Raw genomic sequence first — 115,343 nt, 5'->3', positions numbered from 1 at the left:
GCTAAATAGTGTTTTTCCGGCAGGTATGTTTCCTGTTTCCGGCAACATAGGCGGGAAATCACTAGTGCGGATAAAAAAATCTACCTTCTCTACATCGTCGTGACGGATGTCCACTCCTGATTTTTTATCTTTGGCATCGCGTGCATTCGGATTAACTAACTCGTACGGACGCATAGGCGATGTCATTCCGAGGTCATGTAAAAAAGCATTATCTGCAAAGTCCAGAATTCGCGACATTTGTGCTTTTATGCCGTGACGCCCCAGTTCAGGATGCGTAGGTGAATCAACGAAACTCATGATGATATAGTTGGCGCGTCCTGAGATACCATCGGCATCGGCATCATTAGGATCAGCGTTGGCGACAATTGTTTCCGCCGGTATTTCCTGGATAAACCCTCTGCCCCACATAGGAGGAGCGACTCGAAAATTGACAAACTGAGCCTCCGGAGGAACTGTTTCCGGTACGCGATTTTCAAGTGCAGTACGAAATTGTATTGTTGGACCGCCAAATTCAGCCATCGGATCAAATGAGCCATTCGTAGTTCGCCCTATGCGCAGTACTTTACCCGGCCCGCGCCCTGCACCTTCATGGCACAGCCCGCATGATTGTTCGGCAAAAAAAGGCCCCAAACCATCATCAATAGTGAATTTTGTAAAAAATAACTCACGTCCATCGTCATGAATTGCTTGCTCATCCGTCGTCAATCCGCTAACGGCTATTTCCGTTTCAGCAGGTGGTATGATTTCGTGTTGGTTTTTTTTAGAGTGTGAATCACATCCAAGAAAAACTAAACTACAAAACATCCATAGATTAAGTGTAGTACGCATACATATTCCTTTGAAAATTTTGCTATACGATCACTTGAGAAAGGTGTACGTAATTTATTCATACTTCTAAAAAAATCAAGGTCATTGTAATAAGTATGTCCCAATTGACGAATCATACGACGTTCTCAGCGACCTCATCCTACAGCCGAAACTAACAAGTGTTAATAGATGTGGTACGAGTTAATGGGCGACATACAGAAAAAAAGCGAAATTCACTAAATATGCAGATACAATTGACCGCTTTATTGGTATCTAAGACATAGTCGAGAGAATATCACTACAAAGCCACATAAAAGAAACGAATGATTTTTTTGATAGATTGCTATCAGTATTTTGCAACCGGCCTCCTAAAAACAAAAAAATGAATTTGTTTGTAAGATTTCAATGCAAATCTGTACTTAATACCTGTATCTATCTTAATGAGAGGTGAAGTATGCGATTTGTATTCTTTATGGTTATCTTTTGTCTATGCGTCGGCCTGTCTATAGAGCTTGCCTACACCGGTATTGATGCTCAAACGCGTCTCAAACTCAAACTCCGTAAGCCGGATATTGTTGATTTGAAGTTTATTGACGGCGGTAACTGGCGTTATGTGATGCGCAATCAAGGTTCATTGATGTACGATTCACCGGATGCTGATCAAAACGGTAATCATGCCGGCGGAGAGTTTCCTCGCGGGAGTCGGGTGACGATCGTATTTGCCGCCGGCGCATGGATTGGTGCTATCAAGAACGGTGTACCGGTTGTAAGCGAAACGATGTTTGGTACCGAATATCAGCCGGGCCGGATACTTAATTCGGGTGTTCCTTTTGATCAGTTGGTTGCCGATTCGGTCAATCACCCGGATAATCAGGTTTATGTGATTGATCAGTCCCGCTCGGGTCATGACTGGGATAACTGGACTGACTTAGCGGATCATAATTTAGACGGAACACCTGCATTATTAGCGGATGTACAGACATGGGCCGTATTCAATGATCTGGATACTAGTTTAGACCAAGACCCCAGTCCAGACCCAGGGCTTGGTCTTGAAGTTATATTGGAATCTTTTGCCTATAACCTTCCGGTGTTTGAAAATTCAGTACTACTCAAATACACGGTCAGGAATAAAACTAATGCCGCCTACGATTCGGCTTATTTCGGTTTATGGATGGATGCGGATGTGGATATTGCGGGCAATGATCTCGTCGGCACTGATTCGACGAAAGAAATAGTATATACATACAATGTAGATGAGACCGACAGCCCCAAGGCGGTTGGCATTAGTATACTCCAGGGAGCAGCTATAAGTGCATCAAAAGCGAAACCTCTACATGCTCAAAAGTATGCAGACAATAAAAGAATACTTGTTTTTGACCCGTCGGATCAACAATACAAACAAAGAATCTTGCAGGGTGACAGCATCCTTTTGGGCATGACAACAGGAAACTATGTGTGGAAAGCGGGGGGTGAGTATTCTAATACAGTCCGCTATAATGCATTGACGGGGCTAGCGCCGAACGGTATAAATCAAAACTATCTTGTAAATGGATGGGCGTATCCGTCATTGACACAATTAGCAGATAAATCACCTGCCGACAAAAGAATGCTGGCGGGTTGCGGGCCTTTTGTATTGGATACTAATATAGCACAGGAATTTTGGGTGAGTATCGTAGGAGGGATGGGTAAAGACCGTTACGATGCAGTGTATGATTTGTTTTCAAGTCACGAGCTAATGCAGGCAGGGTATCGTGGTTTACTTACGCAGGGTAAATTAGCACCGAAAGCGCCGGAATTTGAGGTAACGCCGGGTGATGGTTTTGTGCAAGTCACATGGGATTCGCTTGCTGAGCGTTCTGAAGATGCTATGGCCTTGGCCGGCGGGTTTGGCCAGAGTAATGGATTTAGTGATAATTTTGTGCTTCATGATTTTCAGGGGTATCGGGTATATCGCAGCCGAACGGGGCTGGAGGGTTCTTTTGAGAAATTAGCGGAGTTTGATAAGATCGACGGCTATGGGAACGTATCTGAGTTAGTACTCGATTCGCAAGGAAAATGGTATTACCATTCGGTGTATGCAGGAAAAAACACCGGCTTACAATACGCTTATGTAGATTCCAATGTGATCAACGGGTTCACGTATTTTTATAAGGTTACCTCATACGACATACAGCCTCAGATATTCGGTCAGGATTCGATAGACATAAATGTGGGGCAATATATAAAAAAGCCCATACTTTTACCTGTAAGCACCGAAGGTGGTTTAAGAACAGAACCCAAACATGTAACACCTAAGCAAGCCATGGCGACGACAAAACAGGACTTGAATACTGTTAACGTGGTGCCTAATCCTTTTTATGTTATGCATGAAAAAGGAAGGCGAGTTTATTTTACAGGACTTCCGAAAAACTGTACAATTCGTATATTTACGGTAGCCGGTGACTTGGTAAGGACATTGACTCACAATGCGACTTCGTTTAATGATCGCGATTCATTTGATCCAAAGAATCCGCACGATGCACCGGCGGGATTTACTTCTTCGGAGTATTGGGATCTCATGAATGAAAACAACTATTCTGTTGCCAGCGGTGTGTACATCGCACTTATTTCATCGCCTTTAGGTTCCAAATCAGTTAAGTTTGCGATTATCAAATAAATAAATTTTAAATTATCTCCGCTCTATTCTATTTTAGAAAACGGAAAAGGAATTTGTCATGGGACGAATTTTAATCGGGTTGATCATTTTGAGTATGCAGTTGCTGCATGCGCAACAGGACACACTGTTTATCAGAGCGGGGCGTTTGTATGATGGGGTCGGTTCGCGTATTCAAAAAAATAAGCTTCTTGTCGTTTTTAATGATCGAATCGTTCGGGTAAATGACGATATTCGCCCATCGTATAACGGTAAGATCATAGATTTACGCGAAAAAACAGTACTTCCCGGTCTCATAGACGCACACACGCATATTGTCTTGCACCCCGGGGATTATGATGGACAGATATTGCGTGAAACTCCGGAATACCGCGCGGTGTACGGAACCGTATTGGCACGGAAAACTTTGGAGGCGGGCATAACGACAATTCGTGATTTGGGTAACGAAGGCGCAGGTTTGGCGGATGTGGCGTTGCGCGATGCTATCCAAAAAAAGATCGTTCCCGGTCCCCGGATATTAACGGCCATTCAACCTATTGTTCCGACGGGTGCGTACGATCTTGTCGGTTATTCGCCGTATTATGAATTTCCTCTGATTGCATTTCATGCCGACGGCGCGGATGAAATTCGTAAACAAATTCGACGTCTGTCCAAACTTGGTGCGGATGTGATCAAAGTATATATGGAGTCGTATGAAAAAAGAGAAACAAGTAAGGATTCGCTGACGGGAGCAATGCACTACACGCCGGACGAATTACGAGTGCTTGTGGATGAAGCGCACCATAACGGTTTACGTGTTGCGGCCCATGTGTATTCGGATACGGCTGCGCGACTGGCCATTGCTGTCGGTGTCAATTCGATTGAGCACGGTCTCTATCTTAGTGATGAGACCTGCCGGCGGATGGCGAAAAAGAATATCTATTATGTACCGACTTTGATGGTATACGAATTGTGGCGCGACGGTGTTATCTTTAGTCCTGTGTCGGATGAAAACAAACGCAAGCTGGCGCGCACCGTAAAACAACATACACTTTCGTTTCAGCGTGCGCTGAAAGCCGGCGTCAAAATCGTTTTCGGGACGGATACGTTTGAATTACCGGGTACTAATGCCCAGGAACTCGAGCGGATGACTGCGTATGGTATGAGTCCGACGGATGCATTACGTGCAGCGACGTATGCGTCGGCAACGCTCTTGGGCGTTGAAAAAATCACAGGTTCAATAGAAGAAGGAAAAATGGCTGATCTTATTGCCGTCGATGGGGATCCGACGGAAAATATAGCTGTGATGCGTAAGGTAGTATTTGTAATGAAAGATGGGGTTATATATAAAAACGAACCCTGATACACTTGAGTGTGTGTGATACGGATCACAAAATCAATAGGATGGGAATATTGCAATCGTCTCGGTGTTAGATTAAGTCGAGAAACCATCGAAAGAAAAAAGAATGAAGAAGTTACTTTTTGCAGTTTGGCTCATGATGACTGCGTGTTCCAACGCACAACATCCGTCAACCCATGCGGTACAAAACTCAACCCGAAAGGATCAGATCGTGAAAAGCGAAGAGGAGTGGAAAAAAGAATTATCACCGGATCAGTACAAAGTCTTGCGTCAGCAGGGAACCGAGCGCGCATTTACGGGAAAATATTGGGATCACCATGAAAAAGGTATGTATGTGTGTGCGGCTTGCGGATTGGAGCTTTTTGACTCGCAAACCAAATACGATTCAGGAAGCGGGTGGCCCAGTTTTTATCAACCGGCAGGCAAAGAAGCTGTATCGGAAACGCAGGACACCTCCTACGGGATGCATCGTGTAGAGGTGCACTGTGCACGCTGCGGTGGGCATCTCGGTCATGTGTTTGAAGACGGACCGGATCCGACAGGATTGCGTTATTGTATCAATTCACTTTCGCTGGATTTTAAGAAGAAATAAAAAACAAATATAATTCTGATCTAAGGAACACACGGATGAAGGATGTTGGAAGGGATACTATAAAAAACCGCTCATCCATCATCCGTTCTTTTTTTCCGGGGACCGGTCATTCTTATGATCGTGTCGTACACGGATTTACTTTAGGTTTGGATTATCACTGGAAGCGGATGTTGTTACGACACATACCCAAGGACAGTCGCCGCGTTTTAGATCTGGCCTGTGGAACAGGTATCGTGACGGAGGGAATTGCCAAACGATGTCCGGATGCCGACATTGTCGGGGTGGATATTACAGATGATTATTTGAAAATGTATGAGCGTCGTATCCGATCAAAAAACCTTCGGGCTTCGTTTTTACTCGGTAATGCGGAAGATGTAAAACTTGAGGGAATTTTTGATGCCGTTATTTCGTCGTACATCCCCAAATATGTTGATCCCGAAATTTTGCTTTCCAATATAAATCCGCACCTCAAATCATCAGGCGTAATCGCTGTGCATGATTTTTATTATCCACCCAACTCGGTAGCGCGCGCCATTTGGCGGAAATATAACCGCGCGATGAATTTTGTTGGCATGCGATTTTTTCCTGAATGGCATGAAGTTTTTGACGGTGGGTTAACCTCACTCATACAAAATTCCAACTGGTTTGAAAAATGGCAAGAGTCACTCGTACGTTTTGAATATGAAATCAAAACGGCCCATCTCCTGAGTTTTGGCAGTTCGGCTATCATTGTGGCTCGAAAAAAGTAGCGTTTTAGCGACGCATGTTTTCTGTGAATAATCGCATATATGCGACGCTTTGTTTTTATATCATAATTAACTTGTTGTTTTTTCGATTTCGGTAATTTGGCACGCTAGTTGACTATTTATCTTCTCAGCAATCATGCGTATTGCAATTACGCAAAGTTACAGTTAAATTTGTACACGCTTCTCATTAACCTAAAGATTTTCATTTTTCACTAAATTACTTGAAGGAGAGAGACATGAAGTCATTTTTGCGACTGATGCTTGCAGGTTTGATTTTAACCGTTACGACTGAACGTGCCATGGCGGGCGATGATCTGGAAGAAAAGATAAAGGCTATGGCTGAAACCAATGCCAAGTCTTATATGCGCCCACTCGTTTCAGGTTTTGGTGTAGCGATGAATAGCGGTATTTTCCGCTCACCGGAAACACACAGCGTACTCGGATTTGATTTCCAATTGGTAATTGCTTCCGCATTTGCTCCCAAGTCTGAAGAGACTTATACACCTGTATTACCTCCCGGATATACCAGTGGAAAAGCGAGTACAGCGATCGGCCCTAAGTCCAAAACGGTTTTTACCGGTATCGGAGGAGATATTGAACTACCCGGTGGCGCCGGAGTTCCCGGTGGCGCTAGTGGCTTTTTTGTCGCACCGCAATTGACTGTCGGAGTTCCTTTTAAAACAGATGTTATTTTACGCTATGTGCCTGCTGTTTCTGCCGGTAAAGTAGGTAAAGTTGGTTTGTTTGGTTTGGGCGCTAAACACAATTTGAACCAATGGATTCCGTTACCTATTCCTCTTGATTTGGCCGCAGGTGTTTTTTATCAGAAACTTTCTATCGGCGACGTTTTCAAAGCCAGTGCAAAATCATTTGACGTTCTTGGAGGAAAAAGCTTTAATTTGTTGATTCTCAAAATCGGCGTATATGGCGGTGTCGGTGTAGAATCGTCATCAATGGATGTTAAGTATGAAGCTGCTTCTGGTGTTAAAGATGAGAACGGAAATGATATTGGTGGTCAAACGGTAGAATTTTCTCAAAGCGGCAAAAATAGCATGCGAGGCATTGTCGGTGCGAACGTTCGTTTGATGTGGTTATTCAATGTTAATGGTGAGTTAGGATTTGGTAAATATAAATCAGCGACCCTTGGCGTTGGTTTGACACTTCGCTAATCATAGATTTTCGAGCAATAAAAAACGCCGCCCGAATAGGAGCGGCGTTTTTTGTTTTTTGCTAAATACGATTTTTATGATTTGATATCTTTTTTGAAAATAGCATTCCAATCCGTTTTACCTGTCATCTGCATAAGAATAAAAAGCGTTACGATAGCACCGATCGTGATCGTGAGTCCGGTGTAGCCTTCGAAAAAGAAACTATAGGAAAATAGGATCAGATAAATCACTTGCGTAGGCATCACCACACGTACGGTATAAGGCCACGAGGTTACAAGGCGCATATAAGCGGCGACGAGTGTGACGGAGACAATGGATGAAATCGCAAATGAAAGTTCAAGTGCCAGATGATCCACGAGATACGCGAAAAGCAGATGAAACGAAAAAAAGGCGGCCGCGAGGAAAAAATAATTCATCGGATGCATTCGCACATCACGTATCGCTCCGATAATAATAAGAATGCAGAAGAAAAATAGTAACGATACCGGAGCAAAAAAACTGATGCGTTCGGCTACCGGTCCGGGGTCTAATTTTTTAGGCATACCGAGACCGATACGAACGTCGGAGATGATGTCTTTGTACTGCCAAACTAATGACCAACCGTCTGCCGTTTCAGTCTTAGTGCCGGGAGAAATACTAAATTCCGGAATATCAAATTCTTTGAAATGCGTCTGTGCAGTCAATTGAAAATCCGTAACCCGTTTGGTGCCTTCGCCGACACTGTATTCCCATGTCCCGGTTCCTTGGGAAGTATAACCTACTTTTAAAACAGCGATCTGACCCGGTTTCATCTTAATATTCGCACGTAAAGAACCCGGTTTGCTGTCTTGACGATAAGGATCATCGGAAGATTCGCGAATGGTTTCTGTTTTTAACAGCTCTTGGCCATCCCATTGGAAAACGAAATCGTCATAGATCGCCTGAGCGGCGGGAAAAGTAAAGTCAATCGTTACATCTTCTTCTTTAGCGGATGGATTGGTAAATGTGTATAAACCGGAAAAACGTACTTTATACACGCTGTACCACAAGAGGCCTTTTTGCCGGTAATCAACTTCAAAATCAGCGTTAATTTGTGTTTTACCGCATTCGATATTTTTTTTGACATCCACCTCCGAACTTTTTTCTACCGTCACGCTGGCACCGGCGGCATTGGTACTGGTCTCTTTGGTGACCGCCCATTCTTTGACATGATAAAACAATTGGGGTGTTTCTTGTTTGTGCACACCGCCCCAGTGCGAGGCCATACGCGGACCGAAGCTCAATCTTTTTTCATCGGTACGAAACGAAATACTGCCCGCTAAAATAAACCAGGCGATCATCGTGCAGAAAAAAATACCCATTATTGCAAACAAACGCGGCGTAGTCATAACGATTCCTCCTTTACACGTTTACTTTTGGCATAAAAGCGATAGATGAAATAAAAAGTCCAGATACCGATCAGATTGGCCGCCATGTCGAGGTAACTAAACGTCCGATGCGGGGATAGTTTTTGTAGATATTCGTCTGCAATAGAAATAAGGCTGATCACTATCGGAGCGAGAGCTACGCTAATGTCTAATTTTATGCGAATAGTGCGTCGTAAAACCAGCAAGGTGAGAATTCCCAAAATGCCCATAAGCACAAAGTGACCGATAGTATCATAAAAAGGAATGATATCAAGCCAACGAGGCAAACCATAACTATACGCTGAAACGCTAACGAGCGCTAGAAATCCAACATATGCGATCAACCACTGAAGGCGGCTTGGCACCTTGTGAAAGATGCTGATCCGGGAAATGCGATGATTCATGATTCGATGATCTTTCGTAAAATGGTAAGGTAATTTTTTAAAGCCGTTTTACCGATTTCCGTTATAGCAATGGTTGTCTGAGGTTTCCTTCCGCTAAACTGTTTCTGAATGGTGATGTAGTGATGTTTTTCAAGCAATGACAGGTGGGTACTGAGATTGCCGTCCGAAAGCGTTAATTCTTGTTTGAGCTCCGTAAAATCCGCATCGCGCCGTGCAGCCAAAATGGTCATAATACCAAGTCGCACTTTTTGGTGAATGACTTCGTCAATATGATGAATTTCAGTTTTCATAAAGTGTTTCGTCGCTAAGACTTGTGCGGTAACGGTTGGTTATACTTTTTCAGAATGATCAGTCCCAGAATAATATGACCGAAACCGAAGGTGCTCATCAATGCGATTTGATTCCAAACCGGTGAAAAAAGAGCAATACTTCCGGCGGCTAGGAAAAATAATCCGAGGATTCGAATTTCTTTGACGGAATACAATCCGCCGACAATGATGCCGCCTCCGTAGCAGAGCATCCAAACCGACGGGATCAAATAATATGCATGATAGAATGTACAAGCCGCAGTTTGCACGCCGCCGATAAAAACGAATACTGAAAAATGCCGTACGGCTTGTTTGATCGGTTCGACCCAGATTTTTTCATTCATACGCTTTGCGCGTCGGGCTGAAAAAAATACAGCTAATGCGATCGAAGCGATAAAACAAAAACTCCAACACCCAACCAACGATGCGATATAAGTTTGGTAGTCCAGCGATCCTTTGAGCGCCCATTCCGAGTAAAAGCCTGCGATCGTGCCCAAAATGCCTACCGAAATGGCTGACCAGCCTGAGATATTGGTATAAACAGTGGCCCGATCCAATACGGTCTGGATGTAATCAAGTTGTTCTTTTGCGTTGGATTTATTCATTGTAAAACCTTATTTATTAACTTTGTGATGCAAAGTACTTTGTTAATAAAACAAAATACAATTGAAGAGTCAAGCTGTTTTTTTTCAATATGGTCGAAGTATTTTGATAGGCTATGATAGGGTAGCAGAGTGTTCGGTAAGAAACGATGTGATATATATTTAGTAGTAAGCGGTGCGTTAGGTAAGTGATAGCGTGAATGAGTCTATAGAAATCAATCTTCTTTCATGATCATGGATTCTTTGACGAGATCTATTTCTTTGTTGTCGTTACTTTTTTCTTTTTTCATTTCTTCTCGCATTTTAAGCGTGACAATAAATACGCCGCTAAAAATCAACAACGCAGCGATTACTGTTTCCATGCGTAGGATTTCACCCATCATTTGGGTTGAAATCAACGTCGCAACAATCGGTTGGACATAAATATATACAGCGACAACCGATGACGATGTTTTGCGCAGTGCCCAATTGTTGATAAAGTACACGATCACGGAAGAAAAAATAATCAAAAACGCCACGCACGCCCATGCCGTGAAGCTGACGGACGCCCAATCAAGGCGCGATATTTCGCCGATGCCAAACGGGAAAACACCGACAGCACCAAAAACAAATATCCACGTTGTTACGGTCGACGGGTGATAACGCTTCAAAAGATCCCGTGAAATAACCAAATAAAAACTGTACGAGATGCCGTTGAGGAAAACGAGCAGATTACCGACAAAATAATCGTTGCTGAAGTCTATACGTTCGCTGCCGAGTAACAGGATAACGCCGCTAAAGGAAATCATCGAGCCGATAATTTTTCGGAAGCTCGGAGGTTCTTTGCGCAGAAGTATGGCGATACCGATCGTTGCGGCGGGCATGGTCGTGATCAGTACGGTCGCATTGATGGCTGTTGTTAAGGCAAGCCCTTTAAGAAAAAGTACCTGATTGATCACGATACCGACGGTACTGTATCCCGCCAGTAAAAAATAATCCCTGCGCGTTTGAATTTTCTCTTTGATCCAAAGCCGTTGTATGATGTAGAGAATCGCGGCGGCGCTTATGATGCGAATAAACACCAAAGCCATCGGGTGAATTTCGCGCATAGCGTATTTGGAAGTCACCGCATTGACGCCGAAAACAAGCGACACAAAAAACAAAGCCAGATGTACAGCGATCATGGGAGGTTATTTGAGGTTGATGATTTTACCGTGAAATACGGCAAAAAGAGTACATCCTTTTTCGGTGCGCGGGTGGTGCACGGATTGCGGCGGACTGTATACGTAACTCTGTGCGGGGAATGTTTTATTCCCGATGATCAATTCGCCATCTAATACGATAAAGTCTTCACCGCGTGTATGCTCATGCTCAGGATAATCGGATCCCGGTTCCATACGAATCAAAACCGCCCCGGCTTTGGTTTCCTTATCATAGCGTAGAGATTTATAAAAAACGCCTTTGCTGTCGGATGATTCCCATGCCACGCTATCAGTATTTATTTCGATCACGCGATCACTGCTCATACGGTTTACCCTTTTCTTTCATAGCCATATTCTATCGGAATGCGAATTGTAATACACGCACCTTGATCTTGTTCACTTTCGGCGGAGATGCTTCCGCTGTGTTGTTTGATGATACCATAAGCAATCGATAAACCTAATCCTTTGCCTGCGCCGATATCTTTGGTGGTAAAAAATGGATCAAAGATTTTACCCTGAATTTCCGCCGGAATGCCGTGTCCCGAATCTTTGATTTTGACGACGATATGATCTGTCGGCACATCCGATGTCGGTTCGCTTTTAGAAGTGTGTACTTCGATCGTGCCGGCTCCATCTATTGCTTCGATAGCGTTTGAAATAACATTGCTGAACACTTGATTGAGATGACCGGGGAAACAAGTGACCTGAGGGATGGGATTGAAATGCGTAATGATGCGAATGCGTCCTTCGGCCTGGCTTTTAAAAAACTTAAGCGTATTCTCAAGGCCTTCGTTGATGTTGGCAGGCATAAGTTCGTTTTCGTCCAAACGGGAAAAATTGCGTAAATCCTGAATGATGCTCTTGATACGCCAGACAGAGCGTTTGCACGGCTCGATCGAATCGGTAATTTCAAGAATGTTCTTCTCAATATGTTGTATGGTACCGGCAATATCTTCATGCGCCGCACTGAATTGGTCCAAAATTTCCAGATCTTTGCGTAGGCGATTGGCATGCAGTTCCATGAGTTCGATATATCCGGAAAGTATGCCGGCAGGGTTATTCATTTCGTGCGCGATACCGGCTACCAATTTACCAAGGCTCGCCATTTTTTCATTGTGTAATAATTGCGCCTGAGCTTGTTTGAGTTCATCGTAAGCCGATTCCAATTTTTTGTTGGTTTCGTTGAGTTGGGCTGTACGTTCACGAACGCGGGCTTCCAAATCCTGATACAGTTCGGCGTTTTCCAAAGCGACGGATAACATATTGAGGAGTGTATTGAGAATACGCACATCTTCGCGTGTCATGATTTTCGGTGAACTGATTTTATCAACCGTCAATGTTCCGACCACACGCGAACCGATTTTAAATGGTAAAATGACAAATGATTTTGTACCGGACAATTGGACCGCTTTCATTTCGGTATTGTTTTTCACATCGGACATATCCGTGATTAGTGCAGATTCGCCGCTATAAAAAACTCGGGTATTGATGGCGGTTTCGTCCGTAAGGTTGATTTTATAATTAAGCAGTGCTTGCTCCATCTCCGGACTGAGGTTGCCGATGAGTTTAGGCGAATCCAACAAAGGCTGCGTATTATTTTTAAAGAGAATCATGGCGCGATCATAACCGAGATTGTGTTTTATGATCTCAAGAACGATTTCGACCAACTCGGATTTAATCAGCTTCGATTGAAGTACGGCATTGCCTTCGATGATCGCTTGAAGCTTGGTTATGTTGTCGGCCGCTTCCTGGTATTTTTGATTAGCAAACGCCATCGCTTCTTCGATCTCATCGGATTTGCCTGAATTAATAAACGCACTGTACTGTGCCGTATGTTTCATATCGAGTATGATACCGATCAGATACAGAACGGCCGCACCGCTGATCAATAAAGCCGGTTGGCTAAAATGCGAAAAAGTAAATCGGTTAAGAACCGTCAAAACGAGGGCAAATAAAATACCCATAACAAGGCCGATTCGTGCATGCCGACCGAATATTTCCCATGTACGCGATAACCAGCGGAACTCGTATAAACACCGATCCGCACCATCGGAAACACATTGAATGCTACGATGACGTGCGATAGGCAATCCGAAAAGTTGTGGTATCCCTGCAAAAACACCCAGGCGATAATCGCAATTATGTTGATGAAATTTATAACCCTCGCGATTTTTGAATTCTAACAGAAGGCGATTGCTTTCAATTTCGACCACTCGGTATGTGCCGAATTTGACAGCCTGGTTAGCGACTTCGGCCGTTCGCCGGTATATGCTTTCCGGTTTGAGAAGATAGACAGCCATTTTGGCGATAGCGCCGAAGTTTTCAAGATTGGAAAATGAATAAATCCCGACGCGGTACATAATGCGGTCATCGTTGAAAATCGTTTTCATAGCCTCGCAGGCATGCGTATAAACGTCAAACGAAACCCAATTATTTTCATTTTGCAAATACTCGCGTGTCAGCCCCATGCGTTCGATCAGCTTGCGTTCGGCATCAGGCCCTGCTTTTTCGAGCGCATAATTCAACATCGTGCGAATGATTTTGCAGTTCAATTCCTGCTTTGTTTTTTGAACAAACTCAAGCGATTGCGTGTTCATAAAGACACCGCACTTTCTTTCGATGGAGGTTTCGGTTTCAGTAAAACCCCTTTTCCATCATGTCCGTTGATCACCGCTACGATAGGATTTTCAAACGACAAATGCCGTGTAAAATTTAGTTCTTCTTCTGCTTTTTGCGCGGATAGCCAAGCCCAATCTACAAAGCTGGAGGCCGCATGATGAGGGACAGTGAAGTAGCCGACTTGAAAGCTGGTGATGTTTTGAAAAAAATGCGAACCTTGCGACGGATCCACATCAAAATCGCGAAAACTGGATTCGACGATCGCTCGGGCGCCATTGATCTGATCCCATCGTACGGGTATGCCCAGCCAGTGATCCAAACTGCCCCAGCGCCCCACGCCGATCAATGCATAAGGCTTGCCTTCGCGAACTAATTTTTCATTGAGCTGAGCGATTTCCAACGCGACCTCTTTGCTGCGGGCGCGATCAAAACGATCATAATCCACGACCAAAATATCGCGGATCGAATCAATAACGCCGTTACCCAGCACTTGCGTACTTTCACAAATCATTTCTTCCCGCCGGTACGGTGTCACATCCAGGGCGTCATTTTCCAAACGCAAAACCAACGGACGCATTTGCAGCACGCCAAATTCGCGCGGCTTACCGGGCGGAGTGGACATATTTACGGCAAACTCCATTTCGATTTCCGAACCCATACCCCACTTTCCAAGCTCCAAAAGCAAGTCCAGGATTTCAGGCAGTGGAAACATTTTATTTTTTAAAATCGGCGCGAACGTAACAATACGCATACCGGCGCGGGAAATGCCGTCGTACACCGCGTCATTTTCAATAGAATAGGTCGAACCTGAAAAACGTAATGACCCGTCTTTTTCAGCCGTATCCAACGTAAACTTCTCAATCAAGCGATCTTTGGTGTCACGATACAAGTCCACTTCCGTAGCGCCGAGCTTCATAGCGTAAAATTCGGTCTGGCTGGTTTTAAGCGCTTCTTTGGTGGAAAATTGTTGGATCAAATGTTTTGGATATTTGGGGCAAAAACGAACGGTGTTGCCTCCGTCCACGATAGTTTTACCGAGTCCCAGTGCTATGGATGCAATTCCATCTTTAGCGGTCTGTGGCGGCATCGGGTAAAAATTATAAGACTTCGCCACGCCGGAGAAATCCGGATAAAACCGATTATCGTGTGCAGCACCGACAGTTCGCATAATAATCACCGCCATTTTTTCTTCTTCAAGGCGGTAGGCGGTTTGTTTGATATAATCTTTAGTCGCTTTGTAAAAAGTCGAAGCATACACTTTTTTGATCGTCGTGAGCAGCTCCTGGAGTCGCGTCTCAGTATCGGCGTGATTGTTGGGGATCATGTAGGTTTCGTACACGCCCGCAAAAGGATGATATTGCGAATCCTCGAGCAAACTGGAAGAGCGCACGGCGAGCGGAACGCTCACCATTTCCAAAAATTCGCGTAATTGCGTTATCACTTCGGGCGGAAAATAAGAAGCCGAATGAAAGGAATCGGCAATTTCACGATCATCGGTCGAATTTAACGCCAACTCACGCAAATTATTTTGCTCCAAAAACTGATCGAAGACACTGGTACCGATCGCCACGGCGGCCGGGACAAATATTTTAGCGCCTTCAAAAGCATAACGCATGTTGTAATTATTGAGCAATGTTTTGACGAAACCGAGACCGCGCGCTTTACCGCCGAGCGAACCGCCGCCGATGCGGGCAAAACTGCTTTCCGGATCGAAAGTGTCTTTGCTGAAATCGGTAATGTTGGCGCGTTGACGAATTTCGCGGTAATCTTTGAGTACTTTGATGACATGCTGGCGAATATCTTCGACGGTAGCATAGTCCGTAACTTTTTTCGGTTTTAACTTATGGGCGAGCCAAAATTCAGTGCGGGCTTTGAGCCAGTTGGAAAAGTGATTGCGTTCGCCGTGATATTGAACGCTTTCAGCGGGCACGCTATGCAGTGTTTCTTCGAGCGAACTCAGATCCGATGCGCGGCCGGCTTCGGAACCGTCTTCCAAGCGAAACACAAAATCGCCGAAGCTGAAATTTTGTTTCATGAAATCGCTGAGTTCCTGAAGCAAAACGGGAGAATCTTTGAGAACAAAAGCGGCGCCGATCTCACGGGCTTCTTCGCTATACGAAGATTCGTTGGATTGCAAAAGTATGGGGATATCCGACTGTTTTTCGCGTATCGTCCGTGCGAGCAGTAATCCGACTTTGGATTCGACGGTGCCATTACGCGGAAAGTCCACGTCGGAGATCATTCCGAGTATATATTCATTATACTCTTCGTAATATTTCCACGCTTCTTCGTAGGTATGGCATAACAAAATTTTCGGACGTGCGCGCATACGCAAAAATTTATGCGTGAGATTGATGCCTTCGGAGATCAATCGCTGCGACTGACGATGGATTTCGGTATAAATGATCGGCAGATACGAGGAATAAAACTTCACATTATCCTCGACCAAAATGATGCCTTGAACGCCGATCGCACGCGAATCGTGCGCAAAATTCATTTTATCTTCGATGTATTTGATAATGCCGATGAGAAGACGGTAGTCGCCCTGCCAAATAAAAATATTTTCAAAAATATCGGCATCCCGATGGGTCATTACTTCCTGCGTTTCGATATTATCGTAAGCCAAAACGATGATCGGCATTTCATGGCCAAGCGAACGAATTTTTTTGGCAAGGGCGATAGCGTGGATATCTTCGATATGCAAAGTCATCAAGATGAGGTCAAAACGGTGTTGGCGATCCAGTATGCGTATCGCCTCCGTACCATTGGATACGTGAATAATATCCGGCGCTTGATTCATATCGAGCCCGCGGTATTCCTCCTGGATGAGTTCAAATAAACGACCATCTTCTTCGAGTATGTAGGAATCGTACAAGCTGGAAATCAACAGAATATCACGCACTTTAAAGCGCATGAGTTCCTGAAAATTTTGGATGCGCGTAGAGTAACCGCGGCCTGCCCAAAGTTCTTCGAATCGGCGCTGTGTTGAAGGCTGTTCCGGCATAAATAAAACCGTAAAATACGGCGTGAAAACCTTATGTAAACAAAATGAACTACAACCGCACCAAATGTAAAAAAAAGCAGATGGAAGACAAAGAAAATAAAAAAAGGTTATGAGATCGTGTCCAAGATCGGTTATGTGTAATATTGTTTCCCCGAATGGAATCAAAAACATTGATATTTTTCTGCGTACTAAGTGCATAACGAGTTCATATTCTCTCTCGCAGGGTCGCAAAGAGTAAAGGAACAGAAACGTTTGATTGTATTAATGACCTTATACCGGTCAATCCTCAAGTTAAAACCAACGCTTCAAGCGAAAGCACTTCGCATTCAATTATGAGGTTTTAGCGATTTTGCGTCTTAGCGAGATCGTATTCTCTTTCGCTGAGTTGCAAAGAGAAACGGAAAGGGGTCGTAAATATACCGTTTAATAACAACTCATCGGATATCAGTTCGCATCTTGATTTGCATATTGCAATCGCCTACATTGTCCCAAGTTTATAAAGATTCAGTTTTACGGACTTCGGCATGACTTTAGACGATGTCTTCGATCCGATCGAAGATGAGCTTGAAATTTTTAAAACCAAATTCAGCACACAGCTGACTTCCAAAATAAAGATCGTAGACACGATCGCGCGTTATGTCGTTTCCTCTCGGGGAAAAAACTTACGCCCGGTTTTGGTCATGCTGTGTAGTAAAATGTGCGGCGGTTCCGTAACGGAACGCAGTTACCGTGCGGCGATCACCATCGAACTTGTACATACTGCCACGCTGGTCCATGACGATGTGGTGGACGGCGCGGATATGCGGCGCGGTTTGCCGGCGATCAATGCTATTTGGAAAAATAAAATGGCCGTCTTGATGGGGGATTACCTTTTGGGTAATGCGCTCATCAGTATCGTGGATATCAAAAGTTTTGACGCGATGATGCTTTTGTCTGTGGCTACCAAAAGGGCCAGCGAAGGCGAGCTCATGCAGATAGACAAAAGCAGGAAGTTGGATATTGACGAACCGACATATTTGCGGATGATATCCGATAAAACGGGCGCTCTCATCGCCGCGGCCTGCGAACTCGGGGCCATCACGACAACGGAAAAGCCGGAAGACCGCAAAGCGTTGAACGAATATGGCGAATTGATCGGTGTCGCCTTTCAGATCAAAGACGATTTGTTTGATTTTGAAGGAGAACAAACCATCATCGGCAAAACCAAAGGCCGTGATCTTAAAGAACAAAAAATCACATTACCTTTGATTTACGCTTTTAGCCGTGCGCCGAAAAGTGAAAGCAAAGCGATTTTGAAAAAAATCAAAAAGAGCGTAACGTCCGGCGATATCAAGCAGATCATTGCCTTTACCGAACACTACGGCGGCATCGAATACGCCAAAAAACGGTTACAGGAATATTCCGATCGCGCGATACAGACGCTCAACTATTTTCCGGATTCCCCGTCGCGTCAAGCGCTCAAAAAATTTGTTCAATATAACATACAACGCAATAAATAATAATTTCACGCCACCGGCGTTTCAACATCGGGAGCAATAGTTATGAGTCACATCCATCACGTTCATGCCCGCGAAGTATTGGATTCACGCGGCAATCCTACGGTCGAAGTCGAAATTCACTTGGAAAGCGGCGCTATGGGCCGTGCCATTGTTCCCAGCGGTGCATCTACCGGCGAACATGAAGCGGTAGAATTGCGCGATGGCGATAAAAAACGTTATCTTGGAAAAGGTGTTCAAAAAGCCGTACACAATGTCAACACGATCATTGCCAAAAAAATCATGCACATGGAAGCCGGTGATCAATTTACATTGGATCATACGATGATCGCACTTGACGGCACAGCTAACAAAGGCAAACTTGGCGCCAATGCCATTCTCGGCGTCAGCCTCGCGGCTGCGCGTGCTATGGCCAATGAAGTCAATATCCCCCTGTTCCAATACATCGGCGGTATTCAAGCCAATACGTTGCCCGTGCCGATGATGAATATCATCAACGGCGGCGCCCACGCGGATAACAATGTGGACTTTCAGGAATTTATGGTGATGCCCGTCGGTGCGCGTTCATTTACGGAAGCATTGCGTATGGGCGCGGAAGTTTTTCATCACCTCAAGACTGTACTCAAAGGAAAAAAATACAATACGGCCGTCGGTGATGAAGGCGGATTTGCTCCCAATCTCAAATCCAATGACGAAGCGATCGAAGTGATCTTGCAGGCGATACAAGCGGCGGGATATAAAGCCGGTAAAGATATTATGATCGCTCTTGATCCGGCTTCCAGCGAATTTTATCAAAACGGAAAATATGTTTTCAAAAAATCGGACGGACGTAAGTTGTCATCCGAGCAAATGGCTGCGTATTGGGAAAATTGGGTTCGCCAGTTTCCCATCATCTCGATCGAAGACGGTATGGCGGAAAATGACTGGGAAGGTTGGAAACACCTTACCGATGCTGTCGGTAAAAAAATCCAACTCGTCGGTGATGATCTTTTTGTGACCAATCCTAAATTTTTGGCCAAAGGTATTGAAAAAGGTGTTGCCAATTCCATCCTCGTCAAAGTCAATCAGATCGGTTCGTTGACGGAAACGATAGACGCCGTACAGATGGCGCACAAAGCCGGTTATACGGCCGTGATGAGTCACCGCTCCGGCGAAAGTGAAGATACGACCATTGCGGATATAGCGGTTGCACTTAATTGCGGTCAAATCAAAACCGGATCGGCCTCCCGCACGGATCGCATTGCCAAGTACAATCAACTTCTGCGCATTGACGAAGCGCTCGGCGGCCGTGCTCATTTCCCGGGACGTAAAGCATTCAAAGTGTAGGAATACGATATATGAAAAACGAAACGAAAGAAACCGTGGTCGAATCGACCGATCCGGCAGAAATCAAAAAGAAACGTAATCGTCGCATTCTTTTTTGGTCTTTGGTCGGTATCGGTGCGCTGACTATTATTTCCGGCAATTACGGCGCATACCAGATTTATAAAATCAAACAACAGCGTGCCGCCGTCGAAAAAGAAATCGAAAAGCTCAAACGCGAACATGCCGTGCTTGCCGATCAGCGGGATCGTTTGAAAACGGATCTCGAATTTATCGAAAAAATCGCCCGTGAAAAATATACTATGATCCGCGAAGGCGAACGTGTATATCAGGTGTTATCCAAATCCGAAACAACCAACAAAAAGAAGTAACGTTTCATGACTTTCAAAAAAGGCCCCATACAGGGCGTGATTCTTAAAGACCATAAAAAGTTTGTTGATGATCGCGGATGGCTGACCGAGCTTTACCGTCAGGACGAATTGGTCTCTGAAAATGTACCCGTTATGGGTTATACTTCGCTGACATTGCCGGGTGTGGCGCGTGGTCCGCATGAACACGTCCAACAAACCGATCTGTTTTGTTTTATAGGGCCTTCTAATTTTAAACTCTATATGTGGGATAACCGCAAAAATTCACCGACGTACGGTCATAAGATGGTTGTTTTTGTCGGTGAAGATAATCTGCAAAGCGTGATCATTCCTCCCGGGGTTGTCCATGCTTACAAAAATGTCGGCGGCAAACCGGGGATCGTTCATAATTTTGCCAACACACTGTACGCCGGCAAAGGAAAAAAAGAACCCGTGGACGAAATTCGTCACGAACATGATCCTCAGTCGCCATTTCAACTGGATTGATGTTTCATGATGTGGCGCTACGGATGCATTCTTTTTTTTACGACGGCTTCGTTATTTTCACAGTATCGCTCCACGCAACTGGATAGTGTACGGCGCGCTATTGATGCCGTATATGCGGATGATTTTTTTAAAGACATCCGCACCGGTTTTTTTGCCAAGTCACTTCTGACCGGCCAAGTCATTCATCAAAAAAATCCCGATTCGTTACGTTCCACGGCTTCGTGTATGAAACTCGTCACCACAGCGGCTGCTCTGGATCGCTGGGGAACCAATAAAAGTTTTCGCACGGAATTTCGTTACGACGGGGCTATTAAGAATGGCGTTCTAAACGGTGATCTTTATATCAAAGGTCTCGGCGATCCGTATTTTTTACCGGAAATTCTTTTGCGTGCGATCTATCACCTCAAAGCGATGGGGTTGACGGAAATTCGCGGCGACATCGTGGGTGACGATACGTATTTGATTGATACAGAAAATGCCGAAACGAACGATCGTGCCTATTCGGCCGTTGGCGGTGCCTTGGGTTTCAATTTTAATATCATCAATATCTGTGTTCGTCCGGGAGAAAAAACCGGCGACTCGGCGATTGTTTTTATCGAGCCGATCTCATCTCTTGTCAAAGTTATCAACGGTGTGAAGACGACAGATTCCGGCGAAGGTATCGGTGTCAATCACAATAATACCTTTATACGATACAATGGAAATCAGATGACGGTTGCCTTGTACGGGACTATTGCCAAAAATGAGAATGAATTTGTCATATACAAACGGGTACCCAATCCGACGTGGTGGACGATCGCCAATATTAAAGAGACCTTGGGGATTATGAATATCAAAGTCAGTGGAGGATTGCGTACGGGTAAAACGCCGAAAGCGTCTAAAATTTTAATAGATCCTCCGTCGTATGATTTGTCTTACATTGTCTCCGGCATCAATAAGTGGAGCAATAATTACGTGGTGGGACAGCTCCTGATGATGATGGGTGCCGAAGCATTTGGAGAGCCCGGAACGGACGAGAAAGGAATTCGTGCCCTACAGCCTTTTTTGCGGAAAGTAGGAATTTCTGAAAAAGAGATTCAGATGGCCGACGGAAGCGGCCTGGATGAACGCAACAAAATGACGACGCGGGCTCAGGTGCGATTACTGGAATATATGTATCGAGATTTTCGCTACGCATCGGATTACATCGCGTCGCTAAGTATCGGCGGTATTGATGGCACAGAAAAAAAACGATTTATCAAACGCAAAGATGAGTCTTCGTTGATCGGCACGACACGCCTCAAAGTGGGTTTTCTCTATGGCGTCAGCGGGCTCAGCGGGTATATCGAAACGCAATCCAAAGACATCATTGCGTTTAGTATTTTGACCAACGGTTACCCGAAGGAATATTATGAAACCATGCGCCAGTTCGAAGATCGTATCGTGAAAGCGCTGGGGGGCTTGTAAAGTTTTACTGCGAAAAAATTTATTTTTTCACATAGTTCTTTATTTTTATCGTACGAAACCACTTAATGCGAGTTTATCCGAAACGGTAATCGGCACAAACCTTTCTGTCTTTATGTTCGTACGAGCAATTTACAGAAGGATTTTCGGTATCCCATCATGAGTCACGCTACAGACACCGGAACGCACGGCGAAAATCTGGCCGAAATTTTTTTAAAACAGAAGGGATACGATATAAGACATCGGCATTTTCGGTTTCGCAATGGGGAACTGGATATTGTCGCGGAGTCAAAAACTTTTATCGTCATCGTGGAAGTCAAAACCACCGATCTCCGGCGGCATGACGAATCAGCCTTTGGCGAACCGGAAACATGGCTTACGCCCAAAAAGCAAAAATTTTTAAAACAAGCCGCCGAATATTACTTGGCCAAATATCCCGCACCTGAAAAAGATTGCCGCTTTGATCTGATCACGGTGCGCCTCCGAAGCGACGGCGAAGAAATCCGGCATATCGAAAATGCGTTTTGGATGTGAAATAAAAAAACCCTCAAACAAAACTGTTTGAGGGTTTTTTTATACGTGAACTGAAGCTTTATTTGGAATGCTTTTCCAACGCGTTCATTCGTTCCTGAATTTGTTTGACGTATTTTTTATCCCAATCGCAGGCGCGTGCAAGAAAATAATGGTCAAACGCTTTTTTGTATTGTTTGTCCTGATCGTAATAACGAGCCAATCCCAACAGCACGTGAACATTTTTAGGGCTTAATTTATTGGCTTCTTCAAACTCTTTTACACCGTCCGCACCGCGTCCTTGTTTCCAGAACATCTGACCGCGACGCATTGCGTATGCGTAATCGCCGGATTTCTCTTTTCCTGCATAACGTGTTTCGGCCAATTCGTAGTCCGTATTGGCCGAATCCAACGCACGTGCCAAACCAATCGTTTCGATGGCTTTCTCTTTGTTGCCGTTGGCAAATTGAGCTTCGGCCAGCATAGATAAGAAGGCGGCATTTTTTTGCCCGCTGATTTCCACGGCTTGAGTCGCGTGCGCGAGCGCCCGGACGGAATCCCTTAACGCGCGTTGTTTGGAACTGAGTAACGTCCATGCCAGACCGTAATGCGCCATCGCAAACTTGGGATTATGATGCAGAGCCGAATCATAAGCGGCTATGGCTTCGGCATATTTTCCTTCCATATAGAGTACATCGGCAAGATGCGTGTATCCGAACGGTGTTTTGGCGTCTAAGCGAATCGCTTCAGAAAAATTATCTTTGGCTTTGATGTAATCGCCCTGCGCGAAATAGATTTGACCTAAGCGATCGCGTGAACCCGCATGTTTGGGGTTGATACTGACGGCTTTTTGGAACGCCTGTTCGGCATTTTTATAATCGCCTTTATCCATGTAGTCGCCGCCTAATCCGCGAAATCCGGAAGCAAATTTCGTATTGTACGTCACGCTTTTTTTGCGATAAAAAATGGACGAATCGATAATTTTGTATTGAGGGAAAAAGCTCGGTGAAAACGCATCCGCGATCATATCGTAGGCATCGTATTGCGAAACGCGGATTTGAACGGCTTTACGTGCCGCTTCAATGAGTTTATCGCGATCTTTCAGTTCGCGGTACGTGAGCGCCAGTGCTGTCCATCCGACGGCAAGGCGTTTATCAATGCGTACGGCGCGCAATCCGGCTTCGAGGGCCTTATTATAGCTTTCTTCCTTTTCGGTCAATTTGCCGCTGACATCCTGAATGCGTGCGATTTTAGCGTAGGCTTTGGCAATGCCTGCGTAGGCGAGTGCAAATCCCGTATCAATGGTAGCGGCTTGCGTCAGCATTTCGATGGCCTTGTTGTAATCATCCACCGTGCTGCTTTCATCGTACTTGAGAATACCTTTGATATAGGGTTCGTATGCATCCACGTTGATAGCGCCTTTTGTCGGGCCGCCGATTTCATCAATGGTCTTACGGCCGAAACTCACAAGCGCTTTATTGGTAATCTGGCCGTACATGGCATACACATTATTCGTCGTAAATTTGCCTTCACCGATGTATGTGTTTTTTCCGTCGGCCACGCCGGTGCGGAGATCAAAAAATTTGGTCAATACTTTGATCGAAGAATCTTTAACGTCAAATACACCATACACCATGCGGTTGGCTTCCAATGAACGTGCAACAGCCATCGCTTTAGCTTCGTCTTTGATATCGGCTTGTTTCCATCCTTTGGATTTGATTTCCGCCAATACATCGGTTCGGTCAATCACATCCAGTGCCGTGTCTTTGGCTAATTCCGTATTGAGCGCTTCGGCAAAACCGTGCGAAAGCCAATCATTTTTTTGTGCCTGTGTGGTATTGTGAAAAGGGAATACCACGACCTTGATTTGCGCCATCGTCGGCCATGCCACACACAACCATAGAGCTATCCGAAGTACCATACGTTCTCCTGCGGTTTCGATTCCATTAAAAAAAAACGGTTACCAGCGCCAAGATACATAAGACCGTTCAGCACAACAATAAAAAATTAGTAAAATGAATTACTTTTTTAATTCAAAAACCGGAGGGTTAAGAGGACTCATTGTGTCCCGTTATTCATTGAACATCGTTGCAAACGATGATGGGAATGATTATTATAATGGCGATTTGTAAGGTGATACCTATGAGTAAAAAGAAACAAAACGAAGAATCATCCGAGACCACGTTTGAGACCTCGCTCAAAGAACTTGAAACGATCGTGGACGCATTGGAACACGGTGATGTCCCTTTGGATGAAACGTTGGTGAAGTTTGAGCGCGGGATGAAATTGGTAGAGTTTTGCCAGGCGAAACTCAATACGGCGGAGCAAAAACTCAAAATTCTGATCAAAGACAAAGACGGCAACTATACGCTCGAAGAAGAGGACGAGGAAGCAGTTTGAAAAAAATACAGCTCAAAAAAATAGCGCATGCGCGCAGCGGCGATAAAGGAGACAGTTCCAATGTCGGACTTATCGCTTACAAACAAGAATATTATCCTATCTTGTGTGCACAGGTGACACCCGAGGCCGTACGTCGGCATTTTTCTAAAATCGCCAATGGCCCGGTGGATCGTTATGAAGTGCCCAATCTTTTAGCGCTTAATTTCATCATTCATGATTCGCTCGGCGGTGGCGGTACGGAAAGCCTTAAAACCGATGCTCAGGGCAAAACCCACGGTATGGGTTTACTTGAAATGGAAATCGAAGTACCGGACGATCTGATTGTAGCCTGAAAAAATTCCGACCAATGTATTTGTTTATAACACGATCTGTTTTTATGCGACACCGTATTTATAAGACATCTGTCTTTCTTTTGATTTTGCCGCTCCTTTGGAGTTGTGGTTCGCGTATGCATTCGCAGATCGGTACACAGGATTCGCGTTACGATGCATACAAGCCGGTGGCCGTTCAGCATTTAGTGGATGCATTGATTGCCGATATGTCCGGCGAATTTGGCGAAGCCGAAATGCACTACCGCTTTGCTCTTCTCAGCGACAGCAATGCATTACCCGTATCCAACGCGCTGGCGGAAGATTATTTGGAACTCGGGCGTTACGATGAAGCGCTAGTACTTGTTCAGCGCGTGCTGATCAAAGATCCTTTTAATCCGGATGCACTGGAAGTTTTGGCGGACATTCATATCCGTCAGCATAATTTTGATAAAGCCATTCAAACATTAGAACTGCTGAGCCGGAGGTATCCATCGAATATTGATGCGCATTACCGGCTCATCACGATATACGAAGTGCAAGGCAAAGCCAAAGAAGCGGCGGTACATTACGCAAGGTTGCTGGACGTTATCGGCGCGAATACGCTGCTTTCATTGAAACTGGGTGAAATCTACATGCGCTCCCGTGCGTACGATAAGGCCGTGGATGTATATCACAGGGCACGCAGCAGCGATCCCAATAATACGGAAATACTATCGGCGCTGGCCATGGCATACCGTTTTAATAAAGAAATTCCTAAAGCGATCGAAATTTACGAATCGCTTGCCGAGCTTCAAGAAGACAATCTCCAGGTGCATGCCAGTGTCGGACTGCTGTCTATCCAGAGCGGTAATTATGAAAAAGCCGTACGCGCTTTTCGTCATGCGGACCGGCTGCAGCCTAATAATTTTGATTTTCTTCGCTCGTTAGGTTTTGCCTTGGTGCAGCTCAAACGTTCCGTCGAAGCGTTGGATGTACTGGAGCGCGCATCCATGATCAATGGCCGCGATTTACTGACGATGAATCTTCTGGCGCCGATTTATCAGAATCAAAAGCGGTTCACTCAATCGGATAGCGTATTCGAACGCATTCTTGTTTTTGAACCGAACAACGAAGTGATACTTAATAATTACAGTTACAGTTTGGCTGAACGCAGAACCCGGTTGGAGAAAGCGCGGCAAATGATCGAAAAAGCGCTCAAAAAAGCGCCCGACAACGGTCATTATTTGGACACGATGGGTTGGGTTTTGTTTCAACAAGAAGAGTATGCCCAAGCGCTTATCTATACGCAGCGCGCTGTTGCAGTTCATCCCAACAGTGAAGAAGTATGGACGCATCTGGGCGAAATTCATCATAAATTGGGAAATACCAAAGACGCGTTATCGGCTTTTCAAAAAGCGCTTACGATCAATCCTGATAATTCTATGCTCACGGAAAAAATAAATGCACTATCGCACTGAACATCATCGTACATTTTTTTTGGTTTTCTTTGGTTTAATAGCTTTGATCCTATTTAGCGGATGCGGCGCACCCAAAGAAGTGATTCGCCAACCTGTGGATATTACGTCCGTCAATCCGTTGGAAGTTCTTCGCCGATGCAATGAAAATGCGGCTAAGATTCGTCATATCAAATCGGTGGCTACGATGAATGTCGAATCGCCCAAGAGCGGCGGACAGTTTACGGCGCAGATCGCTATTCGTTTACCGGATTCGGTGTATATCAAAATCGAAGGCATGCTCGGTATAGACGGCGTCAAGGCGTCGCTCAATCGGGAATCGTTTGTGGTGTATAATATTATCAACAAACAAGTCATTATCGGCAAAACCAGTGCGTCGGCGATTCGGCGCACGTTTGATTACAATGTCAATTATGAGGAACTTGTTGAGCTTTTGGTCGGATTACCGCGCGTGCCGGAATCCGAGCTGGTGCGTCTGCGCGAATTTTCGGCGGATGATACTTATTTTGTTATGCAGTTTACTACCGGCGAAGGCCATCGTAAAATATGGTTTGATCCGTACGCCCAATTTGCCGTCAGCCGTATCGTGGATTACGATTCGACCGGCGATGTATCCGTCGAGCGCGAATTTTCGCGGTTTCAAAAAATTGACGGGCGATATTTTCCTAAGTACGTTCGTCTCGTGCGACCGCGTGAACAAGATCTTTTGAGCTTGTTTTTTGATATGCGTACGGTCAATGAATCTTTTAACAGCAGTATATTTAAAATCAAATATCCCCGCGACATAGATATCGTGGAGATGCAATAACAGGATACCCGCGTGACCGATTCCAACTATTCCATTAGCGTTGTCATACCGCTATTTAATGAAGAAGAATCTTTGCCCGAACTCACGGAAAAAATTCATACCGTCGCGACCCGCATGGGTGTGGTGTATGAAATCATTTTCGTCGATGACGGCAGCACGGATAATTCGTATACCGTGATTCAAAAACTCAAACAACAGTACGCCGCCGTCAAAGCATTGCGATTTAGAAAAAACTTCGGAAAATCTACGGCTTTGTCCGAGGGGTTCAAAATGGCGACGGGTACGTATGTGATCACGATGGATGCCGATCTGCAGGATGATCCGGAAGAAATACCTCATCTGGTTAATAAACTTCAGGACGGGAACGATTTAGTTTCCGGTTGGAAAAAGGTGCGTCATGATCCGGTTTCCAAAACCATTCCGTCGCGTTTTTTTAATTTTGTGACCCGCGTGATGAGTGGAATTCGTTTGCATGATTTCAACTGTGGCCTCAAGGCATATCGGCGCGAAGTGGTCAAGGATGTCAATTTGTACGGCGAATTGCACCGTTACATACCGGTTTTGGCAAAATGGGAAGGTTATCGTCGCATCACGGAAATCGTCGTGCATCATCATCCGCGCAAATATGGTCAAAGCAAGTTCGGATTATCACGTTTTCTCAAAGGATTTCTCGATCTGATCACGGTCGTATTTTTGACGCGCTACGTCAAACGCCCTTTGCATTTTTTTGGTTTTTTTGGATCGCTATCACTTTTAGCCGGGCTCGGCATTTGCGGTTATTTGTCGCTTGATTGGTTTTTGGGTACGCCCATAGGTCAGCGTCCGATTTTATTTTTGGGCATTCTTCTGATTATGATCGGATTTCAGATCATATCCACCGGTCTGATCGGCGAAATGCTCGTTCATAATTTTAACCGTCAGAAGGAAGTGCCCGTCAAAGAACGGATCGAATAATCTATGGCGACGGCAACGGAAAAAAAGAAATACGAATACAAATCTATTGCGACCAATCGCAAAGCGCGATTTGAATTTGAAATTATTGATACACTGGAAGCAGGTATTGCGCTGACCGGGAGTGAGGTCAAGGTTTTACGGGAAGGTAAAATCAATATTCAGGACTGCCATGCGCGCATCGAAAACGGTGAAGTCATATTATATCACATGCACATTCCCGAATACAAACAAGCCAACTACAATAATCATGAAGAATACCGTCCGCGTAAACTACTTTTGCATCGGGTGCAGATTCGTAAACTCGAACGGCAAGTCCAGGAAAAGGGCATGACACTGGTACCGCTGTCGGTTTATTTCAACGAGCGTAACCGCATCAAAGTCCAGCTTGCCGTAGCACGCGGAAAAAAACTGTACGATAAACGTGAAGCCATAGCGAAAAAAGATCAGAAGCGTACCGAACAACGCGAATATAAAGTAAGGTAGTGGCAAATAAACGGACATGTATGAAAGATAAATTGTTTACAATAAAAGAAGCTAGTCATTGGGCTACAGAGTATACAGGAAAGGATGTATCTACATCTAATATCGCTTATTTGATTCAATACGGGCGTATAAAAAAAATCGGTGAAAACGGATCTACGCTTATTTCTCGGGAAGAACTTATAAGCTATTATAGTGAATTTAAAAGGAATCGCGAAAATTCATGGAAAAATCATTTGGGTTCCGATCTAAATTGGGCATTATCATTTGATCAATACAAAGAATCAGAAACGACTAAACACGTTCACAGGTTGCATCCCTATAAAGGAAAATTTATACCGCAACTTGTAGAATACTTTATTGACAAACATACGGATAATTTCAAAAAGCGAACTTACTTCAAGGAAGGCGATGTGATTCTTGATCCGTTTTGCGGTAGTGGGACAACACTTGTTCAAAGCTCGGAGCAAGGCATGCATGCTGTCGGTATAGACGTTTCATTGTTTAATTCGCTTATATCGAATAGTAAACTCATGAAGTACGATTTGGTTAGTGTTTGATTCGAAATCACAAAATCACAAAATCTCGAAATCACAAAATCTCGAAATCACTGAAATTTTTATGGAAGCAGATAACGAAGTTCTATTTAGAATTACAAAAGAAGATTTGCGTGAAGAAGCGCTTCATTATTTAGGTAGGGAAATGAACGAAGAAGAGTACACAAAAGCGAAAAAACTTCTTGAGTTTGGTGCAGGTGAAAATTTAAGATACATATATTACGGTGTTTTCTTAGAAATAATGGATAAAAGCAATAATGGGTAAAAAGATTTCTCCATCAGACTTATTGGCGAATTCATTTTTAAGAATGGCAAAGCAGTTTAATGCAAATGTTGAATTAATTAAAGTTTTGAAATCAAGGACGTACAAGATTGGAGACGCGAATGTTTTAGTAAGGGCATCTTCAGATGGTAATAAGCGATATTTTTTTGGAATTAACTATATAACAGTTGAAGAAATAGCTAATCTAGAAAACCCATTCATTGCTTTTATTTGTGGCTCAATAGAAAGAATAGTTATTATTCCTGCAAAATTACTTTTCAATCACCTTCACCAAATTAGTCACGATAGAAATGGAGAATATAAAATCAACATTGACCAAGACCTGAATATAGTATTATCGGGGAGGTCTAATAGGCTTGAATGTAAAACTTTCATCAATAATTGGGATCTACTTCTATCACCACCAAAGTTTGATGAAAATGAGAAGCCTAAAACTGTTGAGGAAAGTTTGCATTCGGTATTACAAGGCCGCTTATTAGAAATCGGAAATATAAGGGGGTACCAGACATTTTGCCCAGATAAATCCAGAAAATTTAACGACAAGAATCTTGAAGAAGTTTCAACTCTTAAGACTTGTCCCGAGTTACAATTTTCAGACTATGATTTATTAAGACAAATTGATGTCATTTGGTTTAAAACTAGAGGTAATAATTATATTCCTGAATATGCTTTTGAAGTTGAGTTGTCGACGGGGGTTTGGAGCGGTGTTGGCAGAATGGCAACATTAATGGATTATTCAAATGTTGGATTATATGTAATTGCAAATGACTCAAAGAAATACTCTCAGGTCATTAACTCATTTACGGAATATCAAGATAGATATAAATTTATAGCAAACGATTTAGTTGGCGAGTTGTACTCTGCCGAATTAAATTTAAAGCAATTGAGAATTGATATCGGACTTTAACACAAGCTTAAGAACAAGTATTTTTTAGACGTTTGCTAAAGTTTTATATTATCCGCTTTTGCAAGTACTGAACCTCAATCAATAGGTATTATGAAAAGTCCACAGGGTAATTAAAAAACCATGGATGGGTATGCAGTTAAAACTTTTTTTGCTAAACAAGATTAAAAAAATACAATCAGCGCGCATAGACAAACCCGTAAAATAAAAGCCGTAAGACTAACGGAAGCTGATGTTACAACTTGTCGACTATGACAGGCTATTTATTTTTTTAATATACTCGGATTGCTGGAAAGATCAATCTCGGGAAAGTGTTGAAAACATAAAACAACATCAAAAGCAATGCATTACCATGCTACAAGCGGAGGGGTATATAATTCGGCATCAAAACAACAAAAGTTGTAACGGAGATAACCATGAGTGAAATCAACCCACCCAACACCAAACTCCCTATTCTGCGTATCATTTGGGGTGCAGTGATATTTTCGTTGTTTGTTTTTGTGGCGGTAGTGCATCTGGTGATTCTTCCGACTTTGGGTGAAAAAGAAAATGAGAGTTTGTCCTCATTGCCTTTTCCTATGCATTATATTTTTATGTTCATCGCTGCCGGTGCGGCCGTGGCTTTTGTTTTTCTTCGGCAAAAAAGAGACATAACCGTCGCGGAACTTTCGCATGATCCGAAAGCGGCCGAACAGGAGCGGATCAAACGTTCAATTTTACTTTTTGCCGTTGCGGAAATGATCGGGTTACTCGGTTGCAGTATTCTTGCTTTTGGTGCGCCGTACGTTCAAGGTATGGGGCTTTGGGGCATATCGTTTATCCTTCTGGCCATGGAGTTTCCCCGTACGGAAGATTGATGCGCGCTTATTGACATCATCAGCTTTTGCGTTTATATTTTACCCGCCTTTCTTTCTCATTATTCTTAAACAACCGTCTTTTGCAACCAACCAAGGAGGTTGCCGTGAAAACCGTAAGTGCTATTATCTCCGGGCGCGAACCGTATTCCGTGACATTAGGTACCAACGTGTTTGATGTGATCCAACTGATGGCTTCCAAAAACATCGGTGCGATTTGTATCGTTGACAGCTCCGCCACGATGCGACTTCGGGGCGTGTTTTCCGAACGCGATTTGCTCAAACGCGTTGTGTTGCAAGGGCTGGATCCGCGCGCGCTGACCATCGAGACAGTGATGACAAAAAACGTCGCCGTCGCTTCCGCCGGTGAATCTTACGATGTATGCATGGAACGTATGAAACGCGTTAACTCGCGGCATTTGCCGGTCGTGGAAGGCGAAAAATTTCTCGGTATGATCTCCGTGCGCGATTTGCTTGAAACCAATCTGGAAGAAAAAGACGCCGAACTCAAAATGATGAATGCGTATATTCACGATATGCCGGCCACCGTTTGAACCCGCTAACCCTCAAGCAGCATGCGTTATGGCTCCGTGCGGTAGAAGAGTTTAACCGTAAACAATTCTACATCTGCCATGAAACGCTCGAGACGCTTTGGCGCGATACGAATGAGGAAACGCTTAAGCGATTATTGCAAGGCGTGCTCCATATCGCCGTAGCGCTGTATCATCTGGACAGGAATAATGCGGTCGGTTATGAATTGCAGATGAAAAAAGGGTTGGTCAAATTGAATGCGGGATTGCGTGTGCCAAGCGACCTCCCGATACGCAATGATCTGATCGTGTTTTACAGAGAGGTAGCGGATTTTAATAGGATGCGAAAATCGCACATACCGATGCTGCGTTTTAACGCGTCGGCAGCATGATGACAAACTTGGTGCCTTTGCCGACGGCGCTTTCCACGTGCAGATTTCCGTTATTTTCGGTGAGTAAACGATTGCAAATAGACAACCCGAGGCCCATGCCGTCGGGTTTGGTGGTATAAAAGGGATTGAATATTTTCTCGATATTTTCCTGCGGAATCCCGACTCCCGTATCGCTGATCTCGATCGCCACAAACGGAATGTTTTTATCAAAAAATTCATCCGTATGATGAATCATGCTTTTGCTTTCCCCGACGGTCGTCGTGTATGTACGTACGATGATATCTCCCCCTTGCGGCATGGCTTGGACGGCATTCAAAATGATGTTCATCAATACTTGTTCAGTCTGATGCGGATCGGCGTACACTTTGGGTAATGTCGAGGAAAAATCTTCCTTAAATCGAATCTTTTTAGAATTCATTTGCGCCGCAAGTAAAAGATAAACGCCGTCAATCAACGATTCGACATCAAAGTGATCGCGGGTCGGTTTGACGGGTTTGGCAAATTTGAAAAAATCCGTCAGTAAGTGGTTGACGCGATCAATCTCACGCACGATACGGCTTACCAATTCTAATCGGCGGTCGTTGTCTTCGAAGGACTCTTCGAGCACCTGAGCCGCTGTTTTGATGCCGCCGAGCGGGTTGCGCACTTCATGCGCAATACCGGTGGCCAACTCACCCAAAGTCGCCAGACGATCCATTCGTTCGACTTGTTTGCGCATCAGATTCATTTCTGTCAGATCACGAAACGTAATAATCACGCCGATTTGTTCGTGATTTTCGATGAGCGGCGCGGTGCTGAATCCGATCGGTAAAACGGCGCCGGACTTGGCAATCAGACCGACCTCTTTACTTTCAAAACGTTTGTTACCGATGAGCATACGATCAATGATCTTGGATTCACGGCCGGGTTCCGCGACGATGTCCGTCATCGGATGACCAAGCAATTCTTCGACCTGATATTCCAGTGTTTTGGCGGCGTTGGCGTTGAGGAAGGTGATGTGGCCGGCCATATCCATACAGATAATGCTCGAACTCATATTCTGTATGATGTTGCGGTAAAACTTATAAACGCGCTCGACTAATTTATATTTTTCGTGCAACGCGGCTTGTTCGTCCAGCCACTCTTTGGGTACGGCGCCGGTCGCATCGCTTTTGGAGGGATCGTTGGGCAGATGCGCGTGCGGATCTACCACATGAGGCGATTTATCCTTTTTTTGAACGCGCTGCTCCAGCGGTATGAGATCACTGAGTTCCTTGTTGAGTATCTCAAAGGCTTCGCGTTTTTCTTCAAATCGTTTGCTCATAACTTTATCGGATTAAAGTAACGAAAGCGGATCCGCATCAATGCGAATTTCGGCTCCGGATGGAATTCGGGAAATAACTTGTTTGCGCGTATGCCGGAGAATAGAACGGATACGGGAACCGGACCGATCCGCTTCTTTGTCCACTTTCAATAAAATGTGATAACGAAAATAATTTCGAATTTTCACGATGGGTGCCGGTGTCGGGCCCAATTGAGCCACGCCGGAAGCCAGATCGGGATAGCGTTTAATTTCGCCTGCAAGAATATCGCTAAAGACACCCGATAGTTCAACAGCTTTTTGTTCGTCTTCCGAACGGATCTGAATCAGCACTAATCGGCCGAACGGCGGGTAGAGCAAATCATGACGGATGGAAATTTCCTCGTTGAAAAACGAAATGAAATCATGCTGCCGAGCATGACGGATCGCAGCGCGGTCGGGGTGCATGGTTTGTATGATCACATATCCGATTTTATCTTTACGTCCGGCGCGCCCCGCAACTTGCGTGAGAAGTTGAAACGTGCGTTCGCCGGCGCGAAAATCCGGCAGCAACAAACTCGTATCCGCCGAAATAACACCGACGACGGTGACGTTTTCAAAATCCAACCCTTTGGTAACCATCTGGGTGCCCAATAAAATCAGCGCATTCTTATTTTTGAATTCCTCCAAAATGCGATGATGCGCACCTTTGGCGGACGTGCTGTCAACGTCCATCCGCAATACGCCGGCATTGGGGAAGGATGTCCTTAATTGCTCTTCAACTTTTTGCGTACCGATACCTTGTTGTAAAATATTCAGGCTGTCGCATTGAGGGCACACCGAATACATCGGTTGATGAAATCCGCAATAGTGGCATCGTAAGCGGTGGCCGGTGATGTGATACGTAAGAGCGATACTGCATCGCGGGCATTCGGCGACATGACCGCAGTCAAAACATTCGACGGAACTCGAATAGCCGCGCCGGTTTTGAAAAAGAATCGCCTGGCGACGATGCTGCAATTCTTCCTTCATGCGTTGGCGTAAAGCGCGGGAGAGAATCGGCTGCCACTCCGACGTATGTTTTTCGTATTCTTCCCGCATGTTGACAACTTCCACTTCCGGCATCGGGACGTCGTTGATACGAATGGGCAACTTGAGTAAGCCGTATTTTTGTGTCGTGGCGTTATAGTAGGACTCGATGCTGGGCGTGGCAGAACCGAGGATCACCGTCGCTTTACAAAACGAAGCGCGCATGATCGCCGCATCGCGGGCATGATACGGGGGGATATTATCCTGTTGTTTGTATGTGTGTTCGTGCTCTTCATCAACCACGATCAATCCGAGATTCTGAACCGGTGCAAATACGGCCGAACGTGCGCCGATGGCGATGCGAAAATGTCCGCTCTGCAGCTTTCGCCAACTGTCAAATCGTTCGCCCATCGTCATACGGCTGTGGAGTACCGCGACCTGATCGCCGAAATGCGCTTTGAAACGTTCTACGGCTTGCGGGGTCAGTGCGATTTCGGGTACCAGCACGATCGCATTTTTTCCGAGCGCCAGCGTATGACGAATGCTCTCAATATAAACCTGCGTTTTACCGCTGCCCGTCACACCGTAGAGTAACCATGTGTAATAGTTATTTTCCCGTAATGTGCCGGCAATCGCAGTGACAGCTTGCGCCTGATGATCGTTGAGTGTGACGTCGTTGGGTCTGGGGTAGTCGCGTTGATACGGGTCGCGGATCACTTCGCGTTCGATCCGTTCGATCCAGTTTTTTTTCTCCAATGCGATGAGCGCCGAATACGGCGCCTCGGTGATTTTCAGAAGTTCGGCCTGGCGTAGGGCAAAAGGCTCTTCATCTTCTGACTGGCGTGTCGCTTCATCCAGGTAGAATAAAATATCGGCTTGTTTGGGAGCGCGTTTTTTGAGTTCGTCTGTAGCCCATACAAAACGCTCTTCGTCGCCAAGCAGAAGCGGCGAGAGACGAACCCAGGTATCCGTTCGTATATTAGCCAATTGATCGCTGATGACATCCCGCTCTTCGACGACAGCCGAGCGCAACAGTTCGTCCAAATTTTTAATCAAATTGCGCGCACCGACTTTTTTGACCAATTGGCGCAACGTGAGTTTTTTATAAACGTAAAGCGCTTTGAGAATTTTGGATTGTACCGGCTTACTTTTGTTGAGGCTTTTGATTTCAAAATCGGTAATTGCCGCTTTGAGCACATACAGTTTTTCGCCGTGACGCTCCATACCCGGCGGGAGCATAGCGCCGAGCACCTGGCCGAGCGGTGCCATATAATACTCCGCGATCCATTCCGCTAACTTCAAAAGATCTTCGGAGAAAGCCGGCAGAGGGTCCAATGCTTCGTGTATCGGAAATATCTGATCGCGTTCGCTGTGGCGGGATAAAGCTACGACATATCCGGTGATTTTTTTGCGGCCAAACGGTGCCAGTACACGCGAACCGGGAACAATGACGGATTCCCATGCGTCGGGAATGCTATACGTAAAACGTGTTTCGATCGCGAGGTCAAAAACAACTTCAGCAAACATGAGTATCCTTTGTAGATTGCGCGCAATCTAAGGATGCCATACGATCAAAGGCAAAGATTATGTTATGTAAATATCTCGTAATGGTACAGTCAACTTCAAAAGTGTTCTTGAATTCCGCGTTGTTATTAAAGTTTGTGTAAATTATGAAACCTTTTATGTCGTTTTTTGCGCCGTAGTATGCCGCATTCGTTCTCGCAAAGTCGCAAAGGGAAGAGGAAAAGTTTTTTTCGATATATTAATTTTTATGTCTTTGCGTCTCAGCGACTTAGCGAGCAGGAATTTCGTGGCACGGTAGAATCCCGCTCTTCTGGTTATAAGCACATGCAAATGAAATAGCGAGATCACCCACACGACGCGATTTTACAATTCGTCGTTGCACTATTGCCAAAAGGTTGTTATTTAGCCCGATTGCAATCCACTGTTTAACACACTTTATTTATGCCGATCGAAATACCGGAAGCGTTAAAAGAATATCTTAAATTATTTCCCGGCGAATACGCGGACGCGTTTTCGCAAGGCCTGGATTTTGAGCGACGTACGGCGCTTCGTGTGAATACGCTGAAGTTCAACAAAACGGATTTCATCCATCGGCTTGCGCAACAAAATTTTCGGTTTACGGAAATCCCGTCCATGCCGGATGCACTTCTGGTGGAAGGCGAAGATGCGCGGATCAGTAAAACGATTGAACACTTCCTCGGCTTATTTTATATACAAAGTATCGCTTCGATGTTGCCACCGATAGTGTTAAATCCCACGGCGTCGGATTTTGTTTTGGATGTGTCGGCTGCACCCGGTTCCAAAACCACACAAATGGCGCAGATGATGAAAAACGGCGGCTGTATGGTAGCCAATGATCGCGACGACAAACGCATCAAAACCCTTTCGCATAATCTGGATCGTCTCGGTGTGATCAATACCGCGATGGTCAATATGCAGGGCGAGCGCATCGGAAATCTGGTACCCGGATCGTTTACGAAAGTATTGGTGGACGCGCCGTGTTCGGCGCTGGGGGTAATTCATAAAGCGCCATCCGCCGTCAGCAATTTGCGTCATCTGAATAAATTTGCGTTTATACAAGAACAATTAGTCGTGAGCGGACTCAAAGCCCTTCGCCCCGGCGGGACGCTGGTTTATTCGACCTGTACGATTTCGGCAGAAGAAAACGAAGGATTGGTGGATACGATACTAAAACGGTATCCGTCTTTGCATTTAGAAGCGTTTGATCTGCCCGAGGGTATAGCCGCGCTGCCGGGCATTACGGCGTTTGGGGAAAAGACATTTGACCCGCGCGTAGCGCTGACCCGTCGCGTGATGCCGTCGGCGATCAATCCCGAAGGGTTTTTCCTTGCCAAATTCAGGCTTGATGAGGCCATCGAAGTGCGCACCGGTAAAACGGCGCAAGCGGAACACAAAAAAATGTATGCGCTGGATGGATCCTCGCATGCGGAAATCTGCGGCATGGGAAAATATTTTTCCGGTCTTTTCGGTTTTGATGAAAACTTTTGGGATCAATTTGTTTATCACATCAAAGACGATGAAACATTCATCGCATCGGAAGATTGGCGCGGTCGCGAATCGGTGCTCAATGCGCTTTTTACCCATCGTGTGGGGATGCGTCTGGCACGCACCCGTAAAGGCGATATGTGGAAACTTTCGACCAACGCGGCGCAACTTTTTAGCCGCGACATTTCCCGTAATATTATCGAATTGACCGATACGAGGGAAATTGAAACGTTTGTCGAAGCAGGGACGATACGCCGTGAATTTCCCGGTATGGCCGGCGGCGTGGTAGTCCGGTCGCAAGGAACGGCGCTCGGATGCGGCGTGATGCATCAGGGCGCTCTCAAAAGTCAGGTGCCCAAAAGCCGAACCGTGATCAGTGTGGATTTTTGAAATACGTCGGTGCCGTACCGTTTTGAGGCGTCCGACCGGTGACGGGAATCTTTTAGTTGTTATGCAATTTTCGTTTGGCTATATTTCCGCCGGTTTTTACACTAACAATCAGGAGTACTATCATTATGCTGATGCAGGGTAAACAAGGATTGATTTGCGGCGTTGCCAATAAGCGCAGTATCGCCCATGCCATTGCCAAAAGCCTCGCACGGGAAGGCGCCAAGCTGGCTTTTACGTACCAGGGTGAACGCCTCAAGCGCAATGTCGAAGAAATCGCAACCGAACTAGGAAGTAATCTGCTTTATGATTGCGATGTGACCAAAGATGACGATATCAAGCGGTTGTTTGAAGCCGTCAGCAAAGACATGCCGCATATAGATTTTTTAGTGCACTCCATTGCTTACGCACAGAAAGACGATTTGGAAAAACCGTTTAGTACGACTTCGCGCGAAGGATTTCGCGTAGCCCACGACATCAGCGCGTATTCATTGATCGGTATGGCACGCGAAGCGATGCCGCTGATGAAAGAAAAAGGCGGTGCGATCGTAGCCTTGACCTACTATGGCGCAGAAAAAGTCATACCCGGTTATAACGTGATGGGCGTAGCGAAAGCATCGCTCGAAGCCTCGGTGCGATATCTGGCAGCCGATCTCGGTCCGTCCAATATCCGCGTTAATGCGATTTCGGCAGGACCGATCAATACGCTAGCGGCACGCGGCATTTCCGGATTTACCAAAATACTGGATATCACGCCTCAAAAAGCGCCGCTCCGCCGCAATGTGGAAGTGGACGAAGTCGGCGACGCTTCGCTGTTTATGGTCAGCCCGCTTTCGCGCGGTATCACCGGTGAAATCATGTACGTTGACTGCGGATATAATATTACCGGCATGTGATCGCGGATCTGATTTTTTGAATTAATATTACAACTCCGAGCCGGTCATGGCTCGGAGTTTTTTAATCTACAAATTGGGTTGATTTAAAATGTTTAAACAAGCTGCTGTTCGATAATAGGATTGTCCATAATTAGCAGGATTGTTGGTGGATTTTTTCTTTCCTTTTTTCGTTTTCTTGTTTTAATGTGTTCGACTATTGAGATACGGGCGCCCATAGAATGAGTCATCATCAAAGTTACATTTGACAGACAGAAAAGCGAGGCAACCAAGCTCATTCACTCTCCGAATTTTAGGTTTTAAATAAAAATATTTTATAAAAAGACAAAATTGTTGATTCCTTTTTAAGGACATCGTATGTTTGGACACTGTTTGTCCTGAATCAATTTTCTATATACTATTCATGATTATGATGCAAAATGAAACTTTTGGAGACACAATCAGAAAACTAAGGGAAGAAAGCGGTTTGCCTCTTCGAAAAGTAGCGGCGCATCTCGATATTGATCCGTCAACTCTTGGAAAGATTGAAAGGAATGAACGCAACGCGAACAAGGAAATAATTGAAAAATTAGCCGAACTGTTTTCCGTTAATTCAAAGCCATTACTTGTTTCCTTCCTAAGCGATAAAGTCGCTTATGAAATAATGGAAGAAGATTATACAAAAGACATTCTCAAAATTGCGGAAGAAAAAGTGAAGTATTACAAAAAGCAAAGGCATAATTGATATGCAGAAAACAGCAATAAGAGAACAATATGCAGAGTTGGACAATGACGTTCTAACGATTGCCGCTAACGAAACGACAATCGTTAAGTTGAAAACAATGCAAAGAAGGGTTTCGCAAAGTATTTTGAAAAAGAAAAAAAAATTTTCAATAGTTTCTTTGTTTTCTGGTTGCGGAGGAATGGATTTGGGTTTTATAGGCGGATTTTCAATTTTCGGAAATGAATATTATAAAAATCCATTTGAAATTAAATGGGCTAATGAACTAAATCCGTATGCTTGTAAAAGTTATTCAAGAAATATTGACAGTAATATTCATTGCGGAGATATTCGTGATTATATAGGAAAACTTCCTTCCCAAGCAGATGTTTTAATTGGGGGTTTTCCTTGCCAAGACATTTCAATAAACGGAAAAGGTTTGGGTGTAAATGGAAAAAGAAGTAGCCTTTATACTTATATGATAGAAGCAATAAAACTCACGAATCCAAAAGTATTTGTTGCGGAAAACGTAAAAGGATTATTAATGAAGACGCGACGAGAATCACTTAATAAGATTCTTCACGATTTTAATGAGTTAGGATATAATATAAGTTATCAGTTGTATCATTCAGCGGATTATGGCGTTCCACAAAGTAGAGAGCGTGTTTTTATTGTTGGAACGGCAAAAGACGTTAAGTCGTTTGTCCCGCCTAAAACAGTTAGACAAAAAGAAAATTGGCTTACAAGTTATGACGCAATTCACGATTTGGAAAAGGTAAATGAAAATGAGCAGATTAACCATATATGGAGTTTAGCAAAAAAAAGCGGCGAGCAAGGCGGAAGAAGATTAGAGCCATCAAAGCCCGCTTTCACAATTAGGGCTGAATGTCACGGGAATATTCAATTTCACTATTCATTGCCACGTAGATTATCTATGAGAGAGGCCGCGCGTATTCAGTCTTTTCCGGACAATTTTATCTTTGAAGCAAAACTTAGAGAAACTGAACGACAAATCGGAAACGCTGTCCCGCCTGTATTGGCCTGGCACATTGCGCAATCAGTAAAAGACTGTCTTTTGTAAGATGAAAAAAAAAGAATTTGAAGATATTCTTAACAAATTGGCGCAACAATTAACGTACGAAGCGCAAAAAAATGTATTTTCTTCGTCAAAAGTATTTGAGAATAGGGTAAGAGACATTCTTAAAACTCTTATCACAGATAGTAAAGTTGAAATAGATTACAATCCGCACCCTTATGCATTTCCCGATATTGCCGTTGGAGAGTACGGAATAGAAGTAAAATTCACAGAAAAAGATAATTGGAGAAGTGTTGCTAACAGTGTATTTGAAACATTCCGAAACAAAGAGGTTGTATTTATTTATGTTGTGTTTGGTAAAATGGGTGGTTTGCCGGAGGTAAAATGGCAATCATATCAGGAGTGCGTAATTCACGTTAGGACATCGCATGTTCCGAGGTTTGAATTAGAAATAGACGCGAAATCTTCATTATTTGAGCAAATGAAAATTTCATACGATGACTTTTCTGTTTTACCAATTGAAAAGAAAATGCGTTATATCAGAGAATACGCAAAGGCAAGATTAAAAGAAGGCGAACGTCTTTGGTGGATAGAAGAAAAACCCGAACAAGAACACACTTTGCCTATTCAGGTTAGACTATACACGGAGCTTTCGCAATCAGAAAAAAGGAAGCTGAGAGCAGAAGCATCTTTATTGTGTCCGAAAATTGTTGCGGGTTCGCGTGTGAAAAATAAATACAATGATGTTGCTATGTATTTATTAACTTATCACGGTGTTTTGGCTTCCCAAGCAAGAGATTTATTTTCAGCAGGAAGTGTTGCAATGGCTTCTGACAGTATTCGAGGTGGATTGTATATTCACAGGGCGTTATCAGACATTGAAGATGAAATGATAAATGCCGCAAAAACAATGGAAGACGCTTTATTTGTAGAGTATTGGAAAGAATCTGTTCCGCCTAACAAAAGAATAAAACGTTGGCTTGAACTCGCTGACCGAAATGCGACCGGTTGGAAACCTTCTGAAGTTCTTTTTTTAAACAAAAAATTATAGAGATATAGAAACCGAGGTTTCATACAACTCGGATATTGCGTCTAGCGTGGTGATACTTCGACAAACTCAGCATATCACGAGCAAGTTTAAATCTTTATTATTTTTCAAGTTGAGTGGTTAATGACAATTTCGTGTCCCGAATTCCTTCCTTATGCGAATCACGATCCAATAGATATTGATTTGCAATTTCTTGTTTAAATCATGCCCCGATACAAACTCACGCTCGAATACGAAGGCACGCGGTATAGCGGCTGGCAAGTGCAGAAAGATACACATACTGTCCAGGGCACGCTGATGTACGCGATCACGGAAGAGCTGCGAAACAAAAATTTTGATTTTCAGGGCGCGGGACGAACGGACAGCGGCGTGCATGCACTGCACCAAGTGGCCCACCTGGATTGTACGACCGTTCTGGATCCGTATAAATTTCGCCTCGCGGTCAATGATCGTCTGCCGCACGATATTCACATCAAACAAATCGAAAAAGCGCCGGGGTCATTTCACGCGCGTCATGATGCCGTCGCGCGGAGCTATCTCTATCAGATTTCCCGTCGTCGCAGTGCGTTCGGAAAACGTTTTGTGTGGTGGATCAAAGACGAACTTGATCTTGCCCGGATGCAAGAGGCGTCCCGTTTTTTTGTCGGGCTCAAAGATTTCAAAAACTTTGCGGCCAAAGACGGGGAGGCCGATTCAACCAAAGTGAACCTGGAAGAACTGCGCATCGAGTCGCGGGGTGATCTTATTTTGATACGGGTCGTCGGTTCTCATTTTTTGTGGAAGATGGTGCGTCAGATAACGGGAATACTGGCGGAAGTCGGGCGCGGTAATATGAAGCCGGGCGATATCGCAGGCCTTTTTCGTCAAACGTCGCCGTCACTGGCGCGTCTCACGGCGCCGCCGTCGGGATTGTTTTTAGAACGGGTATATTATAAAAACGACGAGCGCTTACAAACCTTGGAACCTTTTCTCGCGATCCGGTAAATTTTCTCAGTTTTGTCCGAATCCGTCACGGGATTTTTCCTTCATAAATAACGCCATCATAATCAAAATCCAGCCCGCCGTCATGATCATGGATGTAACCATCGCTTTGACGTTGTAGCTCAGGAGCAGTTGCTGGGTATCCCACATCATCGGGAATACGATATTAAGAATGGTGTTAATAAAAAGTTGGCCGAGAAAAAGCAACATGGCAATAATGATCAACAGCGATTTTCGCGGATAAACAGGCTTTTGCCGATAAGCCAATACCGCGCCGACAATCCATACGACGACAATGGGTGATTGCGAGAGAAATGCGGCGATGATGGTAAATAAGGATGATGTTTCCATGTAAAGATCTCTTGATATACGTAAGGTCGGTTAACTAAAATTAAATAATTATTTTGAAATTGTATGTATTATTTTAAAGGCACGAGTTGAGCTAACCGTAATGCCTTATGGAAAGTCAATCTAACGAATTTCCTGTAAGAATGCAGGGTGTAAAAAAATTGATACATATAGAAGTTTAGAACCTCGCTGAAGATTTTATATGACTACATCATCCCCATCTTTTATTTTTTAGGCGGTCACTGACTCTTTAGCAAATCAGCAGGAGAGATTGTTTTTGTAACCTATGAAATATTTTTGAAAGGCTATCTGTTTTTGTTGATTTTTTTACTCTTAGCGAAATCTTGTAGGTAAATTACCTACAAGATTTTCAGTAAAATACCTACAGATTTCAGCTGCTTTTTTTGTTATATTCTTATCGTAGGATATATTATGGGTATTATAGGGAATATCTAAGCCATCTAAGCCATCTAAGCCATCTAAGCCATCTAAGCCATCTAAGCCATCTAAGCCATCTAAGCCATCTAAGCCATCTAAGCTCGATGATTGAGTTGAATTGAAGTTGGTATGACTTTGAAATTCCAAAAAAAAGGAGGTGAGGGCATTCGCAATTTACAAAGATAGCAGTCGGTCCAATTAATTTTTTCACAACCGAAACAAAAAAGGAAGATGCATATTACCAAATTCAGCGCTTGGGGCATTGAATCATAAAGTAATATGATCTTCCCGTTGCCAATCTAATATATCACAAATGGATTAGCAATCATTTGTTTCCCCAAATTTTTCTAAAGGGAGTCTTACAAATGAAAACATCAAAATGGAAAATCGTCCCGATCTGCCTTTTTATGGTATGGACGATGGCGTGTCAGGAAAAAGCGAATGAAGATAAAGGCGCTCAATATGACAACGATGTTTCGCTTACGCGTGAAGCGCTCAATGAAATAGCTAGCATTTTAGCTGCCGATCCTTCATGGATTACGCAAGAAACTATTACAAAATTAAGTAAAAGTAGTATTCGACTCAATGAGTTGCCTTCCAGTTCCGTTCTTTCAAAAACAAGTCATTATAACTTTCCAGTTGAGATTGAGTTGTATTCCAAGTCTCAAGCGAATGTGATGGCTAAGGGAGCTACTTCAACAACGTATTATGTTGGGCTTGATCCCGATGTCTATCATTTTCCCGAAGATGTACAGGAGGAAGAAACAGGGTTGCCTGTAATAGAAGAACCAGCCTTTTATTATGATGGAAACTCGATAACGGAAACTACTATCACCATAGATCCTAAGAATCCAACAAATGAAACAATTTTCTTTATTAAAGAAAGTAATGATGATCAAATCAATCTGGCAAAATCAGCCTCCACGCCTATTGCTGGGACATATATGGCCTTCAAGAAAATTGACTTAAAAAACAAAGAGGATGCAAGTGAAGAAGAGTTTGAAGTGTACTTTTCATATAATGATCCCAATTCAACGACAATAGCTAGCACTACGACGCATATTTTTGATGGAGGCAATCATTTAGATGCGGCTGGAGTATATAGGTATTATCTGGACATTAATGACAAAGAAGCATACGAAGTGGATCCGAATGAAGAGATAGCTCTTGTTAGAGTTGATAACCTTTCAACATCACTTCGTATGGTAGCGATCGAAGCAGATCAATCAAATCATACTTATGTGCAGGGGAAATATAACAGAACTGAAGGCGCTAATGCCGTAGTATATACACAAACAGATTTTTATGATATGGCTGATCCGACATCGATGGTCACACAAAATCAAGGGTACAAAGTAGATGTGTATAATTCGGTCAATGATGACCGCTATCAGCACGGGGGGATTAGAAATATCAGTGAAGCTAACTTAGCGCAAAGAACTAACGATGGTGAAAGTTCATTTAATACCGTCGGTGTAGGTCTTACCGATATGGATTGGTGGATGATTCAATTGGTATATTAAGATTCATTGAAAGATCATTCTAAGTATGGGCTATCTAGAAGTAATATTCGGGTAGCCCACTAATTTTGGACAACAAAATGAAAAATCTTTTTTTAGTTTTTATTCAGAGCGTTGTTGTTTTCTCAGGGTGCATTGGCTGCCTCGACGAACACGACGAAAAACCATCATTACGCCGAAAACTTGACAAAGATTATGAGTTTGTGATCGGCCATGTTATGCCCGACGAAGATCGAACCTATCCGATCGAAGTTTTTGTGGGTCGCCTACTAGTGCCTCGCCCTGATACTTTGAATAACGCCAGTATTCAGGAACCACTGCTCAAGATTCAGCTTCGGCAGTTTCAAAACGAATACTTGGCAACCTTATCCTATCATGATGATGCTCAGGTTTTTATCACGGCAGGCGATCAAACCGTGGAGCTTCAATATGTAGGTAGAGGTACATATCGGGACATCGCCAATGCACTCCATATCTCTAACCTTCAAACTTGTTCTCTCAAAGTTATTCGGCCTAAGGGCAAAACTTACCAGGCATTCGCTAAAGTTCCAGGTAGTATATCACTCAGCAGTGTGCAAGGCGGAGATACAATAGTATCATATTTAAAAAGAAGAAAATCATCTCAACTTTGTTTTGGTTCACCAAGAATCATTGGACCTCAAGTGGATGGAGCTTTATTTTATCGTTCGCAACAAGTTGATAATAGTCACAACTTTGACGAACGCATAGTCTTCTTGGAATTTATTAATTCCTTTGGCTGTCCACATACACTTAATAATTGCGAAGAAGCATCATATGCAAATAACATTTGGTGGACTTCTACGGCTTTTGATACAGTGCTATCCCATGCCTGGGGCCTCGGTGAAACAACCGGCGCACGTGATGATATGATTGATACGGTGAGTTACTGGAAGTATGACGCTCCTATAACAGATCGGTCGAATATTACCGATCAAAAAGGAAAAAAAATTGCAGGATATTTTGGGTCATATAATTCAGTAAGTATTAACTTTGTCGTAAAGGCAATGAATGATTCTTGTACATGCGATTAAGCTAGATAAGGCATCCATGTCGAAGCTAGTAGCCTCTATTGTATTGCTTTTAAGTAGCTTCGGTTGTACGGATCATAAGGCAAAACCCTACGAAGGGCGCCTTGATAAGGACTATGAATTGGTCGTGGCGCATGTAGCGCCGGATGAAGATCGTGAATTTCCGATAGAGGTTTTCGTCGGACGACTCCACACTATTTTTCCGGACTCGACGGACGCTGCCAATTTGCAGGATCATATGATGCGAATACAACTGCGCGCGTTTGTGGATGAGTATCAAGCTCTGCTTACCTACCATGACGATGCGGAGGTCTATATCACGGCAGGCGATCAGACTGTCCGGTTGGAGCATGTCGGCAAAGGCACCTACCGGGATGTGGCGGACGCGCTTCACGTTTACGGTCAACAGACTTGTGCACTGCTTGTTAAAAGATCGGGAGGGAAAACGTATCAGGGAATTGTAAAAGTACCCGGTGATATTACGATCAATAATATATCCGTAGGTGACACAGTTCTATCTTATCCCAAAAAAGAAACTCCTCAATCAAGCATATGTTATGGGGAAACGTTTGTCAGTGGTAGTGTAGTTACGGATGGTTATGTCTATCGCTTTCGTATGCCATATCTTTATGGTAACGAAGAGGATATAGTGCAACTATGGTCATCAAACCGTGCAGCCGCTCCTATCATAATTAGTAAGTGCGGAGGAATTTCATACTTCAGTATTCCCTGGACATCCATGGCGCTGGACACCAATCTTACGCGGGCATGGGGTATGCGAGAAACGACAAGTATTGAGCCGGCGGTTTGGGATTCTATGAGGTATTGGCGTTATTATGCACCTATTACGTATCGTTCGAATATCACGGATGAGGACGGCGATAAGATAGCCGGTTATTTCGGTGCATATAATTCGGTGAAGACAAACTTTGTAGTGAAAGTTTTGAGGGATTCTTGTGAATGCGAATGAGAAAGTGAAGAAAATAAAATCGCCATTGCGGCTGTCTTGTAAGGTTTGATTCAGATTGCTTTCTATAAATCTCATTTTAGATATATACACACGATGTTAATTCTATTTTCTCTTTGGTGCCTATAGAGTATTTGTTGTTTAAAAATGAAGGATTAATTAACTAAAACAATTTTCTTTTTTACAGGACTGTAAGTATGCGCCCCAACCTCAAGCTTATTCTAAATTATCGTAAAACACGATAAAGATCACGTCGATTAATATTTCCCCAAATAGTATTTCATATTAGACTGTAATATCACGAGCGAAGCGTAGTAAAATGCCTTGTACAATAGGAACGCACTGCTTAAACTGATCAATGAACAACTATGTTTAAAATGCATAGTTGATAACCGATTACATTAGGTTCGGTTTCATGCTACGATTAATTGGTGGTACTCGATTGTTTTCGTCCATAGTTTTTTCTTAACGTAAACTTTGACATACACTCGTATCAAACTGCGAAAATTGGCTATCTGATCACATATTTTCAAAGATCACAAATGAAAAACGCATCCCCATCTTTTATTTTTTTAGGCGGTCATACCGTAATGGATTTTGTCAATACGGTGTATCTTCAGAAAAACAGCACTGTAGAAACATTGCAGCATAACAAAGATATTTTGGTATGGATGGAGGAGGCGGGTATACTCACGCATGCGCGTCGTAATGAACTGAATCGCATATGGACCCATTCACCCGAATCCGAAGCCGTGTTGCGAAAAGTTCATAAATTTCGGCGGGTATGTTTTGAAGTGTTAAGCTGTATCATGGCACATAAACCTGTACCGAAAACGGCCACGGATGAGATAAATTTTATTTTGTCATCCGGAGGCATGGTGCTACGGCTTGAGGAATCGCCGTCGGGTTTTAAAAAACAAGCCGCGTACGCATTCCAATCGCCGGAACATTTTGTAGTACCCCTAGCCGTTTCGTTGGTTGACCTCTTGGAATCCGGCGATCCGTCGCGCATAAAACAGTGTGCGAATCCCCGATGCCGTTTGTTTTTTTACGACCAAGGAAAAAACAAAACGCGGCGGTGGTGCAGTATGAAAACCTGCGGTAACCGCAGGAAATCGGCTAATGTTTATGCGCGAAAGCGCGCTTAACATGTTTTCCGTTAACGACCGTTTGCAAACCCCCATGTAGAAATGGCATTGTATTTTTTATGGACGCTTCGATCCCGCGAAATTTTCATCCGGCCATTGCACGCTGGTTTGTCCGTGAATACCGGCAACCGACCGAAGTCCAATCGCAGGCATGGGCTGCCATTGTAGAAAAAAAGCATACGCTGATCGCCGCACCCACGGGTTCCGGTAAAACCTTGGCCGGGTTTCTTGCAATTGTGAATGATTTAGTCATCGAAGGCCTTGAACGCGGGCTTCCGCAAGAAACGCGCATCGTGTACGTATCTCCGCTCAAAGCGCTTTCCAACGATATCGAAAAAAATCTTCAACGTCCTTTGCAGGCTATACAGGACGAATTGGAATCGCTGCGATTGCCCCGCGTGGAGATACGTGTGCAAGTGCGTACGGGCGATACACCGGCAGGCGAACGTGCCGCCATGCTCAAGTCGCCGCCGCATATTCTCGTCACTACGCCGGAGTCATTATACGTTTTGCTCACCAGCGACGGTGGTCGCAAGATGCTCCAATCCGCGCGTATCGCTATCGTGGACGAAATCCACGCCTTGGTCGGCAGTAAACGCGGATCGCATCTCGCCTTGTCGCTCGAGCGCCTGCAATCGCTGGTTTCCCGACCGTTGACTCGGATAGGCATTTCTGCAACGCAAAAACCACTTACCCAAGTTGCCGATTTTCTCATCGGCCGCTTGGAGCCCGGTGCTGCGCCGTGTACGATCATTGACGTCGGTCATCGGCGTGCGATGGATCTCGGTATCGAAATACCGCGTTCGCCGCTCGGCGCCGTGATGGAAAGCGAAGTGTGGGACGAAATCTACGAGCGCTTGGTCGAGCTGATTTCCGAACACCGCACGACGCTTATTTTTGTCAATACGCGCCGATTGGCAGAGCGGCTTTCGTTTCAACTCATTGAACGCCTCGGTGCGGATGTTGTACGCGCGCATCACGGCAGTATGTCCAAAGAACATCGCCTCGACGCGGAGCAGCGACTCAAATCGGGATCGCTCCGCGCTTTGATCGCTACGGCTTCGCTGGAGCTGGGTATTGATATCGGCTCCGTTGACCTCGTATGCCAGATCAGTTCACCGCGTTCGATCGCGGCGTTCCTGCAGCGTGTAGGCCGTTCGGGTCACAGCATTCATGGCACGCCCAAAGGACGCTTGTTTCCGCTCACGCGGGACGAACTTGTCGAATGTACGGCTTTGCTGGACGCCGTGTACCGAGGTGAACTGGACCGGATTCTGATGCCCGAACAACCGATTGACATTTTGGCTCAGCAAATCATCGCCGAAACATCCTGCCGCGAATGCACCGAAGATGAATTATTCGCTCTGAGTCAAAAGGCTTATCCCTTTCGTAACCTGAAGCGCGAAACGTTTGACGAAATACTCACCATGCTTTCGGAAGGATTTACGACACGCCGCGGTCGCCGGGGCGCTTATCTCCATCATGATATGGTTCATCGTGTCGTGCGCGCACGTCCTGCCGCACGGCTCGTCGCTTTGACATCCGGTGGAGCCATCCCGGATAATTTTGAGTACGACGTCCGTCTCGAACCGACGGATACGTTTATCGGTACGCTCAACGAAGACTTTGCCATCGAAAGTTCAGCCGGCGATATTTTCCAGTTAGCCAATCATTCCTGGAAAATCACCCGCGTCAATGACGGTGTCGTGCGCGTCGTGGATGCCGGACAGGCGCCGCCTTCGATTCCGTTTTGGCTCGGCGAAGCGCCGGGGCGCACAATCGAATTATCCCAAGCGGTCGCACGCTTACGCGAAAAAATCGGTGAACAGTTGGGTTCGGTCGAAATGCTCAAGCCGCAGGTGCTCAGTGCGTCGGTTCGGCAAAATCCCGACGGTCCGGCCGTGCCGGGAAAAACACCGTGGATGCAACCGGCCGTGCAATGGCTTTGTTCGGAGCTCGGACTGGGATTGGGCGCGGCGGAACAACTGGTGCATTACGTCGCTTCGGGGTATTTGGCTTTGGAAGCGATGCCCACGCAGGATACGATCATCCTCGAACGTTTTTTTGATGAAGCGGGCGACATGCATTTGGTCATTCACGCTCCGTTTGGCAATCGGATGAATCGTGCGTGGGGATTGGCGTTGCGCAAAAAATTTTGCCGTAAATTTAATTTTGAATTGCAGGCGGCTGCCACCGACGATGCCATCGTATTATCCCTCGGTTCGACGCACAGTTTTCCCATCGAAGAAGTATTTGACTACCTCAATTCCAAAATTGCGCGGGACACGCTGATCCAGGCCGTATTCGATTCGCCGATGTTTGAAATCCGTTGGCGATGGAATGCCACGCGTTCGCTGGCGATGCAGCGCACCCGCAACGGTAAACGCGTACCGGCGCAAATACAGCGCATGCAAGCGCAGGATCTCGTCGCGTTGGTATTTCCCGATCAGTTGGCGTGTTTGGAGAATATCGTCGGAGAACGCGAAATCCCGGATCATCCTTTGGTCGCTCAGACGATCGAAGATTGTTTGTACGAAGCGATGGATATCGAAACGCTGGAAGATTTGCTTCGGCAAATGGAGAATGCACAAATCCGTCGCATAGGTCGTGATCTGAGGGAACCGTCGCCGTTTGCGCAGGAAATACTCAACGCCCGGCCCTATGCCTTTTTGGATCCGGCACCGCTGGAAGAACGCCGCACGCGTGCAATTGCCAATCGTCGCTGGACTGATCCTTCCGAAGCGGCCGACCTCGGTAAACTAGATATCCAAGCTATTGAACGCGTACGCAGTGAAGCGTGGCCGTCGCCGGAAAATACGGACGAACTGCATGATGCACTGACGCTGATCGGATGCATGACGGGACAGGAGATACGTCCGTTCCAAAAATTAGCCGACCTGCTGATCGCTCAAAAACGTGTCGCTAAAATTTCGTCCGGCGGATCGCATGCCGTATATACTAGTGTCGAACGTATGCCTCAGTTTAAAACCTGCGGGTTTGAAGTGGTGCATCCGACCGACCTTATCATTCCTGAAAAAATACTTCGCAAAACCTGGGAACGCGACAAAGCGCTCGTCGAGATCGTACGCGGTCGCCTCGAAGGTTTGGGTCCGGTCACAACCGCGCGTCTCGCGCAGGATCTGACCATCGCCGAGTCGGAAGTGCACATCGCGCTGCTAACATTGGAAAACGAAGGTTTTGTATTTCGCGGTTCTTTTACCGATCCCGCATCGGCGGTCGAATGGTGTGAACGGCGTTTGCTGGCGCGCATTCATCGCTATACGATGGAGCGACTGCGTAAAGAAATCGAAGCCGTGCCGCTGTCGGATTTTATGCGTTTTCTTTTAGTGTGGCAGCACGCCGGATCGGCGGATCGCTTAGAAGGACCGGAGGCTTTGCTTACGATCATCGAACAAATGGAAGGCTACGAAGCGGCGGCGGTAGCATGGGAAAGCGATATCCTTCCGCTGCGTATCGCAGAGTACGATCCGGCCATGTTGGATATGGCGTGTCTGTCCGGACGCATCGTGTGGGGGCGTGTGCGGTATGCGCGCACCTCCGGCGGGAGCGGGCCGGTCAAGTCCACACCGATCGTGCTGCAGCAGCGCAAACATATCGGATTGTGGCACGCGATCACATCCGCAGATCATACGGGCAGCGATGCGTTATCCCATGCGGCGCAGGCAGTGTATGATTTTCTCAAGCAACGCGGCGCGTCATTTTTTCATGAAGTGGCGGAGTACGCGGGCGTACTGCGTTCGCAGGCGGAGGACGGTATGGCAGAGCTGGTCGCGCTCGGGCTGGTGACGGCCGACAGTTTCAACGGATTGCGGGCGCTTTTAGTACCGGCCAAATATAAAACGCAATCGGCACATCATCGTAAACTGCCGCCTTTTTCGATGGACAATGCGGGCCGTTGGGGCTTGATCCAAACGACATTTACGGATGCGATACCGGTTGCCGAAGAAACTGCGTTACAGTTTTCAGCCGATCGGCTACTCAAACGCTACGGGGTTGTGTTTCGCCGATTGGTCGAGCGCGAAGCGTGGACGCCGCCGTGGCGGGACCTCGTGCGGATGCTGCGCAAAATGGAAGCGCGCGGAGAAATCCGCGGCGGACGTTTTGTGGAGAGCATTTCCGGTGAACAGTTTGCACTACCCGAAGCGGTGACCAAACTGCGTGCGATCCGTCGTGAAAAACCGGATCAGGCGATGGTCGCGCTCTCGGCCGTAGATCCGCTCAATCTTTTGGGGAGCGTCATCCCGGGCGATAGAGTGGCCGCGCTCGCACAAAACCGTGTGCTGTATCAAAACGGTGTGCCCATCGCTGTATTGGAAAGCGGCGCATTTCGTACGCTCGTCAAAGTACCCGAAAATGAAGAATGGGTGCTGCGCGAAGCGCTGATTCGTACCGTCGTACCGCCCAGACTGCGTCCCTATCTGGGCAAAGGCATCGGCTAACTGAAATACAAATATTGTTTCGCAATGTATAACCAACTTATGTGCTGACGTATGCAAATTTCGCTCACTATGGTAAGTTTTTTACTTTTGATCAGCACGGCACATGGTATTTTTTTTACGATACTGACGGCGGGCAAGTTGCGGCGCTCTGGCTCGGCACGTATTCTTTTTGTCATATTCATACTGTTGATACTGGCGAATGCCGAATATCTTTTTATCGCTTCAGGCGCGTACACGGCATTTTCTCATTTCTTTGGCATTTCAAACGGATTCATGCTTCTTTTTGGGCCACTGATGTGGTTATACAGCCGCAGCCTCACGGATGCGGAGTTCGAGATATCAAAAATCCAGTCGCTTCATTGCGTGCCTTATTTATTGTTTTGCGGAGTATCGTGGCCGCTTTGGTTTTTAGGTCACCGGGCCAAAGTTGCATTTATCGAGGTTTTTATTTCGGGCCACTTGCCGTTACGGGTCATAGACTACGTGATCTTCGTTTTACAGGTGATTCATTTTACGACGTATATGCTTTTGTCTTTGCGTTCTGTTCGCATAGAAAAGCAACAACTGCTTGATCGCATGTATCAGGAGGATATTACCGGACGATTAAAATGGATTAAATTCCTCATCGGCTTTTTTTGTGCGTACCTGATACTGGTTTCGGGGTTGGTGATACAGGTGTTCTATAGCGGGGTGTTTTCGCCGGATGCTAATTATGCTTACACGTTGGCTTTATCGGCGATCATGTATTTTGCGATGTATTACGGATTTAATAATCCCGATGCGGTTACCGGCGGATTTACCCAAAAATACAAAAACGTCGTTCTAAGTTCAGAGGAAATGTCCGAATATACGGAAGCTATTCGCAGCGCATTTGATGATGAAAAAATGTATTTGCAACCCGATTTAAAATTAGCCGATGTTGCCAAAAAAATAAATGCCTCGCCGCATCTTGTATCGCAGCTGATCAATCAGCACTACGGGCATAATTTTTTTGATCATATCAATACACTACGTATCGCTGAGTTCAAACGTCGTTTGGCACAACCGGATGTAAACACAATGACATTATTAGGCATAGCGCTAGAATCCGGTTTCAACAGTAAATCTACATTCAATGCCGTATTCAAAAAATTTGAAGGAATTACCCCGCTGGAGTATAAAAAAAGCCTGAATAAACCTCAAAATTGAGTCCGACTTTATAAAGTTGAGCGATTCCCGCCGATAAAGAGATTATTTTACCCGATCATTTTCTTTTTTTATCAAACATTAAAGGGTGTTATGAAAATTTTACTCATTATCGGTGCGGTTGTCGTATCGGGATTGGCGATTTATGCAGTTTATATGGGCGTTTTTGTATCCATTACCATACGTGAGCAGCGTATTGGTCCGTATCATTTTATTTACAAAGAGATGCACGGAACGGATGCCAGAGAGGTCGGAAAGATAACGACCGAATTGCGGCTTTTATTGACCAACAATGGTTTTACAAATATTGCGCCGCTCGATATTTATTTTACCGACCAGAAGCCCAATCACATTGGTTTCATGGCCGACGATGCACGCGTGGAGGCGATTATCACCACAGACTCGCTTTTAAAATACCGATATATTCCGGAACAGCGCTGTATGACGACCGGTTTTCCTTACCGAAATCCGATGTCGTATTTGGTCGGATACATCAAAGTGGATGCCGCTTTGAGCAAATACCGTGAAACGCACGGTTACAAAAAAACAGAGGCGGGTACCATCCATCAGGATGAAAACATACTGTATTTCCAACCGATAATTCCGTAACTTCACATATCCGATTTGGTTTATTTTTTAATTCAGGTGTGGTTGCTGCACAATCAGCGTCCACACCATTCGTTATTTACTTTATCGTCCTTAGCTATGACGGATCACCAACGAAAATACGTCACGCTGAGAAAAGCGACTTCTGCGGATTCGATTATCCTCCGGTTTTGGGATGAACAGCCGCACGTCATAGAGTCCGATCCCAACGATGACTGGCACTGGGAAGAGGAACTGCAGCGCGAACCGTCGTGGCGGGAACAGCTCATCGCCGAGCTTGACGGGAAACCTATCGGCTTTATACAGATCATTGATCCGCAACGGGAAGAAACCCAATACTGGGGTGCGATCGGTAGTGGCTATCGTGCGCTTGATATATGGATCGGCGAAGCCGAAAATCTGAGCAAAGGTTATGGAACTGCGATGATGCACCAGGCCATCGAACGCTGTTTTACCGAAGAGGATGTGCATACCGTGATCATAGACCCGCTGGCGGATAACGTCCGGGCGCACCGGTTTTACGAACGTCTGGGATTTCGTTTTGTACGCGAACAACGATTCGGAGAAGATGACTGCTTTGTGTATGAACTGAAGCGGGAAGATTGGATGAAACGTTAGGGTGGAGGCGTTTTGAATACTGGTGCGGGTGTATTTCCTGTCAATTATGTATAATCAATTCTGTGAAGTTATGTCATCATGAGCTTTATTAGTTTTTCTCTTGAAAAAAGAGACTACCTTTTTAATTAGGAAATATACAATTTATACGTATTCTATGTTTTACTAGTAATATACTTGATTATTCAATTGAATTGAACCTAATGTAGGGAACCGATTTAAAACTAAAAAAGAAAGAACGTATCCTCGCGCAATGACATTAACAGAAGAATTATTACCGACTGAACGCCAACTTTTACACAGTCGATTTGTCGACAGGTTAGAAACAGCTTATCACCTAAATCGGAAAGTAGTTAGTTTTCAGGCGAACAAAGAAGAACCGATATATCGTTGGTTCAAATATAAAGAAGGTTTTTCTTCATCGCTTGTCAAATACTTTTTGACAGAATATGCAAAGAAGCCGGGTAAACTTTTAGATCCATTTGCTGGTGCAGGAACAACACTTTTTGGTGGACAGGAGCTTGGTTGGGAATCTTATGGAATCGAAATTCTTCCGGTAGGTGTTTTCGTAATGGAGACAAGGGAAGCGTTAAAGGGTATTGATATTGATACACTTCGTTCAACAGTAGGGGATCTTTGGAAGGAGCTTGCAAAGATTGAGAATTACGAAATCCATATAAATCACATTTCGATTACCAAAGATGCTTTTGCGGATGAAACGGAAATTCTACTAAATAAATTTTTAAGCTATTGTTCAAAAATTAAAGACCAAAAAACGCAAACAGTTTTACGCTTTGCTGCTTTCTCCGTTTTAGAGGAGATAAGCTTCACCAGAAAAGACGGACAGTATTTGCGTTGGGATTATCGTAGCAAGAGGAACCTTTTTGGTAAACCCTTTGATAAGGGAAGAATACTCTCTTTCGATGAAGCACTCAAGCACAAACTCAATCAAATAGTTTCTGATCTTTTACCAAGCCAGCCAATAAATTTGTTTGAGCAGAATCCTTACAATAGGAGTGATAATAGACACAAATCACATCCTGTTAAAATTACTGCAGGTTCGTGTTTGGAAGAACTTCCGAAACTCAATGAAGATTTTTTTGATTTCATTGTCACTTCGCCTCCCTACTGCAATCGTTACGATTACACGAGGACATACGCATTAGAGTTGGTTTACCTTGGGAATAGCAGTGAGCAGGTTCGTAATCTGCGGCAAGCAATGTTGTCTTGTACAGTAGAGAACAAAGAAAAAATAGATTTCTTAAGTCGAATTTATTCGTCGCTTGGCAAAGAAGAGACTTTTTACCGAGTAATGGATGTTTATAAAAACTGTAACGCGATGTCCGAAATAAATTCTGTCCTTGGTGAGCTAAATAAGTTGGATAAACTCAACAATGCGAACATTACAAGAATGGTGAGAAATTATTTTCTTGAAATGTGTTTTGTGATTTATGAAATGGCTAGGGTTACAAAAAGCGGTGGTTATTGTGTAATGGTGAATGATAATGTTCGTTATGGGGGAGAAGAAATTCCTGTTGACTTAATTCTATCGGAGTTTGCAGAAAACTTTGGTTTCAAAATAAATAAGATTTTTGTGTTACCCAAAGGTAAAGGCAATAGTAGCCAACAAATGGGAAGCTTTGGAAGAACTGAAGTCCGTAAATGTGTTTACCTATGGCAAAAAAACTAATAAAAAACTCAATCATTAAATCTGCTGTCGATTTAATCACTTCAAAAGAAGAAACCCGGGCAGGCTTTATCGCAATGGCGTTAGAGAAAAACTACATTGCCGTTCCCTACATCGAAGAAGCGAAAGCGTTGAAAGCATTGTCTTCACAAGTGAAAGAACCAAAAGATCTTTTGAAAGTAAAAGATTTAAGGGCTGGACTACTTACTGCGTCGGGCCTTTCTGATAAATCATTGAATTATTTGAATGATGATGACAGAACTATTGCTATCAATGGTCTGATTGAGAAATTTCTAGAGCCAGCAGGGAAAGGATTCATTGACGAATTGGTATACCGATATTTACTTACTAAGGGCGATGCACTTGGAGGTAAAGCGAGAAATCTTGCTGGTTCCCTTGGCGAAAGAAAGTTTTTAAGATCCCTGATTTCAGTTTTCAATCTTTCAGGTATCAAATACAAATGGAAAGATAGCCATACAAATACTTGGCTCGATAAACCTCAAGAGGATGCCAACGTTGAGAAACGCATCAAAGCAATCTACTGGAAAAAGAATCAAGATCGTCTTATGGTGCTTAATACTAATATTCCGTTGGTGAATAAAAACGTTGACGTCTCAATCCTTCAGGCGAAGGTAGAAGAATTAAAAGACGATAATCAATCCATCATTCGTCAACCAGGCAAATTCATTGCGTTGGGAGAATTAAAAGGAGGTATTGATCCAGCGGGTGCTGATGAGCATTGGAAAACTGCAAACTCAGCACTCAATAGAATTCGGACAAGTTTTAAAAAGAAAAAATTGAATCCACAAACTTTTTTTATCGGCGCCGCTATCGAAAATGCAATGGCAATTGAGATATACAAACAACTTCAAACAGGCACGTTGAACGGTACCGCTAATTTGACAAATGACGATCAACTTACGGCTATTTGTGACTGGATGATAAACTTATAAGAACTGTGAGTTGTAAACTGAAAACCCCTTTTGATCGTACGTGTAATTCTATGGTTGATTAACACGAATATTTCGTGTCTAATACGATTTTAACGAAAGTTATTGCATCATATTCGGCATTCTCATCAGTCCTCGAACCGTCCCTACGCTCTATCCGGAAATCTGTAATTCAAATATTAATTTCCTACCCCAAAACTTTATCGCCATGCACTAAACCGTTTTCGATTATTCCTCTAACGTGGACACATCGCCTTCATTTAAGCCCAAAGCGCGGGCTTTGAGTACGCGGCGCATGATCTTGCCGCTGCGCGTTTTAGGCAGCACATCCAGAAACGTAACGCTCTCCGGCCGCGCGATCGGACCGATTTCTTTGGCGACATGTTCTTTGAGCGTCTCTTCGAGTTCTTTGCTCGGCGTCTGTCCGGCGCGCAGGATCACATAGCTGTATATAGCTTGACCTTTGACTTCATGCGGAAGCCCGATAGCCGCAGCTTCCGAGACAGCCGGATGGCTTACTAACGCACTTTCGATTTCGGCCGTTCCGAGGCGATATCCACTGACTTTGATCACGTCATCAATGCGTCCGATCACCCAAAGATAGCCGTCTTCGTCGAGACGGGCCGAATCGCCCGCTTTGTACCAACCTTGTTTTTCAAATTCTTTCCAATACGTTTCCACAAAGCGTGCGGGATCTCCGAGGATCGTACGTGCCATACCCGGCCACGGTGATTTGATGATCAGTTTACCTTCTTCGCCTGCCGCGACTTCTTTGCCGTGATCATCCACGACGGCGATTTCATTTCCAAAAAAGGGTTTTGTTGCGGAGCCGGGTTTGAGCGGAATTACCGGGAGCGGTGTTACCATAAAGCCGCCGGTCTCTGTCTGCCACCACGTGTCCATGATCGGGCAGCGCTCTTGTCCGATATTACGATAATACCATTTCCACGCTTCGGGATTGATCGGCTCGCCGACCGACCCCAACAGCCGGAGCGTACTCAGGTCGTGACGTTTGGGCCATTGTTCGCCAAACCGCATCAGACCGCGGATCGCCGTGGGTGAAGTGTAGAGAATGCTGATACCGTATTTTTCGATGATCTGCCACCAGCGGTTGGGGTACGGATGATTGGGTGCGCCTTCGTACATCATGACCGTCGCACCGTTGATCAACGGCGCGTAGACGATGTAGCTGTGACCCGTGATCCATCCGGGATCGGCGGCACACCACCAGCGGTCTTCGTCTTTGATATCAAAAACGTACCGGTGGGTCGTGGATGTATATACGGAGTAGCCGCCGTGCGTATGCACCAAACCTTTGGGTTTCCCGGTCGTACCGGACGTGTAAAGGATGAAAAGCATATCTTCGGCGTCCATGACTTCGGTAGGGCACTTGGGATTGGCGATGGGCAAACTCATCAGGTCGTGGTACCAGAAATCGCGATCGTTTTCCATGCGCACTTCATGGCCGGTGCGCTTGACACAGATACATACCTCGATCGTGGGGGAACGTTTGATGGCTTCGTCGGCGATGGTTTTGAGATCGTTGATTTTTCCGCGCCGCCATCCGCCGTCGGCCGTAACGAGTACGCGGCTCTTAGCATCTTCGATCCGAGCGGCCAATGCTTCCACGCTAAAGCCGCCATACACCACGCTGTGCGCAGCGCCGATTTTGGCGCATGCCAGCATAGCGAAAACAAGTTCCGGTATTTGCGGCATATAGATCGTCACGATTTCGCCTTTGCGTACGCCCATGCTTTTGAGGACGTTGGCAAACTTGGATACTTCGCGATTGAGTGCATGATAGGAATAGGTTCGCACATCGCCGGGTTCGCCTTCCCAGATGATGGCTAATTTGTTTCGGCGCCAGTCTCTCAAATGCCGATCAATCGCGTTGAGAATGATGTTTGTTTTACCGCCGGTAAACCATTTGTAAAAAGGCTTTTTACTGTCATCGAGTACGCGGTCCCACGATTTATACCACTCGAGTTTTCCGGCCTCTTCGGCCCAAAAACCTTCGCGGTCCGTGACGGAACGTCGGTACAGCGTTTCATAATCTTTGATATGCGCATTGGCGATGACGTCATTGGAAGGATGGTACATTTCCTGATTGGATATGGGTTTATTGTTGCCGGTATTCATAATGCTTCTCCTGTGGGCTTGCTCGTGATGGGATTCAATAGATGAATGCTATAAATTTAACGGTTCTTATTACGAATCCAAGTTTTTTGGATAAAAAAATTCGACGTAACTATATAAGAAAGTTATGAGCCGAAATCCTTTGCGGAATGGAGATAACTGACAGATTTCAGTGCATTCAAAAAAGATGCCGGGAAAAATTTTACAGTTAATCTCACAAAAATTGAACTATTTTTTGTATAAAGAAATTGCCAATTTATATATAGCGAACCGATTTTTTATATCATCCATTTTTTACAAACGCAATATGCAGGCCAGAGGTTTTAATTTTTTGATATAACTGCTTTCTTATAATATAAATTCAACGAAACCTGCATGACGAAAAAGATCATTACTCTCTATTTGTCTATTTTGACACTTTCATCCTGTGCTCATCAAAAAAGAGTACTTTTACATGTGCAAGGATTGTCCAATGAAAACTACCAAACGCACTCTTTTCAAATAAATGGCAGTTCTGGCGTACCGATTGAAACGGGTATTTCGGTTGAGCGAGGAGATTTTGTCTTCATTGAAGTTTTAGGTGCGATACATCTTGGCTCGGACGGTGGCCTTACCAATGGTGACGGCATTTCAGGATACTCAAAGCAAAATAAGTATAACTACAAACACGGTTCGGTAGTTACATTGGTTGCCGGAAAAGATCATGGCATGACAACCATTTCACTGTTTCGCCATCCGATTTATTATCAGTTGGTAGATTTTGCAAAGCTGACGGACGGTAACTATTTACCGTGTCTGTATTTTTTTTCAGACACTTCAGGAAATATTTCTTTTGAAATTAATGATGTAGACTATTCGAATAATAGCGGTGATTTTACCGTAAATGTATATCATCTTAAAAAGAGCGGCGATTTGGGCAGAAATTCATATAATAAGTGCCCGATGAAAGAACCGGAAAACGGTAAAGACTGTGAGGGTAATACCTGGGTAAAAGAAGGAATAAAAGGTTGGTTTTATCATGGACTTTTTAATAATTCATATCGAGGCACAGGTAAGAATAGTGGTTGTCAGTGCGTTTATACTAATGGTGATTTAGTTGTTTCGCATCCGGATCAAGGTACTTTTGATTATGGATTTTGGGAATATCAGGGCGATATAGATGATGTTCAAGCCAGACATTTGCACTTGATATGGGATGTATTACCTCATGATTTATGGATCGGTAAAAAAACATACAATGACCCTCATATAATCTGCAAATGAAGTCATAGATATTTTAGAATCAGAATTGATCTAATACGGCGGTTTGTGTCGGTTGTTATCCGGTCTTCTATGGATTCATTTTACGATGGGTGCTTTGAACCTTCGCGCGATCACCAAACCCAAAATCGTCAGCATATATCTTATACCCTAATCGAAATCAGACTATGAACGGTAAAATCAAATACGAATTTTCAGCCAAAACCTGGCAACATCCTTCACCCAACGGTTGGCACTTTGTTTCTCTGCCGATCAAAATGGCCAAAGAAATTAGAGAAAACTTTAAGCGGCAGGAAGAGGGTTGGGGACGACTGAAAGCGACGGCGAAAATCGGAAATACGGAATGGGAAACTGCGATATGGTTTGACACCAAACACAAAACGTACATACTTCCGCTCAAGTCCGAAATTCGAAAAAAAGAGAAACTTGAGCTGAATAAAAATATTAAAACTATGATTTGGGTTTAAATACAGGTTTGAATCTCTGTTCTAAAAAACCACAGCCCCGTGGTGTGATCGTTGTGATCTTCGGTATAATGCGTGCGTGACTAAGACTACGGGATGTCGCGCAATACAAACCGAATACTCTCGCAAAGCCGCTAAGAATTCTGATTTGTATTTAGCTTTGCGTCTCTGCGAGATTACGTACGCTTTGTAAAGCGTATTGATAAATGGCATGGAAAATAACTCTAAAACAAAATGAATTAAAACTTATAACCTATGCCTATTTTTAACTCACCGGCGCCAAAAACTGAGGGATGTCTTTTGCTCGGTGGCGGATCCTTCCGACTGCCATAGTAGAATCCCAAAAAGGCTACTTCTGTCGTTATAACTACTTTTTTAAGAATGAACGATGTGTAGCCTAATCCTATTGTTTGACGAAAAAAACGTCCGTCAAAAATAAAACTGCCTTCCCGTACGAAAAAAGAACCATCTGTTTTAAAAAATAACCGGTTGGGTCCTGATGTAACCAAGTCGTAACCCACAGTAAAATCCGCATGGACGGTTTTTACATCTTGAGGCCGATATCCTCCACAAAGCCCGACAAATATTTTTTTTGTAACAGGAATTTGAATAGTCGTATATAAATATTCGTCACCGGATGTAAATGACCACGCAGAGCCGCAGATCAAACGAACTCTCTGCCATCCCAAATCCTGCGAAAATGCTGATGCGGCATAGGATAGTAGAAGAAAAAATATAATTTTTTTCATAACTGAAACCCTATACCTGCTTTTATGTCAGCGGCATTATAAAATTGATATTTGACGGCTTCATTGCGACCATAGAAAAAACCACCAATATTTATTTCTGTATTCAGAAAAAAACGGTTCGTCAGTCGAGTCCATACTCCTCCACCCACGGTATGCCTGAAGAAACTCTTATCTATTAGCTTTTGGGCATCAGGTTTATAAAAAAAACTGAGATCCGTCTTAGCAAAAAACCGGAAACTTCCCGATTGTCCAAGACGATAACATAGGGTACTGCCGATTTGGTGGAGTCTTTCGTGATTGATCGAAACCGCATCTTTCGCGAGAAAACCATAACTCAGACCGACATGGATTTTTTGGTTAATAGGATAATTACCGGCTATGAAAAAATGATCTTCCGTGCCGGAACCACGGCTTAAGGGTGAAACGTCCGCTCCGATTATAATATTTGGACGTTCCCGGTTATTTTCTTGAGCAACCGCTTGCAATGAAATACTACTGAAAAGTAAGACAAGGATAAGTTTTTTCATAAAATCACCAATCTGCTTTATAAGTTACTTTTTTTCGATCGGCGGAATAATTACCAAATACGCCGACAACATTTTTTCCTTTGATATTAGAGCGTTTTTCGATGGGGATATCGTAAAGGGTAATATCCCAATCGCCAAATTCGGCTGTCATACTATGCCCGTGAGGCTGGTGAAACATGCCGTATGCGCTATCTATGGCGCGGAATTCATAATTTACTGTAACAAAGTCTATTCGGGTCGTATCAAATTCACTCTTAGTGAATATTACAGCGTCATAAGCATTGTTTTGGAATGTATAAGTGCTTACCGAAAATGAAATATTACTAGATTTCTCTTGAAACACATAATAAATTGCATTAAGCAAAGTACTTGATTTAAGTAATACTGTATCTGCATAAAACAAACCGGCTTCTCGATAAGGTTTGATCAATACAGTATCTGAAAAGTCATTTTGAATTGATAAAGTATTCAGAATTACTGTTTCAGACGTGAAAACTCGACCATCCTTTTTTTTTACTTTTAATTTGTACCGAGCGGAGGGTTTGATTTTGAGGCTACGATTTATATCTCTGTATATTCCACGATCCGTATATTCCAAAATAACATTCTGACCATTACCTTCAATGGAGACGATGGCGTTGGGATCGTATTTGTAATAAGCGATGTAAAACTGCCGGGTATTGATCATCAATTCTTTTAATAGCGAATCCTGCATACCATACACGGAATATTTATTATGAATATCCGTAGGTACGATCTTACCCACAAAAACTTCGATGGCATTTTCCCGAATGAACCCATTAGACGTGTCCGGAGCTAAAACGCTCAATACGATATCCCTTTCTTCCTGAAGGCGGGAGTCTGTATTATATTCTTTATAACACGATTGGCAGGACATCGCCAAAGGGAAAAACAAACAAATGATTAATTTTTTCATACATGTCCCGTTAATTTTAAATAAATCAGTCTCTCGGCAACCGATTGATTCAAAATTATAAATTATTAGTTCGAATAGTAATTGAAACGATAGTTGATATCATCAAGATCGTGATTCAAAGCTTGATTTGTTTCAAATCTTACCCCATTGGGTGCCCGGTTAAATATACTCACAGCAGAGATACGATATACAGCGCCTTCGGAATACGGATCGTCTTCGTCTGCTCCGGTAAAACCATCAAGCAGATAGTGTAATCCGACATTGTCATCTACTATATTGGTTTCGCAATTAAACGCATCATCATATTTCTTGATATCAGCCCATGCGCCGGTTTGTACACCATCAATTACCGGGTTATAGAGTTCAGGATGATCATTAAAACGTTTCATGCTACCTGCGGTCGCATCATCTTCCCACGGAGTTAAAGCTTTGACAATGCCGTCGGCTAGGCTGATCAGTCGGATCGGAGTAGTAAACTCATCGCCGAGTTGTTCCCAGTTTCCTTTGTGATTGACATCCGGAAAATAAACATTGGCCCCGCTTTCATCCGTGTGATGATGACCGTTGAACATATCGCGTTTGTGGATGAGGTTTGATACGGCCGGCTCAGTCCACCACAATTCGAACTCTTCATTCGTCAACCCATCCCGTTCGACTTTAAGATATACTCCTTCAAATCCAAGATACGGGCCGGCCGCCGCGCTTTTATTTAAATTTCCGTCTTGTGGGTCTTCTTCGATATTTTCTATTGTCAATGCGTACAAAGGATACGGCGTATTCTCGCGTAGAGAGCTGATATATTGATTAAATTCGTCATCAATTTGATCAATATCAGCGGAATAAGGTGCAGTCCATATTTCTTCGCGGCTTGAATACTCTCCGTTATTGACAGATACGATCTGAACAGGGAAGTTGACATGATCAGAGGAGCCGTCGTAGTAATCAATCGGATCCGCATAAACGCCATATAAATCTCCGGAAGCTACCGCCGCGCTTTTGGACATAGCTTCCGCCTTTTGCGGATTGAATACTTCCATTCGAATTTCGTGTAACTGATTTTCTACTGTAATAATTGAAGAAACGTCGGTCACTTCATCAATAGCCACATGGCCTTGTTTTGCTATTTTGGCGAGAAAGGGCGTTCCCGTTACGGACAAAGACTTAGATAGAGAGCCGGCATTGCCATTCAGAGCAATTTGTTTGGATAAATTTTCAAGATAGAGATGCGCGTCCTGCCGGGAGAGATTTCCTTTGTCGGATTTCACTTCAGATGCAGTTTGATTGGATTTTTCGCAGGAAGTGAAAAACAACCCAAGAATAAGCGCTACCCCCCCCCCACATTTTACGATGCTGATTCATAGATTACCTCATTAGTTAATATCTGACTGCCGAGAGACTTAGTAATACTTAGAGTTTTTTTAGAAAACAACAATGGATCATCATATTCGATTTCATTTTGAAAGTCAAGAGCTTTTACAATCTTCGTTGATTTAAATAGTCTGTAATAGAGAAAAAAATATCGTTCAATTAGCCGTCGAAACTTAATATTTGAAACAAGTAGAAGTTAAAGCATACAAGCAGATTTCATTTCAAAGCTCCTATTACCCGCAACACAACAACATCACCTTGGCCTCTCAATAGACGTATGAGCGACTAAGATTGCGAAGCGTCGCGCAATACAAACCGAATACTCTCGCAAAGCCGCTAAGAATTCTGATTTGTATTTAGCTTTGCGTCTCTGCGAGATTGGTTTTTTCGATTAAAAGTTCGAAAGTTTATTTTATAATTTAAAATCAAATTCCAAAGAAGTTGAACGCTTTGTAGTGTTTTGATATTTTTTAATTGTAAAAGCATATCTATAAACAAACGCATTGAACACTAAACCATCAAATATTAAGAAAAATGAAACAAAAAAAAATGTCGGAATCGGCCGAAAAAGAGCTATCTCAGCTAACAGATCAGGAGTTGTTGGTTGAAGCGAAAAAAATGAAATCCTTTTCCATTAATAACGCTTTGTTTGTCGGGTTTATCGCGGGAATTATTATTTATAGCGCTGCAAAAAACGCCTGGGGGTTTTTTACTCTGATCCCTGTATACTTCATCTATAAGTTGGTTAACGATCCGAAAAACATCAGATCAAAAATTTTAGAAAGATTATTGAAAGAAAGAAATTTGAAATAAATGAAGATAGTTGGGGATTAATTTTATCGGAACAAATTCATCTAGTAAATATGGGTATTGCAAAACACCATATCCTTTATCCCACAATTACCCGCAACGCAGTGTGATCACCGTGATCTCCGGCCAGATGCCTACGCGTCCGGGCAGGCCGATAAATCCGAATCCGCGATTGACATACAATGCACGCCCGTTTTCAGTGTATAATCCGGCCCATCGCGGGTAGCGATACTGCACCGGACTCCATCGGAATCCGGGAATTTCCACACCGAACTGCATACCGTGCGTGTGACCGGATAGCGTCAGATCAATACGCGATGCGTGTTGCAAAACTTCTCCTTCAAAATGCGTAGGATCGTGCGAGAGCAATATCTTTGGCGCCGCCGGTTCTATACCCTCCAGCGCTTTTTTCAGATCGCCTTTTTGCGGCCACGGCGGCAGACCCCAGTTTTCTACGCCGACTAAAGCGAGGTGCGCATCGTTTTTGGAAATTGCCGTGTGGGCATTATTGAGCATCGTAAATTCCATCTCGGCATGCATAGATTGGAGCCACGCAAGGTTTTCGGCTTTAGCTTCCGGCGAAGGCCAGAATACATAATCTCCGTAATCGTGATTGCCCAGCGTGGCGTATTTCCCGTAATCCGCATTCAATGTTTTAAAAATATTCAGCCACGGCGTAAGTTCTTCCGCACGGTTATTGACCATGTCACCGGTAAATACCAGCAAATCCGAGCGTTGCGCATTGGCCAGATCAACGCCGCGTTTGACGGCATCGGCATCGTCAAAACTGCCGGCGTGAATATCGGAAAGCTGGGTGATCGTAAAACCGTCAAAAACCGAAGGAAGATCTTTGATAAAAACATCGGTGCGGTGCACGGTAAAATCATATTTTCCTCGGGTAATACCGTAGAGAATCGAACCAAAAGGTATCGCGGCCAGACCAAATCCGATCTGCGCGATAAATTTGCGCCGCGAAGGCAAAAAAGTTTCTTCCTTAGTTTTTGTGCGCCGGACGACAGACCAAGCTTTACGTAACCAACGCGTCGCATCTTCAGCCAGCAGCAGCGCCACCAATACAAGCTTTGGCACGAGCAAGGCGACAAATAATCCCATGATCGTCGCACGCAGCGGCATGGGCCCCAAGCGAAGCATAAAAAACAACATGCCGGTCGTCACAAGGACGTACATAAGCACATTGGCCACCCAAAAGCTGCGGATGATGATGTGCGATTTTTTCCAATCCCTAACAAGTGCACGCAAACCGGATGCGACATACTTATCAATCAACCACAAAACGAGGATGACGGCTAAAATGATCAATATTCCGTTAAACGAAATCATCAAATATTCTCCATTAGCATACGAATTAAAACATAATACGGTGAAGTAGGGTTTCGGTTGCAGTGCATTTATAGTTAATAAGCCGCGCTGCGTAAATCAATATAGAGGTTCTCTCTAAAAAACAAAAGCGTTCCGTATGCAATTTGCGTTGAAATTAACGCAGGATTTATCAATCTTTAGCGGTAATTATCGAATTTTTCGGAGAATGACAGCGTGAAACGACTTGGAATATTGCTGGATGCCGTAGTAGCCATTCGTCAGATGGGCGGCGGCAAAACGCCCGATCCATTGCATGTAATATCCATGCTGGAAATGGCCGGCGTGGATAGTATCGTATATACCATGATGCAGGCGGGCGCGGCAGAAGAGCGCGATCTGCGCATGCTCAAAGAAACCATCCATTCGCATTTTAACCTGCGTTTGGTACCGACCATGGAAAACGCGCAGGCCGCTATTCAGGCCAAAGCGGAGATGGTGACCATGATTGACCGTGACAGTACCTCCATCCGCAGTGTCAATGCCGTTGAAAAAGAAGCCCTATTGGCTCCGATCGTAAGTTTTCTGAGAACGAACGGTATCGTTGTAAACATGCTCGTAGATACCGATGCCAATCAATTGCGCACGGCGGCCCGCATGGGTTGCGACTACGTCGAGCTCAATACCGATAAATACACGGGCGCTGCGAGTCTGACGCTGATGGAGCAGGAACTCGAAAACATGAAAGCGATGGCGATGGCCGCCAAAAAACTGACGCTATCGGTTACGCTTTCAGGTCACATCAATCACAATAATATCCGCGAGCTTCTGGACATCGAAGAAATCGAAGAAATCAATATCGGTCACTCTGTTTTTGCGCGGGCGCTGTTTGTGGGCCTCGATCAGGCCGTGCGCGATTTTGCAACACTCATCAAAAAATAATCCAATAGGAGTATATATGCATTCTATGACGATGTACGATCTCATCGAACGTTTAGACGAAGAGGAAGAAGAAAAAGAAACCGAAGAGCCGCAAAAAGAAGATCCGCTCGGAAAAAAGATGGCGGAATTTTTTCTGCAATCGCGTACGATTTTGCTTTTTGAACAGATCAGTCCCAAAGTCACGCGCCGTGTGATCACGCAGCTTTTGTTTCTCAACGAACAGGATCCCAAAAAAGAAATCAAAATTTTCATCAATTCGCCCGGCGGCGTAGCGGATGACGGTTTGGCTATTTATGATTTGATCAAATTGATTGACGCACCGGTCAAAACCATCGTCTGCGGATTGGCTGCCAGTGCAGCCGCGATCATCCTTGTTGCGGCCAAAAAAGAAAACCGTTTGGCCTTGCCGCATTCCCGCATCATGATTCACCAACCGCTCGGCGGTGTGCGCGGTTCCACCAAAGACATTGAAATCAGTACGCAGCAAATCGTTCGCCTCAAACAAGAGCTCAACGAAATTTTAGCGCGTGAAACCGGGCAACCCGTCGAAAAAGTTGCGCAGGATACCAATCGCGATTACTGGTTTACCGCCGACGAAGCCAAAGCGTATGGCATGATTTCAAAAACCGTAACCGGTCTCAGCAAAATCTGAGAGGAGAGAATACGACATGGCTAAATTTGAACATCATATTTTTATTTGTACCAACACGCGGGAAGACGGACATCCGCGCGGAAGTTGTAATACCGGCGGAACGAACAATCTGCAAAAACTTTTTAATGAGGCGCTGAAAAAATACGACCTCAAAGGAAAAGTGCGCGCCAATAAAGCCGGCTGTCTGGATCAATGCGAACACGGCCCTAACGTCGTGATTTATCCCGATAATGTGTGGTATGGTTTTGTAAAGGACGGCGATGTGGAAAATATCGTTCGTGCTATGGCCGAAGGCAACCACGCGTCCGACCGGATTTTGCCGGACAGCTGTCTTAATACGTCGGCATGTCCTCACCGAAAAAACGGATCAGCGTAAAAGAATATCCTGTAAGACGTAGAATGAGCCGGTGACCACCAAAAGGTCATCGGCTTTTAGTTTTTGTAGTGTGGTATCGTAGGCCGACACCGTATCGGGGATCACTTCCACCGGTTTTCCTGTTTGATGAATCAACGCGGCGAGTGCATCGGCCGGTAGAGCGCGGGGGTTGGGCGGTGTCACTGCGACCACCCGATCAAACAGCGGTACGATTTCATGCAAAGCGTTTCGGCTGTCTTTGTCGGAAAGCATTCCGATCATCAGTATTTTCTGACCGGTAATTTCTTTATGCAGTAAAGCTATAGACCGGGCCAGTGAACGCATACCTGCCGGATTATGCGCCGCGTCAACGATAACCCACGGCCGTTTGCGTTTTATAAAACAACGGCCTTTCCAGATCACCGCGCGTATTCCTTTACGGATATCGTCATCCGAAACGGAAAAACGGGTTTGTAATCGTGCGGCGGCCACGGCCAATGCGGCATTGTCCAACTGATGTTCACCGATCAAAGGTATATTGATTTTTGTGATCGTGCCCTGACTATCGGAAAATCGCCACTGCGCGTCCATGCATCCGCCATCAATACCGACTTCAGAATTTTGAATTGTTATATGTGTACCCAGCACATATAGCGGCGATCGGTTTTCGTGCGCTTTTTTTTGCATCACGGAGAATGCTTCGGGCAGTACGTTGCCTACGATGACGGGTTTGTCCGGTTTGATTATTCCGGCTTTTTCGGAGGCGATTTTTTCCAACGTATCACCGAGGTAAGCCATGTGATCAAAATCAATCGTAGTGATGACGGATACTTCGGGTTCGACGACGTTGGTTGCATCAAGGCGTCCGCCAAGGCCTGTTTCGATGACGGCGATATCCACATGCTGCTCTTCAAAATACTGAAAGGCCATCACGGTCGTCGCTTCAAAAAACGTACATTGCAAACGATCAATTTCCGGTTGTAAAAGACGCGTCAAACGAACGATATCATTTTCAGAGATTTCAATATTATTGATGCGGATGCGTTCTGAAAAATGAACGATATGCGGTGACGTGTATAACCCGCAACGTAAACCGGCGGCTTCAAATATGGAAGCCAGCATCGCACAGACGGAACCTTTTCCGTTGGTGCCGGCCACATGAATGACAGGGAATTTTTTATGAGGATTGCCGACAAACTGCAAAAGAGCGCGGGTATTTTCGAGGCCGAACTTTATACCGAAAAACTGGAGGTCGTACAGATACGTAAGGGTGGTTCGGATGTCCTGCATGCGCGTGTGACGTCACTATATATGAAAAAACAAGGTCGGGATACCGCGTTTTAACGGTTTACATCATCGTGCGAGGGGATTGTATGCGATTCGACGACTTCATTATTTTGATTTAGAAGCACTACTTTAGGATGAAAAGTCCGTGCTTCGGATTCTTCCGCCGCGCCATAAGCTATGATGGAAATCACGTCACCGGGCATGGCTAAACGAGCGGCCGGCCCGTTGAGACCGATAACGCGGCTTCCGCGTTTTCCGGCGATCACATACGTTTCCAAACGGGCGCCGTTATTGGCATTAACGATCTGCACTTTTTCATTATGCCAAATATCTACGAGATCCAGCAAATCCTGATCAATAGTGATACTCCCGTGATAGTTGAGATCAAGTTGAGTGACACGGGCACGGTGAATTTTAGCGCGAAATATCGTACGGACCATCGGTTTTTACTTATTTTATTTTCAAAAGTTATCAAAAATTGCGCGGCAATATAATGGCTTAAACGCAATCGGGCAATGAATATTTCATCGGTATAAAATAAAAACCATCTCATGAGCTTTCGTATCTATACGAGACTTATGCGATGGTTTTTCAAAGTCAACTATTGCGGTTTACCGGATATAGTAGGCGATACCGGCACCGGCATTGATTTTACCCGGATATTCGCCCTGAAGCCAACTGTGTTTTCCGTTTGTAGCGAATTCGTCCGACCAACCAAGATCAGTGATCAGGCTAAGCCCGCTTATAAGACGAACGCCGATTCTTAAATTCGCTTCATAGACCCAACCCCGGCTGTCTCCTGCTGACAAATCACCGTAAGGTTTGGCGGTTCGTGTGATGTGATACACGCCAAACTCAGGAGCCAAATCCACGCGCTGCTTTATCTGATATTCATTTTTGGTAAATAATCCGAAAGACCAATCATGCGAGGACAAATCGCCATTCAACCCTTCATCAATCACATCCGAATTATAGTTTCGTGACGTATAACCCAAATGCGCATAAACGGGTATCTTTCGTGCGCCGAATGGCCAAATATTGGGTCTTAAAAACCATCCGGTCATGTGGGCCGCATCGAACGGATCAGAGGATGGGCCTTTATAAGATTCATTAGGATCTTTGGATCGCGTTCCCCAATGAAAAACTCCATAACCGTATTTCGATGATTCCACGCGCAAGGCGTATGCGTATTCACTGATTTTGTCACTGCTCGTCCATAGGCGATAAAACGATGCACCGTACACGGGATTACCGGACTGCGCAAATGCCGTATTATACCAAGTTGCCAAAAGCATCATACCGAAAAAAAGACGTTGTTTCATGTGTTCCTTTTATTTGTTGTTATAGTGTTATGTGCAATCCACAACGCAATAAAGCGAACTATGTTTCAAACACTACACATTTGTGTAGGCCTCATTAAAATCCGGAAATATCCTCGGCGGTTAATATTTTACCCACCGGATACAGATTTACATTTTTATCCCACCATGGTGAGCGTTCATAAAACCAATTGAGCCGATTATATCCGGTAAAGTTTTTATCCTCTTTGACGCGTTTTTCAAACTCTGCGCGCAGCGTGCTGTCTTTGGCCAGCATATCGCGCGCCAGCAGTTCCAGTTTATAGGTTTCGCCGTATTCTTTTTGTTCGAAGATCGCATTAAAAAATCCCCATTGGACTAAGGCATCAGGAGCGCGTGGCTCGAGCAAATGCATGATCACACGTGCCGTGCGTTGATTGAGTTTCACAATCCGGTCACCGGCTTTGAAGCGGCGTGTTTCTTCGGATTCGGAGGTTTTATAATTTATCGACAAACGGCCTTCAAACGGATTTTCAGACCATTTTGCATTGGAAAATCGGTATGAGATCACTTTGATATCGCGGTCTCTGTCCAGTTTTTCCGTTACGATCCCGTGCGCTTCCAGTCTTTCCAATACGGATGTCCACTGCTGGGGAACGATGAATGCATACGGTACCAATGCAGAATCGGTAGTTGATACCTGATCATAAAAAGGTAAGCGGTAATCAATAGGCACGTTTTCCCAATACACAAACGATTCGCCCGTCACGGCGCTTTTTTCCATGCGGAAATTGTATCCGAGAAAATCAATCGTATCCGCTTTGGACCAACGGAAAGTAATCGGTAAATAAGATCCGGTCATGCGTTCCGCCGAGGCATCTCCATCCAACATGGTTTGTCTGAGTTCGGGTGCATGACGATGCATGGTCTCAAGGGTGTGCAGGATGATATTGTACGTGCCGTCCACGCGGGTTTTGTAATCTTTGAACATATGCGTTTCGATCAAAAAACCGATACGGTTTTGCAGAGCGGCATAACCGGTCGAAAATCGCGGCGGGGAATTGCCACCGATCAAACCTTGGGCGATATCGCGCTCTTCGACGAGGTTGACATACGGTGACATCGGAAAACCGGATTGCGCCATGGCGTTTTTCAATTCAGGCATATAGATGTCTTTTGTAAACGACCGCACTGACGGAGCGAGATTTTGCGACTGATCGATAGCATACGTCACCGCATGCCGATAATCGGCGCCGTCGGTGACATGGCAATCCAATAAGATATCGGGTTTCCACGCCTGAAACAGTTTGAGCCAGTCGCGCATTTCGGGTGCATCGGCTTTCATGTAATCGCGGTTAAGGTTCAGATTTTGCGCAGTGGTACGCCAACCCATTTCTTTGGGGCCGTTCTGATTGATTCGGTTGTACGGACCAAAACGCTCGTGCCCGTCAACATTGAAAAAAGGCATAAATAAAATCACGGTATGATCCAGCAGTTCCGGATTTTTCTTAAAAATCACGAGATCACGAATCAGCATCATTCCGGCATCTTTACCGTCTATTTCACCGGCATGAATGCCGGCTTGAATCAAAAGTACATTCTTTCCGCTTTGGCGGGCCGCCTGGGGATTGAAACGGCGATCCTTATCCACGATGACAAGCGGGTTCATACGGCCTTGCGGGCTGACGCCGAAGTACGTCAGATTGATCCAAGGCGAGGCCTGCTCAAGGCGCTGAAGGTAAGCGACGGTTTCGTCATAACGCGGGGTTTCGAGGTGATTGGATTTTTCGTAATACGTCAGCCATTCTTCCACGCGCGCCGACTTGGGTGCACATGCGCCAAGGAGTACTACCGATAACATAAGAAGTCGCAGGACAAGTTGATTCATGATTTCCTCTATCGTTTTTTTTCTTCGATTAATAACATCATCGTATCCAAAAGCCGGATATCGTTGGGCCAGGCATCTTGGGAAATATTCAGTTTTGTACGAAAATGTGCCGCAATTGTTTTGGCGAGCGCCATTCGACGCATCGGTTCGAATGCGTTTTTTCTGTAAAAAAAAGAGCGCAGCACAAAATACTCATCATCGTTGATCCGGTTCAGATTGGGCAGCGTGATACCCCGAACCATTTCGGGATTGAGATGCAGCAACCCGAAGTTTTCAAATCCGGTCGTTGTACGTTCTTTGATCACCAATGTTCCGGCGGCAAAATCGCCAAGCCGTTTACCTTGCGGATTACCGATCAAAACCGCGCTGCCGAGCCCGTAACTGGGAAAATAAAACCATGTGGGCAAAGCATCGGCGATGCGCATCAGATTGCGAATAGCTGCATCCATGAAAGTGATCGGGTATCCTTCATCTTTGACGACGCGGAGGCGGAGGATTTTTTTTCCGATCGTCTGTCCGCGCCAGACGGTTTCAAAAAAAATAAAATATCCTTCATAAAGCAAGAAAATACCGATGGCCAAAAGTGCATTGCGCCATCCATCGGAAATTTCTTCGATATGTAACAAGCCGCCGATAAACGCGAAAGCTATGGCTAAAACATAAACCAAAATAATAAAAAAAATCGCCTGCATGGCCGTATCAATCAAATACGCTAAAAAACGAGAGCCAAGGCCGGCCAATTCGAACTCCAAAAAAATATTTTCGGGCGTTTCGACGATCAAATGCGATTCGATGTGCGGTTCCGTATTCATGCTTCGATATTAATACAACGTATTTTTCTGGCGCCCATACAAGTCCCGGTCATACTCCGAGGCGGTAATGCGTTGCGCACTCAAGTCTTCCAAAATAGTACCCGTGCTGGGGAGTTGATCGCGGGTGATATGCAAAGACGGATCCCACAGGCCGGAACGTTGGATGGCGCGGGCGCATTGGAAAAATACTTTTTCGACGTGAACGATTAAAACGGTCGCCGGAAGTTTGTTTTCCATTTCAAATCGTGATCGCCATGCCGGATCGACGGTAATCTGTGCGCGCCCGTTGACACGAAGCGATTCGCCGATACCCGGTATCAGAAAAAAAAGCGCTACGGAAGGATTGTGAATGATATTACGCAGGCTGTCCATGCGATTATTGCCGCGGCGATCCGGTATCAAAAGTGTTTTTTCATTTTCTACAGTCACAAAACCCGGTTTATCCCCGCGCGGTGACGCATCAGGCCCGTCCGGGCCGGAGGTCGCTAATACAAAAAAAGGCGACACCTCGATAAATCGGCGATAATGCGGATGAATGTAATCGGTTTCTTTAGCGAGCGATGCTTCGCTGGGCGTGCCGTATAATTTTTTTAGTGTGTCCTCGTCGGTAACAAGGAATTCGCGATCGGGAGAAAAAGTAGAATGATGCATGCGTTGATAAAATTTCGTGTTTTTAAAATGGAAGGTTCATCTCAGTAGCCGAGTCGTTTCGCTTCATCCCAATATTGGTCCATTTCTTCGAGCGTAGCGGTTTTCATATCCTTTTGATTTTCGGCATACTTCCGTTCGACATATTGAAAACGGCGGGTAAATTTTTCGATCGTACCGCGGAGCGCATCTTCGGGATTGATGGGCATAAAACGTGCGAGATTAACGACGGAAAAAAGTACGTCACCGAGCTCATCTTCCATTTTTTGAAGTTGTCCGGATCGTGCGGCTTCTTCTAATTCTTTTACTTCTTCGTGTACTTTTTTCCATACTTCGTCCACGTGACCCCAGTCAAAACCGACACGTGAGGCTTTTTCCTGTACGCGATACGCCCGTACCAGTGCGGGTAAAACTTTGGGCACACCGTCCAATACCGAGGTGCGGCCGGCTTCTTTGAGTTTGATCTGTTCCCAATTCTCCAGCACTTTATCGGCGGTTTTGGCTTCGATGTCACCGAATACGTGCGGATGGCGGCGAATCAGTTTATCGTTGATGGTTCGCAATACATCCACCAGATCGAAATGATTGTTTTCGGAGGCAATGCGCGAATGAAAAAGAATTTGCAGCATGAGATCGCCCATTTCTTTGCGCAGCTCGGTATAATTATTTTCATCTAAGGCTTCGAGGGTCTCGTAGGCTTCTTCCAAAAGGTACTGTCGCAGTGAGGCGTGCGTTTGTTCTTTATCCCAAGGGCATTTGGCACGCAACTCACGCATGATATTGTACAGGCGGCCAAACTGCGTACGCACGGCTTCTGTCGAAGCGTCATCATCCAATACTATTTTTTCGGTTTCGTGTGAAGATTCCACCGCATCTCCTATCGGGTCAAATTTATTTTTTTCTGTACTTCTTCGTTGTAAGCGCGTTCATAGGTGCCGACCAGTTCGACATATTCGGGAGTCTGACGCAAGGCGTTAAAGTTTTTATCCTTGAGCAACGCGTTAAAGTCCACAAAACGATTTCTGAAAGCACGACTCAGCCATCGCAGGGCGGACGTGCCGTCATGCTGGGATGCGGCGATACTGGCCAATCGAAAACAAGCCTGGATCGTCGTCGTATCGGCGCCGTAGGCGAGAGTATATTTTTGCGAGGCAACATCGTATTTCTTTTGCTGAAAATACTGCTCGCCCCAATCTTCATACACCGTGGGGTCTTTGACACCGGCGCTTAACATTCGTCGCTCCGTCGCAGCCAGCGTCGCATCGGCCTCTTCCCATCGCTCGAGCGTGCTGTACCAGCGTGCGAGAGTCTGGCGGTACTGATAGTTGGACGAATCCAGTTCGACCGCTTTTTGTAGCTCCGGGAGCGCTTTGTCGTATTTGCGAAGCGCCATGTGGGCGCGGCCTAATTCGTAATGCGCCTGTGTGTAGTTGGGAAATACTTTGACGGCCCGTTCAAATGCGCGAACAGCTTCTTCGTTGTTTTGTGTGCCGCGAAACGCGATACCTTGAACGTAATACGATTCGGCATTGGGGTATACACGAATGCTTTTGATGATTTCGATTTGCGCTTCTTCGTACCGCTTGAGCTTGTTAAGCGTTTTGGCGAGCAGCAAAAATACTTTGGCGTAGGTATAGCTGTCTTCGGCATGCTCGGCATAGCGGCGCAGGAAAGGTAATGCAAGATCATACGAGCCGACCTGAAAATAGGCTTCACCGAGGTAGTAGTCCAACCGGTATGCGCGCGGGTTCAACGATTGCGCGGATTTGAATTCATGGATGGCTTCGGTGGGTTTTTGCAAATAATACAAATATACATAACCGGAAGTGATGCGCAGTTCGAACTGCTTTTTGGGATCGGTGGCGTCGTCAAGAATGCGTTCATCTACGGAATCCATCAGTGTTTGCAGAGGTTTGATGTCTTTGCGGTTGGCGGACATCCACTGCAGGATTTGTATCGGATTCTCACGTTGGTTTTCTGACTCGGGTTTTATCATCACGGCACTGACATAATACCGTGCGGCGTCAACATACCGTTTTTTCTGATACATGAGATTGGCCAAGGATAATCGCGCGGTGATGTCTTGCGATTCCAGAGTTAATACCTGACCGTACATGGATACGGCTTTGTCCCAGCGGCGGTCAAATTCGTATAAACGCGCCAGGTTTTTGCGCGCCATGATATCATACGGATTGGTGTTCGTTGCTTTTTCGAAATATTCGCGCGCACCGGCTGTATCACGTTCGGCGACCGCGACATTACCGATCAGATTCCATGCCGTAGCGGTTTCCCGGTAAACGGTTTTACCGAATTTTTTCTGCCATACTTCGACGGCTTTATTGGCGTAGTTACGTGCAATCGTATAATCTTTTTCCAGATAAGCGCAGTAACCCAATTGTAACCAACTTGCAGCGTCTGTCGGATCGCGGTGCGTGGCTTCAAAATAATTAGCCTTTGCCGACTTGAGATTGTTTTTATGATCGTAGTGCACATCCGCTATTTTTCGATAGATATAAAAGCGCGCCGAATCCAGCTCGAGAGTTTTGTGATAATAACTAATGGCGGCATCGTATTCGTTGCGCGCCGCGGCCAATTCACCGGCGCGTTCGTACAAGAGCGAAGCGCGCGGTTCCTTTTGTAACGCTTTTTGTATCCAGCTGTCTGCGGTTCGCGTATCCGACCATGCGGCAAACGCTTGCTGAAGCATCGTGTACGCTTCATCGGAGCGAATATTTTGTAAATCTTTTTTTACCGTTTCGAGGGCTTTTTTATCGGCGATATTAAAGGATGAAAAAATATCGGTCATCATTTTTTCATGCGTCGCACGAAGTTGTCCCGGTTTGGTTTTATATGAAAAATCTTTTTGAAGGCTATGCAGTGTATCGCGCACGGTCATCTGAAAGCGAAGTTCATTTTTTTCATAACCGCACACGACACGGATGACGCCGTCATAATATTCGGGTGCTCCGTTTGCGGACGGATGGATTTTGAAATAAGAGGATTTATCCAAGGCGGGTGCCAGAGAACGGTGGAGCGCCCGTGCCGTCCATGCATTGGAGTCGGATGCGAGCGGTTCTTGGATTTGTACATCCAGCCACAATGTTACCGGCAGTGATTGCGCGGATACCAAGCCGGAAAAGCCAAAAACAAAAATAAAAAACAATGATTTCATGCAATACTCCGGCTTAATTTGGAAAGTGATACGTCATAACGATAACTTGTACCCATGTGGCCGTCGTCAAATTCTTCATACCAATGCGGGATACTATAGTTACGAAGTTTATCCGTAAATATACGCGCACCGATGTGAAGATGGTATTCATCACGGGCACCACAATCTAAAAAAACATGATTGATCTTAGAAAGATTCTCGCGCCAGGCTTTTTGATCCACGCAAAAAACCGGATCGTGGGCGAGCCAGCGTTGCCATACGGTCTCTTTGAGCGCGCCGGTTTGCAGATCAAAAGGCAATTCGATACCGTAAGGTTCGGATGCTTGCGGCGAATAAGCCGCCGCCATGGCGATGATATTGATAGCCGTGATCTGTTCGCCGGATTTTTTTGGGGCTTCAAAAAATTTTTTTAAAAATCCGTCCAGGCCACCGGTTTTATACAGTGCATTGTAGGTTTTGGGAATATCGGGTTTGTATCCGTATTCGAAATACATATCGCCGGCGCTGCAAAAAAAAGCGGAAAATAATTCCGGGTAGTTTACGGCAAGACGTAGCGCACCAAATCCGCCGCTGGATTTGCCCATGATACCCCGGTGATTTCGCTCGGTCTGTGTGCTAAATGTACGATCTATGTACGGGATGATTTCGCGAATGATATAATCTTCATAATTGCCGGTGGCGGGCGAATTCATATACTGCGCACCGCCCCAACGGGTAAAACAATCCGGCATGACGACGATGCATTCTTCCATCGCGTGTTCGGCGATGAGTTTATCACAACGTTCGTCTATCGCATAACCCCAGGCTTGCGGTGACAGCATCATCGTACCGTAGCCCATAAATCCGCTCAAGAGGTAAATAACCGGGAACCGCCGGCTGGGGTCTGTCATATAGGAAGGCGGCAAATACACGACCAATTTGCGCTGGTGCGGATCATTGAGCGGGTTGTTTTGCAAAACTTCGCTTGTCAAAACTTCAATGCGTACGGTGCCGGGCATTCTTTTTCCCTTTGTTTTTGGAGGAATCTGAGGATAGTTTTTCAGATAATCAAGTGCAGTGCCATACCGTTACGACATAGTAAAGTATTTTTGCGCTTTGATGTTTACTGCAAAGAGGCAGGCAATTGAGATTAGAGTAGTTTAAGGGTTGGATTGGATTCTGTTTGAGTGGCAAATTTTTGAAGCCACATAATAAAACATTAGATCAAAAAATCATGATGAAAATAAAGAAGCAAAGTTGGTGCGGAACGGATTTCGGCGAAGTTTTTTTGATAGGCTTATCCGTTCAAAATATCATCCGCCCAGCTCATGGCGGCCATCATGCCTGGAAAACCGATGGTAGGAAGGCATTGGAGAATGGTGTGGCGAATTTCTTCCGGCGTAGCGCCTGCATCAAGCGCTTTGCGTACATGGGAATGGAGCGCTCCTTCCTGACGCGAACCAGCAGAAATACCGATCTTGATCAACGTTCGGGTTTTTTCATTTAGCGGGCCGGCATCTTGTACGGCATGACTCAATGCCGAATAGGCTTTACCGACTTCGGGATACTCCTTCAGAAAACGCTGGAAACGTTTTGGGATAGCACGTTTTGGTGTATTCTTTTTTGTAACGCGTGGCATACGTTTAATTTTTGGTTTGTGAAGGTTTCGCAGGCTGATATCGCAGAACACCGGTTTCGATGGGAATAGCGATCTTGACGAGCAATGTAAAAATAAACATGCCCATCGCCCAAATACCGAGCGCGACGAAAATTTCAACCCACGTCGGAGCATATTCGACGATTTTACCCCACGGTCCGGGAATAAATCCCGGAATGATCAAACCCATTCCTTTTTCGATCCAGATGCTTAGAAAAAGCAAAGCGCATGCGGGCAAAAGCCATTTGTGATTACTGCGTAACGGATTCAGTGTAAGAATGGCGGTAGCAATAAGATTTAATCCGATGGCTGTCCATATCCACGGCTTTAGCGCACCGAAACCATGTAATCCGAAGAACAGATAGACGGCGCTTTCGCTGTGATGCGTCGGTTTGTAAAATTCCTTAAAAAGTTCGGAACCGAGCATGATCAAATTGATTTGTGCGGCGACGGTTACGATCAGTGCTATTTTTCCCAGTGTTACATTTTCAACCTTATATGTCGTATAGCGGCGAATGACGGATAAAACAATGATGATTAGCGCCGGACCGGCCGCAAAAGCCGACGCCAAAAATCGCGGACCTAAAAGCGATGAATTCCAAAACGGTCGCGCCGGCAAACCGGCGTACAGAAATGCCGTAACTAAGTGAATACAGAACGCCCAGAATACGCTGATAATGACACCGGGTACATAAACTTTGGGATTGGGATGCTTTCCCTGATAATGGCACATCAGAATGTAAAACGGGATTGTAAGATTGAGAAATAAATAACCGTTGAGTACAAGTACGTCCCACGTAAGCATTGAGCTTGGCCAGTTGAAGCGACCGATGCCGGGGATCAAGTGCCATGCACGACCCGGGCCGCCGAGGTCAACTGTCACAAAAGCAAGACACATGATCAGCGCCGAAACGGCGAGACCTTCACCGATCAGGACGGCTTTAGAAAAATCAACATCCTTGAGAATGTACGTCGGTAACACCAGCATCACCGCGGCCGCCGCCACACCGACAAGAAAGGTGAAATTGGAAATATAAAAACCCCAACTCACGCGATCGTTCATACCCGTGACGGCCAAGCCTTCGCTTAACTGCACGGAGTAAGCATAGGCGCCGGCCAACATAAAAAATGTCAGTATGCCCATCCAGATATGATAACCGGGCCTCCCGCGTGTGATGCTGTCAAACGCGTCGCGAATAAACGAACGCGCGATGACGGGACGGATGTCATCGGTTATTTTTCCCGCTTGATGCGGCAGATCAGGCGTAACAAGATGTTCCATAGTCTAATCCATGAAGTACCAGAATTTGGGTTCGGTTCCCAAATCTTCTTTTAGTCGAAATACTTTTTTATTGGCAAGAACCCAGCGGATTTCGCTGGAAGGGTCGAGCAAATTACCAAAGATACGTGCGCCGGTGGGGCATGCTTCGACGCAAGCCGGATTTTTCCCGTTACGGGTACGCTGAATGCAAAACGTGCATTTTTCCATCACGCCTTTTTTGCGAAGGCGGTTACCGAGATAGTGTTGATTAAGATTGACCTCATTTTCCGGTACGACCGGATCCTGCCAGTTAAAACGGCGCGCATCATAAGGGCACGCTGCGGCGCAATAGCGGCAACCGATGCACCAGTTATAGTCCACTACGACGATGCCGTCTTGTTCTTTCCATGTTGCTTGAACAGGGCAAACGTCCACACAGGGCGGGTTTTCGCAGTGCATGCATTGCGTGCCGATATAAAAATGACCTTCCATCGGGACTTCGTGATAAAAATTGTCCGGTGCATCGCTAAAGTCCATCCGGCCCTTTTTATGTTCGTGCACGGTGATGTACTGCATACCGGAACGGCGATCCTGATTATTTTCTTTGATGCATCCGCGGATACACTCCAGATAACCGCGACACTTGGAAATATTGAATGCATAACCGTAAAGTACGCCGGGAATCGGGCCCTGATCGGAAATGTGTGCGTGTTTTCCGGTATGCATTTCATACATGCGTTCCAGACGGCTAACGGCCTCTCTTTTTTCCGCGTCACTCATCATCCGAAAATTGCCCTGAAAATAATCATCCCACGCCAGTTGTGCTTTTTCACGATCTTCTGCCGGAGCAAGCGGATTGCAGGCGGTTTGCAGTAATCCTAAGCCGGCGACGAATGCCGCGGCCATATTTTGTAAGGCAGAACGGCGATCCATGGATTGTTCTAACACGTGATCAGCGGCTGTTGCTTTGGGATCAGGTCGTACCGACGTATGGTCATCGCGGTACTGACTCCAGCGCATGACATTTTCGAGCGACGGCGTCGCACGCAGATAGTCCCATTCGGTGTCTCGTTTGAGCCAGTCGGAGAGAACATTTTCTGCAAGTAAATCACGCAGACCTTCTCGGCGCGGATCCGGCGTATGTTGGCATTGGCAATGTGACATGCTGTATCCGTTATAAAATTATTTGATCAATCGTTGCATCGTCAGACTGGGCTGCGCCGGCCAACGTATATCCCAACGCGGCTGATGCGGATTGTGGCATTCGACACATAACGCTACGGTGCGCGGAGGCGCCCAACCGCCGACACGTTTGCCGTGTGCACCGCCCTGCCAATCGTTGAATTGACGCGAATGACATTGTTGGCACAACTGATAACTATCGTTAAAAGCGATGACTGCACCGGTGATGCTGCGCAGGTTATTCAAATTTCGTTCATCGTGACAAACAGTGCATTGCAGAACGTTGGTCGTCGCATGCTGTAGGTTTTTATCCCAGTGCGCTTTTCGGCCCGAGGGATCGCTAGATTTCATCTGTCCCAAAGCCTTGGTATGGCATTCCGTACAGGGATATTTTTTGATTAGCGGCGTGCGGGGTACGACATACAGAGGTCGTTCTACAAGTGGTACGGCATGCAAAGCCGAGGTATCTGTGGTCGGAGGGACATGCATATAGGCCGAATCCGACCATGCGGGCGCGGTATCTAGTTTTTCCAAAAGGCCTTGTGTGTGATCGTGCCCGCAAGAAACAAAAATTACAACCAAACAAGCACTGGTCATAGTGCGTAGAATTTCGGAAATGCGCGTATTCGCAGAAAACAACATGTGTTGTCGCATAATTTTTTTGTTAAGCGATTACGGAGTTGGCGCCGGACGGATCCAGGCGGTATTATCTTCGATAGCTCCATGACATTGGCGGCAGTTGACGCGATCCGGATGCGGTGTACGTATTTCGCGAACGGAGGCCGGCCCACCGTGACACGCCAGACAATTTTCCCGCATCTGAAGGTCATGCGGTATTTGCGGCGGTGCACCGGTCAGAGCGGAACGATTGATAGCCGGCGGTTTCACCGGCGTAAATCCCGATGCGCGAAATACGTTGCGCGTCGTAACCGGTACGTGACACTGACGACAGCTCAAAAACTGCGGGTGCGGCGATACCGGAGCATAAGCGTTAAACTTGGGTACAAAGCCGCCGTTTTCATGACATTGCAAGCAGGTGTTACCACCGACACTGCGTTCATCTGTCACTTCGTGAGGTATTACCGGCGGCGCACCGTCAAACGCCCGGCGCTCATAAAACGCAGCAAGTGTGCGAGAACCCTGTTGATGGAGTGTCTCAAGATAATAAAGCGCCTGATCGCTTTGTTTAAAAACACCGGCTTCATCCGGAAGCACCGCTTCGCCCGGTGTTTTTACCGAAGGTGTGTAGGCTTCCGCTCCGGACTGGATGACGCTTTGTCCCACGATCACGATGACGCACAGCATCAGAAGCGCGCTCAGTGAGATAAAGATCACGCGGTTTTCAGGGAGCAAAAGCTTCTTGAGGTTCATGCTCTTTCCACCTTTACGGCGCATTTTTTGAAATCCGGCTGCCGCGAAATAGGACAAAAGGCATCCAGAGTTAATTCGTTGATAAGGTGGGACTCGTCAAAAAACGGAACGAATACCATGCCGTGCGGAGGGACACCACGTTCATTGATCGAAGCACTCATAACGATGCTGCCACGACGCGATGTCAGGCGCACTTTGTCGCCATGACGAATACCAAGTTCTTTGGCATCGTCGGGATTGAGTTCCACGTAGGAAGAAGGAACGGCCTGATGCAATACAGGGATGCGGCGTGTCATCGAACCGGAGTGCCAATGTTCCAAAACGCGCCCTGTATTGAGCCAGTACGGGTAATCATCGTCCGGCATTTCCGGCGGCGGTTCATACGGTCGAATCCATATCCAAGCTTTGCCTTCAGGTTTGCCGTAAAAATCCCACGCATCGCCTTTGGCTGCAGGATCGTAGGCGGCATGGTAACGCCACTTCGTTTCTTTGCCCTCGGGACATGGCCAAAGAACGCCGGGATTGGCTTTGAGCATTTCGTACGTAGCCATCTCGTGATCTTTACCGTGATGAAACTGCGTATATTCTTTCCATATTTCTTCAACATAGTTTTTCGAATCCCACGGAAACAACGCGCCGTAACCGAGCCGACGAGCTACTTCGATCATCGCCCATGCATCCGCAATGCATTCGCCCGGAGGTTGCAGCATTTGTTCGAAATGCTGCGTGCGTCGTTCGGAGTTACCAAACATGCCTTCGCGTTCAATCCACATGGCGCTGGGCAAAATCACATCGGCGATGTCGGTGGTCGGCGTCGGATAGACGTCGGAGACGACGATAAAACGATCTTCTTTTTTGGCACCGTCGCGATAACGTTTCAGTTTGGGCATGGTCACCATCGGATTGGTAACCTGTATCCACATAAAACGGATATCCCCGCGATCCAGAGCGCGAAACATTTCAACGGTGTGATATGTAGGTTTGGCAGGGATTTTTTCAACGGGAACTTTCCAGATTTCAGCCGCGTGTTGACGGTCTTTTTCATTGGTTACTTCGCCGTGCGGCAAACGATGTGTAAAACAACCGACTTCACGGGCCGTACCGCAGGCGCTGGGCTGGCCGGTGAGCGAGAAGGGACTGTTTCCCGGCGTAGATATTTTTCCTGTCAGCAAATGAATGTTATAAACGAGGTTTTGAATCCATGTGCCGCGTGTATGTTGATTCATTCCCATACACCAAAAACTGGTAACCTTTTTATTGGCATTGCCATAGAATGACGCCAGATAACGAATATCGGATGCCGAAACCCCGGAAACTTTTTCTACGATTTCGGGTTTATAGTCTTCAAGAAATTTTTTGTATTCCTCCAACGAAGCACCCTGCGGTTCATCTTGGAATGCAAACTTATCTTCTAAACCATATCCTATTTGCGTTTTACCCTTTTTGAACGTCGTGTGTTTTTGAATAAAATTCTGATTGATACGGCCTGTGCGTATCAGTTCGTAGGCGATGGCATTGGCGACAGCAAGATCGGTTTGCGGTTTGAATAAGATTGATTTATCGGCGGCCATACTGGTACGTGTGGTACGTGTGGCGAAATCAATAATTTTGGCGCCGCGGCGGAGGCGGTTATCAAGCATTCGGGAAAAAAGCACCGGATGCATTTCGGCCATATTGTTGCCCCAGAGGATGTACACATCGGCATGATCAATGTCTTCATAGCAACCCATCGGTTCATCCTGACCGAATGTCGTCATAAAACCGGTTACGGCGCTGGCCATACACAGACGTGCGTTGCACTCAAGATTATTGGTGCCGATACCGCCTTTCATAAATTTGGAGGCGACATAACCATCCGGTACGGTCCACTGACCGGAACCGTAAATGGCCACCGAATCTTTACCGTTTTTGTCAATGCATTCATTCATCTTTTGCGCGATGAGATCGAGCGCTTCTTTCATTGTAGTTTCGACAAGCTGTCCGTTTTTCCGGATGAGCGGTTTGGTAAGGCGGTCTTTGGCGTACAACGCCATCACAGAGTGATAACCTTTGATGCAGCATAAGCCGCGATTGACGGCGCTGGCCGGGTCGCCTTTGACAGCGACGGCTTTACCGTTTTGAATACCGATCAGAAGCCCGCAACCCGTTCCGCAAAAACGGCAAGGCGATTTTTTCCAGTCCAATTTTTCATCCGGCAAAAAACGTTCGATACCTTGTTCGCCGGAAAATACAATTCCCGGAAAAAACGATGCGGCTGCGGACATAGCAGCGACAGTAGCCATGTGCTTCAGCAGTTCCCGGCGGTTCATGCCAAGCCTCCTTGCATATTCGTATTCGTAGTGGTGCGGTCTTCGTATCCGGAAACCAAACTCAGAAACCGGATGCTTTCGATTTTAAGTAATTTTTCTTCTATTTCTTTTTCTTGCGCATCATCGGATGTATCGGTTACGATGACAAAAACATCGTAATTATCCGATGGAACTATTTCGCAGTTTGGCAATTCTTTCAGCGCTTGGGCAAGCGCTTCGCGTTGATCTTGCATCGGATATGCTAAATAACTTTTAACAGGCATGATACATCTATCTTATATGGTATGTATGCTTAACGATTTTAATTTCGATATGAATGGTAATGGAAGAGTAATAACAATCGAAAGTATGTAAATAAGTAAGAGGTAAAAATGATATAAATCATATAAAAGAGTCCTTAATCCTAATATAAAATAAAAAACATGTAAACACTATAAAAACAATAGATCGGTGTGTTTTTCGCTTATTTATTTTGGTTCTGAATAAAATTATTATTTATAAGTCGTATGACGATCTGTATCAGTATTTATATCTATGAATTCGCACAGGTTTTCACGTCGCCTCTATAAGAATAATTAAAGCAATCGGCTAAATTTTGAAAACAACTTAAAATCTGTGCATCTGTAAAACGAGAAAATAATTTTTGAAACATTTTAACTGCAATTACGAATAATATATTGCAATTCGATATTGTATATTTATATTGTCTGCAATTGCGAATAATATAAAGACATTAACATCATGAAAAAAACGAAACTCGGCGAATTTGAAGAATTGGTATTGCTTACCGTGATCGCATTGCGCAAGGATGCCTACGGTGTGGAAATAAAACGAGAACTGGAAGAACGCCTGAACGAAACATTGAGCGTCGGTTCGATCCAATCCGCTCTAAAGCGGATGGAGGAGAAAGGTTATCTCACTTCCGTATTTGGTGAGCCTACGCAGAAACGAGGCGGTAAACGTAAACGTATTTATACGGCGACTCCGGCAGCACACCGCGTGTTATCGGAACTCAAATCCATTCGGGCCGGGCTGTGGAATTCCATGCCCCGACTTGTTCATACGTGAGGTAAATATGCATACACCCGAATCCATTCAACCGCCGCGTTGGCCGATCACTGTACTGCGATTTCTTCTAAAAAAAGAATACCTCGAAGAAATAGAAGGCGATCTGGAAGAACTTTTTGCCGACGATATCGAACAAATGTCGGCGTTCAAAGCCCGGATGTATTTTATATGGAATGCGTTAACGCTTGTCAGGCCGTCCCTTCTCAGACACATCGGTTCATTTCATATCCAGCATCACCCGGCGATGTTTCGTAATTATTTCAAAATCTCATTCCGTAGTCTGATGCGTCAGCCGTTTCAGTCGTTTATCAATATTTTCGGGCTTTCGGCGGCGATCGGGATTTGTATTTTCACGTACGCTTTTTCGCGCTGGACTTATAGTATGGATCAGTTTCATACACATAAAAATGAAGTGTATCTCACCACGTTTTATGCCAATAGGGACGGATCCGATCAGCAGTTTGGCCGTTCGCCGGCTCCGCTCGGCGCCGTACTCCGAAAAGATTTTCCGCAGATAAAACAAACCTGTCGCGTCGAAGATCGAAATGTAATTATCAAATACGGTGATCTGGTGTTTAATGAACGTCTGCGTTTTGTCGATCCGGAATTTTTGGAAATGCTGACGTTTCCGCTTAAATGGGGACAGACTAATGCGCTACGGGATATGAATAGCATCATTCTGAGTGAAGAAATGGCCGTCAAATATTTCGGATCGGAAAACCCCGTCGGTAAAACCATGCTGATCAAGTTTGACGGGGAGCGCAGCGGACTTTTTACCGTCGGTGGTGTCGCCGAAGCCTTTCCGAAAGCACGTACGATCAGTTTTCATTTTCTGGTTCGCTTTGAAAACCTCCAATCGGCTGATCCTTCATACGATGTGACGGATTGGAAAACTATGGTACAGGCAACACTGGTACGCATCGAACATCCGGAAGATGTTTCCATAGTACAGCGAAACATGGCGGCATATCAAAACGCGCATAATGCTGCCGCTTCCCGCGACTGGGCTATCACATCATTTGTTTTTGAACCTTTGGCTACGCTTCATCAGCGTGCGCACCGAATCCGAGACGATATTTCCCGCAGTACGGAAGATAACTACACTACTATCTATTATCTCACGGCGATCACTTTATTGATGCTGGCATTAGCATGCTTTAACTATATCAACATTGCGATCGTATCCGCTGCCAAACGATTGAAAGAGATCGGTATTAGAAAATCTATCGGCGCCACGCGCAGTGTTATCTCCGTACAGTTTTTAGCTGAAAATTTGGTAATCACATTGTTCGCCATGATTGGCGGCTATATTCTCGCGACACATATTTTTATTCCGGGATTCGAATATCTCTGGCATTTCAGTATGGGCTTCGAATTTTTAGATCCCAAGCTTTGGATTTTTTTGGCGGTCGTTTTAGTAGTCACGAGTATCGCATCGGGCATTTATCCTGCGTTGTATATTTCACGGTTTCATGCTGCCGGTATTCTGAAAGGCTCTGTGCGGTTTGGTAAAAATAATCCTCTCACTAAAGTACTCCTGTCCATCCAGTTGGTACTGGCATGCATGTTTATGACCTGTGCCGTTGATTTCACGCGGAATACTGATTTTTTGTCGAACCGCAGTTGGGGATATGAAAATCGTGAAGTATTATACACTGCCGTTCCAGACCGATCCGCATTTGAACAATTACGGTCTAAGTTATTACAAGAACCTAATGTACTCTCGATTTCGGGCTCGACACACCACCTCGGCAAAAAACACGTGACTACGCTTATTCAGAGACCGGAACGAGCTTATGAGGTGGATCAATTATTTGTTGATGCGCATTATTTTCAGACCATGGGAATTCCCATCAGCAGAGGCCGATATTTTCCTGACGAAGCCCAAGCCGATCAGCGCAGTATCGTGATCAATGAGACCATGGTGAAGCACTTAAATTTAGAAAATCCCATCGGCCATAAATTACGTATTGATAGTACGGAGTATAGCGTGATCGGCGTAACACAGGACATCCACGTGTACGACTTTTCTTCGGCAATACGGCCGACATTATTTCGCGTTGCCTCACCGGACATTACGCGTTTTCTGTCCGTTAAAGTGCGGCCGGGTACACAGCCTGAGATGTATCGCATTTTAAAAAATCATTGGTCATCCCTGTTTCCTGAAATACCCTTTGATGGCGGTTATCAGGAAGATGTTTGGGGCCGGTATTATGAAACGATCGGAATTCATGGATTGGTTTGGCGCATATTTGCTTTTTTTGCAGTGGCTATGGCAGGACTCGGTCTGTATGGCCTTATCACCTATAATGTTACGGGGCGTATAAAAGAGTTCAGCATTCGCAAAGTACTTGGCGCCGAAGCTTTTTCGATATCGGCTCTTCTTTCGCGTCCTTATACGCTGCTTTACGGTGCAGCGCTATTAGTTGGCATGCCATTGAGTTATTTGTTTGCAACGCATTTGCTTGTCGCTTCATACCCGTATCACATGCCCGTCAGCTATACCGGTGTTTTCATTGCTGCGCTTGCACTGGTTCTTGTTCTGGCGTTGTCGCTTTTGATTCAGATACACCGTATTCTGAAATCGAATCCCGTAGAAGGATTGAGAACGGAATAAAACATTTTCATGCGGCTTTCGTAAGATATTCAACGAATAATTACGAATAATCATCGAAAGGAAATCGTCGTGAACTTCAAAGTTACCAGCTCTTGGTTGTATTTGTTTGGACTCCTGCTGCTCTCCGGAATCACTGTGGTTACTGCACAATCGGATATCGAACGGGGTCGCGAATTATTTAAAAATAAGCGGTATAGCGAAGCCAAACCCATATTCGAAGGAATTCTCAATGGGAATGAAAAAAACGCTGAGGCCAACTATTACTTGGGTATGATTTATTGGCGCTATGTCGGTGATCTTGACAAAGCGAGTGAACTTCTCGAGACGGCCACGGAAAACGACGAGTCCAACGCGCAATACCACTTTTTATATTCCGGCGTTCTGGGAGTCAGAGCCATGCGCAGTAACCCCATTAAGCAAGCCTATCTGGCGACAAAAATCCGCAATCAATTGGAAAAAACAATCGAACTTGAACCGACACACGTGGATGCGCGTTATAATCTAATTCAATTTTACATCATGGCGCCCGGATTTATGGGTGGTAGTATCGAAAAAGCTAAGGCGCAAGCGGGAGCGCTGGTCAAGTATAATGCTGCGCGGGGGTACATAGCGTATGCGCAGATCGCAACCAATGAAAAAGACGATGCGTCTGCCGAAAATTATTTTTTCAAAGCTATAGCGGCCGATCCGTCGCTTCCCGGCGCTTATCATCAGTTGGGTTATCTTTACGTGAAACTAAAACGTCCTGCTGATGCGGTGAAACAATTCCAAAAATTGACCGAAGTGGATCCGACGAATGCCAATTCATTTGATAGTCTTGGTGACGGCTTTATCGCGAATAACCAATTAGACGAAGCCATCGAAAGTTTTAAAAAAGCCGTCGCACTGGATCCAACGTTTTCAGCGTCGGTATTCAATCTTGCGCAGTGCTACGAAAAGAAAAACATGATAGAAGAAGCGAAAGCGCAGTATCGGCGCTACATAGCTCTGGTTCCCTCCGGTTCCAAATCGGATGAAGCCCGAGAGAAAATAAAAAACTGAGTAACAAACAATCGCGTAAATCGGGAGGAGAATAATGCTCTCCGTAAATAACGATGGAATGCAAAACAAAGCTGCAAAAGTGGCTGGTTTCACCTTCCTTTTTGCAATGGTGATCGTCGTACTTGCAAATTATGGTATCAGTTTTCGTCTTAGCATTCCTGGCAATGCGGTAGAAACCGCACGAAATATTACGGCGCATGAAACATTATTCAGACTAAATGTTGCCTGCAATTTGCTCTATGGCGCAACGATCGGCATACTTCTCACGGCGATTTATGTGATTCTCAAACCCGTCAATTTTATTCTGGCTTTAATTGCGGCTTTTTTCAGATCGGTAGTGATGGTGATGTGGTGTATTACTGCCCTCAATATGCTTGCTGCGTTACAACTCTTGAGCGGAAAACCGTATTTGAATGTTTTCGAAGTAGAGCAAATCCAAGCTTTGGCGCGCCATCACCTTGATGCCGGTTACAACGCTTACTATATCGGATTACCGTTCTGGACCATAGCGTCAACGATTTGCAGCTACCTTTGGTTTAAGTCAAAATATATTCCGAAAGGTTTGGCTGTTTTCGGCATCGTATCGTCTTTATGGTGCGTATTCTGCGCTTTTGTGTTTCTCGTTTATCCGGATTTTCAGAATACGGTTCACCCCATGTGGTTCGACTCTCCGATGGTGATTTTTGAAATAACGTTAGGCTTTTGGTTGTTGTTCAAGAGATTAAGAATACCGGAGGCTGCTCAGACGATTTTATAAACCGGATACCAACATTGATGATCGGTAATAAACGGTAGTTAAAAAAATGGAAAGTAAGCCTATGCCAACAATGAGATATTTATCATCACCGCAACATCAAGCACGATGGGCCGGATTTTTTTGGCTGCTGGTATTTCTGATGGGTTCGGTATCATTGGCTTTTAGAAATACGACGACCGGCTTCGTATTGGATAAAACGGCATCCGTATGTTACATCGTAGTTTCGATTTTATTTTTTTATCTTCTCCGTCCGATAAACAAAACAATGTCGTTGACAGCGGCGCTATTCGGGGTTTCCGGATGCATCGTGAGTCTGTTTGGATTAGCAGCGACGATCTACATACAATCCTTAGTTTTTTTTGGTGGTCATTGTTTCATACTCGGTTATTTGATATTCCGTTCGATGTATCTTCCCAAGATCGTAGGTGCACTTATGATGTTTGCCGGCGTCGGTTGGTTGACATTTATTCATCCCGAGTTTGCCAGATCACTAAATCCATTTAATATGATTCCCGGAATGCTCGGTGAAGGTGTACTGATCCTGTGGCTATTGATCAAAGGATTGGATATGAATGCATGGGAATCGTTGACGAACAAATAAACTGATCAGGTATGAATAATCCTTGGAGATAAACTTATGACACGTCAAACCAACGCCCGTGTTGCCGGAGCTGCATTTCTTTTGTATATCATCATTGGGATTGCCATGATGATGATCGCCGGTGTGACGACTGCAGACGAAATCACTCAACGTATGATTCTGATGGCCGAGCATGCCGCACGTATCAGGATCAATTTTTTGCTAACGTTTGTAGTTATTATTGTCGCTGTAACCTTGGCCATCACGCAATACGCCATTACACGCGATGAAGATCAGGATATTGCGCGTTTGGGGTTGGCATTTCGTTTAGCAGAAAGTTTTTTGGGTGTATTGGGTATGACAGCAACGTTGAGCCTTTTGTGGTTAAGTTCATCGGATCAGGTCGTGACAAGCAATGCCGCCGTACAAACATTTGCATCGCTTTTGCAGAAAATTCGTCAATGGAATGTCACGATCGCAGCGACATTATTTGCCATCGGAAGTTTATTTTTCTGCGGACTGATGTTGCGCGGAAAAATGATACCGACGATGTTAGCATGGTTGGGAGTCATTGCATCGGTACTGCTAATTTTTAGCATGCCACTTAGTTTAGCAGGATTCATTTCAAGTTCTACGGCACAATATACGTGGATTCCGATGGCGCTTTTCGAGATTCCGCTGGGTGTGTGGCTTTTGATCAAAGGTGTGTACGAGAAGCCGGTTTCGTAGCGCTGATGAATTTTGTTAAGAATTGAAAAAGTAAAACCTGTCGGCTGTGGTATAGATGTATCTTTTCAATCGGGACGTCATTCCCGTAATCTATACATGTAATATTCCCTTTGACAAACGTTGCGTGAGTACGTACACTTGCAGGGCTTCTCGCTCTTACGGATGGGATCACGATGTGATCGTGCATGATTCCGGTATGACGGCTTTAGAAACACGTCAGATATCAAACGCTCTAAAACATAAACAACGATGAAACTTCTCCAACGTTTTCCTCCGATTCTTTTGGTTATTTGTGCAATGACCAGCGTACAGTGGGGCGCCGCGCTTGCAAAATCCCTTTTTGCGGAATTTGGTGCGATCACGGTAGTTTTTTGGCGCGTCACCTTAGCTGCCATCATGCTGCTCATTATGGTCCGTCCGGTTTTTCGAGCGATCCGTCGTCACGAGTGGCAGGTTAGTATTGTTTTTGGCATCGTGCTGGTCGCAATGAGCGTCACCTATTATTTATCGCTGGAGCGTTTGCCGCTCGGCTTGTGCGTCACTATCGAATTTATCGGTCCTTTAGCAGTGGCGCTTTGGCACAGTCGCCGGGCGCTGGACTTCGTATGGGTGGCGCTGGCCGCGTTTGGTATAGCCTTACTCAATCCGTTTAGCGGGCATGTGGACCCGGTCGGTTTTGTATTGGCCCTGGTGGCGGGTGCATGCTGGGGTTTGTACATCATACTCGGTGAGAAGTTGGGCAGTGCGACTTCGGGCTCTGTCGGTCTCACGATCGCGATGTGCGTAGGCAGTTTGGTGCTGATACCCGTCAAAATCGCCGACGCACCCCAGTGGCTCAATATCATTCCCGTACTGCCTTTTGCTTTAGTGGTTGCGTTTTTGTCCTCGGTGATTCCGTTCAGTTTTGAGATCGAAGCACTACGCCGTATGCCTCCCAAAGTTTTTGGCATACTGATGAGTATGGAACCTGCGTACGCTGCGGTGATCGGTTTTTTGCTGCTCGACGAATACCTCACGCTGTCCCAATGTATTGCGATCGGTGCGGTAGTAGCGGCAAGTGTCGGCGCGGCACGTACCGGATCAAGCGTACCGACGGACGTGTAAGGGGAAAACGAAACTATCGCATTCAGCGCGATCCGATGATTTGAACGTTATGAAAAAAAAGAATGCAACGAGAATGCGCGTCAAAATGATGAGGATTGGCGAAACTATAAATCTTGGGAGATGAATCTCACAACAAGGGTTAAATGAGGATAGAAAAAGAGCAAAAACAGTTATGATTCCAATCTTTATCGTACTGTTTAAATCGTTTTATGAAACAACCGACTAAGCACTGAAATCATTTTATGTTGATCCATCTCTGTATTGCGCAATTCGGATACTGTTTTTTGGGTATTCTTTGATACGCGATTAAGCATTTCGGTTACATCGGCATTCATATTTACAAAATCCATCTCGATCTTGTTCTTATTAAGGCACGGTTTTTCTTTTAGCGACTGGTCTGCAGCGGCCATGGAGGCAAACGTAATATTAGAAAAATCCAAAAAAAAAGCCCGTTGTATTCCGTGATTAATGTCGTTAGTTTAACTAATGATTTTTTGATAAAATTTAATGAACCTCACCAAATCTAAACAACGTATCGCTGACCACGGAGAGGTCTTTACTCCCGCGTGGATGGTCGAAGCGATGCTCGATCTCGTCAAAGACGAATCCGAGCGTATTGATTCCCGCTTTTTGGAGCCGGCGTGCGGGAGCGGAAACTTCCTTGTTCAGATTCTGCGACGCAAACTTGCTGCTGTAGAGCTGAAATTCGGGAAGTCCGATTTTGAAAAACGACACTACGCGTTGCTTGCTCTGATGTGCATTTATGGGATTGAACTTCTGCCGGACAACATCAGTGAGTGCCGCGCGAACCTGCTGGATATCTTTGCCGAGTACTTGAATCTCGATCCATCGGACGATCTGTATCGTGCCGCATCATACGTGCTTTCGCAAAACCTTGTCCACGGCGACGCTATGAAAATGCGTGCGCATGACGGTTCCCCGATCCTCTTTGCAGAATGGGGCTATCTGGGCAAGGGAAAATTCCAACGTCGGGACTTTCGCTACGATAGCCTCACGCAGTCATCGGCCTTCAGCGCGGAGGGTACTCTTTTCGCTCATCTTGACAAACATGAAATTTTTACGCCGACCAAAACTTATCATCCGATGACTGTAGTTGAGCTCGCAGCGACGGCTCAGGAGATTGCCGTATGAGTGACAAAGCGGGTTTTACCTTACGCGGGCGCAATCCGGACGTACTGACATGCATCGCAAACCTTTCCAACGACGAAGTATTCACACCGCCTGAACTCGCCAACCGGATGCTCGACACGCTGGCCGAGGCGTGGGCGGCAAATAACAAGGGAGCGAATCTCTGGGAAGACAAGACAGTGAAGTTCCTTGATCCCTGTACGAAGTCCGGCGTATTTCTGCGCGAGATCACCAGCCGGCTCACGAAAGGACTGGAGGCGCAAATTCCCGATCTGCAGAAACGCGTGGATCACATCCTGACGCGGCAGGTTTTCGGCATCGGCATCACGCGGATCACCAGTCTGCTCGCGCGGCGCAGCGTCTATTGCTCCAAGCAGGCCAACGGTAAACACTCCATCGTCAAATCCTTCACTAGCAAGGATGGCAACATCTGGTTCAGGCGAATAGAACACACATGGGATGAAACCAAGTGCAAATTTTGCGGTGCACCTAAATCCATCTTCGACCGGGCGGAAGGACTTGAAACTCACGCTTATGCGTTCATTCACACCGATAACATCAAAACTCGGCTTGCCGAGATTTTTGGAGGCAATATGCAATTTGACGTAATCATCGGAAATCCGCCGTATCAACTTAACACAGATGGATTCGGCACGCAGGCGCGCCCAATCTATCAGGATTTCGTTCTTCAAGCCAAAAAGCTCGAACCACGCTACATGTCATTTGTGATTCCCTCGCGGTGGTTCTCGGGAGGCATGGGCCTTGATGAGTTTCGGGAATCGATGCTCACCGATGATCGCCTGCGCTCAATTGACGACTATCTCAGCGCATCTGAAGTGTTTCAAGGAGGCATGGGGGGCAAGGGCGGCATCTGCTACTTTCTCTGGGATCGCGATAATCCAGGAACATGCAAAGTCTCCACCCATTTCAAAGACTGGCCTGTCTCGACAGTAACTCGTCCGCTTCTTGAAAAAGGCGCTGACGTTTTCATCCGATTTAATGAAGGACTGTCAATCCTCAAAAAGGTTGCTGCAGTGGAAACAGGTAACACCAAGTCCTTGGAGCTTCCTGAATCGAAGATGTTCATGCAATTGGTCAGTTCAATCGGTGCATTTGGGCTTGAAAGCACCTTTCGGGGCAAAGATCAAAAGTCAAAAAACGACCTCAAGGTTTACAGGAATGGAGGTGTCGGATATATCGCAAGATCTGAAATCGCCAAGGAGCGTGACGTTTTCGACAAGTGGAAGGTTTTTATTGGTCGTGCTGCACCCGGCACGGGCAACAAAGACACCTATCCTCACAAGATCGTCAGCACACCTTTCCTTGGCGAGCCTGGAAGCATATCTTCATGGACGTATATGTTTATAGGGCCGTTCGATTCGAAATCTGAAGCCGAGAGTGTCTTGTCCTACCTTACCTGTCGGCTGACACGCTTCCTAATTCTCTTGCACAAGCCATCGCAAGATACAACACGCAGAGTTTATACATTTGTTCCGAAACAAAAGTGGACCAAGAAGTGGACGGACGAGGAACTCTACAAAAAATATGGCATCTCGGCTAATGAGATTGCATTCATCGAGAAGGTTGTCCGTCCTATGAGCCTCGACGATTCCGACGATGAGTAAGGCCATCAAAGAAATTCTCGCGCCGAAGCCGGAGCTGTGGCCGCGTATCGATGGAGACAGACGGGGAAGGATCGGATGATGAGTCAACAAATAGATCAACCGTAACAATTTGTAACCGGTTGAAAGTGCCGGTAAAATAAGAAGGTTGTCATTATGGAAAATGAACGCTCTTTGGTGGCATTTGAGAGACATGATATACGCCGGGTTTACGATGAGAAGTCGGAAGTCTGGTATTTTTCCGTGGTGGACATTGTTGCAGCGTTGATTCAGCAGCCGGACTATCAAGCCGCAAGGAACTATTGGAAAGTGCTGAAGAACCGGTTGAAGAAGGAGGGAAGCGAGTCGGTTACAAAATGTAACCGACTGAAACGGCCTGTTGCATCATAAAGGAGATGTAATTGTGAAAAGCAGACAAGCTTTGGTGGCGTTTGAGAAACATGCGATTCGTCGGTATTTCGACGAGAAATCTGAAACCTGGTACTTTTCCGTGGTGGATGTGGTGGCGGCGCTGACGGAGAGCGCGAATCCGGCGGTTTACTGGCGAGTGCTGAAAAAGCGTCTGAAGGACGAAGGTGCGGGTGAAACCGTTACAAAATGTAACGGGTTGAAAATGCCGTCAGTCGACGGAAAAATGCGCCTGACCGACATGGCCGACACGGAAACCTTGCTTCGCCTGATTCAGTCCATCCCTTCACCCAAAGCCGAGCCTTTCAAGCAGTGGCTGGCCAAGGTGGGCTACGAGCGGATTCAGGACATGAGCGACCCGGCCCGTTCCCTTGACCGCGCCCGCGAGTACTGGCAGAAGCATGGCCGCAGTGCGAAGTGGATCCAACAACGGATGATGGGTCAGGAGACGCGCAACAAGCTCACCGACTACTGGAAGGATCACGACATCCAAGGCGAGGAGGAATTCGCAATCCTCACCAACATCATTCATCAGGAATGGAGCGGCGTTTCAGTCAAAGCGCACAAGCATCTCAAGGGACTCAAACAGCAGAACCTGCGCGACCATATGAGCGAAGCGGAGTTGATCTTTACCGCCTTGGCGGAACTGTCCACCCGCCAGATCGCCGAGAGCGAGCAGGCGACCGGTATGGGCGAAAACGCGGACGCCGGGCGGAAGGGCGGCGGCATCGCCAAGAAGGCACGTCGCGAACTCGAACAAAAGACGGGCAAGAGCGTGGTAACCGGGGAGAACTTCCTGCCGCCGGGCAAAACGACGAAAAGATTGAAGAAGCATGAGTAAGACCATCGAAGAAATACTCGCGCCGAAGCCGGAGTTACGGCCGCGCATCTACGCTTACACGATCGACGACAAGGCGCATGCGGGACGGCTCAAGGTAGGCCAGACCACGCGCGACGTAAAGCAGCGCGTCGCCGAACAGCTCAAGACCGCCAACATCAAGAACTACAAAATCGTTCTTGATGAGGTCGCCGAGCGCGAAGACGGCACGACATTCACCGATCATGAGGTACGCGCCGCTCTCGTCCGGAAAGGCTTCGCGAATCCCGAACTGGAATGGATGCGTTGCACGCTCAAGGATCTGAAAACCGTCCTAGCTGAATTACGGACCGGCCAGAAGTTCAGCGGTACGCACGCTGAAACGTTCGCGTTGCGCAGGGAGCAATCCGAGGCGGTAAAAAAGACTTTTGACTACTACAACTCTATCTGGGCCGAGAACAAGAAAGCAGCTCCGCGTTTCTTGTGGAACGCCAAGATGCGTTTCGGCAAAACCTTTACAGCCTATCAGCTTGCGAAGAAACTCAAGGCCAGTCGGGTACTGGTGATGACCTTTAAACCCGCCGTGGCCGACGCATGGCAAACGGACCTCGAATCCCATGTTGATTTTGACGGTTGGCAATTTCTAATGCGTGGTTCCGATGACGACCCGACAAAAATTCCTGCAGCCACGCCACTCGTTTATTTTGGTTCACTGCAAGACTTGCTGGGACGCGATAAAGCCACGGGAAATATTAAACCAAAGAACAAGTGGATTCATAAGGTCAAATGGGACTTGGTCGTTTTCGATGAATACCATTTCGGTGCATGGCGTGATTCATCCAAAGAACTTGTCGAAGACGAAGAAGAAAGAATCGCCAGAGAGGAAATCGAAGCCGCAAAAGAACAAAAAAATGTAGCCGATAAGGTGAAAGAAAAGATCGCCGATCTGCAACAACGCCTGGAGAACGAAAGCGAGTTTCTTCCTATTACGACGAAGGCTTACCTCTATCTCTCCGGCACTCCATTCAAATCACTGGCCACGGGAGAATTCATCGAAGAGCAGATATTCAACTGGACCTACACGGACGAGCAGCGCGCGAAAGAAGAATTCGAGAAAAAGAATCCCGGCCGGTGGAATCCTTATGGCGCATTGCCACAGATGCGCCTGCTAACCTATCAGATGCCCGACGAACTCGTCGCGATTGCTAGTGCCGGGGAATTCAATGAGTTTGACTTGAATGAGTTTTTCGAAGCATCGGGCACGGGTACGAAGGCACAGTTCAAACATAAAAGCGATGTGCAGAAGTGGCTGGACATCATCCGCGGCGGGTACATACCCAAGTCCGTGGAGCATCTCAAGACGGGTACTCGTCCTCCGTTCCCCTATTCGGATGTGCGACTGCTGCCGTATCTTCAACACTCGTTCTGGTTCCTCCCTGATGTTGCGGCATGTCACGCCATGGCAAATCTGCTGGCTGAAAAACACAATGTGTTTTGGCGAGATTACGATGTGATAGTAGCTGCCGGCGCAGCGGCCGGAATCGGGCTTGATGCGTTGCCGCCCGTGCGACAGGCTATTGGGAGCGGTTTTGAAACCAAAACCATCACATTGTCTTGCGGCAAGCTTACCACGGGTGTCACGGTGCCCCAATGGTCGTCTATTCTTATGCTCCGAAACCTGAAGTCGCCGGAAACCTATTTTCAGTCGGCGTTTCGCGTGCAATCGCCGTGGTCCATCAAGAATCCCAACGGTGACGACCCGAACGCGGAGGAAATTTTGAAGCCGGTTTGTTTCGTTTTCGATTTCGCTCCCACGCGTGCGCTGCGCCAACTTTCCGAATACGGCATCGGGCTTTCGCCCGGTGAACCGAATCCGGAGAACGCCGTCAAGGAGCTTGTGTCGTTCCTTCCCGTTTTGGCCTACGACGGCGCGAATATGACACAGATCGACGCGGGCGGCATCCTCGACATTGCGATGGCCGGCACTTCGGCCACGTTACTCGCACGCAAATGGGAAAGCGCATTGCTGGTCAACGTGGATAATGACACTCTCCGCCGCATACTGGACAACGCAGAGGCAATGGCTGCCGTTGAACGAATTGAGGGCTGGCGCGCATTGGGCGATAATATCATCGAAACCATCATTAATAAGAGCGAGAAGATCAAAGCGCTCAAGAACAAGGCGAAGAAGAAGGACTTGTCGGCAAAGGAGATGAAGCAACTCACCGAAGAAGAGAAGGAGTTTAAGTCGAAGCGCAAGCTGGTGCAGGAAAAATTGATAAAGTTCGCCACGCGCATACCGGCGTTCATGTATCTGACTGATTTTCGAGAGAATACGCTGCAAGATGTCATCACGAAACTGGAACCTGACTTGTTTCTGACGGTCACCGGTTTGACGGTGAATGACTTTCATCTGCTTGTGCGTCTAAAAGTTTTCAATACCGAGCAAATGAATCAAGCCGTGTTTGCTTTCCGTCGCTATGAAGATGCTTCGCTCCGTTATACAGGCATCGAAAGTCATGAAGGTTTATCGCATTTCGGACTCTATGATACGGTGGTTGAAAGGAATTAGAACGCCATTGCATTGCTCAGTCCCGCCTTCATGGTGAAGAGTCCATCGCGTGCTTGTTTCTCATCTTGCCCAAATTCCAATCCTTTTTCGTGGGCTTCAAAGACTAAGCGATCTATGTTGATACCTACCAATATTCGAATTTTGGATACTTTCCCGATGAATTTGCGAATTCTGAAATAGCCCGATGCACGAAAAAAGCCTACCAGTGCATCAAAATAGTAGATATTCCGATGGCGAAAGACACCTTCGAGCTTGGTGAGAAGCGTGTTCTCTTCTTCGTTAGTAAAAAATTTAGTGCTCATCGCGTAAATCCGATAGAAAATTTACCAATAAAAAATATACTTACTCAAACCGTCTCATGCCGCGTGCCGATGAGACCGCCGAGTTGCGGAAGCATGGCGTCTCGACCTTCGGAAGCTTGCCATTGTTTCATCTCTTCGCCGTATTGGGCGAGGCGATCGAGAATGGGTTGCAGTGCCGTGTACTGCATCAGTTCGGCGCGCAGTTTGCCGATATAGGGAAGGCCTTTGAGATAGCCGGAGTAATATTTACGAAATTCCAGCACACCGTATTTTTCTTCTTTGTACTCCACCGACAGGCGCAGATGTTCGATACAGACCCGTAATCGTTCTTCGGCATCGGGCGGAGGTAGGAGTTCACCGGTATCTATGTAGTGCCGCGATTCGCGAAAAATCCACGGATTGACGATAGCGGCTCGGCCGATCATCACGCCGTCACAACCGGTCTCCAGCATACGTTTGGCATCCTGCGGCGTTTTGACATCGCCATTGCCGAATAAAGGAATCGAAATCACTTTTTTTATTTTTTCCAACCAATGCCAGTCGGCGGAACCGTCGTGCCCCATATCGCGTGTGCGGCAGTGCACGGTCAGCGCCTTTGCGCCTGCGTCTTCGACCATACGTGCGACATCGAGAATGTTGATCGTATTTTTGTCCCAGCCCAGCCGGGTTTTTACGGTGACCGGAAGTTGCGTACCCCGCACGGTGGAGCGTACGATCGCTTCGAAACGCGGCAGATCTTTGAGCAGACCGGCCCCGGCGCCGCGCATGGCGACATCTTTGACCCAGCAGCCGCAGTTGATATCTATAAAATCCGGATTGGCTTTTTCAGCAATCCGCGCCGCGCCTTCCATAGACGTATCCAATCCGCCGAAAAGCTGTATGGCTACGGGGCGTTCCTCGTCGGCGACTTGGATTTTGCGTAAAGCCTTGCGGGCATCGCGGATCAAGGCTTCGCTGGAAGTGAACTCCGTATAAAGAATATCGGCGCCGAGCCTTTTGCATACGATCCGAAAGGCAATGTCGGTGACATCTTCCATCGGAGCCAGCGAGACGGGAAAATCATGTATGTTGACGTTATCTATATTCATCAGGCGCCCGGTGTTTTACGTTTTTCGACTTTGATGCCTTGCGGGGTATCTTTGATATCGTAACCCGCGGCAGTGATCTTATCGCGAAACGCGTCGGCATCGGCCCAGCGTTTTTCTTTGCGTGCCAGTACGCGGGCATCGGCCCAAGCTTGGATTTCGGCCGGAATCTCTTCGACCGCAGGAACCCACGCCGCCAAACCGAGCCCCAGCACGCGATCCATTTCCAATACGGTTGCTTTTTTTGTAGCCGGAGTTTTGTCGCTTTTTACAAGGTCCCACACCAGCGCGAGTACACGGGGAATATTGAGATCATCATTGATAAACGTGCGAAACTGCGTGAGCGTCGCTTCATCCGGTGTGCCTGCCGCGCCCCATTCGAACACTGCCGTGCGCAGACGTTGTAACGCCGTTGCCGAACCGTCGAGGCTTTCCCAGTTAAAATTGAGTTTGGTACGGTAATGCGCGCTAAGACAAAACATGCGCCACACGATCGGATCGTAACCCTGATCAATAAGCGTCTGCACACGTAAAAAATTGCCGACGGATTTACCCATACGCGAATTATCAATCTGAAGAAAATAACCGTGCATCCAAAAATTGGCCAAACGCGTTCCGTAACAAGCCTGCGTCTGCGCGATCTCATTGGGGTGATGCACCATGATATGATCTTCACCGCCGCAATGAATGTCAAAGTATGAACCGAGATACTTCGCCGACATGGCGGAACATTCGATATGCCATCCCGGAAAACCTTTGCCCCACGGGCTGTCCCACTCCATCTGACGCTGCTCTTCGGGTTTGCTGAATTTCCACAGCGCAAAGTCGGTGATATTGCGTTTTTCGCCGATCTCTACGCGCGAACCCGCTTCGAGACCTTCGACTTTGAGCCGCGCGATATATCCGTAGTCATCGAGTTTGGATGTGTCAAAATAAATGCCGTCCGATGTGCGGTAGGTGTATCCTTTGTTTTCGATGCCGCGAATAAATTCGATCTGTTCCGGTATATGATCGGTCGCTTTGCACCAAGTATGTGGCTCGGTTATATTTAACCGTTTCATATCTTTTTTGAATTCTTCCGTATATTCCGCGGCGATTTCCCATGCTGTTTTACCGGTACGACGGGAGCCTTTTTCCATGCGATCTTCGCCGGTATCCGCGTCCGATGTGAGATGCCCGACGTCAGTGATATTCATGACATGATGAACTTTGTACCCGTTGTATTCAAGTACACGTCGCAGAATGTCTTCGAAAATGTAAGTGCGTAGATTGCCGATGTGCGCGTAGTCATAAACCGTAGGGCCGCATGTGTACATGCCGACTTCGCCGGGTTGGAGCGGTTCAAAATTCCGCAATGCGCGGGTGTACGTGTCAAAAAGTTGTAATGAAGGCATGGGTGTTGTATCGGGTATAAAATGGATAATGCAATAATATTATGTCAAAAAATTATACGCTCACCGGCTGTGGGACTATCGCACGACGAAATACGTCATGCAGCAGTCCGGCGTGAAAAATCGTCGTGTCTTTTTTAAAGCCGAGCCGTTCCGCAACATGGCGGCTGGGTACATTTTCGGGCCTGATCAGTGCGATGAGCGAAGCGGCATGGTTATGGGCTTCGACCCATGTGATGACCGCGGCACCGGCTTCCGTGGCATAACCCTGATGCCAAAATTTTTTGCGGAGATGGTAAGCCAGTTCTACTTCCTCGCATGCATCGACGCGCTGAGGTATCAACCCGCAATCCCCGATAATCTCTCCGGAGTCGCGCGCCACCAAAGTCCAGAGGCCATAACCGCGTGATGTGTAGCGTTCTTGCTGGCGACGGATCAACCGATGCACTTCGTCACGGGTGTACGCACGCGGAAAATGGATCAGCGTTTCCGCGGAGCCGAATAAATCAAAGAACATTTCCGCATCCGATGTGTGCATGGGGCGAATCAACAGACGCGGCGTTTCAGTTATGATCGGAGATTCCATCGCCGCGCAAAATAAACGCTAAGTACCGTTATGTCAACCTAAAAACCGGTACGGGCTTATTTCTTTCGTTTCAATTTCAATTCCGTAAAATCAAAATCCGGGTTGGGGATGTCAATTTTCAGTTCATCCGGTTTGCCGGTGGCATCCAACGTAAAGGTGGCAAATCCGGTCGGTAGATTTTTATCCTGAAGCGTGATCTGAAACGTGTCGTAGTGCCAATGCGTGAGCGTTCCGGTGAAAGTGGACGTCGGCAAAAATCGAATCGTCAGTTTGTCTTTTTCCGTTTTGACTTCGACGTCACCATAGAGTTCTCCGCCGTAAATACCGGCATACGCTTCGGCTTTGAGCGTCGGTTTGGTGTTTTTCACGCGCAGACTGTCGGTCTTTTTTCTATCGGCAATTTCTTTCAGTTCGGCGCGTTTATTGAATTCCCAATAAAAAGCATCCCAGTCTTTTTCGTTTTTACCCAAGTGCATATCTATGATGTGATAGATCATCGGTGTGGTGAGCCCGTTAATACTATTGGTGAGTATCACAAAACCGAAACGGTCTTCGGGGATAAGAACCAGCCGTGAAACCATACCGTCGGCACCGCCGGAGTGAGTTAGAATTTTTTTACCGTGGTAGTCGTGCATAGTCCAGCCTAAACCATAGGCTAAAAAATGCCGGGACGGCATAGCGCGTTCTCCATTTTCTGAAATATCCATCAGCGTATGCGGTTGCCACATTTCACGCGCGACGGCGGCACTATAAATAGTGCGCCCTTCGTAAGTGCCGCGTCCCAACTGGAGGCGCATCCACTGTGCCATATCTACCACATTGGAAACGGTGGAGCCCATCGGTGCGACGTTATCCCAATTACGATATTCGACAGGCACGGGTTTGAAATCCACGATCGCATGCGGCGTAGCAAGATTGGTCATCGTGTGGATATCGGCAAAACGTGTAATCGTCCGGGTCATACCCAGAGGGATAAAAATACGTTCACGAATAAAATCATCCCAACCTTTACCGGATACGCGTCCTACGACTTCTCCTGCGGCGAGATACATGATATTTTGATAACCGTATTTGGCACGGAAACCATATTTGGGTTGCAAATATCTTGCCCGGCGTAGCACTTCCGAACGGTCATAATGAGTACCATACCACACCAGATCGCCGCTAAATGTTTCCAAACCGCTCCGATGGCACAATAAATCACGGATGGTCATGGACTGCGTGACGTAAGGGTCGTACATTTTAAATTCCGGAAGATAGTTGGACATCGGGTCATCCCAACGGACTCGGCCCTCATCCACCAGAATGCCCATACTCGCCGCCGTCATGGCTTTAGTTAGCGAGGCTATCGAAAAATTAGTATTGGCATCTACGGGATCATTTTTTCCGACGGTTTTTACACCGAAGCCTTTGGCGTAAATCATCGAGTCGTTGAGTACGACGGAAATGGCCATCCCGGGTACATTCCACTGCGCGAGCGCGGCGTTTGCATAACGGGAAAGACTATCCGTATCCAGTTTGGTCTGGGCCGGAAGCATCGGTGCTAACACGCAAAACCAAAGAATGCGTAAGGGCGAAATGAATTTTTTCATGCAGTGCTCTCTCACTAATAGAGTTTTAATGTATCGTTTTACGCACGGTAGCCTTTAAAGTTACCATCTCAACTAATCAATTGTTGCGATGACTTTAAGTTCGATCGCGATGGGTGTAGGCAGCGCGTTGATCTCCAGCGTCGTGCGGCAGGGTTTATTGTTTTTAAAATATTCCGCGTAAATTTTATTATAAATCGGGAAATCGTCTTTCATGTTGGTCAGAAAAACCGTGACGTCCACGATATTATCCCAGGACGAACCGGCATCTTCAAGGATATAGCGTATATTGCGAAACACGGAATGACATTGTTTGGCGATATCGTATTTTTTGATATTACCTTTGGCATCCAGTGTAACGCCGGGGATGGTTTTTTTCCCGCGTTCTCGCGGTCCGACGCCCGAAAGGAATAATAGATTGCCCACGCGCCGCGCATGCGGATACAGGCCGACCGGTTCCGGTGCTTTGGAGGAATTCAGGATTCCCGATTTAGGATTTGGGATTGGGGATTGGGGAGTGTCGGTTTTTGTATCTCCCGTTTTGTTTTGTTTTAATGTTTTAATTGACGCAACTGCCATAGCGATGATCTCGTGATTTTCGATAATTAGCTGTTTGAGTTTAATTTTAGGAAGTAATTCCAGTTCTGCAATAAGTTCCAGCCAGTACAGTGTTTCGTCGGCTTCGGCTTCTACGATACCTAATTTCGCTATAAATTCAGCCGTAGATCGTGCTCTGCAGGCTTCACGGTAATTCGCTCCGACGGATGTTCCCGATCGGAACAATTGGCGTTGTATCAACTGTGATTCGCGATTGGGAGGTAATGCCCGGCATACGGCGATAACACGTTTTGCAAAATCTTTTGTTCTTAACTTAAAGTCCGTCGAATTCATAAAACTATGTGTATTTTGTAAACGTTCGAAAATCAACGATCCGAAATTCTAAATTCTAAATCTTCACACACACATTCTTTGTTTCCGTAAAAAAGCGCAGGGCTTCGAAACCGCCTTCGCGTCCGACGCCGGAATTTTTGACACCGCCGAAGGGCGTACGCAAGTCGCGCAACAGCCAGCAGTTGACCCATACGATGCCGGACTTGATCGCGCCGCCGATACGATGCGCACGCTGCAGGTCGCGGGTCCATATGGTGGAGGCCAGTCCGTACGAAGTACTATTGGCCAGTGCTAACGCTTCTTCTTCAGTGTCAAACGGCATCACGGTCACGACGGGGCCGAAAATTTCTTCCTGATTGGTGCGGCATTGGGCGCCCAAACCTTCGATGATCGTCGGCTCGATGAACCAACCGTTGGCACAGCGGCCGGATAATTTTACGGGATGACCGCCCGTCACGATGCGTCCACCTTCTTTTTGTGCAAGGTCAATGTGATATAATATTTTTTCCATGTGCGCTTGCGATACGATCGCCCCTTGTTGCGTGGATTCGTCCAAGGGGTCGCCGACCACGAGTTTTTTGGTGCGCACGGAAAAATCTTTGAGAAAACGATCGTATATCCCGCGTTGGACCAATAGGCGCGAACCGCATAAACAGATTTGCCCCTGATTGACAAAAGAAGAGCGCATGGTTTGCGTCAGCATTTCATCGTAATCGCAGTCATCAAATATGATGTTGGGATTTTTACCGCCCAGTTCGAGCGAAAGTTTTTTAAATACCGGTGCGGCCACACGGGCAATCTCGGCGCCGGTTTTCGTGCCGCCGGTAAAAGAAATTGCCGTGATCGCGGGGTGTGTCGTGATTGCTGCGCCTACTTTCGGACCAAGACCGTGAACGATATTCAGTACGCCTTTAGGAAACCCCGCTTCGATGGCTAATTCAGACAGCATAAATGCAGTCATCGGTGTTATCTCCGACGGCTTGGCCACCACACAATTTCCCGCCGCCAGCGCCGGGGCGATTTTCCAGGTAAAAAGATACAACGGCAGATTCCACGGTGAAATGCAGCCCACGACACCGATCGGCTGACGCAAAGTATAATTGATCGCCGTATTTTCCATCGCATGCGCTTCGCTGGAAAACTGAAGGATTGCCGAAGCAAAATAATAAAAGTTACTCGAAGCCCGCGGTATGTCCATCGCGCGCGCAAGGGCCAGCGGCTTACCGTTGTCTATGGATTCGGCGCGGACAAGTTTTTCCATATCCCGATCGATCAGTTCCGAAAGTTTGAAAAGTAACCGCGCACGCTGTTCGGCGGGCGTCAAAGACCACGCAGGAAAAGCTTTTTCCGCCGCATCAACGGCCATCGCGACATCGCGCTCATCGCTGTCCGGTATCGTACCATAAACGGCGCCCACCGCCGGTTCATAGTTATCCAAAGTTTTTCCGCTTAGTGCGGGTTGGAGTTTTCCGTCAATGTAGTTCGAAATAGTTTTCATAAAAATCACGGTTGGTTAGCATAGTAAAAAAAAAATCCATCGGATACGGTCGCTTAGTAAAATCACTTCTTTAAGGTACAGATGCGTGATGCGTACAGATTTCAATTTTGTTTGCCGACGGGATATATTACTTGTTTAAAGAAGCCGCGCGGGAAAGGTTCTTCATTTTCAAAACCAAGTTCGATATCGCGCCCGTCATGCGGTATGTATGCCGTCTTAAAAAGATAGTCCCATACGCTCAGTGATAATCCAAAATTGACGCCATACGGATACGATCCCGGAAGATGTTTGGCGTGATGCCAGATGTGCATAGCCGGGCTATTGAGCAGCCACCTGAGCGGACCCCACGTCCATGCAATATTGGCATGATTGAGATGCCCGATCGCAAGTGCAATCATGTGCAGCATAAAAAAATCCGTCAACCCAAAACCAAAAAAAGCGAGGGGTATATACTGAAGCGATTTGTAAATCACTGTTTCCATCCAGTGAAACCGCAAATGCGCCGCAAATCCCATTTCTTTAACCGAGTGATGCAGTTTGTGAAATTCCCAAAGCCACGGAACGCGGTGCAGTAAGCGGTGTATATTCCACTGAATAAAATCCGCCACGACAAACATAAGTATGTACTGTAGCCATACCGGCCATGTGTTTACTTTAATAAAAGACAGACTGCCGACGCCGATAGTTTCCAATCCGCGATCCAGCCATACGACGCATACATTGGATAAAGCGTTGTACGCGATCAGTGAAAACAAAAAAAAATTAAAAAACATATAAAAACCATCGAGCCAAAAATCGCGGCGAAACACGGGCTGATTTTTACGCCACGGGATGATGATTTCAAATGCCCATACGACAAGGGAAATTGCGATCAGACCGTAGAAATAATTACGATACCAAGGGACGGAGGCCCCTGTCATTTCCATGTAAAGATAATTGGAATAACCCGTGTAGGCGTCTGAAACGATCTGAAGCAGTTCTTCCATGAGCGTTCCCTGTTACATTCGATCGGAAAAAATATCCGTCTGACTTTCATACAACGCATTAAGCATACGACGAACCCCCATCGTACGCGCCATGTCTAATTCGCTTTGCGTCAGCGGGACAAAATTAAGAAATTTTACGATGGTATTTTCGGCGTGCATGTGATCCCAGCCGCCATCCACAAACGAAGGGTGCATCAATCCGGCCGAGCAACCGCCAAAATGGGGAATTCTGAGGTTGGGTAATACATGCCAATGATCTAAAAAAGTATTTTTAACAAAAGGCAGCGCGGCAAGGTTAAGTAAAAAAACAGCGGCTTCTTCCTCTTGTGCTTCCGTCAGTTTACCGCGCAGTGTCCAGTGAATTTCGGCGCGATGCGGACATTCCGGCATTGCACGTTCAGCCATACCTATGGTGGAAAACGTCGTCATGGGGATTTCTTCCGTCGGTTCCCAAACAAACACGTCAAGGTAGTTGAGCGCGGTCAGCGTTGAATTTTGCTGATCGAAGCGAAACTGTACATCGGGGTCACCGTAATTTTCCGTATGCGCAGCGAAAACTTTACGTAGCAGCTCGGAGGGTTCAGGCGCGGAGATCATGATTTATAAGCATCCCGTTCTTCCGCCATCCACGGGCAGATTGATACCATTGATATATCCGGCCGCGGGTGAGGCGAGGAAAGCGATGGCGGCAGCAATATCTTCTGCTTGCCCAAGGCGTCCGGCGGGAATTTCGGTCACCATTTCTTTTTGAATCGCCTCTTCCGGGCGACCGCTTTGTTTGGCGCGGTTGGCGATGAGAGTGGTCAAGCGTTGTGTGAGGGTGGCTCCGGGCAAAACGTTATTTACCGTTATTCCAAACGGAGCAAGTTCGACCGATAGTGTCTTCGCCCAGTTGGCCACCGCGGCGCGAATGGTATTGGATACACCTAAACCTTTGAGCGGTTGTTTGACGGAAGTCGAGATCACATTGATGATGCGACCAAAACCCGATGATTTCATACCGGGGATTACCGCTTGTGCGAGGATGTGATTGCAAATCAAATGCTGGCGAAAGGTTTGCTCAAACGCATCGGTCGCTGCATCCGCGATCGGGCCGCCCGCGGGACCGCCGGTATTATTGACGAGAATGTGTATCGGGCCTGATTTTTCGGTAAACGTATGGAGGATTCGCTGAAGCGTCTCCGGTTTTGAAAAATCTGCCACCAGATAAGTATGGTGCGCCGAAGCCGGTTGGGGCAGTTCGTTTTTTACACTTTCCAACGCCTCGGCGTTACGTGCACAAAGTATGATTCGCGCACCGAGACCGGCCAGCGCCATTGCGGCGGCTTTACCGATGCCTTGCGTACTGCCGCATACTAAGGCGGTTTTATTTTGCAGATTGAGATTCATGTCTATTCATAGTGTTTGCTCGCAAAGACGCGATGAAAAAAAGGTACAAACCGGAACGACGTCGTGTACTTTGCGTCTCCGCGAGAGAAAATTATCTGATCAGACTACTTCGGTCAGCAGTTCCGGTCGCGGCATTGGTTGTTTAGTTGAATAAGAGTCATATTTCAAATATTTACTCGCAAAGTCGCAAAGAAAAAAAGGAGTTTATAAGCGAGCATAATGAACCAAGTTACAAGTTATTAGCGATTCTTGTTATACCGTCTTTGATTAACGCCGAATTGAAATTCACCAGCAAGCCCAGTTTATAACCTGAAATTTTCAGATAAGTCAGCAATTGTTTTTTGTGTAAAGGTAAAACTGTTTCTACCGATTTAATTTCGACGATAACTTTATTTTCTACAATTAAATCTAAGCGAAGTGCCGATTCAAATTGCATGTTTTCATAGCGCAGAGGAATCGTTTTTTGTCTTTCAAAATGAAGATTCCTCTTATCTAACTCGTAACACAAAATGTTCTCATAAACCGATTCGAGTAATCCTGGTCCCAATGTAGAATGTATTTTAAAACAAGCATCTATTATTTGTGTTGAAATAGCGTTTTCAGGTATTTCATTGATCAATAAAAAACAACCTTTTTATCTGTATAGCATCAAAAAAAGTTTGTTTGATACAGCTTCTTTGCGTCTCCGCGAGAGAAAATTATCTGATCAGACTACTTCGGTCAGGAGTTCCGGTCGCGGACCCGGTATGACGACTTTGTTGACGAGTAGTCCTTTTTCGGCTACGACACGTGAACCCGCGTCCACAGCGGCCTGAACGGCGGCGACTTCACCGGTCATGGTGAGAAAAGCTTTACCGCCGAGCGCCATAGCGAGGCGAATTTCCAGCAATTTGACATTGGCCGCTTTAACGGCGGCATCGGCCGCTTCGATCAAAGAAGCTACAGAAAACGATTCGATAATGCCCAGCGATTCGCGCAGTTCGGATCGGCCCGCTCCGGAGAGCGCAGGAAAAACTTCCGGGTGCACATTGGGAATAACAAAAGTGTCTATGACCGAACCGCGGCTTTGTGCTGCACCGGCATCAATGCTGGATTGCACCGCCGCGACTTCACCGCCCACCATCACGATGTATTTGCCTGAACAAATCGAACGTGCCAGTAAGATGTTAACGTTAGCCGCTTTGAGCATCGCATCCGCCGTGTCAAATCCCGCTGCAATACTGCCGAGTTCGATCAATCCGATAGAATTCATAGTCATGATAATATCCTCAAATTTACATTTTAAGATTCGATAAGGATGCGATCCGCTTCGACGCGTGCCGTACCGTCAATGCTGGCGTGGATCGGTGCGCCCATTTTATCCTGCGGGACATCGGCGATAAGCTGCCCCCGTTTTACCGATTCACCCGTGCGAATAACCGCTTCGGCTTTTTGCCCCACGTGCTGCTGCAGCGGCAGGATCACACGTTTAAATGGGGTTGCTTGACGATCGGAATAAGGGGCGTGTATGTCGTAATCCGTGACGCCAAGACGTTTCACCAGCATTTTGAGCGGGGTGCGGCGCCCTTCGTACATCGGATGCGGTTGTATTTCCACCGGGCCTGACCATTGGATGTTTTGTTCTTTCATCACACGTTTGCTTTGATCGCAAGCTTCTTTGGGGAAAAGACTTTCCGGGCATGCATACAGCGTGCATAAGCCGCAGGCACAACACAAAGAAGCAAATTGGTTCCAATAATCCGTACCGGTTTTGGTAAATCCGAGACTGCGCATCACTTTGTGCGGCTGAATATCGTAACCCAAAATATAACGGGGGCACAGTTCGGTACAATAGCTGCATTGATCGCAAGCCGATTTGCCGATACGATGCATGGATTCCTCCGGCAGAGATTTTCGCGTCACGAGTTTATGCTCTTTGGGAAGTACGATCAATCCGGCGCAGGTTTTGGTGATGGGTTGATCCAGATCAAAGGTCAGTTTGCCCATCATGATCCCGGAGACAAAAACACCGTATTCTTTTTCTGTAATGCCGCCGGCCATGGCGATCACATCGGCAAATGTCGCACCGACGGGAACAATCCCGGTGAACGGTTTTTTTACCGCGCCGGAAACGGAGATAAATTTTTCCGTCACGGCTTCGCCTTTTTCGGCCTGCGCGATGTTGTAAAACGTTTCGACATTATTGACCACGCAGCCGACATGAAGCGGTATGCCCTGCGGAGGTATCAGACGTTTGGTGCTTTCGTATACGAGGATATATTCGTCGCCCGAAGGATAAAAATCACCCAGCAGATGAAGCCGTATGCCGGGTTTGAGATGTTTCTGTAGTGCTTCGATGGCTTTGGTGTTTTTTTCTTTGACGCCGAGGATGCCTTCTTTGGCGCCCGTGGATTGCATGACGAGTTCGACGCCACGCACGACTTCCGCCGGATAATGCAGCATCAATTCGTAATCTTTGTGAATCAACGGCTCGCATTCGGCGCCGTTAGCGATTACGGTATCCACGGTGGAACCGGCTTTGATGTGTGCCGGAAAACCGGCTCCGCCGGCGCCGACCACACCGGCTTTGCGTATCATATCAACAATAGCACTCATAGGTGTTTTATCGGTTAACGATCCTTATTGTTTTTGACTGTAGACAAATCCAAGATTGCGCTCGACGTCGCCGGGCAGCTTGGGTAATGAGGAACGCGGAATTAAAAATGTCGAAAGGTTGAAAAAATCGGAAAAGATTTTATGTTGATCCGAAGTGCCTTTCAGGTACTGATGCCCGGACGAACCGCCCGTGCCGATTTTGGTGCCGATCATGCGGTGTACCATCAGTGCATGGCGATAACGCCACGTTGTAAACATTTCATCAATATCCACAAGTAAAGTAATGAGGCGAAACGGCTGATGCAATATCGGTTGATCGCGGTATAAACAAATCAGTAGCGCCGCCTGCGTGGCGCGGTACGAAATCGTGCGTATGCCTTCCTTCATCAGTTGGTTATGTTTATTTTCATCGAAGAGCGCATCAAAATTGATCCGCGTGAGATCAAGTTGTTTTAATTGTTCTTTTTTTTTGGATGGCGAAAGACTGACGTTATGTTCGATGGTGCGGTGATCTTCATCCAGCATGCGTGTTACGGCATCCCGGTATGCGCTCCAAAAATTAAAATCACCCAATTCCAAAAACGGTGTGCGTTCCAACCAGCGCTCGACCAATTCGAGCAGCGAAGCCGATTGTTCAGCGGTCTGCACTAAAGATTGATGTTCTTTGGAGAGCCGATCGTGGTATGGATGTTGACCGTAATTGAGTCGCTGGGAATGTTTGAGCCCGAGTTTGTTTTCGATCAGGCGAAACTGGACGCTTTGAAAACCCGAAGCCGGGACTAAAAAATCTCGAAATTCCAAAAAATCCAACGGTGTCATCGTTTCCAAAATCCGCAGTTGATCTACCAGGATTTTCTGAATTTCCGTGACGCGCTGCAACCTTGCGACGGCGATGCCTATGTTTTTTTCATCAATATGATCTTCGGCAAACAGGCGTGCAACGGAATCTACTTCGTGCAAAATTTGTTTGAACCAAAGTTCGTACGCCTGATGAATGATGATAAACAGCATCTCATCGTGCGCCGGTTTGCCATACGCATCGCTTTTAGGATGTTGTGCGCCGAGCAGCTGATTGAGTTCCAAATAGTCGGCGTAATAAACCGGCGGATAAGGTTTTTCCATAGGACCAGTAGTTAAAAAAATAAATAAGAATTTTTATTTGCCGAAATTTTCTTCAAAACCTTTGACTTTATTCAGCCGCCGGAGGTGACGTTCGGCGTTGGAAAAGCGCGCTTTGAGAAATGCTTGGATCACTTCGATGGCCAAAAGCGGACCGATAATACGCGCACCGAGGGTGAGCACATTCATGTCGTCATCCTCTACACCTTGACGGGCTGAAAATGTATCATGACATAATCCGGCGCGAATACCTTTGAATTTGTTGGCCGCCACCGTAGCGCCGACACCGCTGCCGCAGATGACGATACCGCGATCAGCGAGACCGGTTTGTACCGCCTGGGCTACTTTTTCCGAATAATCGGGATAATCCGCAGGATCCGATGAAAATGTTCCGAGATCCATGGTTTCGTGACCGACCTTCTGAACAGTTTCGATCACCGTCGCTTTGAGTGGAAACCCGCCGTGATCGCAGCCAATAGCTATTTTCATGATTACCTCTTCAGCAAATGGGACATTGTTGAATGAATCGGCTATATATATAAACTTTTCGTTTTATTTCAAATCAATATCCGCACGCGAAAGCGAAGAGTCCGATGGTTGTGTGGCGGCTTCGTTTTCCAAATTAATTTTCATTCGCTTGGCCAATTCTGCGAGCACCGCATGGTCGGATATATATTGATGTATCCATGGCCGATGCGCTTCTCTAAAAGATAAGTCGTCCCACAAGTTGTGTTCTTCATACGGGTCGGATTGCAAATTATAAATCTGTGGCCCCGCTTTATCCGTTGCTAAAAATTTCACATGTTGGCGTAATAAAAAAAACTCTTCACGATTCCACTTTCGGATATCGCCGGTATTTGTACCGCTCAGGATACGCAGGGAGTCCGCCGGATCTTCCCACCGCATTCCCTGATAAGAATAACCCTGAAGTGAGGTTTTGTAAACACCCCAGTAACTTAACAAGGTCGGGAAAATATCGGCATTTTGTACCGTACTGTATTCATTTTGTTTCCAGGCTTGAAATCGCGCCTTACCTTCGGGGGTTTGATAATATTGGCTCGGATAACTTACCCATAATGGAATGCATATGACTTCGTCGTACAGATTATTCAATCGAGCAAGACCGCGATGCTTAAAATTCTCACCATGATCGCTTGTCACGATGATCAGCGTTTCGTCTTTCAGGCCGGCTTCATTGAGTTGAACGTATATCTGCGCAATCAAACTGTCCAAATATTGTACCGCCGCGGCATACCGCTCGGTTGAGTTAGGTGATAACGCCGTATGCGGGTCGCCGGGATTATACGGCTGGTGCGTGCAGTTAAACTGAATAACGCCAAAAAACGGGT

109 protein-coding genes and 1 pseudogene (2 of these 110 cut by a window edge) are annotated in these 115,343 nt (G+C 45.9%); 57 read left to right on the top strand and 53 right to left on the bottom strand.

Features of this window, described 5'->3' with window-relative positions; translation table 11 throughout:
• Positions 1-828: the 5' portion of a hypothetical protein gene (locus tag HUU58_07830; GenBank protein ID NUN45579.1), read on the bottom strand. 348 nt of this gene lie to the left of the window's left edge; 828 of the gene's 1,176 nt are visible here — the first part of the coding sequence; it begins with the start codon at positions 826-828; the stop codon falls past the left edge of the window.
• Positions 829-1,261: 433 nt separating this feature from the next.
• Here HUU58_07830 and HUU58_07825 point away from each other — a divergent pair, with 433 nt between their 5' ends.
• The 5 genes from HUU58_07825 (at position 1,262) to HUU58_07805 (ending at position 7,306) form a co-directional block, all read left to right on the top strand.
• Positions 1,262-3,463, top strand: a complete 2,202-nt coding sequence (locus tag HUU58_07825) for a hypothetical protein (protein NUN45578.1) — start codon at positions 1,262-1,264, stop codon at positions 3,461-3,463.
• Between the two features lie 58 nt (positions 3,464-3,521).
• Complete coding sequence (locus HUU58_07820) at positions 3,522-4,802, top strand: amidohydrolase family protein (GenBank protein NUN45577.1); 1,281 nt, start codon at positions 3,522-3,524, stop codon at positions 4,800-4,802.
• Positions 4,803-4,905: 103 nt separating this feature from the next.
• Entirely contained in the window at positions 4,906-5,391 is a 486-nt protein-coding gene (msrB, locus tag HUU58_07815; protein NUN45576.1) for a peptide-methionine (R)-S-oxide reductase MsrB, read from the top strand.
• A gap of 35 nt (positions 5,392-5,426) precedes the next feature.
• Entirely contained in the window at positions 5,427-6,140 is a 714-nt protein-coding gene (locus HUU58_07810; protein NUN45575.1) for a methyltransferase domain-containing protein, read from the top strand.
• A 233-nt stretch (positions 6,141-6,373) separates the two neighbouring features.
• Positions 6,374-7,306: a hypothetical protein gene (locus tag HUU58_07805; GenBank protein ID NUN45574.1), complete on the top strand. Its 933-nt coding sequence runs from the start codon at positions 6,374-6,376 to the stop codon at positions 7,304-7,306.
• A gap of 74 nt (positions 7,307-7,380) precedes the next feature.
• Here the strand turns inward: HUU58_07805 and HUU58_07800 are convergent, their stop codons facing one another.
• The 8 genes from HUU58_07800 to HUU58_07765 form a co-directional block, all read right to left on the bottom strand.
• Positions 7,381-8,673, bottom strand: a complete 1,293-nt coding sequence (locus tag HUU58_07800; protein ID NUN45573.1) for an inner membrane CreD family protein — start codon at positions 8,671-8,673, stop codon at positions 7,381-7,383.
• Positions 8,670-9,095 carry a VanZ family protein gene (gene vanZ / locus HUU58_07795; GenBank protein NUN45572.1) on the bottom strand — a complete coding sequence of 142 codons (426 nt, stop codon included), beginning with the start codon at positions 9,093-9,095 and terminating at the stop codon, positions 8,670-8,672. Before vanZ ends, HUU58_07800 begins: the two co-directional genes overlap by 4 nt.
• Positions 9,092-9,385, bottom strand: coding sequence for a transcriptional regulator (locus tag HUU58_07790; protein NUN45571.1), 294 nt, complete (start codon positions 9,383-9,385; stop codon positions 9,092-9,094). Before HUU58_07790 ends, vanZ begins: the two co-directional genes overlap by 4 nt.
• Positions 9,386-9,399: 14 nt before the next feature.
• Positions 9,400-10,008 (bottom strand): hypothetical protein, encoded by a 609-nt coding sequence (locus HUU58_07785; protein ID NUN45570.1) that lies wholly within the window; start codon positions 10,006-10,008, stop codon positions 9,400-9,402.
• A gap of 212 nt (positions 10,009-10,220) precedes the next feature.
• Positions 10,221-11,168, bottom strand: a complete 948-nt coding sequence (locus HUU58_07780) for a DMT family transporter (GenBank protein NUN45569.1) — start codon at positions 11,166-11,168, stop codon at positions 10,221-10,223.
• Between the two features lie 6 nt (positions 11,169-11,174).
• A complete protein-coding gene (locus HUU58_07775; protein ID NUN45568.1) occupies positions 11,175-11,510 on the bottom strand; it encodes a cupin domain-containing protein in 336 nt (111 codons plus the stop codon).
• Positions 11,511-11,515: 5 nt separating this feature from the next.
• Positions 11,516-13,783 (bottom strand): GAF domain-containing protein, encoded by a 2,268-nt coding sequence (locus HUU58_07770; protein ID NUN45567.1) that lies wholly within the window; start codon positions 13,781-13,783, stop codon positions 11,516-11,518.
• On the bottom strand, positions 13,780-16,719 hold the full coding sequence (locus tag HUU58_07765; protein ID NUN45566.1) for a histidine kinase: 2,940 nt from the start codon (positions 16,717-16,719) through the stop codon (positions 13,780-13,782). Before HUU58_07765 ends, HUU58_07770 begins: the two co-directional genes overlap by 4 nt.
• A 614-nt stretch (positions 16,720-17,333) precedes the next feature.
• Between HUU58_07765 and HUU58_07760 the strand changes: the two genes are divergently transcribed.
• The 6 genes from HUU58_07760 (at position 17,334) to HUU58_07735 (ending at position 22,459) form a co-directional block, all read left to right on the top strand.
• Positions 17,334-18,308: a polyprenyl synthetase family protein gene (locus HUU58_07760; GenBank protein NUN45565.1), complete on the top strand. Its 975-nt coding sequence runs from the start codon at positions 17,334-17,336 to the stop codon at positions 18,306-18,308.
• Positions 18,309-18,350: 42 nt separating this feature from the next.
• Positions 18,351-19,631 (top strand): phosphopyruvate hydratase, encoded by a 1,281-nt coding sequence (eno, locus tag HUU58_07755; GenBank protein ID NUN45564.1) that lies wholly within the window; start codon positions 18,351-18,353, stop codon positions 19,629-19,631.
• 11 nt (positions 19,632-19,642) lie between these two features.
• The gene (locus tag HUU58_07750) at positions 19,643-19,999 is read left to right on the top strand and encodes a septum formation initiator family protein (protein ID NUN45563.1); all 357 of its coding nucleotides are present in this window, start codon (positions 19,643-19,645) and stop codon (positions 19,997-19,999) included.
• 6 nt (positions 20,000-20,005) lie between these two features.
• Positions 20,006-20,482 carry a dTDP-4-dehydrorhamnose 3,5-epimerase family protein gene (locus HUU58_07745; protein NUN45562.1) on the top strand — a complete coding sequence of 159 codons (477 nt, stop codon included), beginning with the start codon at positions 20,006-20,008 and terminating at the stop codon, positions 20,480-20,482.
• A 6-nt stretch (positions 20,483-20,488) separates the two neighbouring features.
• A complete protein-coding gene (dacB, locus tag HUU58_07740) occupies positions 20,489-21,928 on the top strand; it encodes a D-alanyl-D-alanine carboxypeptidase/D-alanyl-D-alanine-endopeptidase (GenBank protein NUN45561.1) in 1,440 nt (479 codons plus the stop codon).
• A 156-nt stretch (positions 21,929-22,084) separates the two neighbouring features.
• Positions 22,085-22,459: a YraN family protein gene (locus tag HUU58_07735; GenBank protein NUN45560.1), complete on the top strand. Its 375-nt coding sequence runs from the start codon at positions 22,085-22,087 to the stop codon at positions 22,457-22,459.
• Positions 22,460-22,517: 58 nt separating this feature from the next.
• Here HUU58_07735 and HUU58_07730 read toward each other — a convergent pair whose 3' ends face one another.
• Positions 22,518-24,356: a tetratricopeptide repeat protein gene (locus HUU58_07730; GenBank protein NUN45559.1), complete on the bottom strand. Its 1,839-nt coding sequence runs from the start codon at positions 24,354-24,356 to the stop codon at positions 22,518-22,520.
• A gap of 221 nt (positions 24,357-24,577) precedes the next feature.
• Here HUU58_07730 and xseB point away from each other — a divergent pair, with 221 nt between their 5' ends.
• The 12 genes from xseB to HUU58_07670 all read left to right on the top strand — a co-directional run bounded on the left by xseB (position 24,578) and on the right by HUU58_07670 (position 32,362).
• Positions 24,578-24,835: an exodeoxyribonuclease VII small subunit gene (xseB, locus tag HUU58_07725; GenBank protein NUN45558.1), complete on the top strand. Its 258-nt coding sequence runs from the start codon at positions 24,578-24,580 to the stop codon at positions 24,833-24,835.
• Positions 24,832-25,167 (top strand): hypothetical protein, encoded by a 336-nt coding sequence (locus tag HUU58_07720; GenBank protein NUN45557.1) that lies wholly within the window; start codon positions 24,832-24,834, stop codon positions 25,165-25,167. The genes xseB and HUU58_07720 overlap by 4 nt, the downstream gene beginning before the upstream one ends.
• Before the next feature lie 44 nt (positions 25,168-25,211).
• A complete protein-coding gene (locus HUU58_07715) occupies positions 25,212-26,603 on the top strand; it encodes a tetratricopeptide repeat protein (protein NUN45556.1) in 1,392 nt (463 codons plus the stop codon).
• Entirely contained in the window at positions 26,587-27,408 is an 822-nt protein-coding gene (locus tag HUU58_07710; protein ID NUN45555.1) for a DUF4292 domain-containing protein, read from the top strand. The genes HUU58_07715 and HUU58_07710 overlap by 17 nt, the downstream gene beginning before the upstream one ends.
• 12 nt (positions 27,409-27,420) lie before the next feature.
• Positions 27,421-28,362: a glycosyltransferase family 2 protein gene (locus HUU58_07705; GenBank protein NUN45554.1), complete on the top strand. Its 942-nt coding sequence runs from the start codon at positions 27,421-27,423 to the stop codon at positions 28,360-28,362.
• Positions 28,363-28,365: 3 nt separating this feature from the next.
• Positions 28,366-28,845: an SsrA-binding protein SmpB gene (gene smpB / locus HUU58_07700; GenBank protein NUN45553.1), complete on the top strand. Its 480-nt coding sequence runs from the start codon at positions 28,366-28,368 to the stop codon at positions 28,843-28,845.
• Positions 28,846-28,865: 20 nt separating this feature from the next.
• Entirely contained in the window at positions 28,866-29,402 is a 537-nt protein-coding gene (locus HUU58_07695; GenBank protein ID NUN45552.1) for a hypothetical protein, read from the top strand.
• Positions 29,403-29,463: 61 nt separating this feature from the next.
• Complete coding sequence (locus tag HUU58_07690) at positions 29,464-29,664, top strand: hypothetical protein (GenBank protein ID NUN45551.1); 201 nt, start codon at positions 29,464-29,466, stop codon at positions 29,662-29,664.
• Positions 29,657-30,589 (top strand): hypothetical protein, encoded by a 933-nt coding sequence (locus tag HUU58_07685; protein ID NUN45550.1) that lies wholly within the window; start codon positions 29,657-29,659, stop codon positions 30,587-30,589. Before HUU58_07690 ends, HUU58_07685 begins: the two co-directional genes overlap by 8 nt.
• 413 nt (positions 30,590-31,002) lie before the next feature.
• Positions 31,003-31,443, top strand: coding sequence for a hypothetical protein (locus tag HUU58_07680; protein ID NUN45549.1), 441 nt, complete (start codon positions 31,003-31,005; stop codon positions 31,441-31,443).
• Between the two features lie 104 nt (positions 31,444-31,547).
• On the top strand, positions 31,548-31,994 hold the full coding sequence (locus tag HUU58_07675; protein NUN45548.1) for a CBS domain-containing protein: 447 nt from the start codon (positions 31,548-31,550) through the stop codon (positions 31,992-31,994).
• Positions 31,991-32,362 (top strand): DUF309 domain-containing protein, encoded by a 372-nt coding sequence (locus tag HUU58_07670; GenBank protein NUN45547.1) that lies wholly within the window; start codon positions 31,991-31,993, stop codon positions 32,360-32,362. The genes HUU58_07675 and HUU58_07670 overlap by 4 nt, the downstream gene beginning before the upstream one ends.
• Here the strand turns inward: HUU58_07670 and HUU58_07665 are convergent.
• Together HUU58_07665 and priA are read right to left on the bottom strand one after the other, a co-directional pair.
• Positions 32,343-33,665 carry a PAS domain S-box protein gene (locus HUU58_07665; protein ID NUN45546.1) on the bottom strand — a complete coding sequence of 441 codons (1,323 nt, stop codon included), beginning with the start codon at positions 33,663-33,665 and terminating at the stop codon, positions 32,343-32,345. The genes HUU58_07670 and HUU58_07665 overlap by 20 nt on opposite strands.
• 12 nt (positions 33,666-33,677) lie before the next feature.
• Positions 33,678-36,197 carry a primosomal protein N' gene (priA, locus tag HUU58_07660; protein NUN45545.1) on the bottom strand — a complete coding sequence of 840 codons (2,520 nt, stop codon included), beginning with the start codon at positions 36,195-36,197 and terminating at the stop codon, positions 33,678-33,680.
• Positions 36,198-36,635: 438 nt separating this feature from the next.
• On the opposite strand from priA, the gene HUU58_07655 reads away from it, so the two are divergent.
• The 6 genes from HUU58_07655 (at position 36,636) to truA (ending at position 42,748) form a co-directional block, all read left to right on the top strand.
• Positions 36,636-38,090 carry an NOL1/NOP2/sun family putative RNA methylase gene (locus HUU58_07655; protein ID NUN45544.1) on the top strand — a complete coding sequence of 485 codons (1,455 nt, stop codon included), beginning with the start codon at positions 36,636-36,638 and terminating at the stop codon, positions 38,088-38,090.
• A gap of 122 nt (positions 38,091-38,212) precedes the next feature.
• Positions 38,213-38,983: an enoyl-ACP reductase gene (locus tag HUU58_07650; protein ID NUN45543.1), complete on the top strand. Its 771-nt coding sequence runs from the start codon at positions 38,213-38,215 to the stop codon at positions 38,981-38,983.
• Positions 38,984-39,392: 409 nt separating this feature from the next.
• Positions 39,393-39,704, top strand: coding sequence for a helix-turn-helix transcriptional regulator (locus HUU58_07645; protein ID NUN45542.1), 312 nt, complete (start codon positions 39,393-39,395; stop codon positions 39,702-39,704).
• Between the two features lies 1 nt (position 39,705).
• Positions 39,706-40,761 (top strand): DNA cytosine methyltransferase, encoded by a 1,056-nt coding sequence (locus HUU58_07640; GenBank protein ID NUN45541.1) that lies wholly within the window; start codon positions 39,706-39,708, stop codon positions 40,759-40,761.
• A 1-nt stretch (position 40,762) separates the two neighbouring features.
• Entirely contained in the window at positions 40,763-41,767 is a 1,005-nt protein-coding gene (locus HUU58_07635) for a restriction endonuclease (GenBank protein NUN45540.1), read from the top strand.
• 201 nt (positions 41,768-41,968) lie between these two features.
• Positions 41,969-42,748, top strand: a complete 780-nt coding sequence (gene truA, locus HUU58_07630) for a tRNA pseudouridine(38-40) synthase TruA (protein ID NUN45539.1) — start codon at positions 41,969-41,971, stop codon at positions 42,746-42,748.
• 6 nt (positions 42,749-42,754) lie between these two features.
• Here truA and HUU58_07625 read toward each other — a convergent pair whose 3' ends face one another.
• Both HUU58_07625 and HUU58_07620 read right to left on the bottom strand, forming a co-directional pair.
• Positions 42,755-43,096 (bottom strand): hypothetical protein, encoded by a 342-nt coding sequence (locus HUU58_07625; GenBank protein ID NUN45538.1) that lies wholly within the window; start codon positions 43,094-43,096, stop codon positions 42,755-42,757.
• Between the two features lie 330 nt (positions 43,097-43,426).
• Positions 43,427-43,678, bottom strand: a complete 252-nt coding sequence (locus HUU58_07620; protein ID NUN45537.1) for a hypothetical protein — start codon at positions 43,676-43,678, stop codon at positions 43,427-43,429.
• 218 nt (positions 43,679-43,896) lie between these two features.
• On the opposite strand from HUU58_07620, the gene HUU58_07615 reads away from it, so the two are divergent.
• The 10 genes from HUU58_07615 to HUU58_07570 all read left to right on the top strand — a co-directional run bounded on the left by HUU58_07615 (position 43,897) and on the right by HUU58_07570 (position 57,721).
• The gene (locus HUU58_07615) at positions 43,897-45,054 is read left to right on the top strand and encodes a hypothetical protein (GenBank protein ID NUN45536.1); all 1,158 of its coding nucleotides are present in this window, start codon (positions 43,897-43,899) and stop codon (positions 45,052-45,054) included.
• A 77-nt stretch (positions 45,055-45,131) separates the two neighbouring features.
• Entirely contained in the window at positions 45,132-46,103 is a 972-nt protein-coding gene (locus tag HUU58_07610; protein ID NUN45535.1) for a hypothetical protein, read from the top strand.
• A 16-nt stretch (positions 46,104-46,119) separates the two neighbouring features.
• A complete protein-coding gene (locus tag HUU58_07605; GenBank protein ID NUN45534.1) occupies positions 46,120-47,070 on the top strand; it encodes a hypothetical protein in 951 nt (316 codons plus the stop codon).
• 539 nt (positions 47,071-47,609) lie between these two features.
• A complete protein-coding gene (locus HUU58_07600; protein ID NUN45533.1) occupies positions 47,610-48,215 on the top strand; it encodes a CGNR zinc finger domain-containing protein in 606 nt (201 codons plus the stop codon).
• Between the two features lie 59 nt (positions 48,216-48,274).
• Positions 48,275-52,675 (top strand): DEAD/DEAH box helicase, encoded by a 4,401-nt coding sequence (locus tag HUU58_07595; protein ID NUN45532.1) that lies wholly within the window; start codon positions 48,275-48,277, stop codon positions 52,673-52,675.
• Between the two features lie 51 nt (positions 52,676-52,726).
• A complete protein-coding gene (locus tag HUU58_07590; protein ID NUN45531.1) occupies positions 52,727-53,863 on the top strand; it encodes an AraC family transcriptional regulator in 1,137 nt (378 codons plus the stop codon).
• Between the two features lie 90 nt (positions 53,864-53,953).
• Positions 53,954-54,469 (top strand): hypothetical protein, encoded by a 516-nt coding sequence (locus HUU58_07585; protein ID NUN45530.1) that lies wholly within the window; start codon positions 53,954-53,956, stop codon positions 54,467-54,469.
• 96 nt (positions 54,470-54,565) lie between these two features.
• Entirely contained in the window at positions 54,566-55,084 is a 519-nt protein-coding gene (locus HUU58_07580) for an acetyltransferase (GenBank protein ID NUN45529.1), read from the top strand.
• A 250-nt stretch (positions 55,085-55,334) separates the two neighbouring features.
• Positions 55,335-56,771, top strand: a complete 1,437-nt coding sequence (locus HUU58_07575) for a site-specific DNA-methyltransferase (protein NUN45528.1) — start codon at positions 55,335-55,337, stop codon at positions 56,769-56,771.
• On the top strand, positions 56,756-57,721 hold the full coding sequence (locus HUU58_07570) for a restriction endonuclease (protein ID NUN45527.1): 966 nt from the start codon (positions 56,756-56,758) through the stop codon (positions 57,719-57,721). The genes HUU58_07575 and HUU58_07570 overlap by 16 nt, the downstream gene beginning before the upstream one ends.
• Positions 57,722-57,946: 225 nt before the next feature.
• Here the strand turns inward: HUU58_07570 and acs are convergent, their stop codons facing one another.
• The gene (gene acs / locus HUU58_07565) at positions 57,947-59,857 is read right to left on the bottom strand and encodes an acetate--CoA ligase (GenBank protein NUN45526.1); all 1,911 of its coding nucleotides are present in this window, start codon (positions 59,855-59,857) and stop codon (positions 57,947-57,949) included.
• A gap of 372 nt (positions 59,858-60,229) precedes the next feature.
• Between acs and HUU58_07560 the strand changes: the two genes are divergently transcribed.
• On the top strand, positions 60,230-61,117 hold the full coding sequence (locus HUU58_07560) for a hypothetical protein (protein ID NUN45525.1): 888 nt from the start codon (positions 60,230-60,232) through the stop codon (positions 61,115-61,117).
• Positions 61,118-61,293: 176 nt separating this feature from the next.
• On the top strand, positions 61,294-61,581 hold the full coding sequence (locus HUU58_07555) for a DUF1905 domain-containing protein (GenBank protein NUN45524.1): 288 nt from the start codon (positions 61,294-61,296) through the stop codon (positions 61,579-61,581).
• A 236-nt stretch (positions 61,582-61,817) separates the two neighbouring features.
• Here HUU58_07555 and HUU58_07550 read toward each other — a convergent pair whose 3' ends face one another.
• The 4 genes from HUU58_07550 to HUU58_07535 all read right to left on the bottom strand — a co-directional run bounded on the left by HUU58_07550 (position 61,818) and on the right by HUU58_07535 (position 65,056).
• Positions 61,818-62,327 carry a hypothetical protein gene (locus HUU58_07550; protein ID NUN45523.1) on the bottom strand — a complete coding sequence of 170 codons (510 nt, stop codon included), beginning with the start codon at positions 62,325-62,327 and terminating at the stop codon, positions 61,818-61,820.
• Positions 62,324-62,854: an outer membrane beta-barrel protein gene (locus HUU58_07545; GenBank protein NUN45522.1), complete on the bottom strand. Its 531-nt coding sequence runs from the start codon at positions 62,852-62,854 to the stop codon at positions 62,324-62,326. The genes HUU58_07550 and HUU58_07545 overlap by 4 nt, the downstream gene beginning before the upstream one ends.
• 4 nt (positions 62,855-62,858) lie before the next feature.
• Positions 62,859-63,791, bottom strand: a complete 933-nt coding sequence (locus HUU58_07540) for a hypothetical protein (protein NUN45521.1) — start codon at positions 63,789-63,791, stop codon at positions 62,859-62,861.
• 65 nt (positions 63,792-63,856) lie between these two features.
• Positions 63,857-65,056, bottom strand: coding sequence for a hypothetical protein (locus HUU58_07535; protein ID NUN45520.1), 1,200 nt, complete (start codon positions 65,054-65,056; stop codon positions 63,857-63,859).
• A gap of 652 nt (positions 65,057-65,708) precedes the next feature.
• On the opposite strand from HUU58_07535, the gene HUU58_07530 reads away from it, so the two are divergent.
• Entirely contained in the window at positions 65,709-65,972 is a 264-nt protein-coding gene (locus HUU58_07530) for an FUSC family protein (protein NUN45519.1), read from the top strand.
• A gap of 87 nt (positions 65,973-66,059) precedes the next feature.
• Here the strand turns inward: HUU58_07530 and HUU58_07525 are convergent, their stop codons facing one another.
• The gene (locus tag HUU58_07525) at positions 66,060-67,310 is read right to left on the bottom strand and encodes a metallophosphoesterase (protein NUN45518.1); all 1,251 of its coding nucleotides are present in this window, start codon (positions 67,308-67,310) and stop codon (positions 66,060-66,062) included.
• A 213-nt stretch (positions 67,311-67,523) separates the two neighbouring features.
• On the opposite strand from HUU58_07525, the gene HUU58_07520 reads away from it, so the two are divergent.
• From HUU58_07520 to HUU58_07510, 3 genes are read left to right on the top strand one after another with little or no spacing between them, the layout of a single operon-like run.
• Positions 67,524-68,228 carry a pyridoxine 5'-phosphate synthase gene (locus HUU58_07520; protein NUN45517.1) on the top strand — a complete coding sequence of 235 codons (705 nt, stop codon included), beginning with the start codon at positions 67,524-67,526 and terminating at the stop codon, positions 68,226-68,228.
• A 25-nt stretch (positions 68,229-68,253) separates the two neighbouring features.
• Positions 68,254-68,880 (top strand): ATP-dependent Clp protease proteolytic subunit, encoded by a 627-nt coding sequence (locus HUU58_07515; GenBank protein ID NUN45516.1) that lies wholly within the window; start codon positions 68,254-68,256, stop codon positions 68,878-68,880.
• 16 nt (positions 68,881-68,896) lie between these two features.
• A complete protein-coding gene (locus HUU58_07510) occupies positions 68,897-69,256 on the top strand; it encodes a (2Fe-2S) ferredoxin domain-containing protein (GenBank protein NUN45515.1) in 360 nt (119 codons plus the stop codon).
• On the opposite strand, the gene HUU58_07505 is transcribed toward HUU58_07510, so the two are convergent.
• The 16 genes from HUU58_07505 to HUU58_07430 form a co-directional block, all read right to left on the bottom strand.
• Positions 69,248-70,525, bottom strand: coding sequence for a bifunctional folylpolyglutamate synthase/dihydrofolate synthase (locus tag HUU58_07505; GenBank protein NUN45514.1), 1,278 nt, complete (start codon positions 70,523-70,525; stop codon positions 69,248-69,250). The genes HUU58_07510 and HUU58_07505 overlap by 9 nt on opposite strands.
• A gap of 50 nt (positions 70,526-70,575) precedes the next feature.
• Complete coding sequence (locus HUU58_07500; protein NUN45513.1) at positions 70,576-70,962, bottom strand: aspartate 1-decarboxylase; 387 nt, start codon at positions 70,960-70,962, stop codon at positions 70,576-70,578.
• A gap of 171 nt (positions 70,963-71,133) precedes the next feature.
• Positions 71,134-71,844 (bottom strand): hypothetical protein, encoded by a 711-nt coding sequence (locus HUU58_07495; protein NUN45512.1) that lies wholly within the window; start codon positions 71,842-71,844, stop codon positions 71,134-71,136.
• Between the two features lie 94 nt (positions 71,845-71,938).
• Positions 71,939-73,708 carry a M14 family metallopeptidase gene (locus tag HUU58_07490; GenBank protein ID NUN45511.1) on the bottom strand — a complete coding sequence of 590 codons (1,770 nt, stop codon included), beginning with the start codon at positions 73,706-73,708 and terminating at the stop codon, positions 71,939-71,941.
• A gap of 8 nt (positions 73,709-73,716) precedes the next feature.
• Entirely contained in the window at positions 73,717-74,520 is an 804-nt protein-coding gene (locus HUU58_07485) for an RDD family protein (protein NUN45510.1), read from the bottom strand.
• Positions 74,521-74,529: 9 nt separating this feature from the next.
• A complete protein-coding gene (locus HUU58_07480) occupies positions 74,530-75,171 on the bottom strand; it encodes a pyridoxamine 5'-phosphate oxidase family protein (protein NUN45509.1) in 642 nt (213 codons plus the stop codon).
• Positions 75,172-75,212: 41 nt separating this feature from the next.
• Positions 75,213-75,944 carry a nucleoside triphosphate pyrophosphohydrolase gene (gene mazG / locus HUU58_07475; GenBank protein ID NUN45508.1) on the bottom strand — a complete coding sequence of 244 codons (732 nt, stop codon included), beginning with the start codon at positions 75,942-75,944 and terminating at the stop codon, positions 75,213-75,215.
• Between the two features lie 101 nt (positions 75,945-76,045).
• Complete coding sequence (locus tag HUU58_07470; GenBank protein ID NUN45507.1) at positions 76,046-78,340, bottom strand: tetratricopeptide repeat protein; 2,295 nt, start codon at positions 78,338-78,340, stop codon at positions 76,046-76,048.
• Positions 78,337-79,338 (bottom strand): alpha/beta hydrolase, encoded by a 1,002-nt coding sequence (locus HUU58_07465; protein NUN45506.1) that lies wholly within the window; start codon positions 79,336-79,338, stop codon positions 78,337-78,339. The genes HUU58_07470 and HUU58_07465 overlap by 4 nt, the downstream gene beginning before the upstream one ends.
• A 278-nt stretch (positions 79,339-79,616) precedes the next feature.
• The gene (locus HUU58_07460) at positions 79,617-79,958 is read right to left on the bottom strand and encodes a carboxymuconolactone decarboxylase family protein (protein NUN45505.1); all 342 of its coding nucleotides are present in this window, start codon (positions 79,956-79,958) and stop codon (positions 79,617-79,619) included.
• A gap of 4 nt (positions 79,959-79,962) precedes the next feature.
• Positions 79,963-81,258 carry a polysulfide reductase NrfD gene (gene nrfD, locus HUU58_07455; GenBank protein ID NUN45504.1) on the bottom strand — a complete coding sequence of 432 codons (1,296 nt, stop codon included), beginning with the start codon at positions 81,256-81,258 and terminating at the stop codon, positions 79,963-79,965.
• A 3-nt stretch (positions 81,259-81,261) separates the two neighbouring features.
• Positions 81,262-82,170 (bottom strand): 4Fe-4S dicluster domain-containing protein, encoded by a 909-nt coding sequence (locus tag HUU58_07450; protein ID NUN45503.1) that lies wholly within the window; start codon positions 82,168-82,170, stop codon positions 81,262-81,264.
• A 249-nt stretch (positions 82,171-82,419) separates the two neighbouring features.
• On the bottom strand, positions 82,420-83,073 hold the full coding sequence (locus HUU58_07445; protein NUN45502.1) for a cytochrome C: 654 nt from the start codon (positions 83,071-83,073) through the stop codon (positions 82,420-82,422).
• An 18-nt stretch (positions 83,074-83,091) separates the two neighbouring features.
• Complete coding sequence (locus HUU58_07440; GenBank protein NUN45501.1) at positions 83,092-83,814, bottom strand: nitrate reductase cytochrome c-type subunit; 723 nt, start codon at positions 83,812-83,814, stop codon at positions 83,092-83,094.
• Positions 83,787-86,099, bottom strand: a complete 2,313-nt coding sequence (locus HUU58_07435; GenBank protein ID NUN45500.1) for a molybdopterin-dependent oxidoreductase — start codon at positions 86,097-86,099, stop codon at positions 83,787-83,789. Before HUU58_07435 ends, HUU58_07440 begins: the two co-directional genes overlap by 28 nt.
• The gene (locus HUU58_07430; protein NUN45499.1) at positions 86,096-86,362 is read right to left on the bottom strand and encodes a hypothetical protein; all 267 of its coding nucleotides are present in this window, start codon (positions 86,360-86,362) and stop codon (positions 86,096-86,098) included. The genes HUU58_07435 and HUU58_07430 overlap by 4 nt, the downstream gene beginning before the upstream one ends.
• A 478-nt stretch (positions 86,363-86,840) precedes the next feature.
• Here HUU58_07430 and HUU58_07425 point away from each other — a divergent pair, with 478 nt between their 5' ends.
• From HUU58_07425 to HUU58_07395, 7 genes are all read left to right on the top strand, one after another.
• Complete coding sequence (locus HUU58_07425; GenBank protein ID NUN45498.1) at positions 86,841-87,167, top strand: helix-turn-helix transcriptional regulator; 327 nt, start codon at positions 86,841-86,843, stop codon at positions 87,165-87,167.
• Positions 87,168-87,174: 7 nt separating this feature from the next.
• Entirely contained in the window at positions 87,175-89,784 is a 2,610-nt protein-coding gene (locus HUU58_07420; GenBank protein NUN45497.1) for an ABC transporter permease, read from the top strand.
• 69 nt (positions 89,785-89,853) lie between these two features.
• Entirely contained in the window at positions 89,854-90,825 is a 972-nt protein-coding gene (locus HUU58_07415) for a tetratricopeptide repeat protein (protein ID NUN45496.1), read from the top strand.
• Between the two features lie 34 nt (positions 90,826-90,859).
• Positions 90,860-91,582: a DUF4386 domain-containing protein gene (locus HUU58_07410; protein NUN45495.1), complete on the top strand. Its 723-nt coding sequence runs from the start codon at positions 90,860-90,862 to the stop codon at positions 91,580-91,582.
• 61 nt (positions 91,583-91,643) lie between these two features.
• Positions 91,644-92,183: a DUF4386 domain-containing protein gene (locus tag HUU58_07405; GenBank protein NUN45494.1), complete on the top strand. Its 540-nt coding sequence runs from the start codon at positions 91,644-91,646 to the stop codon at positions 92,181-92,183.
• A gap of 36 nt (positions 92,184-92,219) precedes the next feature.
• Complete coding sequence (locus HUU58_07400; GenBank protein NUN45493.1) at positions 92,220-92,891, top strand: DUF4386 domain-containing protein; 672 nt, start codon at positions 92,220-92,222, stop codon at positions 92,889-92,891.
• A 249-nt stretch (positions 92,892-93,140) separates the two neighbouring features.
• Positions 93,141-93,995, top strand: coding sequence for an EamA family transporter (locus HUU58_07395; GenBank protein NUN45492.1), 855 nt, complete (start codon positions 93,141-93,143; stop codon positions 93,993-93,995).
• 197 nt (positions 93,996-94,192) lie between these two features.
• Here HUU58_07395 and HUU58_07390 read toward each other — a convergent pair whose 3' ends face one another.
• The gene (locus tag HUU58_07390; GenBank protein NUN45491.1) at positions 94,193-94,435 is read right to left on the bottom strand and encodes a hypothetical protein; all 243 of its coding nucleotides are present in this window, start codon (positions 94,433-94,435) and stop codon (positions 94,193-94,195) included.
• A gap of 67 nt (positions 94,436-94,502) precedes the next feature.
• Between HUU58_07390 and HUU58_07385 the strand changes: the two genes are divergently transcribed.
• The 5 genes from HUU58_07385 to HUU58_07365 all read left to right on the top strand — a co-directional run bounded on the left by HUU58_07385 (position 94,503) and on the right by HUU58_07365 (position 100,563).
• Positions 94,503-95,147, top strand: a complete 645-nt coding sequence (locus HUU58_07385) for an N-6 DNA methylase (GenBank protein ID NUN45490.1) — start codon at positions 94,503-94,505, stop codon at positions 95,145-95,147.
• Positions 95,144-96,769: an Eco57I restriction-modification methylase domain-containing protein gene (locus HUU58_07380; protein ID NUN45489.1), complete on the top strand. Its 1,626-nt coding sequence runs from the start codon at positions 95,144-95,146 to the stop codon at positions 96,767-96,769. The genes HUU58_07385 and HUU58_07380 overlap by 4 nt, the downstream gene beginning before the upstream one ends.
• Positions 96,770-96,922: 153 nt before the next feature.
• On the top strand, positions 96,923-97,156 hold the full coding sequence (locus HUU58_07375) for a hypothetical protein (protein ID NUN45488.1): 234 nt from the start codon (positions 96,923-96,925) through the stop codon (positions 97,154-97,156).
• 13 nt (positions 97,157-97,169) lie between these two features.
• Positions 97,170-98,015 carry a Bro-N domain-containing protein gene (locus tag HUU58_07370; GenBank protein ID NUN45487.1) on the top strand — a complete coding sequence of 282 codons (846 nt, stop codon included), beginning with the start codon at positions 97,170-97,172 and terminating at the stop codon, positions 98,013-98,015.
• Positions 98,008-100,563, top strand: coding sequence for a DEAD/DEAH box helicase family protein (locus HUU58_07365; protein ID NUN45486.1), 2,556 nt, complete (start codon positions 98,008-98,010; stop codon positions 100,561-100,563). Before HUU58_07370 ends, HUU58_07365 begins: the two co-directional genes overlap by 8 nt.
• Here HUU58_07365 and HUU58_07360 read toward each other — a convergent pair.
• From HUU58_07360 to HUU58_07285, 16 genes and pseudogenes are all read right to left on the bottom strand, one after another.
• Positions 100,560-100,865, bottom strand: coding sequence for a hypothetical protein (locus HUU58_07360; GenBank protein NUN45485.1), 306 nt, complete (start codon positions 100,863-100,865; stop codon positions 100,560-100,562). The genes HUU58_07365 and HUU58_07360 overlap by 4 nt on opposite strands.
• Positions 100,866-100,909: 44 nt before the next feature.
• Positions 100,910-101,953, bottom strand: coding sequence for a tRNA dihydrouridine synthase DusB (gene dusB / locus HUU58_07355; protein NUN45484.1), 1,044 nt, complete (start codon positions 101,951-101,953; stop codon positions 100,910-100,912).
• The gene (locus HUU58_07350; GenBank protein NUN45483.1) at positions 101,953-103,344 is read right to left on the bottom strand and encodes a cysteine--tRNA ligase; all 1,392 of its coding nucleotides are present in this window, start codon (positions 103,342-103,344) and stop codon (positions 101,953-101,955) included. The genes dusB and HUU58_07350 overlap by 1 nt, the downstream gene beginning before the upstream one ends.
• Before the next feature lie 52 nt (positions 103,345-103,396).
• Complete coding sequence (locus HUU58_07345; protein NUN45482.1) at positions 103,397-103,927, bottom strand: GNAT family N-acetyltransferase; 531 nt, start codon at positions 103,925-103,927, stop codon at positions 103,397-103,399.
• Positions 103,928-103,983: 56 nt separating this feature from the next.
• Positions 103,984-105,519: a serine hydrolase gene (locus HUU58_07340; protein NUN45481.1), complete on the bottom strand. Its 1,536-nt coding sequence runs from the start codon at positions 105,517-105,519 to the stop codon at positions 103,984-103,986.
• Positions 105,520-106,062: 543 nt separating this feature from the next.
• Positions 106,063-106,407: pseudogene (locus HUU58_07335) on the bottom strand (four helix bundle protein).
• Positions 106,408-106,462: 55 nt separating this feature from the next.
• Complete coding sequence (locus HUU58_07330) at positions 106,463-107,905, bottom strand: aldehyde dehydrogenase (protein NUN45480.1); 1,443 nt, start codon at positions 107,903-107,905, stop codon at positions 106,463-106,465.
• A 101-nt stretch (positions 107,906-108,006) separates the two neighbouring features.
• Positions 108,007-108,891 carry a sterol desaturase family protein gene (locus tag HUU58_07325; protein ID NUN45479.1) on the bottom strand — a complete coding sequence of 295 codons (885 nt, stop codon included), beginning with the start codon at positions 108,889-108,891 and terminating at the stop codon, positions 108,007-108,009.
• Between the two features lie 12 nt (positions 108,892-108,903).
• Positions 108,904-109,488: a suppressor of fused domain protein gene (locus HUU58_07320; protein ID NUN45478.1), complete on the bottom strand. Its 585-nt coding sequence runs from the start codon at positions 109,486-109,488 to the stop codon at positions 108,904-108,906.
• A gap of 3 nt (positions 109,489-109,491) precedes the next feature.
• On the bottom strand, positions 109,492-110,280 hold the full coding sequence (locus HUU58_07315; GenBank protein ID NUN45477.1) for an SDR family oxidoreductase: 789 nt from the start codon (positions 110,278-110,280) through the stop codon (positions 109,492-109,494).
• 229 nt (positions 110,281-110,509) lie between these two features.
• Positions 110,510-110,887 carry a GxxExxY protein gene (locus HUU58_07310; protein ID NUN45476.1) on the bottom strand — a complete coding sequence of 126 codons (378 nt, stop codon included), beginning with the start codon at positions 110,885-110,887 and terminating at the stop codon, positions 110,510-110,512.
• A gap of 99 nt (positions 110,888-110,986) precedes the next feature.
• On the bottom strand, positions 110,987-111,538 hold the full coding sequence (locus HUU58_07305) for a BMC domain-containing protein (GenBank protein NUN45475.1): 552 nt from the start codon (positions 111,536-111,538) through the stop codon (positions 110,987-110,989).
• Positions 111,539-111,561: 23 nt separating this feature from the next.
• Entirely contained in the window at positions 111,562-112,875 is a 1,314-nt protein-coding gene (locus HUU58_07300) for a 4Fe-4S dicluster domain-containing protein (GenBank protein ID NUN45474.1), read from the bottom strand.
• Between the two features lie 24 nt (positions 112,876-112,899).
• Entirely contained in the window at positions 112,900-113,997 is a 1,098-nt protein-coding gene (locus HUU58_07295; protein NUN45473.1) for a tryptophan 2,3-dioxygenase, read from the bottom strand.
• A 33-nt stretch (positions 113,998-114,030) separates the two neighbouring features.
• Entirely contained in the window at positions 114,031-114,483 is a 453-nt protein-coding gene (rpiB, locus tag HUU58_07290; protein NUN45472.1) for a ribose 5-phosphate isomerase B, read from the bottom strand.
• 63 nt (positions 114,484-114,546) lie between these two features.
• Positions 114,547-115,343: the final stretch of a sulfatase-like hydrolase/transferase gene (locus tag HUU58_07285; protein ID NUN45471.1), read on the bottom strand. Its footprint extends 1,150 nt past the window's final position; 797 of the gene's 1,947 nt are visible here — the last part of the coding sequence; its start codon lies beyond the right edge, outside the window — the gene reads right to left on this strand; it ends in the stop codon at positions 114,547-114,549.

Source organism: bacterium, assembly GCA_013360215.1.
In the GTDB taxonomy this organism is placed as follows: domain Bacteria; phylum CLD3; class CLD3; order SB21; family SB21; genus JABWCP01.
The sequence above is the reverse complement of the archived record's forward strand: the minus strand, read 5'-3'. Positions and strand labels throughout refer to the sequence as shown.

Excerpts from the sequence above, each read along its gene's own strand:
- xseB (NUN45558.1), top strand. The coding sequence starts at position 24,578 with ATGAGTAAAAAGAAACAAAACGAAGAATCATCCGAGACCACGTTTGAG.
- HUU58_07800 (NUN45573.1), bottom strand. The coding sequence starts at position 8,673 with ATGACTACGCCGCGTTTGTTTGCAATAATGGGTATTTTTTTCTGCACG.
- HUU58_07500 (NUN45513.1), bottom strand. The coding sequence starts at position 70,962 with ATGGTCCGTACGATATTTCGCGCTAAAATTCACCGTGCCCGTGTCACT.
- HUU58_07480 (NUN45509.1), bottom strand. The coding sequence starts at position 75,171 with ATGCATCATTCTACTTTTTCTCCCGATCGCGAATTCCTTGTTACCGAC.
- HUU58_07320 (NUN45478.1), bottom strand. The coding sequence starts at position 109,488 with ATGATCTCCGCGCCTGAACCCTCCGAGCTGCTACGTAAAGTTTTCGCT.
- HUU58_07810 (NUN45575.1), top strand. The coding sequence starts at position 5,427 with ATGAAGGATGTTGGAAGGGATACTATAAAAAACCGCTCATCCATCATC.
- HUU58_07545 (NUN45522.1), bottom strand. The coding sequence starts at position 62,854 with ATGAAAAAACTTATCCTTGTCTTACTTTTCAGTAGTATTTCATTGCAA.
- HUU58_07785 (NUN45570.1), bottom strand. The coding sequence starts at position 10,008 with ATGAATAAATCCAACGCAAAAGAACAACTTGATTACATCCAGACCGTA.
- HUU58_07515 (NUN45516.1), top strand. The coding sequence starts at position 68,254 with ATGACGATGTACGATCTCATCGAACGTTTAGACGAAGAGGAAGAAGAA.
- HUU58_07745 (NUN45562.1), top strand. The coding sequence starts at position 20,006 with ATGACTTTCAAAAAAGGCCCCATACAGGGCGTGATTCTTAAAGACCAT.
- HUU58_07635 (NUN45540.1), top strand. The coding sequence starts at position 40,763 with ATGAAAAAAAAAGAATTTGAAGATATTCTTAACAAATTGGCGCAACAA.
- HUU58_07365 (NUN45486.1), top strand. The coding sequence starts at position 98,008 with ATGAGTAAGACCATCGAAGAAATACTCGCGCCGAAGCCGGAGTTACGG.
- HUU58_07490 (NUN45511.1), bottom strand. The coding sequence starts at position 73,708 with ATGAATCAACTTGTCCTGCGACTTCTTATGTTATCGGTAGTACTCCTT.
- HUU58_07445 (NUN45502.1), bottom strand. The coding sequence starts at position 83,073 with ATGCGACAACACATGTTGTTTTCTGCGAATACGCGCATTTCCGAAATT.
- HUU58_07825 (NUN45578.1), top strand. The coding sequence starts at position 1,262 with ATGCGATTTGTATTCTTTATGGTTATCTTTTGTCTATGCGTCGGCCTG.
- rpiB (NUN45472.1), bottom strand. The coding sequence starts at position 114,483 with ATGAAAATAGCTATTGGCTGCGATCACGGCGGGTTTCCACTCAAAGCG.
- HUU58_07640 (NUN45541.1), top strand. The coding sequence starts at position 39,706 with ATGCAGAAAACAGCAATAAGAGAACAATATGCAGAGTTGGACAATGAC.
- HUU58_07820 (NUN45577.1), top strand. The coding sequence starts at position 3,522 with ATGGGACGAATTTTAATCGGGTTGATCATTTTGAGTATGCAGTTGCTG.
- HUU58_07770 (NUN45567.1), bottom strand. The coding sequence starts at position 13,783 with ATGAACACGCAATCGCTTGAGTTTGTTCAAAAAACAAAGCAGGAATTG.
- HUU58_07485 (NUN45510.1), bottom strand. The coding sequence starts at position 74,520 with ATGAATACGGAACCGCACATCGAATCGCATTTGATCGTCGAAACGCCC.
- HUU58_07305 (NUN45475.1), bottom strand. The coding sequence starts at position 111,538 with ATGACTATGAATTCTATCGGATTGATCGAACTCGGCAGTATTGCAGCG.
- nrfD (NUN45504.1), bottom strand. The coding sequence starts at position 81,258 with ATGGAACATCTTGTTACGCCTGATCTGCCGCATCAAGCGGGAAAAATA.
- priA (NUN45545.1), bottom strand. The coding sequence starts at position 36,197 with ATGTTTGCTGAAGTTGTTTTTGACCTCGCGATCGAAACACGTTTTACG.
- HUU58_07380 (NUN45489.1), top strand. The coding sequence starts at position 95,144 with ATGAGTGACAAAGCGGGTTTTACCTTACGCGGGCGCAATCCGGACGTA.
- HUU58_07805 (NUN45574.1), top strand. The coding sequence starts at position 6,374 with ATGAAGTCATTTTTGCGACTGATGCTTGCAGGTTTGATTTTAACCGTT.
- HUU58_07595 (NUN45532.1), top strand. The coding sequence starts at position 48,275 with ATGGACGCTTCGATCCCGCGAAATTTTCATCCGGCCATTGCACGCTGG.
- HUU58_07775 (NUN45568.1), bottom strand. The coding sequence starts at position 11,510 with ATGAGCAGTGATCGCGTGATCGAAATAAATACTGATAGCGTGGCATGG.
- HUU58_07570 (NUN45527.1), top strand. The coding sequence starts at position 56,756 with ATGGCAAAAAAACTAATAAAAAACTCAATCATTAAATCTGCTGTCGAT.
- HUU58_07600 (NUN45533.1), top strand. The coding sequence starts at position 47,610 with ATGAAAAACGCATCCCCATCTTTTATTTTTTTAGGCGGTCATACCGTA.
- HUU58_07750 (NUN45563.1), top strand. The coding sequence starts at position 19,643 with ATGAAAAACGAAACGAAAGAAACCGTGGTCGAATCGACCGATCCGGCA.
- HUU58_07330 (NUN45480.1), bottom strand. The coding sequence starts at position 107,905 with ATGAAAACTATTTCGAACTACATTGACGGAAAACTCCAACCCGCACTA.
- HUU58_07715 (NUN45556.1), top strand. The coding sequence starts at position 25,212 with ATGCGACACCGTATTTATAAGACATCTGTCTTTCTTTTGATTTTGCCG.
- HUU58_07300 (NUN45474.1), bottom strand. The coding sequence starts at position 112,875 with ATGAGTGCTATTGTTGATATGATACGCAAAGCCGGTGTGGTCGGCGCC.
- HUU58_07405 (NUN45494.1), top strand. The coding sequence starts at position 91,644 with ATGCCAACAATGAGATATTTATCATCACCGCAACATCAAGCACGATGG.
- HUU58_07790 (NUN45571.1), bottom strand. The coding sequence starts at position 9,385 with ATGAAAACTGAAATTCATCATATTGACGAAGTCATTCACCAAAAAGTG.
- HUU58_07410 (NUN45495.1), top strand. The coding sequence starts at position 90,860 with ATGCTCTCCGTAAATAACGATGGAATGCAAAACAAAGCTGCAAAAGTG.
- HUU58_07760 (NUN45565.1), top strand. The coding sequence starts at position 17,334 with ATGACTTTAGACGATGTCTTCGATCCGATCGAAGATGAGCTTGAAATT.
- HUU58_07540 (NUN45521.1), bottom strand. The coding sequence starts at position 63,791 with ATGAAAAAATTAATCATTTGTTTGTTTTTCCCTTTGGCGATGTCCTGC.
- HUU58_07610 (NUN45535.1), top strand. The coding sequence starts at position 45,132 with ATGAAAAATCTTTTTTTAGTTTTTATTCAGAGCGTTGTTGTTTTCTCA.
- HUU58_07580 (NUN45529.1), top strand. The coding sequence starts at position 54,566 with ATGACGGATCACCAACGAAAATACGTCACGCTGAGAAAAGCGACTTCT.
- HUU58_07695 (NUN45552.1), top strand. The coding sequence starts at position 28,866 with ATGAAAGATAAATTGTTTACAATAAAAGAAGCTAGTCATTGGGCTACA.
- HUU58_07765 (NUN45566.1), bottom strand. The coding sequence starts at position 16,719 with ATGCGCTTTAAAGTGCGTGATATTCTGTTGATTTCCAGCTTGTACGAT.
- HUU58_07780 (NUN45569.1), bottom strand. The coding sequence starts at position 11,168 with ATGATCGCTGTACATCTGGCTTTGTTTTTTGTGTCGCTTGTTTTCGGC.
- acs (NUN45526.1), bottom strand. The coding sequence starts at position 59,857 with ATGAATACCGGCAACAATAAACCCATATCCAATCAGGAAATGTACCAT.
- HUU58_07665 (NUN45546.1), bottom strand. The coding sequence starts at position 33,665 with ATGAGCAAACGATTTGAAGAAAAACGCGAAGCCTTTGAGATACTCAAC.
- HUU58_07735 (NUN45560.1), top strand. The coding sequence starts at position 22,085 with ATGAGTCACGCTACAGACACCGGAACGCACGGCGAAAATCTGGCCGAA.
- eno (NUN45564.1), top strand. The coding sequence starts at position 18,351 with ATGAGTCACATCCATCACGTTCATGCCCGCGAAGTATTGGATTCACGC.
- HUU58_07680 (NUN45549.1), top strand. The coding sequence starts at position 31,003 with ATGAGTGAAATCAACCCACCCAACACCAAACTCCCTATTCTGCGTATC.
- HUU58_07450 (NUN45503.1), bottom strand. The coding sequence starts at position 82,170 with ATGGATCGCCGTTCTGCCTTACAAAATATGGCCGCGGCATTCGTCGCC.
- truA (NUN45539.1), top strand. The coding sequence starts at position 41,969 with ATGCCCCGATACAAACTCACGCTCGAATACGAAGGCACGCGGTATAGC.
- HUU58_07605 (NUN45534.1), top strand. The coding sequence starts at position 46,120 with ATGTCGAAGCTAGTAGCCTCTATTGTATTGCTTTTAAGTAGCTTCGGT.
- msrB (NUN45576.1), top strand. The coding sequence starts at position 4,906 with ATGAAGAAGTTACTTTTTGCAGTTTGGCTCATGATGACTGCGTGTTCC.
- HUU58_07710 (NUN45555.1), top strand. The coding sequence starts at position 26,587 with ATGCACTATCGCACTGAACATCATCGTACATTTTTTTTGGTTTTCTTT.
- HUU58_07625 (NUN45538.1), bottom strand. The coding sequence starts at position 43,096 with ATGGAAACATCATCCTTATTTACCATCATCGCCGCATTTCTCTCGCAA.
- HUU58_07550 (NUN45523.1), bottom strand. The coding sequence starts at position 62,327 with ATGAAAAAAATTATATTTTTTCTTCTACTATCCTATGCCGCATCAGCA.
- HUU58_07325 (NUN45479.1), bottom strand. The coding sequence starts at position 108,891 with ATGGAAGAACTGCTTCAGATCGTTTCAGACGCCTACACGGGTTATTCC.
- HUU58_07420 (NUN45497.1), top strand. The coding sequence starts at position 87,175 with ATGCATACACCCGAATCCATTCAACCGCCGCGTTGGCCGATCACTGTA.
- HUU58_07575 (NUN45528.1), top strand. The coding sequence starts at position 55,335 with ATGACATTAACAGAAGAATTATTACCGACTGAACGCCAACTTTTACAC.
- HUU58_07345 (NUN45482.1), bottom strand. The coding sequence starts at position 103,927 with ATGGAATCTCCGATCATAACTGAAACGCCGCGTCTGTTGATTCGCCCC.
- HUU58_07685 (NUN45550.1), top strand. The coding sequence starts at position 29,657 with ATGGGTAAAAAGATTTCTCCATCAGACTTATTGGCGAATTCATTTTTA.
- HUU58_07425 (NUN45498.1), top strand. The coding sequence starts at position 86,841 with ATGAAAAAAACGAAACTCGGCGAATTTGAAGAATTGGTATTGCTTACC.
- HUU58_07730 (NUN45559.1), bottom strand. The coding sequence starts at position 24,356 with ATGGTACTTCGGATAGCTCTATGGTTGTGTGTGGCATGGCCGACGATG.
- HUU58_07460 (NUN45505.1), bottom strand. The coding sequence starts at position 79,958 with ATGCCACGCGTTACAAAAAAGAATACACCAAAACGTGCTATCCCAAAA.
- HUU58_07690 (NUN45551.1), top strand. The coding sequence starts at position 29,464 with ATGGAAGCAGATAACGAAGTTCTATTTAGAATTACAAAAGAAGATTTG.
- HUU58_07560 (NUN45525.1), top strand. The coding sequence starts at position 60,230 with ATGACGAAAAAGATCATTACTCTCTATTTGTCTATTTTGACACTTTCA.
- HUU58_07430 (NUN45499.1), bottom strand. The coding sequence starts at position 86,362 with ATGCCTGTTAAAAGTTATTTAGCATATCCGATGCAAGATCAACGCGAA.
- HUU58_07315 (NUN45477.1), bottom strand. The coding sequence starts at position 110,280 with ATGAATCTCAATCTGCAAAATAAAACCGCCTTAGTATGCGGCAGTACG.
- HUU58_07295 (NUN45473.1), bottom strand. The coding sequence starts at position 113,997 with ATGGAAAAACCTTATCCGCCGGTTTATTACGCCGACTATTTGGAACTC.
- HUU58_07465 (NUN45506.1), bottom strand. The coding sequence starts at position 79,338 with ATGCCCGGCACCGTACGCATTGAAGTTTTGACAAGCGAAGTTTTGCAA.
- HUU58_07495 (NUN45512.1), bottom strand. The coding sequence starts at position 71,844 with ATGAAACAACGTCTTTTTTTCGGTATGATGCTTTTGGCAACTTGGTAT.
- mazG (NUN45508.1), bottom strand. The coding sequence starts at position 75,944 with ATGCGTGAGTTGCGTGCCAAATGCCCTTGGGATAAAGAACAAACGCAC.
- HUU58_07530 (NUN45519.1), top strand. The coding sequence starts at position 65,709 with ATGTCGGAATCGGCCGAAAAAGAGCTATCTCAGCTAACAGATCAGGAG.
- dacB (NUN45561.1), top strand. The coding sequence starts at position 20,489 with ATGATGTGGCGCTACGGATGCATTCTTTTTTTTACGACGGCTTCGTTA.
- HUU58_07395 (NUN45492.1), top strand. The coding sequence starts at position 93,141 with ATGAAACTTCTCCAACGTTTTCCTCCGATTCTTTTGGTTATTTGTGCA.
- HUU58_07440 (NUN45501.1), bottom strand. The coding sequence starts at position 83,814 with ATGCGCCGTAAAGGTGGAAAGAGCATGAACCTCAAGAAGCTTTTGCTC.
- HUU58_07590 (NUN45531.1), top strand. The coding sequence starts at position 52,727 with ATGCAAATTTCGCTCACTATGGTAAGTTTTTTACTTTTGATCAGCACG.
- HUU58_07340 (NUN45481.1), bottom strand. The coding sequence starts at position 105,519 with ATGAAAAAATTCATTTCGCCCTTACGCATTCTTTGGTTTTGCGTGTTA.
- HUU58_07400 (NUN45493.1), top strand. The coding sequence starts at position 92,220 with ATGACACGTCAAACCAACGCCCGTGTTGCCGGAGCTGCATTTCTTTTG.
- HUU58_07655 (NUN45544.1), top strand. The coding sequence starts at position 36,636 with ATGCCGATCGAAATACCGGAAGCGTTAAAAGAATATCTTAAATTATTT.
- dusB (NUN45484.1), bottom strand. The coding sequence starts at position 101,953 with ATGAATATAGATAACGTCAACATACATGATTTTCCCGTCTCGCTGGCT.
- HUU58_07505 (NUN45514.1), bottom strand. The coding sequence starts at position 70,525 with ATGCAGGACATCCGAACCACCCTTACGTATCTGTACGACCTCCAGTTT.
- HUU58_07525 (NUN45518.1), bottom strand. The coding sequence starts at position 67,310 with ATGATTTCGTTTAACGGAATATTGATCATTTTAGCCGTCATCCTCGTT.
- HUU58_07360 (NUN45485.1), bottom strand. The coding sequence starts at position 100,865 with ATGAGCACTAAATTTTTTACTAACGAAGAAGAGAACACGCTTCTCACC.
- HUU58_07375 (NUN45488.1), top strand. The coding sequence starts at position 96,923 with ATGGAAAATGAACGCTCTTTGGTGGCATTTGAGAGACATGATATACGC.
- HUU58_07645 (NUN45542.1), top strand. The coding sequence starts at position 39,393 with ATGCAAAATGAAACTTTTGGAGACACAATCAGAAAACTAAGGGAAGAA.
- HUU58_07385 (NUN45490.1), top strand. The coding sequence starts at position 94,503 with ATGAACCTCACCAAATCTAAACAACGTATCGCTGACCACGGAGAGGTC.
- HUU58_07615 (NUN45536.1), top strand. The coding sequence starts at position 43,897 with ATGAAAACATCAAAATGGAAAATCGTCCCGATCTGCCTTTTTATGGTA.
- HUU58_07510 (NUN45515.1), top strand. The coding sequence starts at position 68,897 with ATGGCTAAATTTGAACATCATATTTTTATTTGTACCAACACGCGGGAA.
- HUU58_07470 (NUN45507.1), bottom strand. The coding sequence starts at position 78,340 with ATGAAATCATTGTTTTTTATTTTTGTTTTTGGCTTTTCCGGCTTGGTA.
- HUU58_07350 (NUN45483.1), bottom strand. The coding sequence starts at position 103,344 with ATGCCTTCATTACAACTTTTTGACACGTACACCCGCGCATTGCGGAAT.
- smpB (NUN45553.1), top strand. The coding sequence starts at position 28,366 with ATGGCGACGGCAACGGAAAAAAAGAAATACGAATACAAATCTATTGCG.
- HUU58_07435 (NUN45500.1), bottom strand. The coding sequence starts at position 86,099 with ATGAACCGCCGGGAACTGCTGAAGCACATGGCTACTGTCGCTGCTATG.
- vanZ (NUN45572.1), bottom strand. The coding sequence starts at position 9,095 with ATGAATCATCGCATTTCCCGGATCAGCATCTTTCACAAGGTGCCAAGC.
- HUU58_07585 (NUN45530.1), top strand. The coding sequence starts at position 53,954 with ATGAAAATTTTACTCATTATCGGTGCGGTTGTCGTATCGGGATTGGCG.